This window comes from Pseudoduganella sp. GCM10020061 (genome assembly GCF_042683405.1).
Lineage (GTDB): Bacteria > Pseudomonadota > Gammaproteobacteria > Burkholderiales > Burkholderiaceae_D > Telluria.
The window spans coordinates 1-110,549 of the sequence record NZ_JBHUJS010000014.1 but is presented as its reverse complement, the minus strand read 5'-3'; the positions used below and the strand labels follow the sequence as shown (position 1 = coordinate 110,549).

114 protein-coding genes and 2 tRNA genes are annotated in these 110,549 nt (G+C 65.4%); 28 read left to right on the top strand and 88 right to left on the bottom strand.

The features are described from left to right. Positions 1-81: 81 nt before the first annotated feature. The 9 genes from ACFSQR_RS16990 to rpsO all read right to left on the bottom strand — a co-directional run bounded on the left by ACFSQR_RS16990 (position 82) and on the right by rpsO (position 8,225). Positions 82-1,311 (bottom strand): ATP-binding protein, encoded by a 1,230-nt coding sequence (locus ACFSQR_RS16990; protein ID WP_377731188.1) that lies wholly within the window; start codon positions 1,309-1,311, stop codon positions 82-84. Further along, on the bottom strand, positions 1,298-1,987 hold the full coding sequence (locus ACFSQR_RS16985) for a response regulator transcription factor (RefSeq protein WP_377731187.1): 690 nt from the start codon (positions 1,985-1,987) through the stop codon (positions 1,298-1,300). The genes ACFSQR_RS16990 and ACFSQR_RS16985 overlap by 14 nt, the downstream gene beginning before the upstream one ends. Before the next feature lie 45 nt (positions 1,988-2,032). Further along, complete coding sequence (locus ACFSQR_RS16980) at positions 2,033-3,013, bottom strand: NAD(P)H-quinone oxidoreductase (RefSeq protein WP_377731186.1); 981 nt, start codon at positions 3,011-3,013, stop codon at positions 2,033-2,035. Positions 3,014-3,411: 398 nt separating this feature from the next. After that, entirely contained in the window at positions 3,412-4,026 is a 615-nt protein-coding gene (locus ACFSQR_RS16975) for a tetratricopeptide repeat protein (protein ID WP_377731185.1), read from the bottom strand. A 28-nt stretch (positions 4,027-4,054) separates the two neighbouring features. Further along, a complete protein-coding gene (locus ACFSQR_RS16970; RefSeq protein ID WP_377731183.1) occupies positions 4,055-4,828 on the bottom strand; it encodes a GIN domain-containing protein in 774 nt (257 codons plus the stop codon). An 86-nt stretch (positions 4,829-4,914) separates the two neighbouring features. After that, positions 4,915-5,103, bottom strand: coding sequence for a hypothetical protein (locus ACFSQR_RS16965; RefSeq protein WP_377731181.1), 189 nt, complete (start codon positions 5,101-5,103; stop codon positions 4,915-4,917). 146 nt (positions 5,104-5,249) lie between these two features. Then, on the bottom strand, positions 5,250-5,549 hold the full coding sequence (locus ACFSQR_RS16960) for a hypothetical protein (protein WP_377731180.1): 300 nt from the start codon (positions 5,547-5,549) through the stop codon (positions 5,250-5,252). Between the two features lie 116 nt (positions 5,550-5,665). Continuing rightward, positions 5,666-7,786 (bottom strand): polyribonucleotide nucleotidyltransferase, encoded by a 2,121-nt coding sequence (gene pnp, locus ACFSQR_RS16955; RefSeq protein ID WP_377731179.1) that lies wholly within the window; start codon positions 7,784-7,786, stop codon positions 5,666-5,668. Between the two features lie 169 nt (positions 7,787-7,955). Beyond that, entirely contained in the window at positions 7,956-8,225 is a 270-nt protein-coding gene (gene rpsO, locus ACFSQR_RS16950; protein ID WP_377731178.1) for a 30S ribosomal protein S15, read from the bottom strand. A gap of 173 nt (positions 8,226-8,398) precedes the next feature. Here rpsO and bamE point away from each other — a divergent pair, with 173 nt between their 5' ends. After that, complete coding sequence (bamE, locus tag ACFSQR_RS16945; RefSeq protein WP_377731177.1) at positions 8,399-8,881, top strand: outer membrane protein assembly factor BamE; 483 nt, start codon at positions 8,399-8,401, stop codon at positions 8,879-8,881. On the opposite strand, the gene ACFSQR_RS16940 is transcribed toward bamE, so the two are convergent. From ACFSQR_RS16940 to ACFSQR_RS16930, 3 genes are all read right to left on the bottom strand, one after another. Next, entirely contained in the window at positions 8,878-9,240 is a 363-nt protein-coding gene (locus ACFSQR_RS16940) for a glyoxalase superfamily protein (protein ID WP_377731404.1), read from the bottom strand. The two genes, bamE and ACFSQR_RS16940, sit on opposite strands and share 4 nt — an antisense overlap. A 90-nt stretch (positions 9,241-9,330) precedes the next feature. Further along, positions 9,331-10,203 carry a CDP-diacylglycerol--serine O-phosphatidyltransferase gene (gene pssA / locus ACFSQR_RS16935; RefSeq protein ID WP_377731176.1) on the bottom strand — a complete coding sequence of 291 codons (873 nt, stop codon included), beginning with the start codon at positions 10,201-10,203 and terminating at the stop codon, positions 9,331-9,333. Positions 10,204-10,297: 94 nt separating this feature from the next. Next, on the bottom strand, positions 10,298-11,053 hold the full coding sequence (locus ACFSQR_RS16930; protein WP_377731175.1) for an SIMPL domain-containing protein: 756 nt from the start codon (positions 11,051-11,053) through the stop codon (positions 10,298-10,300). 165 nt (positions 11,054-11,218) lie between these two features. Here ACFSQR_RS16930 and ACFSQR_RS16925 point away from each other — a divergent pair, with 165 nt between their 5' ends. Next, the gene (locus tag ACFSQR_RS16925) at positions 11,219-11,665 is read left to right on the top strand and encodes an SRPBCC family protein (RefSeq protein WP_377731174.1); all 447 of its coding nucleotides are present in this window, start codon (positions 11,219-11,221) and stop codon (positions 11,663-11,665) included. Positions 11,666-11,704: 39 nt separating this feature from the next. Here the strand turns inward: ACFSQR_RS16925 and ilvC are convergent, their stop codons facing one another. The 3 genes from ilvC to ACFSQR_RS16910 are packed head-to-tail and all read right to left on the bottom strand — an operon-like array spanning position 11,705 to position 14,956. After that, positions 11,705-12,721, bottom strand: coding sequence for a ketol-acid reductoisomerase (ilvC, locus tag ACFSQR_RS16920; protein ID WP_377731173.1), 1,017 nt, complete (start codon positions 12,719-12,721; stop codon positions 11,705-11,707). 15 nt (positions 12,722-12,736) lie between these two features. Continuing rightward, positions 12,737-13,228, bottom strand: coding sequence for an acetolactate synthase small subunit (ilvN, locus tag ACFSQR_RS16915; RefSeq protein WP_377731171.1), 492 nt, complete (start codon positions 13,226-13,228; stop codon positions 12,737-12,739). After that, positions 13,229-14,956 carry an acetolactate synthase 3 catalytic subunit gene (locus tag ACFSQR_RS16910; protein WP_377731170.1) on the bottom strand — a complete coding sequence of 576 codons (1,728 nt, stop codon included), beginning with the start codon at positions 14,954-14,956 and terminating at the stop codon, positions 13,229-13,231. Between the two features lie 528 nt (positions 14,957-15,484). On the opposite strand from ACFSQR_RS16910, the gene ACFSQR_RS16905 reads away from it, so the two are divergent. Both ACFSQR_RS16905 and ACFSQR_RS16900 read left to right on the top strand, forming a co-directional pair. Further along, positions 15,485-16,048: an RNA polymerase sigma factor gene (locus ACFSQR_RS16905; protein WP_377731169.1), complete on the top strand. Its 564-nt coding sequence runs from the start codon at positions 15,485-15,487 to the stop codon at positions 16,046-16,048. A gap of 97 nt (positions 16,049-16,145) precedes the next feature. Continuing rightward, positions 16,146-16,670, top strand: coding sequence for an RDD family protein (locus ACFSQR_RS16900; protein ID WP_377731167.1), 525 nt, complete (start codon positions 16,146-16,148; stop codon positions 16,668-16,670). Positions 16,671-16,904: 234 nt separating this feature from the next. On the opposite strand, the gene ACFSQR_RS16895 is transcribed toward ACFSQR_RS16900, so the two are convergent. From ACFSQR_RS16895 to iscR, 11 genes are all read right to left on the bottom strand, one after another. Further along, positions 16,905-17,564: an RNA pseudouridine synthase gene (locus ACFSQR_RS16895; protein WP_377731165.1), complete on the bottom strand. Its 660-nt coding sequence runs from the start codon at positions 17,562-17,564 to the stop codon at positions 16,905-16,907. Continuing rightward, positions 17,561-18,592 (bottom strand): low-specificity L-threonine aldolase, encoded by a 1,032-nt coding sequence (gene ltaE / locus ACFSQR_RS16890; RefSeq protein ID WP_377731164.1) that lies wholly within the window; start codon positions 18,590-18,592, stop codon positions 17,561-17,563. Before ltaE ends, ACFSQR_RS16895 begins: the two co-directional genes overlap by 4 nt. Before the next feature lie 57 nt (positions 18,593-18,649). Beyond that, complete coding sequence (locus ACFSQR_RS16885; RefSeq protein ID WP_377731163.1) at positions 18,650-19,525, bottom strand: class I SAM-dependent methyltransferase; 876 nt, start codon at positions 19,523-19,525, stop codon at positions 18,650-18,652. After that, the gene (iscX, locus tag ACFSQR_RS16880) at positions 19,512-19,706 is read right to left on the bottom strand and encodes a Fe-S cluster assembly protein IscX (protein WP_377731162.1); all 195 of its coding nucleotides are present in this window, start codon (positions 19,704-19,706) and stop codon (positions 19,512-19,514) included. The genes ACFSQR_RS16885 and iscX overlap by 14 nt, the downstream gene beginning before the upstream one ends. Positions 19,707-19,716: 10 nt before the next feature. Continuing rightward, on the bottom strand, positions 19,717-20,055 hold the full coding sequence (gene fdx, locus ACFSQR_RS16875) for an ISC system 2Fe-2S type ferredoxin (RefSeq protein ID WP_377731161.1): 339 nt from the start codon (positions 20,053-20,055) through the stop codon (positions 19,717-19,719). A 19-nt stretch (positions 20,056-20,074) separates the two neighbouring features. After that, positions 20,075-21,952: a Fe-S protein assembly chaperone HscA gene (gene hscA, locus ACFSQR_RS16870; RefSeq protein WP_377731160.1), complete on the bottom strand. Its 1,878-nt coding sequence runs from the start codon at positions 21,950-21,952 to the stop codon at positions 20,075-20,077. An 87-nt stretch (positions 21,953-22,039) separates the two neighbouring features. Next, positions 22,040-22,555 (bottom strand): Fe-S protein assembly co-chaperone HscB, encoded by a 516-nt coding sequence (hscB, locus tag ACFSQR_RS16865; protein ID WP_377731159.1) that lies wholly within the window; start codon positions 22,553-22,555, stop codon positions 22,040-22,042. Then, positions 22,555-22,878, bottom strand: coding sequence for an iron-sulfur cluster assembly protein IscA (iscA, locus tag ACFSQR_RS16860; protein ID WP_377731158.1), 324 nt, complete (start codon positions 22,876-22,878; stop codon positions 22,555-22,557). The genes hscB and iscA overlap by 1 nt, the downstream gene beginning before the upstream one ends. A 19-nt stretch (positions 22,879-22,897) precedes the next feature. Next, positions 22,898-23,287: a Fe-S cluster assembly scaffold IscU gene (iscU, locus tag ACFSQR_RS16855; RefSeq protein ID WP_377731156.1), complete on the bottom strand. Its 390-nt coding sequence runs from the start codon at positions 23,285-23,287 to the stop codon at positions 22,898-22,900. A gap of 24 nt (positions 23,288-23,311) precedes the next feature. Then, entirely contained in the window at positions 23,312-24,565 is a 1,254-nt protein-coding gene (locus ACFSQR_RS16850; RefSeq protein WP_377731155.1) for an IscS subfamily cysteine desulfurase, read from the bottom strand. 15 nt (positions 24,566-24,580) lie between these two features. After that, entirely contained in the window at positions 24,581-25,054 is a 474-nt protein-coding gene (gene iscR / locus ACFSQR_RS16845; protein ID WP_377731153.1) for a Fe-S cluster assembly transcriptional regulator IscR, read from the bottom strand. Positions 25,055-25,352: 298 nt separating this feature from the next. On the opposite strand from iscR, the gene ACFSQR_RS16840 reads away from it, so the two are divergent. The 3 genes from ACFSQR_RS16840 to ACFSQR_RS16830 all read left to right on the top strand — a co-directional run bounded on the left by ACFSQR_RS16840 (position 25,353) and on the right by ACFSQR_RS16830 (position 27,789). Then, complete coding sequence (locus tag ACFSQR_RS16840; RefSeq protein ID WP_377731151.1) at positions 25,353-25,868, top strand: ester cyclase; 516 nt, start codon at positions 25,353-25,355, stop codon at positions 25,866-25,868. 80 nt (positions 25,869-25,948) lie between these two features. Continuing rightward, entirely contained in the window at positions 25,949-27,046 is a 1,098-nt protein-coding gene (locus ACFSQR_RS16835) for a sensor histidine kinase (RefSeq protein ID WP_377731150.1), read from the top strand. Continuing rightward, entirely contained in the window at positions 27,028-27,789 is a 762-nt protein-coding gene (locus ACFSQR_RS16830; protein ID WP_377731149.1) for a LytR/AlgR family response regulator transcription factor, read from the top strand. The genes ACFSQR_RS16835 and ACFSQR_RS16830 overlap by 19 nt, the downstream gene beginning before the upstream one ends. 7 nt (positions 27,790-27,796) lie before the next feature. Here ACFSQR_RS16830 and ACFSQR_RS16825 read toward each other — a convergent pair whose 3' ends face one another. Continuing rightward, the gene (locus tag ACFSQR_RS16825; protein WP_377731148.1) at positions 27,797-28,552 is read right to left on the bottom strand and encodes a uracil-DNA glycosylase; all 756 of its coding nucleotides are present in this window, start codon (positions 28,550-28,552) and stop codon (positions 27,797-27,799) included. A 313-nt stretch (positions 28,553-28,865) separates the two neighbouring features. Between ACFSQR_RS16825 and ACFSQR_RS16820 the strand changes: the two genes are divergently transcribed. Beyond that, on the top strand, positions 28,866-29,315 hold the full coding sequence (locus ACFSQR_RS16820; RefSeq protein ID WP_377731147.1) for a CBS domain-containing protein: 450 nt from the start codon (positions 28,866-28,868) through the stop codon (positions 29,313-29,315). Between the two features lie 235 nt (positions 29,316-29,550). Here the strand turns inward: ACFSQR_RS16820 and maiA are convergent, their stop codons facing one another. Genes maiA through ACFSQR_RS16805 form a run of 3 tightly spaced genes read right to left on the bottom strand, consistent with a single transcriptional unit; the run spans position 29,551 to position 31,757 of the window. Beyond that, entirely contained in the window at positions 29,551-30,195 is a 645-nt protein-coding gene (maiA, locus tag ACFSQR_RS16815; RefSeq protein ID WP_377731146.1) for a maleylacetoacetate isomerase, read from the bottom strand. Then, positions 30,192-31,217, bottom strand: a complete 1,026-nt coding sequence (locus tag ACFSQR_RS16810; RefSeq protein ID WP_377731145.1) for a fumarylacetoacetate hydrolase family protein — start codon at positions 31,215-31,217, stop codon at positions 30,192-30,194. Before ACFSQR_RS16810 ends, maiA begins: the two co-directional genes overlap by 4 nt. A gap of 9 nt (positions 31,218-31,226) precedes the next feature. Further along, a complete protein-coding gene (locus ACFSQR_RS16805; protein ID WP_377731144.1) occupies positions 31,227-31,757 on the bottom strand; it encodes a VOC family protein in 531 nt (176 codons plus the stop codon). Positions 31,758-31,887: 130 nt separating this feature from the next. On the opposite strand from ACFSQR_RS16805, the gene ACFSQR_RS16800 reads away from it, so the two are divergent. Further along, a complete protein-coding gene (locus tag ACFSQR_RS16800; protein WP_377731143.1) occupies positions 31,888-32,454 on the top strand; it encodes a gamma-glutamylcyclotransferase in 567 nt (188 codons plus the stop codon). A 37-nt stretch (positions 32,455-32,491) separates the two neighbouring features. Here ACFSQR_RS16800 and ACFSQR_RS16795 read toward each other — a convergent pair whose 3' ends face one another. From ACFSQR_RS16795 to ACFSQR_RS16785, 3 genes are all read right to left on the bottom strand, one after another. Beyond that, positions 32,492-33,622, bottom strand: coding sequence for a PA0069 family radical SAM protein (locus ACFSQR_RS16795; RefSeq protein ID WP_377731403.1), 1,131 nt, complete (start codon positions 33,620-33,622; stop codon positions 32,492-32,494). 127 nt (positions 33,623-33,749) lie between these two features. Then, positions 33,750-34,343, bottom strand: a complete 594-nt coding sequence (locus ACFSQR_RS16790; protein ID WP_377731142.1) for a tRNA-uridine aminocarboxypropyltransferase — start codon at positions 34,341-34,343, stop codon at positions 33,750-33,752. A 54-nt stretch (positions 34,344-34,397) separates the two neighbouring features. Continuing rightward, entirely contained in the window at positions 34,398-34,958 is a 561-nt protein-coding gene (locus tag ACFSQR_RS16785; RefSeq protein ID WP_377731140.1) for an NADPH-dependent FMN reductase, read from the bottom strand. Positions 34,959-35,160: 202 nt separating this feature from the next. Between ACFSQR_RS16785 and ACFSQR_RS16780 the strand changes: the two genes are divergently transcribed. Beyond that, the gene (locus ACFSQR_RS16780) at positions 35,161-36,396 is read left to right on the top strand and encodes a dienelactone hydrolase family protein (RefSeq protein ID WP_377731139.1); all 1,236 of its coding nucleotides are present in this window, start codon (positions 35,161-35,163) and stop codon (positions 36,394-36,396) included. Between the two features lie 47 nt (positions 36,397-36,443). Here the strand turns inward: ACFSQR_RS16780 and ACFSQR_RS16775 are convergent, their stop codons facing one another. From ACFSQR_RS16775 to ACFSQR_RS16700, 16 genes are all read right to left on the bottom strand, one after another. Continuing rightward, positions 36,444-37,373 carry a pyridoxal-phosphate dependent enzyme gene (locus ACFSQR_RS16775; protein WP_377731138.1) on the bottom strand — a complete coding sequence of 310 codons (930 nt, stop codon included), beginning with the start codon at positions 37,371-37,373 and terminating at the stop codon, positions 36,444-36,446. 42 nt (positions 37,374-37,415) lie between these two features. Next, positions 37,416-39,941: an excinuclease ABC subunit A gene (locus ACFSQR_RS16770; protein WP_377731137.1), complete on the bottom strand. Its 2,526-nt coding sequence runs from the start codon at positions 39,939-39,941 to the stop codon at positions 37,416-37,418. Positions 39,942-39,957: 16 nt separating this feature from the next. Beyond that, positions 39,958-40,134, bottom strand: a complete 177-nt coding sequence (locus tag ACFSQR_RS16765) for a DUF3606 domain-containing protein (protein WP_377731135.1) — start codon at positions 40,132-40,134, stop codon at positions 39,958-39,960. A 131-nt stretch (positions 40,135-40,265) separates the two neighbouring features. Next, a tRNA-Asn gene (locus tag ACFSQR_RS16760) sits at positions 40,266-40,341 on the bottom strand. 68 nt (positions 40,342-40,409) lie between these two features. Then, positions 40,410-41,363, bottom strand: a complete 954-nt coding sequence (locus ACFSQR_RS16755; RefSeq protein WP_377731134.1) for a DMT family transporter — start codon at positions 41,361-41,363, stop codon at positions 40,410-40,412. Positions 41,364-41,436: 73 nt separating this feature from the next. Beyond that, complete coding sequence (locus ACFSQR_RS16750; protein ID WP_377731133.1) at positions 41,437-43,020, bottom strand: 4Fe-4S binding protein; 1,584 nt, start codon at positions 43,018-43,020, stop codon at positions 41,437-41,439. Further along, the gene (locus ACFSQR_RS16745; RefSeq protein WP_377731131.1) at positions 43,010-43,543 is read right to left on the bottom strand and encodes a DUF3306 domain-containing protein; all 534 of its coding nucleotides are present in this window, start codon (positions 43,541-43,543) and stop codon (positions 43,010-43,012) included. Before ACFSQR_RS16745 ends, ACFSQR_RS16750 begins: the two co-directional genes overlap by 11 nt. Continuing rightward, a complete protein-coding gene (locus ACFSQR_RS16740; RefSeq protein ID WP_377731130.1) occupies positions 43,536-43,982 on the bottom strand; it encodes a DUF3305 domain-containing protein in 447 nt (148 codons plus the stop codon). The genes ACFSQR_RS16745 and ACFSQR_RS16740 overlap by 8 nt, the downstream gene beginning before the upstream one ends. Beyond that, positions 43,982-44,728, bottom strand: a complete 747-nt coding sequence (locus ACFSQR_RS16735) for a hypothetical protein (protein ID WP_377731129.1) — start codon at positions 44,726-44,728, stop codon at positions 43,982-43,984. The genes ACFSQR_RS16740 and ACFSQR_RS16735 overlap by 1 nt, the downstream gene beginning before the upstream one ends. Before the next feature lie 9 nt (positions 44,729-44,737). Further along, on the bottom strand, positions 44,738-45,076 hold the full coding sequence (locus ACFSQR_RS16730; protein ID WP_377731127.1) for a hypothetical protein: 339 nt from the start codon (positions 45,074-45,076) through the stop codon (positions 44,738-44,740). Continuing rightward, a complete protein-coding gene (locus ACFSQR_RS16725; RefSeq protein WP_377731126.1) occupies positions 45,073-46,116 on the bottom strand; it encodes a formate dehydrogenase subunit gamma in 1,044 nt (347 codons plus the stop codon). The genes ACFSQR_RS16730 and ACFSQR_RS16725 overlap by 4 nt, the downstream gene beginning before the upstream one ends. Before the next feature lie 11 nt (positions 46,117-46,127). Then, the gene (locus tag ACFSQR_RS16720) at positions 46,128-46,592 is read right to left on the bottom strand and encodes a hypothetical protein (protein WP_377731125.1); all 465 of its coding nucleotides are present in this window, start codon (positions 46,590-46,592) and stop codon (positions 46,128-46,130) included. Then, the gene (gene fdh3B, locus ACFSQR_RS16715) at positions 46,589-47,266 is read right to left on the bottom strand and encodes a formate dehydrogenase FDH3 subunit beta (protein WP_377731124.1); all 678 of its coding nucleotides are present in this window, start codon (positions 47,264-47,266) and stop codon (positions 46,589-46,591) included. Before fdh3B ends, ACFSQR_RS16720 begins: the two co-directional genes overlap by 4 nt. Positions 47,267-47,274: 8 nt before the next feature. After that, positions 47,275-50,142 carry a formate dehydrogenase subunit alpha gene (locus ACFSQR_RS16710; RefSeq protein ID WP_377731123.1) on the bottom strand — a complete coding sequence of 956 codons (2,868 nt, stop codon included), beginning with the start codon at positions 50,140-50,142 and terminating at the stop codon, positions 47,275-47,277. A 9-nt stretch (positions 50,143-50,151) separates the two neighbouring features. After that, positions 50,152-50,358: a formate dehydrogenase gene (locus ACFSQR_RS16705; protein ID WP_377731122.1), complete on the bottom strand. Its 207-nt coding sequence runs from the start codon at positions 50,356-50,358 to the stop codon at positions 50,152-50,154. A gap of 3 nt (positions 50,359-50,361) precedes the next feature. Then, entirely contained in the window at positions 50,362-50,997 is a 636-nt protein-coding gene (locus ACFSQR_RS16700; protein WP_377731121.1) for a molecular chaperone, read from the bottom strand. A 272-nt stretch (positions 50,998-51,269) separates the two neighbouring features. On the opposite strand from ACFSQR_RS16700, the gene ACFSQR_RS16695 reads away from it, so the two are divergent. Continuing rightward, a complete protein-coding gene (locus ACFSQR_RS16695) occupies positions 51,270-51,605 on the top strand; it encodes a hypothetical protein (protein WP_377731120.1) in 336 nt (111 codons plus the stop codon). A gap of 211 nt (positions 51,606-51,816) precedes the next feature. On the opposite strand, the gene ACFSQR_RS16690 is transcribed toward ACFSQR_RS16695, so the two are convergent. Beyond that, positions 51,817-51,892: transfer RNA gene (locus tag ACFSQR_RS16690), tRNA-Asn, on the bottom strand. A gap of 105 nt (positions 51,893-51,997) precedes the next feature. Then, positions 51,998-53,215 carry an aromatic amino acid transaminase gene (locus ACFSQR_RS16685; protein ID WP_377731119.1) on the bottom strand — a complete coding sequence of 406 codons (1,218 nt, stop codon included), beginning with the start codon at positions 53,213-53,215 and terminating at the stop codon, positions 51,998-52,000. Between the two features lie 72 nt (positions 53,216-53,287). On the opposite strand from ACFSQR_RS16685, the gene uvrB reads away from it, so the two are divergent. From uvrB to ACFSQR_RS16670, 3 genes are all read left to right on the top strand, one after another. After that, positions 53,288-55,375 (top strand): excinuclease ABC subunit UvrB, encoded by a 2,088-nt coding sequence (gene uvrB / locus ACFSQR_RS16680; protein ID WP_377731118.1) that lies wholly within the window; start codon positions 53,288-53,290, stop codon positions 55,373-55,375. 220 nt (positions 55,376-55,595) lie between these two features. Further along, the gene (locus tag ACFSQR_RS16675) at positions 55,596-56,999 is read left to right on the top strand and encodes a glycosyltransferase (RefSeq protein ID WP_377731117.1); all 1,404 of its coding nucleotides are present in this window, start codon (positions 55,596-55,598) and stop codon (positions 56,997-56,999) included. A gap of 180 nt (positions 57,000-57,179) precedes the next feature. After that, a complete protein-coding gene (locus ACFSQR_RS16670) occupies positions 57,180-57,956 on the top strand; it encodes an OBAP family protein (protein ID WP_377731116.1) in 777 nt (258 codons plus the stop codon). Positions 57,957-57,991: 35 nt separating this feature from the next. Here ACFSQR_RS16670 and ACFSQR_RS16665 read toward each other — a convergent pair whose 3' ends face one another. From ACFSQR_RS16665 to ndk, 17 genes are all read right to left on the bottom strand, one after another. Then, on the bottom strand, positions 57,992-58,591 hold the full coding sequence (locus tag ACFSQR_RS16665; protein WP_377731114.1) for a MarC family protein: 600 nt from the start codon (positions 58,589-58,591) through the stop codon (positions 57,992-57,994). A gap of 140 nt (positions 58,592-58,731) precedes the next feature. Continuing rightward, complete coding sequence (locus ACFSQR_RS16660; RefSeq protein ID WP_377731113.1) at positions 58,732-59,271, bottom strand: phosphoribosyltransferase; 540 nt, start codon at positions 59,269-59,271, stop codon at positions 58,732-58,734. 25 nt (positions 59,272-59,296) lie between these two features. Next, positions 59,297-60,610: an adenylosuccinate synthase gene (locus ACFSQR_RS16655; protein ID WP_377731112.1), complete on the bottom strand. Its 1,314-nt coding sequence runs from the start codon at positions 60,608-60,610 to the stop codon at positions 59,297-59,299. A gap of 5 nt (positions 60,611-60,615) precedes the next feature. After that, positions 60,616-61,770, bottom strand: a complete 1,155-nt coding sequence (locus tag ACFSQR_RS16650) for an ATP phosphoribosyltransferase regulatory subunit (protein ID WP_377731111.1) — start codon at positions 61,768-61,770, stop codon at positions 60,616-60,618. Positions 61,771-61,945: 175 nt separating this feature from the next. After that, entirely contained in the window at positions 61,946-62,815 is an 870-nt protein-coding gene (gene hflC, locus ACFSQR_RS16645; RefSeq protein WP_377731110.1) for a protease modulator HflC, read from the bottom strand. Then, complete coding sequence (gene hflK / locus ACFSQR_RS16640; protein WP_377731109.1) at positions 62,815-64,086, bottom strand: FtsH protease activity modulator HflK; 1,272 nt, start codon at positions 64,084-64,086, stop codon at positions 62,815-62,817. Before hflK ends, hflC begins: the two co-directional genes overlap by 1 nt. After that, entirely contained in the window at positions 64,087-65,256 is a 1,170-nt protein-coding gene (hflX, locus tag ACFSQR_RS16635) for a GTPase HflX (RefSeq protein ID WP_377731108.1), read from the bottom strand. Positions 65,257-65,277: 21 nt separating this feature from the next. Then, the gene (gene hfq, locus ACFSQR_RS16630; protein ID WP_026354376.1) at positions 65,278-65,514 is read right to left on the bottom strand and encodes an RNA chaperone Hfq; all 237 of its coding nucleotides are present in this window, start codon (positions 65,512-65,514) and stop codon (positions 65,278-65,280) included. Between the two features lie 151 nt (positions 65,515-65,665). Further along, on the bottom strand, positions 65,666-67,006 hold the full coding sequence (der, locus tag ACFSQR_RS16625) for a ribosome biogenesis GTPase Der (RefSeq protein WP_377731106.1): 1,341 nt from the start codon (positions 67,004-67,006) through the stop codon (positions 65,666-65,668). A 7-nt stretch (positions 67,007-67,013) separates the two neighbouring features. Beyond that, positions 67,014-68,165: an outer membrane protein assembly factor BamB gene (gene bamB / locus ACFSQR_RS16620; RefSeq protein ID WP_377731105.1), complete on the bottom strand. Its 1,152-nt coding sequence runs from the start codon at positions 68,163-68,165 to the stop codon at positions 67,014-67,016. Positions 68,166-68,251: 86 nt separating this feature from the next. Beyond that, positions 68,252-68,914 (bottom strand): YfgM family protein, encoded by a 663-nt coding sequence (locus ACFSQR_RS16615; protein WP_377731104.1) that lies wholly within the window; start codon positions 68,912-68,914, stop codon positions 68,252-68,254. Between the two features lie 101 nt (positions 68,915-69,015). Next, a complete protein-coding gene (gene hisS, locus ACFSQR_RS16610) occupies positions 69,016-70,365 on the bottom strand; it encodes a histidine--tRNA ligase (RefSeq protein WP_377731103.1) in 1,350 nt (449 codons plus the stop codon). Positions 70,366-70,370: 5 nt separating this feature from the next. Further along, the gene (gene ispG / locus ACFSQR_RS16605) at positions 70,371-71,654 is read right to left on the bottom strand and encodes a flavodoxin-dependent (E)-4-hydroxy-3-methylbut-2-enyl-diphosphate synthase (protein ID WP_377731102.1); all 1,284 of its coding nucleotides are present in this window, start codon (positions 71,652-71,654) and stop codon (positions 70,371-70,373) included. Positions 71,655-71,659: 5 nt separating this feature from the next. Continuing rightward, positions 71,660-72,712: a helix-turn-helix domain-containing protein gene (locus tag ACFSQR_RS16600; RefSeq protein ID WP_377731101.1), complete on the bottom strand. Its 1,053-nt coding sequence runs from the start codon at positions 72,710-72,712 to the stop codon at positions 71,660-71,662. A gap of 12 nt (positions 72,713-72,724) precedes the next feature. Beyond that, on the bottom strand, positions 72,725-73,513 hold the full coding sequence (gene pilW / locus ACFSQR_RS16595) for a type IV pilus biogenesis/stability protein PilW (RefSeq protein WP_377731100.1): 789 nt from the start codon (positions 73,511-73,513) through the stop codon (positions 72,725-72,727). A 14-nt stretch (positions 73,514-73,527) separates the two neighbouring features. Continuing rightward, positions 73,528-74,700, bottom strand: a complete 1,173-nt coding sequence (gene rlmN / locus ACFSQR_RS16590; protein WP_377731099.1) for a 23S rRNA (adenine(2503)-C(2))-methyltransferase RlmN — start codon at positions 74,698-74,700, stop codon at positions 73,528-73,530. Between the two features lie 60 nt (positions 74,701-74,760). Further along, entirely contained in the window at positions 74,761-75,186 is a 426-nt protein-coding gene (gene ndk, locus ACFSQR_RS16585; RefSeq protein ID WP_377731098.1) for a nucleoside-diphosphate kinase, read from the bottom strand. Between the two features lie 210 nt (positions 75,187-75,396). On the opposite strand from ndk, the gene ACFSQR_RS16580 reads away from it, so the two are divergent. Next, the gene (locus ACFSQR_RS16580; protein WP_377731097.1) at positions 75,397-76,080 is read left to right on the top strand and encodes a Bax inhibitor-1/YccA family protein; all 684 of its coding nucleotides are present in this window, start codon (positions 75,397-75,399) and stop codon (positions 76,078-76,080) included. Between the two features lie 67 nt (positions 76,081-76,147). On the opposite strand, the gene ACFSQR_RS16575 is transcribed toward ACFSQR_RS16580, so the two are convergent. The 10 genes from ACFSQR_RS16575 to ACFSQR_RS16530 all read right to left on the bottom strand — a co-directional run bounded on the left by ACFSQR_RS16575 (position 76,148) and on the right by ACFSQR_RS16530 (position 87,466). Next, positions 76,148-76,723, bottom strand: a complete 576-nt coding sequence (locus ACFSQR_RS16575) for a PEP-CTERM sorting domain-containing protein (RefSeq protein WP_377731096.1) — start codon at positions 76,721-76,723, stop codon at positions 76,148-76,150. A 62-nt stretch (positions 76,724-76,785) separates the two neighbouring features. Continuing rightward, on the bottom strand, positions 76,786-78,135 hold the full coding sequence (rlmD, locus tag ACFSQR_RS16570; RefSeq protein WP_377731095.1) for a 23S rRNA (uracil(1939)-C(5))-methyltransferase RlmD: 1,350 nt from the start codon (positions 78,133-78,135) through the stop codon (positions 76,786-76,788). A gap of 82 nt (positions 78,136-78,217) precedes the next feature. Then, a complete protein-coding gene (gene rpoS / locus ACFSQR_RS16565) occupies positions 78,218-79,264 on the bottom strand; it encodes an RNA polymerase sigma factor RpoS (RefSeq protein WP_377731094.1) in 1,047 nt (348 codons plus the stop codon). A gap of 6 nt (positions 79,265-79,270) precedes the next feature. Beyond that, positions 79,271-80,182, bottom strand: coding sequence for a peptidoglycan DD-metalloendopeptidase family protein (locus tag ACFSQR_RS16560; protein ID WP_377731093.1), 912 nt, complete (start codon positions 80,180-80,182; stop codon positions 79,271-79,273). A 34-nt stretch (positions 80,183-80,216) separates the two neighbouring features. Beyond that, complete coding sequence (locus ACFSQR_RS16555; RefSeq protein WP_377731092.1) at positions 80,217-81,083, bottom strand: protein-L-isoaspartate(D-aspartate) O-methyltransferase; 867 nt, start codon at positions 81,081-81,083, stop codon at positions 80,217-80,219. Then, positions 81,080-81,817, bottom strand: coding sequence for a 5'/3'-nucleotidase SurE (surE, locus tag ACFSQR_RS16550; protein WP_377731091.1), 738 nt, complete (start codon positions 81,815-81,817; stop codon positions 81,080-81,082). The genes ACFSQR_RS16555 and surE overlap by 4 nt, the downstream gene beginning before the upstream one ends. 118 nt (positions 81,818-81,935) lie before the next feature. Beyond that, the gene (locus ACFSQR_RS16545; RefSeq protein ID WP_377731089.1) at positions 81,936-84,077 is read right to left on the bottom strand and encodes a tetratricopeptide repeat protein; all 2,142 of its coding nucleotides are present in this window, start codon (positions 84,075-84,077) and stop codon (positions 81,936-81,938) included. A 63-nt stretch (positions 84,078-84,140) separates the two neighbouring features. After that, the gene (locus ACFSQR_RS16540; RefSeq protein WP_377731088.1) at positions 84,141-84,752 is read right to left on the bottom strand and encodes a toll/interleukin-1 receptor domain-containing protein; all 612 of its coding nucleotides are present in this window, start codon (positions 84,750-84,752) and stop codon (positions 84,141-84,143) included. 513 nt (positions 84,753-85,265) lie between these two features. After that, complete coding sequence (locus tag ACFSQR_RS16535; protein WP_377731087.1) at positions 85,266-87,254, bottom strand: ATP-dependent DNA helicase; 1,989 nt, start codon at positions 87,252-87,254, stop codon at positions 85,266-85,268. 11 nt (positions 87,255-87,265) lie between these two features. Next, complete coding sequence (locus tag ACFSQR_RS16530; RefSeq protein ID WP_377731086.1) at positions 87,266-87,466, bottom strand: YdcH family protein; 201 nt, start codon at positions 87,464-87,466, stop codon at positions 87,266-87,268. A gap of 130 nt (positions 87,467-87,596) precedes the next feature. Here ACFSQR_RS16530 and ACFSQR_RS16525 point away from each other — a divergent pair, with 130 nt between their 5' ends. Further along, the gene (locus tag ACFSQR_RS16525) at positions 87,597-88,406 is read left to right on the top strand and encodes a PP2C family protein-serine/threonine phosphatase (RefSeq protein WP_377731085.1); all 810 of its coding nucleotides are present in this window, start codon (positions 87,597-87,599) and stop codon (positions 88,404-88,406) included. A gap of 78 nt (positions 88,407-88,484) precedes the next feature. Here ACFSQR_RS16525 and ACFSQR_RS16520 read toward each other — a convergent pair whose 3' ends face one another. The 7 genes from ACFSQR_RS16520 to ACFSQR_RS16490 form a co-directional block, all read right to left on the bottom strand. Beyond that, entirely contained in the window at positions 88,485-89,111 is a 627-nt protein-coding gene (locus tag ACFSQR_RS16520) for a hypothetical protein (protein ID WP_377731084.1), read from the bottom strand. A 16-nt stretch (positions 89,112-89,127) separates the two neighbouring features. Continuing rightward, the gene (zapE, locus tag ACFSQR_RS16515) at positions 89,128-90,225 is read right to left on the bottom strand and encodes a cell division protein ZapE (RefSeq protein ID WP_377731083.1); all 1,098 of its coding nucleotides are present in this window, start codon (positions 90,223-90,225) and stop codon (positions 89,128-89,130) included. Positions 90,226-90,337: 112 nt separating this feature from the next. After that, the gene (gene lpdA / locus ACFSQR_RS16510; protein ID WP_377731082.1) at positions 90,338-91,771 is read right to left on the bottom strand and encodes a dihydrolipoyl dehydrogenase; all 1,434 of its coding nucleotides are present in this window, start codon (positions 91,769-91,771) and stop codon (positions 90,338-90,340) included. Positions 91,772-91,788: 17 nt separating this feature from the next. Further along, positions 91,789-92,100 carry a PspC domain-containing protein gene (locus tag ACFSQR_RS16505; protein ID WP_377731081.1) on the bottom strand — a complete coding sequence of 104 codons (312 nt, stop codon included), beginning with the start codon at positions 92,098-92,100 and terminating at the stop codon, positions 91,789-91,791. A gap of 85 nt (positions 92,101-92,185) precedes the next feature. Further along, a complete protein-coding gene (odhB, locus tag ACFSQR_RS16500; RefSeq protein ID WP_377731080.1) occupies positions 92,186-93,430 on the bottom strand; it encodes a 2-oxoglutarate dehydrogenase complex dihydrolipoyllysine-residue succinyltransferase in 1,245 nt (414 codons plus the stop codon). A 54-nt stretch (positions 93,431-93,484) separates the two neighbouring features. Continuing rightward, a complete protein-coding gene (locus tag ACFSQR_RS16495) occupies positions 93,485-96,340 on the bottom strand; it encodes a 2-oxoglutarate dehydrogenase E1 component (RefSeq protein ID WP_377731079.1) in 2,856 nt (951 codons plus the stop codon). 231 nt (positions 96,341-96,571) lie between these two features. Next, the gene (locus ACFSQR_RS16490; RefSeq protein ID WP_377731078.1) at positions 96,572-96,997 is read right to left on the bottom strand and encodes a hypothetical protein; all 426 of its coding nucleotides are present in this window, start codon (positions 96,995-96,997) and stop codon (positions 96,572-96,574) included. A gap of 224 nt (positions 96,998-97,221) precedes the next feature. Between ACFSQR_RS16490 and ACFSQR_RS16485 the strand changes: the two genes are divergently transcribed. The 10 genes from ACFSQR_RS16485 to ACFSQR_RS16440 all read left to right on the top strand — a co-directional run bounded on the left by ACFSQR_RS16485 (position 97,222) and on the right by ACFSQR_RS16440 (position 105,100). Beyond that, complete coding sequence (locus ACFSQR_RS16485) at positions 97,222-98,922, top strand: ATP-binding protein (protein WP_377731077.1); 1,701 nt, start codon at positions 97,222-97,224, stop codon at positions 98,920-98,922. Beyond that, complete coding sequence (locus ACFSQR_RS16480; protein ID WP_377731075.1) at positions 98,919-99,584, top strand: response regulator; 666 nt, start codon at positions 98,919-98,921, stop codon at positions 99,582-99,584. The genes ACFSQR_RS16485 and ACFSQR_RS16480 overlap by 4 nt, the downstream gene beginning before the upstream one ends. Before the next feature lie 73 nt (positions 99,585-99,657). Continuing rightward, the gene (locus tag ACFSQR_RS16475) at positions 99,658-100,725 is read left to right on the top strand and encodes a S41 family peptidase (RefSeq protein WP_377731073.1); all 1,068 of its coding nucleotides are present in this window, start codon (positions 99,658-99,660) and stop codon (positions 100,723-100,725) included. A gap of 137 nt (positions 100,726-100,862) precedes the next feature. Next, complete coding sequence (locus ACFSQR_RS16470) at positions 100,863-101,942, top strand: S41 family peptidase (RefSeq protein WP_377731072.1); 1,080 nt, start codon at positions 100,863-100,865, stop codon at positions 101,940-101,942. 101 nt (positions 101,943-102,043) lie between these two features. Continuing rightward, on the top strand, positions 102,044-102,463 hold the full coding sequence (locus ACFSQR_RS16465; RefSeq protein WP_377731071.1) for a hypothetical protein: 420 nt from the start codon (positions 102,044-102,046) through the stop codon (positions 102,461-102,463). A 99-nt stretch (positions 102,464-102,562) separates the two neighbouring features. Beyond that, positions 102,563-102,940, top strand: a complete 378-nt coding sequence (locus ACFSQR_RS16460) for a BlaI/MecI/CopY family transcriptional regulator (protein WP_377731069.1) — start codon at positions 102,563-102,565, stop codon at positions 102,938-102,940. A gap of 84 nt (positions 102,941-103,024) precedes the next feature. Then, entirely contained in the window at positions 103,025-103,579 is a 555-nt protein-coding gene (locus ACFSQR_RS16455; protein ID WP_377731068.1) for a DUF7010 family protein, read from the top strand. A 7-nt stretch (positions 103,580-103,586) separates the two neighbouring features. After that, the gene (locus tag ACFSQR_RS16450) at positions 103,587-103,802 is read left to right on the top strand and encodes an oxidoreductase-like domain-containing protein (protein WP_377731067.1); all 216 of its coding nucleotides are present in this window, start codon (positions 103,587-103,589) and stop codon (positions 103,800-103,802) included. 43 nt (positions 103,803-103,845) lie between these two features. After that, the gene (locus tag ACFSQR_RS16445) at positions 103,846-104,454 is read left to right on the top strand and encodes a CHRD domain-containing protein (RefSeq protein WP_377731066.1); all 609 of its coding nucleotides are present in this window, start codon (positions 103,846-103,848) and stop codon (positions 104,452-104,454) included. Positions 104,455-104,641: 187 nt separating this feature from the next. Continuing rightward, the gene (locus tag ACFSQR_RS16440; protein ID WP_377731065.1) at positions 104,642-105,100 is read left to right on the top strand and encodes a DUF421 domain-containing protein; all 459 of its coding nucleotides are present in this window, start codon (positions 104,642-104,644) and stop codon (positions 105,098-105,100) included. Here ACFSQR_RS16440 and gluQRS read toward each other — a convergent pair. After that, positions 105,090-105,980: a tRNA glutamyl-Q(34) synthetase GluQRS gene (gluQRS, locus tag ACFSQR_RS16435; protein WP_377731064.1), complete on the bottom strand. Its 891-nt coding sequence runs from the start codon at positions 105,978-105,980 to the stop codon at positions 105,090-105,092. The genes ACFSQR_RS16440 and gluQRS overlap by 11 nt on opposite strands. After that, the gene (locus ACFSQR_RS16430; RefSeq protein ID WP_377731063.1) at positions 105,980-106,465 is read right to left on the bottom strand and encodes a nuclear transport factor 2 family protein; all 486 of its coding nucleotides are present in this window, start codon (positions 106,463-106,465) and stop codon (positions 105,980-105,982) included. The genes gluQRS and ACFSQR_RS16430 overlap by 1 nt, the downstream gene beginning before the upstream one ends. A 127-nt stretch (positions 106,466-106,592) precedes the next feature. Here ACFSQR_RS16430 and ACFSQR_RS16425 point away from each other — a divergent pair, with 127 nt between their 5' ends. Together ACFSQR_RS16425 and ACFSQR_RS16420 are read left to right on the top strand one after the other, a co-directional pair. Next, entirely contained in the window at positions 106,593-107,225 is a 633-nt protein-coding gene (locus ACFSQR_RS16425; protein WP_377731062.1) for an FMN-binding negative transcriptional regulator, read from the top strand. Positions 107,226-107,415: 190 nt separating this feature from the next. Next, positions 107,416-109,371 carry a methyl-accepting chemotaxis protein gene (locus ACFSQR_RS16420; RefSeq protein WP_377731402.1) on the top strand — a complete coding sequence of 652 codons (1,956 nt, stop codon included), beginning with the start codon at positions 107,416-107,418 and terminating at the stop codon, positions 109,369-109,371. 348 nt (positions 109,372-109,719) lie between these two features. Here ACFSQR_RS16420 and ACFSQR_RS16415 read toward each other — a convergent pair whose 3' ends face one another. Further along, positions 109,720-110,199 (bottom strand): hypothetical protein, encoded by a 480-nt coding sequence (locus ACFSQR_RS16415; protein ID WP_377731061.1) that lies wholly within the window; start codon positions 110,197-110,199, stop codon positions 109,720-109,722. Positions 110,200-110,549 lie beyond the last annotated feature (350 nt).

Sequence of the window (110,549 nt, the reverse complement as noted above, 5' to 3'; positions counted from 1 at the left end):
ACATGCAACCCGGAACGGGTCGTTTCGCGAAGGATACAAACCAGTGGATTAGCCCGCAGTGAAACCGGCGTCAGGATTGCGTCAAGACAGGTGAAAGGTGATCGTAAAACGGCTGCCCCCGCCAGGCCGGTCCTGGTACGCGAGATCGGCGCCGAGGTACGCGCAAATGCGCCTGACCAGCGACAGGCCGAGGCCCGTGCCTGCCGAGCCGCTGGACGGGATGGACGTGGCGCCCTGGCCCAGCGTCTGCCGTACCGACGCGGGCAGGCCCGGGCCGGTGTCTTCCACGATCACCCGCCCTGGCTCGAGCAGGACGGTCACCGCGCCCTGCTCGGTGTACTGGCAGGCGTTGCGGATCAGGTTTCCCAGCGCTGCGCTGCACAGCTCCGCGGGCGCACGCACGCTGACCTGGGCATCGCCCACGCAGCGCAGGGTGACCGGCCGGCCGGCGACCAAGTCCTGGTAGCGCGCGGTTTCCCGGCGCGCCACCTCGCTCACCGGGACTGGCGCAAGCAGCCCGACCTCGGGTTTGCGGGCCAGCACCAGGAGCACGCTGACGCATTCGCTCGCCTCCTGCGCGGCGCGGCAGATGCGCAGGGCCGGCCCGCGGATAGCCGGATCCTGCGTGCTCTCGACCAGGATCTCGGCAGCGCCCATGATGACCGTGAGCGGGGTACGCAGCTCATGGCTGACATCGCCCGTGAAGAAGCGTTCGCGATCGAGGAACCCGCGCAGTTCAGAGGTATGCGCGTCGAGCGCGCGCGCGAGGACGCCCAGCTCGTCCCTGCGCCCGGTGAAGGGCAAGGAGGTGGCGCCCCGGCTGACTGCGTCGGACAGTTCGCGCATCGGGACCACGATCCTGCGCCCGATAAAGCCGCCCAGGAACGCGGCCAGCACGAGCAGGCCGACGAACAATGCGCCGAACAGCGAGTACACCAGCAGTTCAATTTTTTCGTAGTCGCTCTCGCGATCGACGACCAGGTAGGGACCCCATTCGTCCGAGCCGGCGAGCACGTGCAGCCCGGCGCCGTCCACGACCGTATGGGACACCCCCTGCGGCAGCTCGCGCAGCGTCGCCGGAATCTGCTCGCCGCGATAGAAGCGCAGCCCCGCTGGCAGGTCGGCGGCCAGTCCGGCGGCATGCCGCGGCCGGGCCCACTTCTCCACGGCGGCAAGCCGGTTGTCGACCAGGTAGCCCTCGATGCCCTCGATCGCCAGCGCGGTCAGCACCGCAAAGAACAGCGTCAGCACCGTCCCGAACAGGACGAACGCGAAGACGATGCGCCGGCTCAGCGAATCACTCGGGCGCATCGGGAATCGAGAGGCGGTACCCCACGCCGGGCACCGTGTGCACCATCGCGGAGGCGAACGGCTTGTCGATGGCCTGGCGCAGCGCATGGATGTGGGTGCGCAAGGCGTCGCTCTCCGGCCGGTCGTCGCCCCACACCGCCTGCTCCAGGGTCTCGCGCGACACGATGCGCGGCGCCGCGGCCATCAGGCAGCGCAGCAGGATGTAGCCGGTCTTGGTGAGCTGGATTTTCACCCCGGCCCGCGATGCATCGTGCATCTCGGGATCGAACACGAGGTCCCCGAAGCGGAGGGTCTGGTGCGTCGCGTGCTGGCCCTGGGAGCGCCTGACCAGTGCGCGCAGGCGCAGCTCCAGCTCGACCAGCGAGAATGGCTTGACGAGGTAGTCGTCGGCGCCGCTATCGAAACCGGCGACCTTGTCCGGCAGGCTGTCGCGCGCGGTCAGCATCAGGACCGGCGTGGTGATGTGCAGGTCGGTGCGCAGCTTCTGGCACAGCTCCAGCCCGTTCAGGCCGGGCAGCATGACATCCAGGATGATCACGTCATACGGATTCTCGGAGGCGAACGCCAGGCCGCCGTAGCCATTGCGGGCGGAATCCACCGTATATCCCTTCGGCTCCAGGAATCCGTAGAGATTGGCCAGGATGTCGGGATTGTCTTCGACGATGAGGATGCGCATTTGGCTATTCTAAGCTGCCAGGACGGTTCTTGAAATAAGGGGACCTCACAGCACTTCGAGCACGATTTTACCGATGTGAGTGCTCGACTCCATCAGCGCATGGGCCTGTGCGGCCTGCTCCAGCGGGAAGGTGCGGAACACCACCGGGCGGATCTGGCCGCCATCGATCAAGGGCCAGACGCGCTCGCGCAGCTGCTGCGCGATTGCCGCCTTGAAGGCGACCGGACGCGGACGCAGCGTCGAGCCGCTGACGGTGAGCCGGCGGCGCAGGACCTGGCCGAGGTCGAGCTGCGCCTTCGCGCCGCCCAGCAGCGCAATCAGCGCAAGGCGGCCGTCGTCGGCCAGGCAGTCGATCTCGCGCGGGACGTAGTCGCCGCCGACCATGTCCAGGATGACATCGACGCCGCGCCCATCGGTCAGCTCCTTCACGACCGCGACGAAGTCCTCGGTCTTGTAGTTGATGCCGCGCTCGGCGCCCAGCTCCTCGCAGGCGCGGCATTTGTCGTCGCTGCCGGCGGTCGCAAACACGCGGTGGCCCAGTGCGGCCGCCATCTGGATCGCGGTCACGCCGATGCCCGAGGTGCCGCCCTGCACCAGCAGCGACTCGCCGGGCGCCAGCTGCGCGCGGTCGAACACATTGCTCCAGACGGTAAAGAAGGTCTCCGGCAGCGACGCCGCTTCCACCATCGTCAGGCCGAACGGGACCGGCAGGCACTGCGCCAGCGGCGCGGTGCAGTACTCGGCGTAGCCGCCACCCTGCACCAGCGCGCAGACCTTGTCTCCCAGCTGGAAGCCGCTGCCCTCGACCTCTCCGCCGACGATCTCGCCGGCCACTTCCAGGCCGGGCAGGTCGGAAGCGCCAGGCGGCACCGGGTATTTGCCGAGCCGCTGCAGCACGTCCGGCCTGTTGATGCCGGCTGCGTGGACGCGAATCAGCACTTCGCCCTGCTTCGGCACGGGCGTTGCGCGCTCGGTGGGCTTGAGGACGTCCGGCGGTCCGGGCTGGGTGATTTCGATCGCTCGCATGGTCGCGCTTGCCAAGTTGGTAAAACGCGATTGTATGCCGGATGCGGCGGAGCGGTGCGCTGTGGGCACGCAGCAGGACGGTGAACAGCTCAACTTTTGGCGGAATCCGCCATGACATGACCGATTCCGCCATGACCGGGCAGGCCGGAGGGCGGGTGTTACTGCTGGGGAAACGCCTCGTTTAACCGTGCATTTGCTCGTTTAACCTCGCGTGTTTGGCGAGGCTAGCAGTGGGAAGTATGTGACACGCGAGTAAAAACGAGGATAAACGCGGACAGAGGAGGCATTTGCAGCCGAGCACCCTCCCACCTCCGGCATACGCGCCCGTCACAGCCGCACTTCGTGTTTCCGCTTACTGAAGTAGTCGACGAGATCGCAGACCTCGCTCATCGCCTTCCTTATTGCGTAACGAGGCCCGAGCGGGACTTCTGCGGGAGCGGGCGGCCCGGCTTCCAGCTGGCGGAGAGAGCCTGGCCTTCCTGGATCTGTTCCTGCGTCATGTGACGCGCGATCGCGGCGCGCTGGTCGATGGCGTTCTTGTTCCCGCTGGCGGCGGCAAGGTTGAACAGCATGTAGGCGATCACGCGGTCGTGCGGCATGCCGGCGACGTGATAGCGGTACATGAGGCCCAGCGCGTGCTGCGCTTCCGGGTGGCCGCGCTCGGACGCGAGCCGGAACCAGTAGACCGCCTGCTTGTATTCCTGCGGGACGGCGTTGCCGGTGTAGTACATCGCGCCGATCACGTACATCGCGTCGGCCTTGCCCTGCATCGCAGCCTTGCGGTGCCAGGCGAGCGCCTGCTTGTAGTCGCGCGCGACGCCGCGGCCCATGTAATGCATCAAGCCCAGCAAGTGCTGGGCGTCCGCGTGGCCGGCCTTGGCCAGGGGCGCGATCTCTTTCAGCGCCAACGCATAGTTCCTGGCGTTGTAGGCTTTGGCCCCTTCCGCGAAACCGGCCTGCGCGCCGGCTTGCAGGCCGAGTGTCAATGCAACGGCAACGAATATTCTTTTCATTCTCTCGCTCGTATTGCTGTGGTCCGTACTACTTCCAGTTGACGTTTCCGAGGCCATCGACGCTGACCTTGCGTGCCGCCGGCTTGCCGAACACCGTCACGGACCCCATGCCGGACAGGTTCAGGTTGGCGTTCTGGCGTGCGTGCACGACGGCGTTGCCGAGGCCGGACATGTCGAGGTCCACGCTCAGGGATTCGAAGCGGCGCGCGTCGAGTCCTCCGAGGCCGCCCAGCGACGCCTTGAGGGTCTTGCTAGAGCCGGCCAGGGTGACATAGCCTGCGCCGTGCAGGTCGACGTCGTAGCTGTCGCTGTCGCCGCCTTCGATGTTCAGGCTGCCCAGGCCGCCGAGCTTGGCGTTGACGTTGCGGTAGTTGCAGACCACCTTCATCGAGCCTGCGCCGTCCAGTGCGAGATGCAGGTCGGTGCCGCTGAAGCCGCGGATGTCGGTGGCGCCGAGGCTTTCGGAGACCACTTCACGCAGCTGCGGCAGGGTCAGTTCGGCGCTCACGCTCTTGTGCGAGACCACGTTCCCGCTCTGCATTTCGGTGTCGATGTTGATGGTGTCGCCCTTCTGCACGGCGACCGTTTTCGAGACCCAGCGCGGATCGCCGGTGATGACCAGGCGTGCCACGTCGCCCTGGCGGACTTTCAGGCTGACCAGCCCTTCCACTTTGACGCGCACGGTGCGCGCATCGACGGGACGGGTTTCGGTGACGTGCTTGTGTTCCTGTCCGGCGACGGCGGCGCCGGCTGCGGTCGCCAGCACCAGTGCGCTCATGCTCATCTTGAAAAACGTATTCATCACTTCTCCACTCTGTCTTGTTATTGTCCGGTTCGAGCCCGGTTTTGTCGGCGTTACCTTATCAGCAACGCGCGGGGCTTTCCAGCTTATTTTGCGGCGACCAGCAGGTCGGCCGGCGCCAGGCGCTTGGCCGTGACGACCACGGTGTGGACCTTGCCGTCGAGGACTGGCTGCGCATCCAGGCGGGCCTGGGCGGCGGCGGAAGCGCCGGTGGTGGTAACGGCCAGCAGCGTCGCTGCGAGGAAGACAGCTTCCATATTGCGTGCGATGTTCATTTGAGCCTCCTGCGTGTGATCGGTTATTCGATGTGATCACTGTAGCGAAGCACCTCGTGCGGCTCCATCGATATGCGATGAACTGCAAAATCGGCGACATGGGCGTGCGAAATCGCGCGCTGGCATGTTTCAGCCTCTACGGTAAATCAGGCGGCGATCACTTCTTCGCGTACGAACCTGAGCCGGATGAAACCAGGACGGTTGGCTTCGTCATAGTGGCAACGCAATGCATCACGAACCGCACGGTGGAGTGCGGGTATATCGGCGGCTTGAGTGAAAATCGATTCGCCGAGTGCTCGCGCGTTATAACCGCCCTCCTCGGCCGTCTCCACCACGAATGTCACTTCTTGCATATTTCTCTCCCGCGCATGCCCGGTGATGAATGATTCTATCTGCGCGAAGTTTGCGGCGTGCTGTACCCGCCAGGAATTGGCGGAATCGGCCATAAATTGACCATTTCCGCCATGGCAGACTCAGCATGGGTCCCGCCTTTGCGGGGACGACGGCGACAAAAAAGCCGCCGGGCTTGCGCGCGGCGGCTTTGCTCAGGCGTTAGCCCGGATTACTGCGGTGCTGCTTCGCCTTCGGCGGCTGCAGCCTTCATCGACAGCTTGAGGCGGCCGCGCTCGTCGGTCTCGATGACCTTCACGCGCACTTGCTGGCCTTCCTTCAGGTAGTCGGCCACGGCGTTGACACGCTCGTTGGCGATCTGCGAGATGTGCAGCAGGCCGTCCTTGCCCGGGATGACCTGGACGATCGCGCCGAAGTCCAGCAGCTTGAGCACGGTGCCGTCGTAGGTCTTGCCCACTTCGACCGATGCGGTCAGCTCTTCGATGCGGCGCTTGGCTTCCTGGCCGGCAGCAGCGTCGACGGAAGCGATGGTGACCACGCCTTCGTCGGTGATGTCGATCTGGGTGCCGGTCTCTTCGGTCAGCGCGCGGATGACGGCGCCGCCCTTGCCGATCACGTCACGGATCTTCTCAGGGTTGATCTTGATGGTGATCAGGCGCGGTGCGAAGTCGGACAGTTCGGTCTTCACCGACGGTACGGCCTTCTGCATTTCGCCCAGGATGTGCTGGCGGCCTTCTTTGGCCTGTGCCAGTGCAACCTGCATGATCTCCTTGGTGATGCCCTGGATCTTGATGTCCATCTGCAGCGCGGTGATGCCCTGCGCGGTGCCGGCCACCTTGAAGTCCATGTCGCCGAGGTGGTCTTCGTCACCCAGGATGTCGGACAGGACGGCGAAACGGCCGCCTTCCTTGATCAGGCCCATCGCGATGCCGGCGACGTGCGCCTTCATCGGCACGCCGGCATCCATCAGCGCCAGGCAGCCGCCGCAGACGGACGCCATCGACGAGGAACCGTTCGATTCGGTGATCTCGGACACCAGGCGCACGGAGTAGCTGAACTCTTCCGGCGTTGGCAGCGCGGCGACCAGCGCGCGCTTGGCCAGGCGGCCGTGGCCGATTTCGCGGCGCTTCGGCGAGCCGACGCGGCCGGTTTCACCGGTTGCGAACGGAGGCATGTTGTAGTGGAGCATGAAGTCGTCGGTGTACTCGCCCATCAGCGCGTCGATCTTCTGGCTGTCGCGGGCGGTGCCCAGCGTAGCCACGACCAGCGCCTGGGTTTCGCCGCGGGTGAACAGCGCGGAGCCGTGGGTACGCGGCAGCACGCTGGTGCGGATCGAGATCGGACGCACGGTGCGGGTGTCGCGGCCGTCGATACGTGGCTCGCCTTCCAGGATCTGGGAACGCACGATCTTGGCTTCCAGGTCGAACAGCACGTTGTTGACTTCGGCGGCGTCGAACGCCACCGACTGGCCCTGCAGGGCTTCGTCGGACAGGGCTGCCAGCACTTCGCTGTAGGCGTCGCGCACCTTGGTGGTACGGGCCTGCTTGTCCTTGGTCTGGTACGCTTCGCGGATTTTCGCTTCGCCCAGGCGTGCGACGGCGGAGATCAGCGCCTCGTTCTTCGGCGCCGGCTGCCAGTCCCACTCAGGCTTGCCGCCTTCGGCGACCAGCTCATGGATCGCGTCGATCACGGCGCGCATCTGGGTGTGGCCGTAGACGACCGCGCCCAGCATGATTTCTTCGGACAGCTGCTTGGCTTCGGATTCGACCATCAGCACGGCCGCTTCGGTACCGGCGACCACGAGGTCCATCTCGGACGACTTCAGTTCGGTGGTGGTCGGGTTCAGCAGGTATTGGCCGTTCGCGTAGCCGACGCGCGCTGCGCCGATCGGGCCGTTGAACGGAACGCCGGAAATGGCGATGGCGGCGGAAGCGCCGATCATCGAAGGGATGTCCGGATCGATCTCAGGGTTCACCGACAGCACGTGGATGATGACCTGGACTTCGTTCAGGAAGCCTTCCGGGAACAGCGGACGCAGCGGACGGTCGATCAGGCGCGAGGTCAGCGTTTCCTTCTCCGAAGGACGGCCTTCGCGCTTGAAGAAGCCGCCAGGGATCTTGCCGGCCGCGTAGGTCTTCTCGACGTAGTCGACGGTCAGCGGGAAGAAGTCCTGGCCCGGCTTGGCGTCCTTGCGTGCGACCACGGTCGCCAGCACCACGGTGTCGTCCATCGACACCATGACGGCGCCGGAGGCCTGGCGGGCGATCTCGCCCGTTTCCAGGGTCACCGTGTGGTTGCCGTACTGGAAGGTTTTCGTAACTTTATTAAACATGGGTAATCCCTTTCTATTTGCCGACAGATTTTCAGGGGCTGTCGTTCACCTCACCACAGGCGCCCCACTGGGCGCCTTTACAACCAGCATCCTTTCAGGACGCCTTAAAACGAAAAATGCCCGCGGCAGCGAACTGACGCAGGCATCTTCTTTAAACCGGTTCCGGCAATTACTTACGCAGGCCGAGTTTAGCGATCAGGTCGCGATAACGGTTCAGGTCCTTGTCCTTCAGGTACGACAGCAGGCTCTTACGACGGTTGACCATCTTGATCAGGCCGCGGCGCGAGTGGTGGTCCTTGGTGTGTGCCTTGAAGTGGCCGTTCAGTTCGTTGATGCGTGCGGTCAGCAGTGCGACCTGGACTTCCGGGGAGCCGGTGTCGTTCTGGCCACGTGCGTTGTCCGCGATGATCGCGGCTTTGTTGATGTTTTCTACGGTCATGATCTTACCTTTCACATGCGGTACACAGAGTCGGAACCTTGCGTACCGTGAACTACGTTGATAAAGCTGGCTTGGGCCAGACCGGGGATTATAGTGCAAAACGGCCGCCATCGCTAGTGCGGGTGATGCATCATGTGGCGGTGAAGCTCAAAGGAGTGGCGATTATGGCAAACATGACAAAACTGCCAGCGCTGGCGCTCGCGGCGCTGCTGTCGGCCTGCGCGGGGCTGGGCGGGCCGCCGCCCGCGCCGGGCGACTCGATGGAAACGGTGCAGTCGAAGATGGGCGTGCCCAGTGCGATCCACAACCTCCCGTCCGGCACGCAGTATGAATACAGCGGGCCGTATGCGCAGTATGCGCACATGGCGCGCTTCAATGCGGAAGGGAAGCTGGTCTCGTTCGAGCAGGTGCGCACGGGGCAGCGCTTCGCGACGCTCAAGCCTGGCGTGGCTACCAAGGCGGACGTGCTGGCCAGCGTCGGGCAGCCGTCGGAGACCTCGCGGGTCCACATGCACAATTACGAGGTCTGGTCGTACCGGTACAAGGAAAACGACGTGTGGAACTCGATGATGCATGTGCACTTCGACCAGAACGGCGTGGTGCAGCTGATGCAGAGCGGCCCCGACCCCATGTACGAAGAGAAAAAACGCTTCTAGGCGGACTGCTCGCAAAAGCGGAGGCGGTTGCCGAAGGGGTCGGCAATCTGCATCTGGCGGCCCCAGTCCATTTGGTCAATGTGCGGGCGGGAATATTTGTAGTGCCTGGCGAGCAGCTCGGCCTGGTAAGCGTCAATGCCGGTCATCGGGACGAAGACGGTGCTGCCCGGGGTGGCATCACCAAAATGTTCGCTGAGGTGGAGGACCATCCGGCCGCGGCTGATCTGCGCGTAGATCGGCATGCCCGGCTCGAAGCGGTGCTCCCAATCGATCTTGAAGCCGAGGAAATCGAGGTAGAACGAACGCGCCGCCTCTTCAGAAAAGATGCGCAGGATCGGGATGGGTGGGGACAGGTCGATCAATCTCGGCTCCTTTTGCGGCCGTCCCCGCAAAGGCGGGGACGCATACGCAGTTCGCTGCACTCGTTCAGCGTGGTGCGGGGATGACGGTTAGCGGCGTTCGCTTTCGTCGACGGGATCTTCGGTGGTCTGGATGATCGAGACCGGCTTGCCCTTGGCCAGGCGCCAGAAATAGATGGCGTAGCCGGACAGGCCGTACACGACGAAGATCGGCCACAGCACTTTCGGTGGGTCGATCGACACCAGCGCGAACGCCAGCGCAATCAGGAACACGAAGATGAACGGCACCGACTTCTTGAAGTTGACGTCCTTGAAGCTGTAGTACGGGACGTTCGTCACCATCGTGATGCCGGCGAACAGCGCCACCGCGAACGAAATCCACGGGTACTGCATGCCGTTGACCTGGAGGTCGTACATCATGAGGACGAAGCCGATCACCAGCGCGGCGGCGGCCGGACTTGGCAGCCCCTGGAAGAAGCGCTTGTCGACCACTTCGATATTGGTGTTGAAGCGGGCCAGTCGCACGGCGGCGCCGGCGCAGTAGATGAAGGCGGCGATCCAGCCGATCTTGCCAAGGCCGCGCAGCGACCATTCGTAGATCACCAGCGCGGGCGCTGCGCCGAACGAGACCATGTCGGACAGGCTGTCGTACTGCGCGCCGAATTCCGATTGCGTATTGGTGAGGCGCGCGACGCGGCCATCCAGCCCGTCCAGCACCATCGCGACGAACAGCGCATAGCAGGCTTCTTCGAAACGCAGGTTCATCGACATCACGATCGCGTAGAAGCCGCAGAACAGCGCTCCGGTGGTGAACATGTTGGGCAGCAGGTACACGCCGCGGCTGCGCTTGCGCGGGCCGCCTTCCACCGGCTGGCGGCGGAAGCGGGCGAAGCGCGACTTGCGCGGCGCCTTGGCGGCATGTCCGTTGCCGTGCTTGGGTTTACGTCGGGGGAATGCTGGCATAGCTCATCCGTTCTTGTTGATGTTTTGGACTCATTATAGTGGGGCCAACGCATCAACGCGAATCGGATGGGTTGGGGACCGTACCCTCCTTGCGTTACTTGAAGCGGACTTTGCCGACGAGGCGCATGTTGAGGGTGGTGTCGCCGGGCTCGAAGGTGGGCTCTTCGACCTGCGCGGACTTGGCCTGCGCGCGTTCCATCATCATCATTTGCGGCGCAGCGGCGGCAGCGTCGCCGGCATAGTTGCCCGATCCTTCGAAGTCGACGGTGTCCAGCACCGCGTCGTTGACGTTACGCCCCATGGCAGCGGCGATGGCAGCCACGCGCTCGTTCAGGTTCTTGTAGGTGGCGGCAATGCGTTCGGCGTCGAGCTTCTTCTGGGCCTGCGGCGACAGGTGGAAGTTCAGGCCGTTGAGGGCGACGACCCGCTGCGCGGCCGCTACCGTTTTCTCCAGCGTTGCGAGATTGGTGGTTTTGACCTGCAGGTACTGGCCGACACGCCAGGCGACTGGCGCCGGCTGCTTTGGCACTGCATTCATCGGCTGTGGCGGGCGGTCTTCCGGATAGACCGGGAAGGTGTAGTAGCCGTAGGTCTTGAGTTCCGCGCGCGGGTCGGCGGACTTGATGATCGCGGTGCCCTCGCGCATCTTGGCGTTGACGCGCGAGGCGGCGACGGACTTGTCCTTGTGCTGCTCTTCCACCATGAACGTGGCGGTGGCCATATCGTTGGGCGCCGTGACTTCGCCGTTGGCGGGTACGATTACCAGGGTGCCGGTGGTGGGGATCTGCTGGGCGCTGGCCTGGGTCGCCACGACAAGGGCAGCGAGGGCGAGCAGTTTGTGAGGCGACATGTCGTTTTCTCCGGTGGGTGGGTTTTTAGCAAAGATACAATCAAACGGGCAGGAAATGTCGCATGGTAATAATTGCTTGCATTTTTCGCAGCAGGCTGTCGATCTTTTACCGCGCCGATCGTCGTTGTGACTGAGGGCTGTCCTCTACTTTTCACGGAAAACACCATGTCTACGAATACTGTCCGACTACATCGCGTGCTCAAGGCCAAGCCGGAGCGCGTCTACCGTGCCTTCCTGGATGCCGATGCGCTGGCCAAGTGGCTGCCGCCGCATGGCTTTACCGGGAAGGTGCATCACCTCGATCCAAAGGTGGGCGGCAGCTACCGGATGTCGTTCACCAATTTTACGAATGGGCAGAGTCATTCGTTTGGGGGCGACTACCTGGAGCTGGTGCCGGGTGAGCGTTTGCGGTACAGCGCGCAGTTCAATGATCCGGGGCTGCCGGGGGTGATGCAGACGACCGTCACGCTGCGCGCCGTGTTCTGCGGGGTGGAGGTCAACATCGTGCAGGAAGGGATACCGGAGCAGATTCCGGCGGAGGCTTGCTATCTCGGGTGGCAGGAGTCGCTGGTGCTGCTGGGGCAACTGGTCGAGGCCGAGATTCGCGAATAGTCCGGGGACTGCCCCAGTGGGGACAGTCCCCTTCCCTCCTCAATTCTTCGTGGTGTCGACAAGCTTGTTCTTGGCGATCCACGGCATCATGGCGCGCAGCTTCTCGCCCACCTGCTCGATCTGGTGCTCGGAGGTGAGGCGGCGGCGCGAGATCAGGGTCGGCGCGCCGGCCTTGTTCTCGAGGATGAAGCTCTTGGCGTATTCGCCGGTCTGGATGTCCTTGAGGCACTGGCGCATCGCGTCCTTGGTCGCGCTGGTGACGATCTTGGGGCCGGTGACGTACTCGCCGTACTCCGCGTTGTTGGAGATCGAGTAATTCATGTTGGCGATGCCGCCTTCGTAGATCAGGTCGACGATCAGCTTGAGCTCGTGCAGGCACTCGAAGTACGCCATCTCCGGCGCGTAGCCCGCCTCCACCAGCGTTTCGAAGCCGGTCTTGATCAGCTCCACGGTGCCGCCGCACAGGACGGCCTGCTCGCCGAACAGGTCGGTCTCGGTCTCCTCGCGGAAGCTGGTTTCGATGATGCCGGCCTTGCCGCCGCCGTTCGCCGACGCGTACGACATGGCGATCTCGCGCGCCCTGCCCGACTTGTCCTGGTAGACGGCGACCAGGTGCGGCACGCCGCCGCCCTGCCTGTAGGTGTTGCGGACAGTGTGGCCCGGCGCTTTCGGCGCGATCATGATGACGTCCAGGTCCTTGCGCGGCACCACCTGCCCGTAGTGGACATTGAAGCCGTGCGCGAACGCCAGCACCGCGCCCTCTTTCGCATGCGGCGCCACGTTCTCCGTGTAGACCTGGGCGATGTTCTCGTCCGGGAGCAGGATCATGACCACGTCCGCGCCCTTCACCGCCTCGTCGACTTCCGATACTTTGAGGCCGGCCTGCTCGGCCTTGTGCCACGATGCGCCGCCGCGGCGCAGGCCCACGGTGACATCGACGCCCGATTCGGACAGGTTGAGCGCATGCGCGTGGCCTTGCGATCCGTAGCCGATGATGGCGACCTTCATGCCCTTGATGATGGAGAGGTCGGTGTCCTTGTCGTAGTAAACGTTCATTGTTGTTTTCCTTGATCAGATTTTGAGAATGCGTTCGCCGCGGCCGATGCCGGAGCCGCCGGTGCGCACGGTTTCGAGGATGGCGGTGCGGTCGATCGCGTCGATGAATGCATCGAGCTTGCTCTTCGCGCCGGTCAGTTCAATGGTGTAGGTCTTTTCGGTGACGTCGATGATGCGGCCGCGGAAGATATCGGCGGTGCGCTTCATCTCTTCGCGCTCCTTGCCGACCGCGCGCACCTTGATGAGCATGAGTTCACGCTCGATGTGCGCGCCTTCGGTCAGGTCCACCACCTTGACCACTTCGATCAGGCGGTTGAGGTGCTTGGTGATCTGCTCGATGATGTCGTCCGAGCCGCTGGTGACGATGGTCATGCGCGAGAGCGTCGCGTCCTCGGTCGGCGCCACGGTCAGCGTCTCGATGTTGTAGCCGCGCGCGGAGAACAGGCCGACCACGCGCGACAGCGCGCCCGCCTCGTTCTCGAGCAGGACGGAAATGATATGTCTCATTTACAGGTCCTCCGATCCGAGCAGCATTTCGGACAGGCCCATGCCGGATTTGACCATCGGCCAGACGTTCTCGGACGGGTCGGTCATGATGTTCACGAACACCAGCTTGTCCTTCATGGAGAACGCTTCGCGCAGCGAGGCGTCGAGGTCGAGCGGACGGACCACGTTCATGCCGACGTGGCCGTACGCTTCCGCCAGCTTGACGAAGTCCGGTAGCGAATCCATGTACGACTCCGAATAGCGCGAGCCGTAGTCGATCTGCTGCCACTGGCGCACCATGCCGAGGTAGCCGTTATTGAGCAGGATGATCTTCGGGGTCAGGCGGTACTGCTTGCAGGTGGCCAGCTCCTGGATGCACATCTGGATCGAGCCTTCGCCGGTGATGCAGGCCACGGTCGCATCGGGATTGGCCATCTGGACGCCCATCGCATACGGCAGGCCCACGCCCATCGTGCCCAGGCCGCCCGAATTGATCCAGCGGCGCGGCTTGTCGAAGCGGTAGTACTGGGCCGCCCACATCTGGTGCTGGCCCACGTCCGACGTGATGAAGGCATCCCCGCCGGTGATGTCCCACACCTTCTCGATCACGGATTGCGGCTTGATCACTTCGTCCGAACGGGCGTAGCCCAGGCAGTTCTTGCCGCGCCACTCGCCGATCTGCTTCCACCAGGCGGGCAGCGAGGCTGCGTTAGGACGGGCCTCGGCCGCGTCCAGCTGCGCCAGCAGCTCGACCAGCACATCCTTGACGTTGCCCACGATCGGGATGTCCACGCGCACGCGCTTGGAAATCGACGAGGGGTCGATATCGATGTGGACGATCTTGCGCGGGTTCGACGCGAAGTGCTTCGGATTCCCGATCACGCGGTCGTCGAAGCGCGCACCGATGGCGATCAGCACGTCGCAGTTCTGCATCGCCATGTTGGCTTCGTAGGTGCCGTGCATGCCGGGCATGCCGAGGTAGTTATCGCGCGAGGACTTGTACGCGCCCAGTCCCATCAGCGTGGTGGTGACGGGCAGGCCGAGGCGATCGACCAGCTGGTTCAGCTCGCGCGATGCATCGGCCAGGATCACGCCGCCGCCCGCGTACACCATCGGGCGTTCGGCGTTCAGCAGCAGCTGCATCGCCTTGCGGATCTGGCCCGCGTGGCCCTTGTCCACGGGGCGGTAGGAGCGCATTTCGATCTCGCGCGGGTAGGAGAACGGCGCCTTGTGCACCGTGATGTCCTTGGGGATATCGACCAGGACCGGGCCGGGGCGGCCGGTGCGCGCAATGAAGAAAGCCTTCTTGATCGTCTCGGCCAGGTCGCGCACATCCTTCACCAGGAAGTTGTGCTTGACCACCGGACGGGTGATGCCGACGGTATCGCATTCCTGGAACGCATCCTGGCCGATCGCGTGGCTGGGCACCTGGCCCGAGATCACGACCATCGGAATCGAATCCATGTAGGCGGTCGACAGGCCGGTGACCGCATTGGTCACGCCGGGCCCGGAGGTGACGATGGCGACGCCCACCTTGTTCGAACTGCGCGAATAGGCATCGGCGGCGTGCACCGCGCCCTGTTCGTGGCGGACCAGGATGTGCCGGAACTTGTCCTGGCTGAAGATGGCGTCGTAGATGTACAGGACCGCGCCGCCGGGATAGCCGAACACGTGTTCGACGCCCTCCTCGGCCAGGCAACGGACCAAGATCTCAGCCCCGGTGATGGGAACTGCTGCTTCGGGAGTCATAAGACATTTCCTTTCAAAACCCATTGGATGATGAAACGGATGCTCTCTCCTGCGAAGCGCGATGCAGCGCAACAATTCTCAGGCTTCCCTTCTTCATGCGGCACACACCGGCTCTTCGCGCACCCGTGGATGCGTTACGAGACGGCGACCACCCGCACACTCGTTTGGCGTGAGTTTTTGTAGCGCCGGTTCGCGCTCCTCGCACTTGTGGCGCGGGTTAGAGCAACTGGCTACATATGAAGCTGTCCCTCGCGGCCGGCGTTGTGGGCGGGCTGCAAGGGACCTGGGGCTCTGTTGTCGCAAAGCGTAGTCCACATTACTGCGTTGCAGCATAATGGTCAAGACGAAGTTGACAACCGGGCCTTGGCGGGGCGGAAATTGCGACACTTCCGTGAGCGTGCGCGATGCTTGATCCGGCGAAAACGCATGCTTCGGGCAGGTCAACACATGCGCATCGGCCGGCCTTTGCCGGAGCGCCGAGATCGGCGCTTTGCTAGGATCGCCGTTCCTCTCCTGCTCGAGCCACCCATGGCACTGGACAAAGAACTGTCGGACTTCCTTCAGGGCGCACAGCGGTGCGCTTTGAGGCAAGCCGCCTATGCGGTGCGGCGGGACGAGGCCGCGCCGGACATCGTCCAGGACGCGATGATCAAGCTGGCCGAGCGCTATGCCGAGCGGCCGGCGGCGGAACTGCCGATGCTATTCCAGCGCATCCTGCAGAACACCATCCTCGACTTCTTCCGGCGCGAGAAGGTGCGCAATGCGTGGCTGACCGTGTTCTCCGGATTGAACGGAGACCGTGGCTGGGACGACGGATTCGACATACTCGACAGCCTGGAAGTGCGCGGCGACGGTGCGCATGCGGGGCCGCCGGACCCGGTCGAGCGCACGCAACTGCTCCAGGCGATCGACGAAGAGCTTCAGAAACTGCCGGCGCGGCAGCGACAGGCGTTCCTGCTGAGGTATTGGGAGGACTTCGACGTGGCCGAAACCGCGCAGGCGATGGGCTGCTCGGAGGGCAGCGTCAAGCGGCACTGCTGGCGCGCGACGCAGGCGCTGGCGCAGGCGATGAGGGCGCGCGGATTCGAGTGATGGCCCCGGGCATCTTCTGAGGAAGCGCTCCAGCCAGTACAATAACGGGCACGCACCGTCACTTTACCAAGCCGGCCTCCGGCGTTCTCCGCACCACATGGAAAATAACAAGCTGGTCATCCGCACCCCATCCGTCAAGCGCCGCCTCGTCTCGATGCTCTACGACTCGCTGCTCCTGCTGGCAGTCGAAATGTTGGCAATTTTCATCTATCTAGTTGTCACGCTCAACAATCACTCGCCGATAGTCGACACTCTGCGTTACCTCTTTATTGTTTTCGTCGCCGGCGCCTACTTTGTGCACTTCTGGACGGACAGTGGACACACGCTTGCGATGAAGACTTGGCGCATTAAGCTTGTCAAGGTCGGCTATGCAAAAGTACCACGACGCGATGCGATTAAGCGCTTCATTTTTGCCTGGGGGTTCGTCGCTCCAGCCTTGCTCATCAGCTGGGTATTGCAATTGCGGGAAACACATGCTGGAAGCAAAACTGCCTTCCTTCTCCTGCTAGCAAACATAATTCTTTGGTCCCTGACCGCCTTCCTCGACAAGGACCGCCAGTTCCTGCACGACCGCCTGGCCGGCACCCGCCTCATCGAACTCCCCAAGCCCGCCAAAAAATAATACCGTCGGTTTTGCCCCGGCAAACCGCTCCCCTTCAAAGTCTCACATCCCAATACCGGGGTCAGGCACCGGTAGCGTAAGCCGCGACTTAACCGTAAAAAGTCGCAGATACCGCTACCGAGGCCTGACCCCGGTAGCAGTTTTGTCTATGGTGGCGGAACGAGGGGTGCGGGACGGTAGCGTGGAGCGCTACCGTCAAAAGTCGCGGAATGTGATACCGGGGTCTGACCCCGGTTAGAAGCGTTCGAAGTCGGTGAGGTAGCGCCACTGGCCAGCAGGCAGCGAGGACAGGGGGAGGCGCCCAAGGCGGATGCGCTTGATGGAGCGGACGGTCAGGCCGGCGTCGCGGCACAGGCGTTCGATCAGGCCGGGCTTGAAGATCTTGGTGGCGAAGCGCAGGCGCGTTTCGTTTTGCCAGCTGACTTTCATGCCCTGGTTGAGCTGCTCGAGGCCGCCCTCTTTGATCTTGCCGCTGACTTCGACAATCAGTTCGTGCTCGATCGGTTCGCTCAGTTTGCGCTCGACGCGGTAGTCCTGGGTGAAGACGACGAGGCCATTCGCGGAGGCGTCCAAAGGCGCGACCAGCTTCAGGTTGGTGACGTGGGCGCGCAGGAAGCGCACATTCCCAAGCTGCAGCTCGGGCGCCAGCAGGCGCGGGCTGGGCTCGTCGCCGGCATGCTTGTTGAGGATGATGGTGACGGGCGGGATCTCGGCGGCGATGGCGCCCGGCAGCAAGGCGATCGCTTGCGCTTCGGTGACACGGGCGCCCGGTTCTTCGATGACGCTGCCGTCAACGGTGACCCAGCCGCCGGCAATGTAGCGCTCGGCCTCGGTGCGCGAGCAGCCCAGGACGTCGGCGACGCGCTTGTTCAGGCGGATCGAGTCGTCGCTCATTGCGCGAACACGGTGCGGAAGACGTCCAGCGTGCGCGCGACACCGCCGGCATCGACATCGAGGTGGGTGACGAGGCGCATGCGCGCGCCGACGGTGGCGCGGATGTGCGCCGCTTCCAGTGCGTCGCGCAGGCGGGCCACGGAGTCGGCCGGGATGTCGAGCCAGAGGATGTTCGTTTGCGGCATGGCGTGCAGCTTCACGCCCGGCAGTTCGGCCAGGCCGCGCGCGAGCATGTCGGCATTGGCGTGGTCGTCGGCCAGGCGGTCGATGTTGTGCTGGAGGGCGTAGATGCCCGCCGCGGCGATGACGCCGGCCTGGCGCATGCCGCCGCCCAGCATCTTGCGCCAGCGCTTGGACGCTTCGATGAACGGTTTGCTGCCGCACAGGACGGAGCCGACCGGCGCGCCCAGGCCTTTCGACAGGCACACGGAGACGCTGTCGAAGCCTTCGGTCACAGCGCGCAGGCTGATGCCCTGCTTGACGGCGGCGTTGCAGACGCGGGCGCCGTCAAGGTGGGTGGCCAGGCCGCGCTGATGCGCGAGTGCGGTGGCTTCCGCGACGTAGTCGGCCGGCAGGACGCGGCCGCCAATGGTGTTCTCCAGCGCGAGCAGGCGGGTGCGCGCGAAGTGAATGTCGTCCTGCTTGATGTAGCCTTCGATGTCGGCCAGTGCGATGGAGCCGTCCAGCTGGTTGGCGATGGGCTGCGGCTGGATGGAGCCGAGCACCGCGGCGCCGCCGCCTTCGTATTTGTAGGTGTGCGCTTCCTGGCCGACCAGGTATTCGTCGCCGCGGCCGCAGTGGGTCATCAGGGCGATCAGGTTGGTTTGCGTGCCGGACGGCGCGAACAGCGCAGCCTCGTAGCCGAACATGTCGGCGGCCAGTTCCTGCAGGCGCAGGACGGTGGGGTCGTCGTTGTAGACGTCGTCGCCCACTTCGGCGGCATGCATGGCGTCGCGCATTTCGCGCGATGGATGGGTGACGGTGTCGCTGCGGAGGTCGATCCAGGGCTGATTCGGGGTCGTGGTCATGGAAGGCTCTTGCGGTGCGGTGGCTCAGTATGGGTCCCCGCGTGCGCGGGGACGACGTTATTCGGCGGTAGGCTGCGATCCGACGTTGGCGGTGTAGAAGCGGTTGCCCATTTCTTCGAGGCCCAGCGTGGACAGGACTTCCTGCAGGCGCTCGCTCGGGCGCCGGCGCGGCAGGTTCTTGTACGTCGCGATGATCAGTTCGTTTTTCATGGAGTGCTCCCATCCTACCAGTTCGGTCACGTTGACCTGGTAGCCGTGCGCCTCCAGCTGCAGGCAGCGCAGCACGTTCGTGACCTGGCTGCCGAATTCGCGCGTGTGGATCGGGTGGCGCCACATTTCGGTCAGGGCGCTCTTGCCGAGGTCCTTGCCCTTGTTCTTGCGCAGGACGGAGGCAACTTCGGCCTGGCAGCACGGCACCAGTACCATGTACCTGGCCTTCTTCTTCAGCGCGAAGTCGATGGCGTCGTCGGTGGCGGTGTTGCAGGCATGGAGCGCGGTAACCACGTCGATGGTCGGCGGCAGCTTGTCGGAGCGCGTGGATTCGGCCACCGACAGCGGCAGGAAGGACATGTTGGCAAAGCCGAGGCGCTGCGCAAGCTCGGTGGACTTCTGCACCAGTTCTTCGCGCGTCTCGATGCCGTAGATGTGCGAGCCGTCCTGCAGGTTCTTGAAGAACAGGTCGTACAGGATGAAGCCGAGGTAGGACTTCCCTGCCCCGTGGTCGACCAGCGTGACGCCCGGGTGGTCGGCCAGGACTTCCTTGAGCAGCGGTTCGATGAACTGGTACAGGTGGTAGACCTGCTTGAGCTTGCGGCGGCTGTCCTGGTTGAGCTTTCCGTCACGCGTGAGGATGTGCAGCTCCTGCAGCAGCGCGACGGACTGGCCGGGCCGCACTTCCGGCGGCAGGACGATCGGTGACTCAGCGCGCTTCATCGATCCACGCCGCCTGGACTGCTTCGAGTACTTTTTCGCCGCCGCGCTTGTGGTCGTCGTCGAAGCCATCGAGGCCGACGATCCAGTTGTGCAGGTCGACGAAGCGTACGGCCGCCGGGTCGACGTCCGGGTATTTGTCGTACAGCGCTTCCGCAATCTGGTTGATGTCACTCCACTTCATGGCGTTCCCCTCAGTGGTTTTCGCTGGCGTGGTTGATCGTGTACTTGGGGATCTCGACGACCAGGTCTTCGCTGTCGATGATCGACTGGCAGGACAGGCGCGATACCGCTTCCAGGCCCCATGCCTTGTCGAGCATGTCTTCTTCGGTCTCGGTCGCTTCGTTCAGCGATTCGATCCCCTCGCGCACCAGCACGTGGCAAGTGGTGCAGGCGCACGATTTCTCGCATGCGTGCTCGATGTGGATGTCGTTGGCCAGCAGCGCATCGCAGATGGACTGGCCGGCTGGCGCTTCGAATACGGCGCCTTCCGGGCACAGTTTTTCATGCGGGAGGATGACGATTTGTGGCACTTGTTGGTCCTATGTCTTGTTAGATCTCGTCCAGCGATTTGCCGGCGAGTGCGCTGCGCACGCTCTGGTCCATGCGGCGCGATGCGAATTCTTCGGTGGCGGCGGCCAGCGTTTCGATGGCGGCCTTCAGTTCTTCGCGCAGTTCGGGCTTGTCGCGCGCGGCGTCGATGGCGGCGCGCACGTTGGCCATGGTGCCTTCGATGACGGCGCGCTCGGCGCCATCGAGCAGTGCGCCGTCGGTGTCGAGCGCCGATTGGGTGGCGAGCAGGATGCGGTCCGCTTCCACCAGTTCTTCGCGCAAGGCGCGCTGCAGCGCGTCGCCCTGGGCGCTGGCGTAGGAGTCCTGCAGCATGCGCGCGACTTCGTCGTCGCCCAGGCCGTAGGACGGCTTGACGCTGACCGATGCCTCGACGCCGGAGCGCGTTTCGCGCGCGGTGACGGACAGCAGGCCGTCGGCGTCCACCTGGTAGGTGATGCGGATGCGCGCGGCGCCCGCTGCCATCGGCGGGATGCCGCGCAGTTCGAAGCGGGCCAGCGAGCGGCAGTCGGACACCAGTTCGCGTTCGCCCTGCAGCACATGCACGGCAAGCGCGGTCTGGCCATCCTTGAAGGTGGTGAACTCCTGCGCGCGGGCGCAGGGAATCGTGGAATTGCGCGGGATGATCTTCTCGACCAGGCCGCCCATCGTTTCGACGCCCAGCGACAGCGGGGTCACGTCCAGCAGCAGCCAGTCGTCACCGGCCGCACGGTTGCCGGCCAGGAGGTTGGCCTGGATGGCGGCGCCCAGCGCGACCACCTTGTCCGGGTCGATATTGGCGTGCGGCGTGGTCTTGAAGAAGTCCGCGACGGCGCGGCGGATGACCGGCATGCGCGTGGCACCGCCCACCAGCACCACGCCATCGACGTCGTCGACGGACAAGTTGGCGTCGCGCAGCGCTTTCTTCACGGCGGTCATGGTCTTGGCCACCAGGTGCGTGGTGATCCCGGCAAAGTCTTCGGCGGTGACACGCACGTGCACGATTTCGCCGGAATTGAGGATCGCATCCACCGTGGTCTCGCCGTTGGTGGACAGCAGTTCCTTGGCCTGGCGTGCCTTGACCATCAGGGTGGCGGTGTCCTGCTCGGACAGCGGCGCCAGGCGCGCCTGCTCGCTGATCCAGCAGAACAGGCGGTGGTCGAAGTCGTCGCCGCCCAGCGCGGAGTCGCCGCCGGTCGCCATCACTTCGAATACGCCTTTGGACAGCTTGAGGATGGAGATATCGAAGGTGCCGCCGCCCAGGTCATAGACGGCGTACACGCCTTCCGAGCCGTGGTCGAGGCCATACGCGATCGCCGCGGCGGTCGGTTCGCTCAGCAGGCGCAGGACGTTGATGCCGGCCAGCTGCGCGGCATCCTTGGTGGCCTGGCGCTGGGCGTCGTCGAAATACGCGGGAACGGTAATGACCGCGCCCACCAGTTCGTCGCCAAGCGCGTCTTCGGCGCGCTGGCGCAGCGTGGCGAGGATCTGCGCGGAGATCTCGACCGGGCTCTTGACGCCGGCGACGGTGCGCACCTGGACCATGCCGGGCGCATCGACGAAGTCATACGGCAGGTTTTCCGCGTAGGCGATGTCGCGCAGGCCGCGGCCCATGAAGCGCTTGACCGATACCACGGTGTTCTTGGGGTCGGTGGTCTGGTGCGCCTGCGCCTTGTGGCCGATGTTGGCGTGGCCGTTGGCGAGGTAGCGCACCACGGACGGCAGCAGCGCGCGGCCATCCTCGTCCGTCAGGACTTCGGGAATGCTGTGGCGGACGGTGGCAACCAGCGAGTTGGTGGTGCCGAGGTCGATGCCCACTGCCAGGCGGTGCTGGTGGGGGGCGGTGGACATGCCGGGTTCGGAGATTTGGAGGAGTGCCATTTCTTCTTCTAATTGAGTGGGCGGCGGTGCGTGCGGTGAGGCATCGGGGGCTCAGCATGGGTCCCGGCTTTCGCCGGGACGACGCGCCTATGAATCGAGGGCGTCCAGTGCGGAGCGGACTTCTTCGGCGAATTTGTCGATGAAGCTCAGCGCGCGCACGCCCTGCGCCGCCAGCGTGTACTCTTCCGCGTCCAGGTGCTGGCCGACAGCCATCATGCGCGCCTTGCGGTCCATCGTGACCTTGTGGTCGAGCGCTTCGAGCGCGCCTGCGTCGCGGTCGGCGCGCGCTTCGTCCAGCGCTTCGCGCCATTCCATCTGCTGCATCAGGAATTCGACCGGCATCGCGGTGTTCGATTCCATGTCCAGCGGGACGCCGTTCAGTTCGCACAGGTAGGCGGCGCGCTTCTGCGGGTTCTTCAGCGTCTGGTAGGCTTCGTTGGCGCGCGTAGCCCACTGCATCGCGACGCGCTTCTCGGCGTCGGTCGCATTGACGAAGCGGTCCGGGTGCACGCGCCCCTGCACGTCGCGGTAGGCGGCGTCCAGCGCATCCGCGTCGACCGCGAAGCGCTGTGGCAGGTTGAAGAGTTCGAAGTGGTTCTGCATCAGATCCGGAAGCTCTCGCCGCAACCGCACGCGTCTTTCACGTTCGGGTTGTTGAACTGGAAGCCTTCGTTCAGGCCTTCACGCGCGAAGTCGAGTTCCGTGCCGTCGATGTACGACAGGCTTTTCGGATCCACGAACACCTGCACGCCGTGGGACTCGAACACGTGGTCCTCGGGCGCTGCCTCGTCCACGTATTCGAGCTTGTACGCCAGGCCGGAGCAGCCCGTGGTCCGCACGCCGAAACGCAGGCCGATGCCCTTGCCGCGGCGTTCGATGTAGCGCTTGATGTGCTTCGCAGCTTTTTCGGTCAGTGTGATTGCCATTGCTACTCCAACGTGAAACTTACTCGGCGGTCGCGTGCTTGGTCTTGTAGTCCGCGACGGCGGCCTTGATCGCGTCTTCGGCCAGGATCGAGCAGTGGATCTTCACTGGCGGCAGTGCCAGCTCTTCGGCGATCTGGGTGTTCTTGATGGCCAGCGCCTGGTCCAGCGTCTTGCCCTTGACCCATTCGGTCACCAGCGACGACGAGGCGATCGCCGAGCCGCAGCCGTAGGTCTTGAACTTGGCGTCCTCGATGGTGCCGTCGGCGCCCACCTTAATCTGCAGCTTCATCACGTCGCCGCAGGCAGGCGCGCCCACCATGCCGGTGCCGACCGACTCGTCACCCTTGTCGAATGCGCCGACATTGCGTGGATTTTCGTAGTGGTCCAACACTTTTTCGGAATATGCCATGGTAATGCTCCTTGAAATCTGTATTTAGTGGGCTGCCCATTGGATCGAGTTCAGGTCGATCCCTTCCTTGAACATGTCCCACAGCGGCGACAGTTCGCGCAGTTTGCCGACCTTCGACTTGAGCAGGTTGACTGCGAAGTCAATGTCTTCTTCGGTCGAGAAACGGCCGATGGTGAAACGGATCGAGCTGTGCGCCAGTTCGTCGCTGCGGCCCAGGGCGCGCAGCACGTAAGACGGCTCCAGGCTGGCCGAGGTGCAGGCCGAGCCGGACGATACCGCCAGGTCCTTGATCGCCATGATCAGCGATTCGCCCTCGACGTAGTTGAAACTGACGTTGAGGTTGTGCGGCACGCGGTGTTCCATGTCGCCGTTGATGTAGACCTCTTCGATCTCCTGCAGGCCCTTGGCCAGGCGGTCGCGCAGCGCTTTCACGCGCGCGATTTCTTCGTTCATCTCCAGCTTGGCCAGGCGGAATGCCTCGCCCATGCCGACGATCTGGTGGGTCGGCAGCGTGCCCGAACGCAGGCCGCGCTCGTGGCCGCCGCCGTGCATCTGCGCTTCCAGGCGCACGCGCGGCTTGCGGCGCACGTACAGGGCGCCGACGCCTTTCGGGCCGTAGGTCTTGTGCGCGGTGAAGGTCATCAGGTCGACCTTCCATTGTTCGAGGTTGATCTCGACCTTGCCGGTCGCCTGGGCGGCGTCGCAGTGGAAGATCACGCCCTTGCGGCGGCACATCTCGCCGATTTCCGGGATCGGCTGGATCACGCCGATCTCGTTATTGACCAGCATGACGGAGACCAGGATGGTGTCCGGACGGATCGCCGCTTCCACCTGCTCGACCGTTACCAGGCCATTGTCCTGCGGCTCCAGGTAGGTCGCTTCGAAGCCGATGCGTTCCAGCTCGCGCACCGTGTCCAGCACCGACTTGTGCTCGGTCTTGACGGTGACGATGTGCTTGCCCTTGGTCTTGTAGAAGTGCGCCGCGCCCTTGAGCGCGAGGTTGTTCGATTCGGTCGCGCCGGAGGTCCAGATGATCTCTCGCGAGTCGGCGTTGACGAGCGCCGCGACGTGCATGCGCGCCTCTTCCACCGCCGCTTCCGCGGACCAGCCGTACATGTGGCTGCGCGATGCCGGATTGCCGAACTGTTCGCGCAGGTACGGGATCATCTTGTCGGCCACGCGCGGGTCGACCGGCGTGGTCGCCGAGTAGTCCATGTAGATCGGGAAATGCGGCGCTTCGGCGAAGCTTTTCTCGGCTTGTTTGTCAGGGGCGTTCATCCGTAGTCCTTTGCGTTATCCGATGACGGCGTGGCTGCGGTTGTGCAGCACCACGACGTTTTGTTCTTTCTGCTTCTGCTGGTCGACCAGGTCCTGCAGCGAGACCGAGTCCAGGTAGTCCACCATCTTTTCGTTCAGCGTGGCCCACAGGTCGTGGGTCATGCAGCGGCCGCCGTTCTCGGCGCTCGATCCCTGGCAATGGTCCTTGCTGCCGCACAGGGTGGCGTCGAGCGGCTCGTCCACGGCGATGATGATGTCGGCCACCGTTACCTTGTCGGCGCGGCGCGCCAGGCTGTAGCCGCCGCCGGGCCCGCGGATCGATTCGACGATCTCGTGGCGGCGGAGCTTGCCGAACAGCTGTTCGAGGTAGGACAGCGAAATCGACTGGCGCTCGCTGATCCCGGCCAGCGTAACCGGGCCTTTGCCCTGGCGCATGGCGAGGTCAATCATGGCGGTCACTGCAAATCGGCCCTTGGTAGTCAGGCGCATCTCATCCCCGGATGGTAAAATTGCACGCTTCGTTTCAACTGTTCAATCTGTCATTCATCTTCCGAATGACACTTGTCAATTTCCTGAATAGTTGATTGATTTAGTCAAGTATAGCAGATCCCTGCTTTTCCTGCACGGCCCCAGGCCTTCCGCCGGCATGCCGGCCAGCCATCCCGGATAGTCCGCCGGTCGTCACCATTCCCTCTCCGCTCGTCACAAATCCGCAGGCATGGCCGCTTCACGGCCGCAAGATGCCGTCACCGGTGCACGCCGCACCCTGACAACGGAGACCACCACCATGTATCAACACATCCTGCCCGCATTTCGCATCGCCGCGCTTGCCCTCGGCTTCCTCGCTACCGGCGCTGCAGTCGCCGGTCCGCAACAGGACCTGAACAAGTCGCTCGCCCGCCGCGTCTATGACGAAGGGCTGAACCAGGGCATCTTTAACGTGCCCTACACCAGTGACTTCATCGGCCACGCCGGCAACGGCACCTTCACGCGCGAAGCCAGCCTGGCCGAGGCCAAGGGCTGGCGCAAGGCCTTCCCCGACCTCAAGATGAACATCGATGTGATCCTTGCCGAGGATGACCTGGTCGCCATACGCTGGACCGCGACGGGCACCAACACGGGCACCGGCAACGGGCTGCCGGCCACCGGCAAGTTCGTCAAGGCGAGCGGCCAGGCCACCTTCCGCTTCGTGGACGGCAAGATCGCCGAGGAATGGGCGACCGGCGACACGCTCAGCATCATGAAGCAGCTGGGCTTGTTGCCGAAGGCGGCCGGACCGGCCAGGGAAACGGCCAGCCGCTAAGCCGGATGCCGAAAAACGGGACGCACGGCCGAGCCCGGTGTAACATGCGCTGGCCTATCGCCTTCGCCTAACGCGCCGCAATGTCCAACATCCAGCCCGCCATCAGCCGCCGCTCCGTACTCTGGACATTGGCAGGCTGGACCCTGTGTGCCGCCGTGTTCGCGACCCAGTCCCATGTCGCCGCCACGGTGCGCGGGCAGCCCATTCCATGGGGCGGCGCCTTTGCCGCCTGGTCGGTCTGGGCCGGCGCGTGGGCGGTGCTGACACTCCCCATCCTGCGGCTGGCGGCGCGCGTGCCTTTCGAGCGGCACACGTTCTGGCGCGCACTGGCCGTGCACGCGGCCGGCAGTGTGGCCGCCACCCTGTTCCATATGGCGGTGTACGCGTTCGCCGCGCCACTGGTTGGCGCGCCGGGCTTCAGCACCGACTGGAGCGCGACCTTTTCGCGCCTGCTGGCGACGGCCTTCCTGCCCAGCCTCTCCGTGTACTGGGTGCTGACCTGCGCCATGCAGTTCCTGCGCCTGCAGCAAGCCGTCCATGAACGGGAGCGGCGCCATTTGTCGCTGGAGGCGCAGCTGGCCGAAGCGCGGCTGCTGGCCCTGAAGTCGCAGCTGCAACCGCACTTTTTATTCAATACGCTCAATTCGATCGCCGTGCTGATCGCCGACGACCCGGCCGCGGCGCGGCACATGCTACAGCTCCTGTGCGGGCTGCTGCGCAAGGTACTGGACAGCGACGGCAGCCGCGAAGTCACGCTGCGCGAGGAGCTGGACTTTATCGCCAGCTACCTGGAGATCGAGCAGATCCGTTTCGCCGACCGCCTGAGCTACCACGTCGACGCCGCACCGGATGTCATGCAGGCGCGCGTGCCCAGCCTGGTGCTGCAGCCGCTGGTGGAGAACGCCATCCGCCACGGCGTGGCGCGGCGCGCGCGGCCCGGCCGCATCGTCATCAGCGCGCGCGCCGACAATGGCATGCTGCGCCTGGCCGTGACGGACGATGGCGCCGGCCTGGGCGAGGACATGAAGTGGGGCATCGGGCTGACCAACACGCGCACCCGCCTGCAGCAGATGTTCGGCGCGGACCATGCCTTCCACATCGCCGACAATCCCGGCGGCGGCACCGCGGTGTCGCTGGCGATCCCCTTGCAGGAGGACCCATGCGCATCCGCACGCTGATCGTCGACGACGAGGCACTGGCGCGGCGCGGTATCCGCCAGTACCTCGATGCCGAAACCGATATCGAGGTGGTCGGCGAATGCGGCGATGGCCTGGCGGCGATCGACGCCATCGCGGCGCTGCAGCCGGACCTGGTATTCCTCGACATATCGATGCCGGAAGCCGATGGCTTCGACGTCGTCGCGGCGGTCGGCGCCGACAACATGCCGGCCACCGTTTTCGTCACCGCCTACGACCAGTATGCGGTACGCGCCTTCGAGGTCCACGCGCTCGACTACCTGCTCAAGCCGGTCGAGCCGGAGCGCATGCGCACGGCGCTGGCGCGGGCAAGGGCCCAATTGCCTGCCCGGCCGGACGACCTGGCGGCGCGGGTCGCGGCGGTGCTCGGGGAACTCGGTAGCGGTCCGGCGCGGCGCCACGTGCGGCGCCTGCCGATCAAGAAGGCGGGCCGGGTGATCCTGGTCGATGTCGACGATGTGATGCGATTCGAGGCCACCGGGAACTACATCGAGGTACACACGCGCGAGCGCATGCATTTGCTGCGCGAGACGCTGACCGGCCTGGAAGCGCGGCTGGACCCGAACGGCTTTGTGCGCATATCGCGTTCATGCATCGTCAACGCGCGCCACATCCGCGAGTTGCAGCCGCACTTCAGCGGCGATTTCGTCGTCGTGCTGGCCGACGACAGCGAAGTCCAGGGCAGCCGGCGCTATCGGGACGGCATCGACGCGCTGTTCGGCTGAGCGGCGACTAGCGGCCGGCGGCCAGCAGTTGCATCGGGCCGAACAAGGCCTGCATCTCGGGATTGCTGATGAACGAGAGGTTGTAGGGATGCTCGGCACAGATATGCCCGAAGCGTTCCGATTCCGGCAGCTTTTTCAGCTGCTCCGCAATCTTCCCCCACAGGACCAGTTTCGGCGGCGCGGCCAGGCCGGCCAGCGCCTCCAGGACCGTTTGCAGGAACGGCAGCCAGGCGCGCGCGTCGACCGCCGGCGCGACGTGCGGGCGGAACACCAGCGAGGCATTCAGCAGCAGGAAGCCCTGCGCGGTCAGCTTGCCCTGGAGCTGCGCGAGCGTGGCGATGTAGCGTCCGGCCAGCGCGTCCTGCGCCACGGACGCCATCGCCTCGCCGGCGCACGCGTCCGCACTCAGCGCCCCCTCCGCCACCAGCAGCATCTTCATGAAGTTGCGCAGCGACGTGGCGCGGTTGACCGGCTTTGACAGTCCGGTATCGCACCACAGCGCGTCCACGGCACCGTCCATGAAGCACACGCCCGTCGCACTCTGTTCGCGCGGGTATGGCCCTTCGCCTACCAAGACGTAGCGGACCGCATCCAGCGGCAGCGCGAACGCGGCGAACAGCCGGCCATCGGTCGGCAGGTACTGGTCGGTAGCAAGCGTGCGCAGGTAGTCCGCGTCCATGCGCTCCAGGCCGGCGGCAAGGACCGGGCGCCAGCTGGGGTGGGCGAGCGAGAGTGCGGCGGTGATCTGGTCGGGAATCGGCATAATCGGCGAGGCGGAAAACCAGTCATTCTAGGCGATCCGCGGGACGGAAGGGGACTGTCCCTGCGGGACTGTCCGCGGCCTTTTCGAAACCTGAGGGGGAGTATGTGCCTTCCCCGCAAATGCTCGCGAAAATCAGGGGGGTATATGGCTTCGGGCCCGATTTTGGCGCATACCCCCCCTCCTCACGGCTCTGCCGCGACACGAAAGGCCGGGGACAGTCCCGCAGGGACAGTCCCCCCACGCGTGCGCTGCATTCAGCCGTATGGCGTCATCATTCATAGTCCGGACAACATCAGCAAATGAGGAGGACAAGATGCAAAAAGTATCCGAAGTCATGACGCGTGACGTGAGGACGATTACGCCGCAGGACACGGTGCGCCACGCCGCGCAGATGATGGATGAGCTGAATGTCGGTGCGATCCCCGTGTGCGACGGCGACCGCCTTGTCGGCATGATTACCGACCGCGATATCACCGTGCGCTCGGTGGCAGCGGGCCAGGCGCCCGACCAGACCCGCGTGTCGGATGTGATGAGCACCGACGTGCGCACCGTCTTTGCGGACCAGTCGATCGACGAGGCGCTGGGCAAGATGGGCGATGTGCAGATCCGCCGCGTGCCGGTCATCGACGAGCAGTCGAAGCGCATGGTGGGCATCGTGTCGCTGGGCGACCTGGCGACGCGCGGGCCGGACCGGGGCGTGGAGCAGACGCTGGAGAATATCTCGGCGCCGTCGGAGCCGGATCGCAGCTCGACCCGCCACTAAGCGCCAGCGCGGTTGGGGACTGTCCCCGGAGGGGGACTGTCCGCTGATTTTTTGCGTGCTCAAAGATTTCGCGAGTGCGAAGACTCTCATGCACCGCACTTTTTCCAGGTCAGCCACTGCTCGCATTAAAGATCAGGGGACAGTCCCGTAGGGACAGTCCCCAAAGTCGGGGGACGGTCCCGTAGGGACAGTCCCCAAAGTCGGGGGACGGTCCCGTAGGGACAGTCCCCTTTCTTTATTCAGCGTCGGGTTGTTTGCTGGGGTGGGCGTCCTGGAAGGCGTTCAGCTCCATGCAGGCGCCATGGATGCGCGCGATGGTCGGGTACGGCGACATGTCCACATCGAGGCGCTGGGCGTTGAAGACCTGCGGCACCAGCACGCAATCGGCCATGGTCGGCGTCTCGCCGTGGCAGTAGCGCCCCGTCTCCTTGTCGCGCGCCAGGTGCGCCTCCAGTCCGGCGAAGCCTTCGCGGACCCAGTGGCGGTACCACTCGTTCTTGTCGTCTTCCGACACGCCCAGCTTCTGCACCAGGTAGCGCAGCACGCGCAGGTTGTCGATCGGGTGGATGTCGCACGCGATCATCTGCGAGATGGCGCGCACGCGCGCCCGTCCCGCCGCATCCGCCGGCAGCAGCGGCACGTCCGGGTGCGTCTCGTCCAGGTATTCGATGATGGCAAGCGACTGCGTCAGTGTCAGGTCGCCGTCCTGCAGCGACGGCACCAGCGCGCTCGGGTTGACGGCCCGGTAAGCCTGCTGCCGCTGCTCGCCGCCGTTCTTCACCAGGTGCACCGGCACCGACTCGTAGCCGATGCCCTTGAGGTTCAGCGCGATGCGCACGCGGTAGGCGGCAGAGCTGCGGAAGTAGGTGTAGAGCTTCATCGCGCGCGCTCGACGTACGGTTCCACTTTCTGGTCGATCGCGCCGAAGATGCTGGCGCCGTCCTTGTCGAACATTTCGATGCGCACGGTATCGCCGAATTTCATGAACGGCGTCTTCGGCGAGCCGGTCTCGATGGTCTCGTAGGTGCGCACTTCGGCGATGCAGCAGTAGCCCACGCCGCCGTTGGCGATCGACGAGCCGTTCAGGCTGCCCTGCTTGTTGGAGACGGTGCCCGAGCCGATGATCGAGCCGGCGATGAGCTCACGCGTCTTTGCGGCGTGCGCGACCAGCTGCGCGAAGCTGAACGTCATGTCCTCGCCGGCGTTCGGGCGGCCGAACGGCTGGCCGTTGAGTGTGACGCTGAGCGGCAAACGCAGCTTGCTGTCCTGCCACGCGTCGCCAAGTTCGTCCGGCGACACGGCGACCGGCGAGAACGCGCTCGCAGGCTTGGACTGGAAGAAGCCGAAGCCCTTGGCCAGCTCATTCGGGATCAGGTTGCGCAGCGATACGTCGTTCACCAGCATGACCAGGCGGATCTCCTGCGCAGCGCGTTCGGGCGATGCGCCCATCGGCACGTCGCCGGTGATCACGGCCACTTCCGCTTCCAGGTCCACGCCCCACTCTTCCGACTGCACCGCGATCGGGTCGCGCGGGCCGACGAAGGAATCCGAGCCGCCCTGGTACATCAGCGGGTCGGTATAGAACGATTCCGGCACTTCGGCATTGCGCGCCTTGCGCACCAGCTCCACGTGGTTGATGTAGGCGGAGCCGTCGGCCCACTGGTAGGCGCGCGGCAGTGGCGAGTGGAAGTCCGCTGCGTCGAACGGCTGCGCGGCCAGCGCGGTGCCGTCGTTGAGCATGGCGTAGACCTCGCGCAGGCGCGGCGCGGTGATGTCCCAGTTGTCCAGCGCATGCTGGAGCGACGCGGCGATCTTCGGCACGCGCTGGTAGGTCTTCAGGTCGCGGCTGACCACCACCAGCGAGCCGTCGCGGCCACCGGTTTTCAGTGTTGCGAGTTTCATTCGGGTCCCTTATTCGTGTTGTTCGTGCATCCACGCGGCGTGCTTCGGCGCCTTGCGCGTGACGGCCCATTCATTGAGCATGTCCCATTTGACTTCGTCGAGCTTCTGCATCATCTCGGGCGTGCCGGTATTGGCGGCCAACTCGAGGCGGTGGCCGTTCGGGTCGAAGAAGTAGATGGACTTGAAGATGGTGTGGTTGGTCGGTCCGATGACTTCGATGCCGTCCGCCAGCAGGCGCTCTTTCGCCGCGAGCAGCTCGTCCATCGAGCCGACTTCGAGCGCGAGGTGCTGCACCCACTTGGGCGTGTTCTCGTCGCGGCCCATCGGGGCCTGGGTCGGCAGCTCGAAGAACGCCAGCACGTTGCCCTGGCCTGCGTCGAGGAACACGTGCATGTACGGATCCGGCGCGCCGGTCGACGGAACCTGGTCCTCCGCGATCGCGAGGATGAAGTCCATGTTGAGGTATTTCTGATACCACTCGACGGTCTGTTTAGCGTCGATGCAACGGTAGGCTACGTGATGGATTTTGCTGATCTTCATTGCCTGGCCTCCAAGCTGCCAATAGATGCGAAAGCGCCAATGATACCAACATTTCATCCTTTCAATTAGCCGGGGATGGTCGCATCGGTGACTGTCCACGGCGTGGACAGTCCAACCTATAATTTGCCTCATGTCGCATAACACCATTGAAACCAACCGCCGCATGAACAAGTTCGACAGCCATGACAGCGTGTGGCTGTTCGGTTACGGCTCGCTGATCTACAAGGCGGACTTCCCCTACATCGAGCGGCGCCCGGCGAGCATCGCCAACTGGGCGCGCAGGTTCTGGCAAGGATCGCACGACCACCGCGGCACGCCGGAAGCGCCGGGGCGCGTGGTGACGCTGGTGCCGGAGCCCGGCGCGGTCTGCCACGGCATGGCGTACCTGATCACGCCGGCCGTATTCGCGCACCTGGACTACCGTGAAAAGAACGGCTACCTGCGCTTTGCGTCGGAGATCGTGTTCGACGATGGCGGTAGCGCGGAAGGACTGGTGTATATCGCCACCTCGGACAACGAGGCGTTCCTGGGCGAAGACAGCGAGCAGGCGATTGCGCAGCACATCGCACGTTCGAGCGGGCCAAGCGGGCCTAACCGCGATTACCTGCTGTCGCTGGCGATGGCGCTGCGCGAGATGGGCAAGCACGACCCGCATGTGTTTGAAATCGAGCGGCACCTGGGCGATCTGAAGGACTGAGCGCGCACCACGCCAGTCGATAGGCTCAGTCCCATGCCTAGCCGAAGAGGTCGAGTTGCCCGGTGGCGTTGCCACACTGCTTGGCGGGCGGGGTCGGTACGACCAGCGGACGGCGAAACTGGGAGAAGTCCATCTGCGCGAAACGGTCGTTAGCCTTGTTCATGCCCAGCCGGTCGATGGTCTTCTGGAAGCGTTGACGGATCAGGTCGGCCCAGATGCCTTCGCCGTGCATGCGCTTGCTGAAGTCGCTGTCGTAGTCCTTGCCGCCGCGCATGTCGCGCACGCGGTTCATCACGCGCGCCGCCCGCTCAGGGAAGTGCGCCTCCAGCCATTCCTGGAACAGCGGGTTCACCTCCCACGGCAGGCGCAGCACGACGTAGTGCGCGCTGCGGGCGCCGGCATCGTGTGCCGCTTCCAGGATTTTTTCAATTTCAGGCTCGGTGACGAACGGAATGATCGGGGCGACGCTGACGCTGACCGGAATCCCCGCCGCGGCCATCGTGCGGATCGTACGCAGGCGGCGCGCTGGTGCAGCGGCACGCGGCTCGAGCGTGCGCGAGATGTTGTGGTCGAGCGTGGTCAGCGTAATCGCCACGGCGGCCTGGCTGCGGCTGGCCATGTCGCCCAGCAGGTCGATGTCGCGCTCCATCAGCGAGGATTTGCTGATGAGGCCGACCGGATGCTGGCATTCGTGCAGGACCTCCAGCACGCGGCGCGTGAGGCGCAGCTCGCGCTCGCAGGGCTGGTAGGCATCTGTGTTGACGCCCAGCGCGATCGGCTCGGGCACGTAGGACGGTTTGGCCAACTCACGGCGCAGCAATTCGGGCGCGTTCACTTTGGCGAACAGGCGGCTTTCGAAGTCCAGGCCCGGCGACAAGCCGAGGTAGCTGTGCGTCGGGCGCGCGAAACAGTAAATGCAGCCGTGCTCGCAGCCTCGGTAGGGGTTGAGCGAGACGCCGAACGGCACGTCGGGCGACGCGTTGCGGCTCAGGATGGTCTTGGCGTACTCGTCCGTTACCTGCGTGCGGAACGGCGCCGGCTCGTCATCCTCGTCCTCGTGGTTCCAGCCGTCGTCGAACGACTCCCGGCCGTTGACCTCGTACCTGCCCTGGATGTTGGAGACAGCGCCGCGGCCTTTCCGCGCAGCGAGCGGCTTGGGAGGCAGCATGACCTGCCCCTCGATTCCGTCGTCGTGCGGTGCGGACGCCTCGCGATTTGATACTGTACGCATATACAGTATTCTAGTCCCGTCTCCCGCCCAACACAAGCGCGCGCACAGTCCGTGCGCGGCTCCCCTACCGCCCTGCGAATGCAGCTTGCTGATCGATAAACGCGTCGAATCCGTCCAACAGCGGCCGGACGCTGGCGTCCGGGTCGAGCGCAGCGATGGCGAGCGCGGCCGCCTCCAGCGTCGAGAGCTGATGTTCGGCATGCGCCTTGCGGATCCGGTAGGCCGACGGCGGCACATCGTCCAGCGAGAGCCGAGGCAATGACAGCAGCAAGGGATTCAGGTGCAGCATCTTGCGGCTCTTGCGCCAGGTTCCGTCAAGGACCACCAACCTGACACGGGATGGCTGCGAATGCGGCGCGTAGCGCCCGGCAGCGCTGTCCGTCGGCGGATAGAGCAGCACCGGCGTCCGGCCGCCGGCATACAGCATCGCGCGCAGCGCATCGGGATCGAAGGTCTCGCCGACCGCGATCGCGCTCTGCTCCAGGCACAGGTGAAGCAGCCGTGCGGTTCCCTTGGCGGCGCGCACTTCCATCGGATGTTGCAGGATCAGCACTTCGACCGCGGAATCGACGGGGCGTGCGAAGCCACAGATGCAGGCGCTCAGGGGGCGCAGGCATCGTGGGCATTCGGGACGTCGGGCAGTGGCGGTGTCGGACACGGGAAAAGCGCAGATTGAACCTGCGCATTCTACCCGCCGGCAGCGCGGCCCGGGCTACGGCTTGCGCACGGACTGAAGCGCGCGGCTCCAGGAGACAACCTGGTCGAGCATCGCTTCGACCGATTGAGTGTGGCGCTCGGCCGGCTTGAACGCGGTGTAGTTCTCGAAGTCGCTGAACAGCGACAGCATCACCTGCGCGCGCACGTCCGCCACCTGCAGCTCGCCCATGATCAGGCGCAGTACCTCCACCGCACGCACGCCGCCGGCGCTGCCGTAGCTGACGAAACCGGCCGCCTTGTTGTTCCACTCCGCATACAGGAAGTCGATCGCGTTCTTCAGCGCGGCCGAGGTGCCATGGTTGTATTCCGGGGTCACGAACACAAAGCCGTCGAACCCGGCGATCTTTGCAGCCCAGCGCTTGGTGTGTTCCTTCGAATACTTGCCCTGCGACGGCGGGACCGGCTCGTCGAGCAGCGGCAGGTTGAAGTCGGCGATATCGACCAGCTCGAATCCCGCATCGCCCCGCAGCTTTGCAATTTCCATCACCCAGTTGGCGACATCCAGCGCCTTGCGGCCGGGGCGTGTGCTTCCGACGATCACACCAATTTTTATCATGGCAACTCTCCAAATTGTTGGGGGTGTTGGCCAATTCTATGCAAAAGCGTCATCGCAAAGCGCGCCTTTGCCTGCGGGCCTTCCCGCCCTATCACATACACTCTTTCGCCACAGAAAAATATTTTTCGCCGGAATTGCCAATCGTGTATTGCCCCACGGATTTCTGCTGCATAGAATCAATTTATTCCTTACGGCAACTGACGTGCTGGAGCGCATCATCGACACCTCGGCAATCCGCAGCCTCCTCTCGGCTCGCACCCTGGCTTCCGCAATCGCACTGTGCGCGGCACTGACGCCTTCGTTGTCGGTTCAACAAGAGCTTCCGCTCGATTACCGGCTGAACGAACATGTGGTCCAGATTCCGGCCGGCCCCGGGCATATGTCGATGCTCGAGACCACCGTGTTCAAGCCGAACGGTCCCGGCCCCTTCCCCCTCCTGATCATCAATCATGGCAAGGACCTCGGCCGTCCGTCGGACCAGCCGCGCGACCGCTTCATCCACATGGCGACGGCGTTCGTCAAACGCGGGTACGCCGTGATCGTGCCGATGCGCGAAGGCTTCGCCGCCTCGACCGGCCGCTATCGCGACCACGGTTGCGACATGACCAACAACGGGTACGCGCAGGCGGAGAACATCCGCGATGCGGTCCACTACGCGCGCGCCCAGCCCTGGGTGGACGAGGACCGCATCATCATCGCTGGCCAGTCCTACGGCGGGCTCGCCACGATCGCCCTCGGCACGCACGCGCTGCCCGGTGTGCGCGGCCTGATCAATTTTGCCGGCGGCCTGGCGGACACGGACAAGCGCTGCGACTGGCGCTCCTCGCTGGTCGAGGCGTTCGGAAACTACGGACGCAAGAACATCCTGCCCACGCTGTGGATGTACGGCGTGAACGATTCGCTGTTCGATCCTGAACTGGTGGGGCGCATGCACAATGCCTTCGTCGGAGCCGGCGGGCGCGCGCGCCTGGTGCAGTACGGCGCCTTCAAGCGCGACGCGCACGGCATGGTGTCGAGCCGCGATGGCGAGAAGGTCTGGCTGCCGGAGACCGAACGCTTCCTGAAGCAGATCGGGATGCCGACCGAAGAGGTGTACGCGGTAACGCCGCGCCCCGCCCTGCCGGCGACCAACTATGCATCGGTCGATGATGTGACCGCGGTTCCCTACCTGTCTCGCCAGGGCCGCGTCGCCTACGAGAATTACCTCTCGAAGCAGCAGCCGCGCGCGTTTGCGATCTCCCCGACCGGCGCCTGGAGCTGGGCCGAAGAAGGGGAAGATCCGGAGACCCGCGCGCTGGCCACCTGCCGCCAGAGCAGCAATGCGCCGTGCCGCCTGTACTCGGTCGATAACGCGGTGGTGTGGCAGGACGATGCAGCCAACGCCGGGGCCACGGCGGCGACGGGCAGTTCCGGCGCCGATACCGTCAGCAGCCTTTAACCCGACACGGCCGCCACCCGAGCGAAAGCTCGGGCGGGAACGATGGCTCAGCTACGCGCAGAGAGGGTGGCGGACCAGGCCTTCAGCTGGTCGACGGTGGCGGTGACGCCGCCGCATACCACCACCATCACCTTGTCGAACTGCTCCAGCCGCGGATGGCCGCCGTACGGCAGCGCCAGCGATGCCCCGCACGCCGGCTCCACGACCATGCGGTGGTCCTCGATGAAGCGCATGCAGGCATCCACCGCCGCCTGGTCGGACACGACCACGCTGCGTACATCATGCTCGCGCGTGACCTGCCAGGCCTGGTCCGCGATACGGCGCGCGCCAAGCGAGGTCGCGATACTTGAAATCGAAGGCAGTTCGATGGGCGCTCCCGCAACCATCGCCTGCGCCAGCGAATCCGCGCCCTGCGTCTCGACCGCGATCACCGGCACGTGGCCCATGCCATTGCGGCGCAATCCCTCGACCACGCCGCACATCAATCCGCCGCCGCCCACCGACAGCACCACCGCATCCGGCGTGAATCCGGCGTGCGCGACCTCGTCGATCATGGTGGCGTGTCCTTCCCACAGCAGCGGATCGTCGAACGGGTGGATGAAGGCATCGCGCTCCCCGACCAGCGAGCGGGCCAGCGCGTTCGCTTCCTGGAACGATGCGCCGTGCACGGTCACCTCCGCGCCTTCGCGCCGGATCATCGCGATCGCGCGCGCGCTGCTGGTCTCGGGAACCACGACCAGCACGGGCACGCCGAGCCTGCGGCCGGCGTAGGCCGCGGCAATGCCCGCATTACCGCCGGACGAAGAGATGAAACGGTGCGCGCCCCGCGCCGCATAGCGTTCGCAGGCGTGCCCGATGCCGCGCAGCTTGAAGGAGCCGGATGGCTGCAAGGCCTCCATCTTGAGCCAGACGGATTGGCCGTCACGCGCGGGCAGCGCATGCGATTCGATCAGCGGGGTATGGATGTGCAGTGTCATGCCGACAAGCATAGCGGATTCGCCGGCGCCAGTCAGGATCGCTCAGGCCAGTCCCATGAAGCGGGCGAGGTAAGGCGCGGTCTTGCTCTTGCGGGATGCGGCGACGTCGCGCGGCGAGCCCTGTGCGACGATACGGCCGCCCTCTTCGCCGGCGCCCGGACCGATGTCGATGACCCAGTCGCTAGCCGCGGCCACGCGCATGTCATGCTCGACCACGATCACGGTATTGCCCGCCTCGACCAGCCGGTCGAGCTGCACGATCAGCTTTTCCGAGTCGCTCGGGTGCAGGCCGGTGGTCGGCTCGTCCAGCACGTACAGCATGTTGCCGCGCCCGGCGCGCTGCAGCTCCGTCGCGAGCTTGATGCGCTGGGCTTCGCCGCCGGACAGTTCGGTCGCGGGCTGCCCCAGGCGGAGATAGCCCAGGCCGACCTCGCGCAGCACCTGCAGCGAACGGCTGACCGATTCCTCGCCCTCGAAGAATTCGTAGGCGGCATCGACCGTCATGCCCAGCACTTCGGCAATGTTCCTGTCCTTGTAGCGGACCTCGAGCGTCTTCTCGTTGTAGCGCGCCCCGTGGCAGGTCGGGCACGGCGCGTACACGCTGGGCAGGAACAGCAGCTCCACCATGACGAAGCCCTCTCCCTCGCAATGATCGCAACGGCCCTTGGCGACGTTGAACGAGAACCGGCCCGCATCGTAGCGGCGCGATTTCGCCTCCTTTGTCGCCGCGAACAGCTTGCGCACATGGTCGAACAGGCCCGTATAGGTCGCGAGGTTGGAGCGCGGCGTGCGGCCGATCGGGCGCTGGTCCACACGCACCAGGCGGCGAATCGACTCCAGGCCCGATACGATGTGGCCCTCCAGCGCCAGCTCCGGTTCGTGTTCGAGGTCGCCCGCCTCCTGCGGCTCCGGTTCGCTTTCGTGGCCGAGCGCGCGCGTGACCAGTTCCACCAGCACCTGGCTGACCAGGCTGGACTTGCCGGAGCCCGACACGCCGGTGACGCAGGTGAGCATATTGAGCGGGAAGCGCGCGTTCAGCTGATGCAGGTTGTTGCGGGTGACGCCTTCCAGCGTGAGCCAGGCTTGCGGCCGGCGCGGTTCGCGCGGCGCCGGCGGCGCGTCGACGAACAGGAAGCGCCGCGTCGCCGACGCCTTCACCTTGCGCAGGCCATCCGGCGCGCCGCTGTACAGGACCTGGCCGCCGCCCTCGCCCGCCGCCGGCCCGACATCGACAATCCAGTCGGCGCGCCGGATCACGTCCAACGAGTGTTCAACCACGAACAGCGAATTGCCGGCCGCCTTGAGCTGTGCGAGCGCATCGAGCAGCGCTTCGGTATCGACCGGATGCAGGCCGGCTGACGGCTCGTCCAGCACGTACACCACGCCGAACAGGCTGGACCGCACCTGGGTCGCCAGCCGCAGGCGCTGCAGCTCGCCCGGCGACAGCGTGGGCGTGCTGCGGTCGAGCGACAGGTAGCCGAGTCCCAGCTTGAGCATCACCTCCAGCCGCGCGACCAGGTCGGCGGCGATGCGCTGCGTGACGATGGCTTTTTCGGGATGCTCCGCGTCGGCCTTCGGCTTCTTCACGAACGGTTCCATGATGCGCGCCAGCCGCTTGAGGGGCAGCGAAGACAGCTCGCCGATGTCCATGCCCGCGAACTTGACCGACAACGACTCCGGGCGCAGCCGCTTGCCGTGGCACAGCGGGCACGGCGTGCTGACCATGTAGCGCGCCACGCGCTTTTTCATCGCCGCGCTTTCGGTATTGGCGAAGGTCTGCAGCACATAGCGGCGCGCGCCGCTGAAGGTGCCCTGGTAGCTCGGCGTTTCCTTGCGCCTGAGCGCTGCCTTCACCTCGGGGAGCGAGAAGCCCGCGTACACGGGCACGGTCGGCGTCTCTTCGGTGTACAGGATCCAGTCGCGCGTTTTGCGCGGAAGCTCGCGCCATGGCACATCGACGTCGTGGCCGAGGGTGGTGAGGATGTCGCGCAAATTCTGGCCGTGCCATGCGGGCGGCCACGCTGCCACGGCACGCTCGCGGATGGTCAGCGAATCGTCGGGCACCATCGATGCCTCGGTCGCGTCGTACACGCGGCCAAGGCCATGGCATTCGGGACAGGCGCCGTCGGGCGTGTTCGGTGAAAATGCTTCGGCGTACAGCAGCTCCTGGCCGGGCGGATAGTCGCCGGCGCGCGAATACAGCATGCGCAGGGAATTGGACAGCGTGCTGACGCTGCCGACCGAGGAACGGGTGGTCGGCGAACCGCGCTGCTGCTGCAGCGCGACCGCGGGCGGCAGCCCTTCCACCTCGTCCACCTCGGGCACCGGCATCTGGTGGAACAGGCGGCGCGCATACGGCGACACCGATTCGAGGTAGCGGCGCTGCGCTTCCGCGTACAGGGTGCCGAAAGCGAGCGACGATTTGCCGGAGCCGGACACGCCGGTGAACACGACCAGCGCGTTGCGCGGGATGTCGACGTCGGCGTTCTTCAGGTTATGTTCGCGCGCGCCCCGCACGCGCACCAGGCCGTCGCCATGGCCGCGCTGGTCCTTGGGATCGTTGGCCATGGCGGGGCGCGACGCCTTACTTGCGGAGATACTCGCGCACTGCCTTCACCGATGGGCCGACTGCCTTCACGGCCCGCTCCAGTTCCTCGTCGTTGACGCCCAGTTCGCGCGTCCAGTAGTCGCGCTCCCAGCGCTCGTTGACATTGATGCGCGAACGGTCTTCGGGACCGGCTTTCTGCAGGTTGTCTGCCATGTTGGCCTCCAGTGGAACAGTGATGGCCAAACGTAGCATTTCAACATGGTCGCGTCGGTACGCTCGCTAACCAAGAGCCGCCAACACAAAACGAAAAAGGCCCGGTCTTTCGACTGGGCCTTTCTGTGTTCTGGCTCCCCGACCTGGACTCGAACCAGGGACCTGCGGATTAACAGTCCGTCGCTCTACCGACTGAGCTATCAGGGAATGGAGGCCGAACTATACACGGGCAACTGTGGTTCGTCCAGTGCATTTCGTTAAAAAGCCAGGCTTGCTCAGGGTGCGGGGACCGGCGTCGGTTCCGGCCCGTGGGCGCGGACGGCCCAGAAGGTGCCGGCAATCATCAGGACAATGGCGAGCAGCTCGAACGGGCGCGGCATGCGCTGCTGGTACAGGAAGCCGTACAGGAAGGCGAACAGCGTCTCGGACAGGATCAGGGTGCCGCACAGCGTCACCGGGACGCGGCGGCTGGCGATGTTCCAGAGATGGTTGCCGATCACGGAGGCGCCCAGCGCCAGCAGTGCGTTAGCGATAAAGAAAGTCGTCCAGTTGCGCCCTTCCGCGGCGACCGCCTGCGGTTCGGCCAGGACCGCCTGCAGTCCGAACCACACGACGCCGATCACGAGCGCGATGGCGCCGCTAGAAATGCCGTACAGGAGCGACCATTCGGCGCCGCTGACATGGTCGTTGCGCTTGAGGTAGCGCGCGTTGTCGAGCGCATAATAGGTCCAGCAGGCGAGCGCGCCGATGGCGCAGGCGATGCCGAGCGCTTTCTCCGCCGGGCTGCGGCCGATGGCGGCGGCGCCGAAGACGTCGACGTTCATTGACAGGACCGCGGCGGCAATCATCAGAAGCGGGACGGCCAGGTCCCTGAGGGGCGCGGCGCCCTGGTCGTTACGGCCCATGAGGATCACCGACAGCGGCAACATGCCGACGATCAGCGATGTCGCGGGCACGCCGGCGTGGGTCACTCCGGCAGCCAGGAAGATGTAGTAGACGATGTTGCCGCTCAGGGCCTGGCGGACCATCGCCGCATAATCGTTGGCGTCGAGCTTGGAGAACAGGCGCTTGATCTGGGGCAGCGTAATGCCCAGGGCGATCGCGCCGTAGGCAACGTAGCGGCCGACTGCCAGTTCAAGCGGGGAGAACCCGGGCAGGAGCTCCGGAACCAGGAACACCATGCCCCAGAGGGCGCCCGCCGCCAAACCACTCAGTATTCCTGTCCACATCCCGATGCCTTTCCAATGAAGGCATGATGTTAACACCGAAGGTGGATGGGCGTGGCGGGACCGGCCGGTGCACTCAACTCTTATCGATTCGCCCGCCTACCCTGGGCGCGCTGTCGCGCATCATGGCGATCACCCGGCAGTCGCCGCACATCTCCAGGCGTTCCGGATGGCCCGCAAAGGCGGAGTGCCCCGACAGGCGCGCGAGCATGTTGCGCACCATGAGCAGCGTGCCGAACTCCTTGCCGCAGCTGATGCAGGCGAAAGGCTCGGTTTCATTGAGCGTGACGATGCTCGCGCGCGAGTCCGCGAAGGACAGGCGCGGCACCAGGGTCACCGCGTCCTCGGGGCAGGTGCTGGCGCACAGGCCGCACTGGACGCAGTTCTTTTCGATGAACGACAGGCGCGGCACCGTGGTGCTGTCCTGCAGCGCCGACGCCGGGCAGGCGCCCACGCAGGACATGCACAGCGTGCATTTGGCCGTGTCCACCTTGACTGCCCCGAACGGAGCCCCGGCCGCCAGCGGCACGTACTCGGGGCGGACCGGGGCGTGAGCATGCAGGTGGCTGAGCGCGAAGTCGAGCGTGTTGCGCTTGTCGGGCATGATGTGGAAGGTGGCCGGCACGGCCGGCCCCTCCCCGCGCGGGTAGATGTCCGGGACGCCGTGCGCCACGCGCAGGTGCGGGCCGGCGTAGCCCAGCGCGTCCAGCACCGCCTGGGCGTGCGACGCCTGTTCGCGCAGCGCGGCGCGGTATTGGGGCGCATCCACCGCGGTTGTCAGCACCATGACGCCGGCCGCCCCGTAGGCGATGGCAGACAGCCACACATCGATGCCGCAGGAAGCGGCGTGGTGCAGTTCGACTGGCAGCACGTAATCGGGTAGCGGCATCTCTTCCAGCAGCGCGCGCGCTGACTCCGCGTGGAACAGGATCACCGCTCCCGTGCCGCCCGCGCTGGCATAGGCCGACAGCAGCGTGCGCAGGCGCTCGCCGGTGTACGCGGGGCTCGGGTAGGCGTACGAGATCGCCCCCGTCGGGCAGACGGTGGTGCAGGCGCCGCAGCCTGCGCACAGGTGCGGGTCGACTCGGATGCGGTCGCCGGCGCTGGCGATCGCGCGCGCCGAGCAGATGTCGATGCAGGCGGTGCAGCCGGGCTGCTGGTTGCGGCTGTGGGCGCAGCGGCGCTCGCTGTAGACGAAGTATTTCGGCTTCTCGAAGGTGCCGGTCATGCCGGACAAGGCTTCCAGGGCGGCCTCGCGTGCCTCGGGGTCGGCGCCGGGCGCGTAGTAGCCGTGCGGGAGGGTGTGGCGCACCAGCAGCGGCGGGTCGCACAGGTCGAGCACCAGGTCGAAGTGCCCTTCCATCAGTGCGCTGCCGTTGCGCCAGCGGACCAGGAAGGCGCCCAGGTGGCCGGTGATCTCCACTTCATCGCGCATGCGCACGGGCAGGACACTGGGGACCAGCGGCGGCGCCAGGCGGTCCTGCCACTGCGCCACCTCGGCCGGACTGCCAGCCACCAGCACTCTGCCCTGCGAGCGGTAGGCAACGGTCGGTACGGGATCGGGATCCGGGAGCGCCGTGGCGGCAGCCAATGCGGCGGCTCGCGCCAGCGCATCGGCGCCCGGCAGGGCGCGCATATCCATGTTCAGTTCAGTGCTCATCGTGCTCCCCGGCCGGTGCGCGCTGCGGCGCCGTGGCCTTGTTATCGGCTTGTGGATGGGCCGCGCCTGGTGGCGGCGCGGCTTTGTCGTCGACTTCCTCCAACTGCGCGTTCAACCATGCGTTGGCGTGCCGCAGCGAGGCCAGCATGGCAGGCGGAATCGGATCGGATCGGGTGTAGTCGCCCATGTACACGTCGAGCCCGTCGACGGTGTTGAAGTGCGGATCGGAAAACAGCTTGCGCAGGGCCTGCCGGCGCACCTGGGCGTCGACGCCGCGCGCCACGAAGGCGGCGTAGTCGGAATCGGGGCCGAGGCGCATGGCGTCTTCCGTGCTGGGCAGCGCGCGGGGCGCCTGCTCCTGCGCGGGCTGGCTGCCGTCGTCGCCGTGCGGCGGTGCCGGGACGGGGGCCTTGCCGGCGTCGGCCGCTGCGGTCCCGCGGACCGCCGCGCCCTGCCCTGCTTGCGGCGCCTCGCCCGCTTCGGTTTTCAGGCGCGACCAGCGCGACAGGAAGCCTTCACCCATGCCGCGCCCTTCCCTTGCGCACCGGCGGCTCGTAGTTATCCACCAGGTAGTCGGACAGCCAGGCGTGGATTTCGGGCGGCATGCGTACGCCATCGGCCGGCTCGCCGGAATCGAACATGCGCGTTCCCTCGACATAGCTGGCCGACACGTGTACCGGCATGGCCCGGCCCTCGATCATGCGCCACATCACGAACACCTTGGATTCGGGGGCGATGCAGTTTTCGAAATAGCCTTCATGTTCGTCGCGGTACAACTCCAGCGTGAGGCCGGGCACGAGATAGGTCTCGCGCGCGGGACTGCTGGCCAGCGTCACCACCTGCCGGCCCGCGCCGCCAAACGGGACCACGCCGACGGCAGACCATGCGTCCCCTGCCCAGGGATGGGTGGGCGCGCGCCGCTCCATGATGACGGCAATGGGCAAGGTCGCGGTGGCGCCCATCAGCGGCGGCCCTCCTGCTGGGTCTTGTTGGCCGCCGCAGCGCCGGCGGCCGTGGCGGCTGGCCGCGTTGTGGTCGGCGTCGCGCCCGGGGCGGCAGCGGCCGGACGCGTCGTGGTCGTGGCAGCACCGGAAGGCCGCGCGGCGGCGCTGCCCGTCGCCTGCGCGCCTGCGGTACCGCTGCGGCCCGCGGCTGTGGCCGGACCGGCCTGGCCGGTGGCCTGATTCGCTACCGGCGGACGCTGTGCGCTGCCGGTGGCGGCCCGGGGCGTTGCGGCTGGGGCCGCACCCTGCGCGGCGCCCGGTTTGCCCGTGGCGCCCGGCTGGGGCTGCGCCTGCTGTTGCTTCTGGCGGTTGACGCCGCCCTCTGCAGCCGTCGCCGGAGCCGGCATGGCGCCGGTGGCGATGGTTTCCGGGCGGGCCGGAACGGTGCCCGCCGCGCTGCCGCCCACCATGACCGGCACAGGCGACTGCACCACCAGCGGCGCGGCCGGCGCCGGGGGCGGCGGCAAGGCGGTCGGCGGATGCATGCGCCAGCCCTGCGCGGCCGCCTGGCGGCGCCAGCGCGCCGCCACCGAATCCATCGACAGTCCCAGCAGGCGCTTGGCTTCGGCGGCCTCCGCGTCGGCCTGCGCCTTTTTGGCCGCCTGCGCGGCTACCTGCTCCGGCGTCGGAGGCGGCAGCCCGGCCAGCACGCAGCCCGCGGCGCCCAGCAGCGCCAGCGTTGCGATGATGCGTAGCTTTAGCATGGCATGCTCCTATTGGCCCGATTTGGTCTGTGCGGCGGCCGGCGGCTTGGTATTGGTGCCCGAAGGCGCATGGCCGGACTCGGCAACGGTGCCGCCCATTTTGGCCCCGCCCGTGTTGCCTCCCATGCCACCCGCCGTGCCCGGCGTGCCGCCCGCATAGCTGGCATCGGTGGCGACCAGCGCGGCCGCGGCCACATCGCCGCTGGTGCCGCCGCCCGCGGTCACCTGTCCCGGGAATTTGGTCTGGCGCACTTCGCTGGCCGCCGGCGCCGTGCTGCCCGCCCGGTCGCGGTCACAGCCTGCGGCAAGCGCCGCCAGTGCGCACACCCCCAGTATCAACGTCCTCATGTCCTTCCCCCCCGCACCGGGCCGGACGGCCGCGTGCCGCCGTCCCGCTTGATTTCCTCGTACCACAGCGCGTGGTGCGAGCGGGCCCACTCCTCGTCCACCGTTCCATGCCGCATGGCCTGGTAGGCGCCCGGCGTGCCGATCGTGCCCATGTAGATGTGGCCGATGGCGGCGGCCATGTAGAACGCGCCACCCAGGACGTGCAGCACATTGGCCACCTGCAGCACGTAACGGGTCTGTCCGAAGGTGACGAAGTCCATCACCAGGCCGGTGACCGACATCAGCAGGCCCAGCAGCGTGACGCCCAGCCAGAACCAGATCTTTTCGCCCGCGTTGAAGTACCCGGCGGGCACGTGCTTGTGGCTGACCATGCCGCCCAGGCTCCTGACCCACTGCCAGTCCACGCGCGTAAAGAAGTTCCGGCGCACGAAGGTGAAGAACATGATGACCGAGCAGAAGATGAACAGCGGCCCCACGAAGTTGTGGATGTACTTGGAGACCCAGGCGATGGCGGCGAAGATGTCGTGGCCCATCCAGGGCCGCAGCACCAGCTTGCCGAACATGATGATCAGGCCCGTCACCGCCAGCAGGACAAAGCTGATCGCGGTGGCCCAGTGCACCAGCCGGTCCCAGGCGTCGAAGCGCACGAGCTTGCGGCCGGTGTCGGGCTGCTCGGTGCGGACCGGCCCGAACGCGATGTAGAAGCCGAACAGCAGCAGCGGCACCACCAGCACCAGCGTGCCGGTCAGGGTGGCGAGCGGGCCATTGCGCAGGTGGCGCCAGGTATTGCCGCCGCGCTGGACCAGCACCGTGCCCTCGGTCGAGCCGTACTGGCCGAGGTAGTGGCGGTCGACGTGCACGCGGCCGGAGGCCGAGTCGAACCATCCCGGCTCGGGCACGCCCTGCTCGGTCTGCAGGATGGTCTGTTCTTCCGCATACGCGGGGCGCGCCTTCTTGTCGGGCACGCCGGCTGCCGCCGTTGCCGACGCCAGCAGCAGTGCCGACAACAGGAGCGTGATCCAGGTTCTGAACCTTTCCATATTCCCTCCTGCTAACGCGTTGCGGGCGGCCGTGCCGCGCCGCTGGCGGCCGGGCTGGCGCCGCCGGGTTCAGGTTGCGGGACGCTGCCCGCGGACGGGCGCGCGCCCGGCGCGGGCGCGGCAGGTGAAGCGGCGGACGGCGGCGCCGCGGTACCGCCGGCAGCGGCTGCCGGGCCACCCTGCGCGGCCGGCAAGGGTCCGGTGTTCTCGGCCGGCGTGGCGCCGATGTCCTGCAGCCGCTTGGCGCCGGCCATGCCGGGCGGCTTGGCGCGCACGAATTCGTTCTGGTAGAGGGCGCGATTGGTGAGCGCGGCGGACCAGGCCAGGCGGTCGTTGTAGAAGTGCTGCGCATACGGCAGCTGGTCGATCTTGCCGGCGTACCCGCCTTCGCGCCAGCCCGGATGCTGGGCCACCTCGAGGCAGCCGCACAGCGCCAGCGGCAGCGCGGCGATGCCCGCACGTTTGAGCAGCTTCATGTCGTCTGCCTCCTCGGGTTGTTCTGCGTGTCTCCCTGGAGCTGGTTGTCGCGCGGGCCTGCGCCGCTGGCTTCGATCGGCTGCTTCTTGCGGTTGTAGGCAATGTCCCAGCCCCACAGCTCGGGACCGTAGCCGCGCTGGTCGACACGCTGGCGGTAGATGTCGGCAATGACGCTGGCTTCGCCGCCCAGCAGCGCCTTGGTGCCGCACTGCTCGGCGCAGGCAGGCAGCTTGCCCTCGGCGATGCGGTTGCGGCCGTACTTCTCGAATTCGGCCTGCGAGGTGTCTTCCTCGGGTCCGCCGGCGCAGAAGGTGCATTTGTCCATCTTGCCGCGGTGGTTGAACAGGCCGGTGGACGGGAACTGCGGCGCGCCGAACGGGCATGCGAGCGAGCAGTAGCCGCAGCCGATACAGCCGTCCTTGTCGTGCAGGACGATGCCGTCGGCGGTGTGGTAGATCACGTTGGTCGGGCACACGGCGATGCACGGCGCGTCGGTGCAGTGCATGCAGGCGACCGAGATCGCGTGCTCGCCCGGCACGCCGTCGTTCACGGTGACGACGCGGCGCCGGTTCACGCCCCAGGGCGTCTCGTGCTCGTTCTTGCAGGCGGTAACGCAGCCGTTGCAGTCGATGCAACGCTCGGTATCGCAGATGAATTTCATCCTTGCTGGCATACGTCCTCCTAGGCCCCGACCAGGCGGCACAGCGACACCTTGGTCTCCTGCATCATGGTGACGGCGTCATACCCGTAGGTCATGATGGTGTTGACCGCTTCGCCGCGCACGATCGGCGCGGCCCCTTCCGGATAGGCGTGTTCCAGGTCCTCGCCCATCCACCAGCCGCCGAAGTGGAACGGCATCCACACCACGCCGGGCGGCACGCGCTCGGTGACGTAGGCGCTGACCTTGATGCGCGCGCCGGACGGCGATTCCACCCAGATGTCCTCGCCGGTGCGCGCGCCTGCGATGCGGGCGTCCTGCGGGTTGATCTCGCAGAACATCTTCTGCTGCAGTTCAGCCAGCCACGGGTTGGAGCGGGTCTCGTCGCCGCCGCCTTCGTACTCGACCAGGCGGCCGGAGGTGACGATCAGCGGGTACTCTTTCGAGTAGTCGACGTCCTGCACCGACTTGAACAGGGTCGGCAGGCGCCAGAAGGCGGCCTTGTTTTCGTAAGTCGGGTAGCGGGCGGCAAGGTCGCGGCGCGGCGTCATCAGCGGCTCGCGGTGCACCGGCACGGGGTCGGGGAAATTCCACACGTGGCAGCGCGCGCGCGCATTGCCGAACGGCGCGCAGCCGTGCGCCATCACCACCCGGATGATCCCGCCGGACGGGTCGGTCTTCCAGTTCTTGCCCTCGGCCGCGGCCTGCTCCTCGGGTGTGAGGTCGGACCACCAGCCCAGCTTTTTCAGGAACACGTGGTCGAACTCCGGGTAGCCCACATCCAGCTCGCTGCCGGCATTGGTGGAACCGTCCCCCGCCAGCAGCGTGACGCCCTTGTGCTCCACGCCCCAGTTGGCGCGGAACGGCAGGCCGCCTTCCATCGGGTGCTTGGACAGGTCGTACAGGATCGGCGTGCCGGGGTGCTTCATCTCCGGCGTGCCCCAGCACGGCCATGGCAGGCCGTAGTAATCGCCCTTGCAGGGTCCCGATTCGGCGCGCAGCGTGGTCGGGTCGAAGGTGTGCTTGTTCAGCATGTGCAGCTTGAGCCGCTCCGGCGAGCAGCCGGTGTAGCCGATGGTCCAGCAGGAACGGTTGATCTCGCGCAGGATGTCCTCGATGTCCGGCACGTTGTTGACCACCTTGATGTTCTTGCAGAGCTCGTTCGCGAAGCCGAGCTTCTGGGCCAGCAGGTACATGATCTCGTGGTCGCTCTTGGACTCGTACACCGGGTCGATCACCTTTTCGCGCCACTGGATGCTGCGGTTCGATGCGGTCACCGAGCCTTCGCACTCGAACTGCGTGCAGGCCGGCAGCAGGTAGACGCCGTCGCTCCTGCCGTGCATGGCCGCGGTCATGCTCGGATAGGGGTCGATCACCACCATCAGGTCGAGCTTCTGCATGGCCGCCTTCATGTCCGGCAGGCGGGTCTGGCTGTTCGGCGCGTGGCCCCAGTACAGCACTGCGCGCAGGTTGCTGGGCTGGTCGATGTACTGGTTCTTTTCCAGCACGCCGTCGAACCAGCGCGACACCGTGATGCCGGGCTTTTCCATCAGCTCCTTGGACGCATAGCGCGACTTGATCCACTCGTAGTCCACGCCCCAGACGGCGGCAAAGTGCTTCCAGGCCGGTTCGGCGATGCCGTAGTAGCCGGGCAGCGAGTCGGGATTGGGGCCGACGTCGGTGGCGCCCTGCACGTTGTCGTGGCCGCGGTAGATGTTGGCGCCGCCGCCCGCCACGCCGATATTGCCGAGCGCAAGCTGCAGGATGCTGAGCGCGCGCACGTTGGCGGTGCCGACCGTGTGCTGGGTGATACCCATGCACCAGACCACCGAGGACGGCCGGTTCAGCGCCAGCGTCTCGGCAATCAGGCGCACGCTGCCTTCGGGCACGCCCGTCACGTCCGAGACCTTGTCCGGGGTCCACTTGGCGACTTCGCGCCGCACTTCATCCATGCCGTAGGTGCGCTGCTCGATGTAGGCCTTGTCTTCCCAGCCGTTCTCGAAGATATGCCACAGGATGCCCCACACCAGCGGGATGTCGGTGCCCGGGCGCACGCGCACGTAGTGGTCGGCAAAGCGCGCGGTGCGGGTGAAACGCGGATCGACCACGATCATCTTGGCGCCCAGCTCTTTCGCGTGCAGGAAGTGCAGCATCGAGATCGGGTGCGCCTCGGCCGGGTTGGAGCCGATGAACATCACCGCCTTGCTGTGGTGGAGGTCGTTGAACGAGTTGGTCATCGCGCCATACCCGAAGGTCTGCGCGACGCCGGCCACCGTGGTCGAGTGGCAGATACGGGCCTGGTGGTCGCAGTTGTTGGTGCCCCAGAACGAGATCCACTTGCGCAGCAAATAGGCCTGCTCGTTATTGTGCTTGCTGCTGCCGATCAGCATCAGCGCATCGGGCCCCGCGTTTTGTCGCAGGTTCAGCAGCTGCGCGCTGACCTCGTTGATGGCCTGGTCCCAGCTGATGCGCTGGTACTTGCCGCCCACCAGCTTCATGGGGTAGCGCAGCCGGTGTTCGCCATGCCCGTGCTCGCGCAGCGACGCGCCCTTGGCGCAGTGCGCGCCCATGTTGAGCGGGGAATCGAAGGCCGCCTCCTGGCGCACCCACACGCCGTTCTGCACCACCGCGTTGACCGAGCAGCCCACCGAACAGTGCGAACAGATGGTGTGCTTGATGACCGGCGCGGCTGCGGCGGCCTTGGCCTCCTGCGCCGACGCCGGCTCGATAACGTTGAACGGCAGCTTGCGCGCCACCGCGGCCATGCCTGCGGTGACACCGGCGCCGACCAGGAAGGAGCGCCGCCGCAACGTGGCCGTGCCTGCGCGCCGCAGCACCTGCGTGAAGCCCGCGGGCGCGGACGGATCGGAAGATGTCTTGACGAGTGACATGGGCTGCTCCTACCAGTAGCGCGCGGTGGCGTAGTACTTGCGGATATGGTCGGTCTCGTGATACCCGGACTGCTTTGGTTCGGGCTGCTGCGGCTGCGGCAACGGGGCCGCCTGCGCCGGCGCGACGCCCGCCGCGGCCAGGGTTCCCAGCACGCCGGCGCCCGATGCGGCGCGCAGGAAGCCGCGCCGCTTGCCATCCACCTTTTTGAGTTCCATCGTCTATGCCTCCTCGTCGGCCACTTCGAACGACTGCGCCTCGATCTCGAGGAACACGTCGGCCAGGTCGGCCACTTGCCTGTAGAAGTCCGCACCCGGCGCGTTGCGCAGGTCATGCAAGAAGCGTTCGTACCAGGGTGCGATGTGGGTGCAGAAGAAATCGTGCTGCACGCCGAGCGGCTGCGGTGCGCAGCGGCCGGCGCCTTCGATCAGGATGCGCATGGTCTCGCACAGCGCACCCAGGTGGTCTTCCAGCTCGTAGCTGCCGCTGCGCCGCGCCAGGCCCAGGCGCGCGAGGTCCGCGCGCAGGCGCACCAGCGGCTTTTCGTTGATGTAGCCGGCGATGTAGAGCGAGGCGAACGGGTTGAGGAGCGGATTGCCGATGCTGGTGAACAGCGCCGCGTATTCGTCGCGCACCTGGCCTGGCGAGATGCGCTGCGCGGCCTGCGCCAGCGTGGCCCACGCGCAGTCGAGCGGGCGCGATGGGAACGGGGGGATGTCGAGGCGGGCCAGTGCGCCCAACAGATCGTCGTCGGGCGCGGCCAGCAGCAGGCGGGCCAGCAAAGCGTACAAGTCGGCCCGGCCCTGGTCCTCATGACCGGGCGCGACGTCGCCTGTTTCCTCTTGGGCTGCCAGCATCTTGCCATCCTCAAAAAGTTGATGACCAGTCTACGGTAACGCTCGAGAGAGGCGCGCACGCTAGCACGTCATTTCGCTGGGATGAAACGGGCTGTGCGGTGTTGCCGACCCGGTGCTATTGCCGAGCTGCACCGCGCAGCCAACGCGCATTGCGCGCGGGCCAAAGCAGCGCGCACACGCGTTGAAGCTGCTTAATGATGCGCGCATCCGCCGGTAGCATCATGACAATAGATCGCCGCGTAACGGCGACCGCGAGGAAGATGGAGGAGACCATGTACACGCGCACAAAGTCCGACGCTCCGGGCGCATTCCTGCTGCTGGGTTCAGCGATGGCCGCCCTGCTCAGCTGTTTCTGGCCCGGCGCCGGGTGGCTGGCGGCGGTGGCGGCATTGGTGATGGCGAGCCTGCTCATCCTGCGCATCGGCATCCTGCCCTTCCTGACCGTGTGCAGCGTCACGCTGGCGCACTTCCTGGTGCTGGGTCCGCCGCTGCCCTACGGACGCGGCAGCCTGCCCTTCGACTACCTGCTGATGTTCGTGCTTGCCCCGCTGACAGTGGCCGCCGGCGCCATCGCCGTCTGGTACTGGCGCTCCCCCTCCCGCAGCTAACCGAAATGGGGACAGACCCCGAAATGGGGACAGACCCCATTTTCAAAATGGGGTCTGTCCCCATTTTGGTGCCGGCGCTCGCTCTCGCTCAGCCGAGGGAAACGGGGATGGAAATGGGGTCTGTCCCCATTTTGGAAATGGGGTCTGTCCCCATTTTGGAGGGGTAAACGGCGAAGGGGGCGCACATTGCTGTGCGCCCCCTTCTGGATTCTGGCTCCCCGACCTGGACTCGAACCAGGGACCTGCGGATTAACAGTCCGTCGCTCTACCGACTGAGCTATCAGGGAAAAGAGGCAACATTATATGCAGCGTTCACTGTGCTGTCAAGAAACTGACTGTACCGTGCGCCCTGCTTTCGTTACCGTTTCGGATCAATTCCGAAGAACAAAATCTTAAAGCACTTTCGCCACTGCGTCAATCACACGGTCGATGTTTTTCGAGTTCAGCGCGGCCACGCAGATACGGCCCGTGTCCACCGCGTAGATCGCGAATTCGTCGCGCAGGCGCTGCACCTGCTCTTTGGTCAGGCCCGAATACGAGAACATGCCCACCTGGTGGCGCACGAAGTCGAAGTCGTGGCCCGGCGCCTTGATTGCCAGCCTGGCCACGAATTCCTCGCGCATCATCTTGATGCGCACGCGCATCTGCGCGAGCTCGGCTTCCCACAGCTGGCGCAGTTCCGGCGTGGTCAACACCGCCGCGACCACTTTGGCGCCGTGCGTGTGCGGATTGGAATAATTGGTGCGCACCACGCGCTTGAGCTGCGACAGCACGCGCGCCGCTTCCTCGGCCGAAGCGGCGACGACGGACAGCGCGCCCACCCGCTCGCCGTACAGCGAGAACGATTTGGAGAACGAGTTCGACACCAGCAGCGGACCGCCCGCCTGCGCGAAGCGGCCCACCACCGCGCCATCTTCCGCGATGCCCGTGCCGAAGCCCTGGTAGGCCATGTCGAGGAACGGCACCAGGCCGCCCGCGGTGACGATCGCCACCACCTCGTCCCACTGGGCCGGGCTCAGGTCGGCGCCGGTCGGATTGTGGCAGCAGGCGTGCAGCACCACGATCGAGCCGCGCGGCATGGCCTTGAGCGCGGCCGTCATGCCGCCGAAATCGACGCCGTGCGTGGCCGGGTCGTAGTAGCGGTAATTGTTGACGGTAAAGCCAGCCGCCTCGAACAGCGCGCGGTGGTTTTCCCAGCTCGGATCGCTGATATAGACCTGCGCGCCGGGCGGCGCGAAGCGCTTGAGGAAGTCGGCGCCGATGCGCAGTGCGCCGGTGCCGCCGATGCCCTGCACGGTGACCGCACGGCGCTCTTGAATTACTGCGCTGTCGGCCCCAAATACCAGCTCCTGCACCGCCCTGTCGTACGTCGCCAGCCCCTCGATCGGAAGGTAGGTGCGCGGCGCGTGCTGTTCGATCAATACCTCTTCGGCCCGTTTTACGCATGCCAGCAGCGGGACTTTGCCTTCGTCGTCATAATAGACGCCGACGCCAAGATTGATTTTCCCTGCGTGGGTGTCCGCGTTAAACGCTTCGGTGATGCCCAGGATGGGATCGCGCGGGGCCATCTCGACGGCCGCAAACAGGCTGGCGGGTACTGGTGAACTCATCTGATAAACTGAAGTGGGGTTGTGGACAGGCGCTTGCGCCAATGGCAACCATTCTAACAAAGGTCTGATCGCATGGCAGAACTATCCGTCGTAAACACCCCGGAACCGACCGTCCTCACGTTCCCCGGTTCGCCCTTCAAGCTGCACCAACCCTTCCCTCCGGCAGGCGACCAGCCGACCGCGATCGAGGGCCTGGTCGAGGGCATCAATGATGGCCTGTCGTTCCAGACCCTGCTGGGCGTGACCGGCTCCGGCAAGACCTACACCATGGCCAACGTGATTGCCCGCGCGGGCCGTCCGGCGATCATCTTCGCGCCGAACAAGACGCTGGCCGCGCAGCTGTACTCCGAATTCCGCGAGTTCTTCCCAGAGAACGCGGTCGAGTACTTCGTCAGCTACTACGACTACTACCAGCCGGAAGCCTACGTCCCGCAGCGCGACCTGTTCATCGAGAAGGACTCGTCGATCAACGAGCACATCGAGCAGATGCGCCTGTCCTGCACCAAGTCGCTGATGGAGCGGCGCGACGTGATCATCGTGGCTACCGTCTCGGCCATCTACGGTATCGGTAACCCGAACGAGTACCACCAGATGATCCTGACGCTGCGCGCCAAGGACAAGGTGGCGCAGCGCGACGTGATCGCGCGCCTGATCCAGATGCAGTACACCCGCAACGAGATGGACTTCGGGCGCGGCACCTTCCGCGTGCGCGGCGACACCATCGACATCTTCCCGGCGGAGCACGCGGAACTGGCGATCCGGGTCGAGATGTTCGACGACGAGATCGAATCGCTGCAGCTGTTCGACCCGCTGACCGGGCGCGTGCGCCAGAAGATCCCGCGCTTTACCGTGTATCCGGGCTCGCACTACGTCACGCCGCGTTCGACCGTGCTGCGCGCGGTCGAGTCGATCAAGGCCGAACTGCGCGACCGTCTCGAGTGGTTCCGCAGCCAGAACAAGCTGATCGAGGAACAGCGCCTGGAGCAGCGCACCCGCTTCGACCTCGAAATGCTGGCGGAGATCGGCTTCACCAAGGGCATCGAGAACTATTCGCGCCACCTGTCAGGCTCGATGCCGGGCGAGCCGCCGCCGACGCTGGTCGACTACCTGCCCAAGGACGCGATCATGTTCATGGACGAGTCGCACGTGCTGATCGGCCAGCTGAACGCGATGTACAACGGCGACCGTTCGCGCAAGACGAACCTGGTCGACTATGGCTTCCGCCTGCCGTCGGCGCTGGACAACCGGCCGCTCAAGTTCTCCGAGTTCGAATCGAAGATGCGCCAGACGATCTTCGTTTCCGCGACCCCGGCCGAGTACGAGCAGCAGCATGCCGACAACGTGGTCGAGCAGGTGGTGCGCCCGACCGGCCTGGTCGATCCGCAGATCATCGTCAAGCCGGCGCGTTCGCAGGTCGAGGACCTGATGTCCGAGATCGTCGACCGCGTGGCCAAGGACGAACGCGTGCTGGTCACCACGCTGACCAAGCGCATGGCCGAGCAGCTCACGGAATTCCTGAGCGACCATGGCATCAAGGTGCGCTACCTGCACAGCGATATCGAGACCGTGGAGCGCGTGGAGATTCTGCGCGACCTGCGCCTCGGCACCTTCGACGTGCTGGTCGGGATCAACCTGCTGCGCGAGGGCCTGGACCTGCCGGAAGTGTCGCTGGTGGCGATCCTGGACGCGGACAAGGAAGGCTTCCTGCGTTCGGAGCGTTCGCTGATCCAGACCATCGGGCGTGCGGCGCGTAACCTGAACGGCGTGGCCATCATGTACGCGGATAACATGACCGACTCGATGCAGCGTGCAATTGGCGAGACCGAGCGCCGGCGCGCCAAGCAGATCGCCTTCAACGAGGCGAACGGCATCACGCCGATCGGCGTGAAGAAGAAGATCCGCGAGATGATCGACGGCGTCTACAGCCAGCAGGCGGCGCGCGACAACCTGGAAGCGGCCAAGGAAGTGGCGAAGGTCGAGGCGATGAGCGAGAAGCAGATCAGCAAGGAGATCAAGCGGCTCGAGAAGCTCATGGTGGACCACGCCAAGAACCTCGAGTTCGAGAAGGCCGCGCAGGTGCGCGACCAGCTGCATGTGCTCAAACAGCAGGCGTTTGGCGCGCCAGGCGCCGATAACGTCGTTTCCATGCTCGGCAAGTAAGGCAGGAAGGCCCCCTCACCTTCCGCGTTGGCGGAATCGGCCATGAATGGGGCGATTCCGCCACGCGCACTCTGCCGCCTTGGCGCCTGCAGGGACAGTCCCCAACAGCCTCCTCTGTAATATTCCCTTACAAAAAAGCATTTCTCTACTACAACTTTTAGGCGTACGTATGTACGAGCCGTGATACCGTTGCGAGTTGCTGAACAATGAAGCGATCCTCATGGCTGCACAATTCAAAGAAATCACCGATTTATCCGAGCGTCTTAGCCAATACCCGGCACTCCCGCCTTCCGTCGTCCGCGAACTGCCACCGGAACCTGAACAGGCCACCGGCGTCCCGGTTCGCGTCAAGTTCGCCATCGCCGTCGCGTGCGCGTTCGGCTGGACCGGCGTCTCGCTGTGGCTCGCCACGAAATGGATGGCGGACCTGAGTGCGCTGATCGGCCAGCCGCTGACCTATGCGCTCATGTTTGCGATCCTGGTGGTGCCCGGCATGGCCAATGCATTCATCGTGGCCAGCCTGGCGATGGACCGGCGCCCGCCGCGCCGGCGCTACGCCACCCTGCCCGGCGTGACCATCCTGGTCGCGGCGTACAACGAGGAAGCCTCGATCCTGTCCACGCTCGCGAGCATCAACGAGCAGGACTATCCGGGACCGGTCGACGTCATCGTGATAAACGATGGCTCGCGCGACCGCACGATGGCGCTGCTGGAAAGCGTGTCGTATCCGTGGCTGCGCGTACTCGACCTGAAGAAGAATGGCGGCAAGGCGCGCGCGCTGAACGAAGGCCTGAAACTCGCCCGGCACCAGCTGACCATCACTATCGACGGCGACTCCTGCCTCTACAAGGATGCGCTGCGCAACCTGGTCAGCCGCTACGTGCAGTCCAGTTCCGACACCGCGGCCGTGGCCGGCTCGGTCATGGTGCGCAACTCGCGCCAGAATGCCGTGGCCAAGGTCCAGGACTGGGACTATTTCCATGGCATGGCGGCCGTCAAGCGAATCCAGAGCATGTACGAGGGCACGCTGGTGGCGCAGGGCGCGTTCTCGCTGTACCGCACCTCGGTGCTGCGCGAAGTGGGCGGCTGGCCCGAATCGGTAGGCGAGGACATCGTGGTCAGCTGGGCCATCCTGCAGCGCGGCTACAAGGTGGGCTACTGCGAGCATGCCGTCCTGTTCACCAATGCCCCGGATACGATGGGACAGTTCATCCGCCAGCGCGAGCGCTGGTCGCGCGGCCTGATCGAGGCGTTCAAGTCGCATTGGCGCCTGCTGTTCAAGAAGCGCCTGTCCACGGTGTTTATCTGGTACAACCTGTTCGTCCCGTACGTGGACCTGGTGTACACGCTGACCTTCGTGCCGGGGATCGCACTCGCGCTGGCGGGCTATTTCTGGCTGGCCGGTCCGATGACGCTGCTGCTGCTGCCGCTGGCCATGCTGTTCAACCTGCAGATATTCATGATCCAGTCGAGGATGTTCGATACGCAGGGCCTGAAGGTACGCAGGAACCTCGCCGGCTTCCTCGGCTATGCCCTGCTGTATGGCGCCGTGATGCAGCCCGCCTGCCTGGTGGGATATTTCAAGGAAATCTTCAGGACGAAGAAGACCTGGGGTACCAAGTAAGCGTCGTTTTTGGCGGAATCGGTCATATATGGGCCGATTCCGCCAAATTTCCATCCAGCGCTTGAACTCATCCGACCCGCTCAGCATCGCCCGCGCCGCCGCACGACAGTTGCACCCGGCCATCCCTGCGCTGCCCGCCACCGGGACGCGTTAGGATGGGCTTTCATTCAAGGAGCACGCATGAGATCGATGCTGACAACGCTGGTGGCGGCGCTGCTGGCCGCATGCGGCGGCAAGACGACCGAATCGAACGTGACGCCGCCGGGGGATGCGCAGGCGCCCCAGACCAAGGTGCTCGACGTGGGCGCCGACGTCCTGCAGAACAAGCCGCCGATCGAGGCGATCAACGCCTACCTGGACGGCTTCCACTTCTACAACGGCAACATGAAAGCGCAGATGGAGGCGCACCACTACTGCACCATCCTCAACGAGGATGTGATCCAGTGCGTGATCTACGACGCCAACACTGCGGGCGCCAAGCTGATGGGCGTGGAGTACATCATCAGCGGCAAGCTGTTCCAGACCCTGCCGGGGCGCGAGAAGTCGTTCTGGCACAGCCACGCGCACGAGGTGAAGTCCGGCCAGCTGATCGCTCCGGGGATCCCGGAAGTGGCCGAGCATGCGCTGATGAAGAAGCTGGCCGGGACCTATGGCAAGACCTGGCATACCTGGCACACGGACCGCAAGCACGGGCTGCCGTTCGGCGCGCCGCAGCTGATGATGGGCTTCACTGCCGACGGCCAGGCCAATCCGGCGATGGTAGCGGACCGCGACAAGCGCTTCAACGTGTCCTCAGCCGGCAAGCGCAAGGAGCGCGCGGACATCCCGGCGCCGCAAATCGATCCCGGCGCCGACGCCTGGCAAAAAGGGATGATCTACCAGATCGAGGATCCATCCACCAAGCCGCCTGAAGGCGGAGGCCCGGCCGTCATGGCGAGTGGCCCTCGCGGTCGCTGACAGTCATCCCGGCTTTCGCCGGGATGACGGCATCGTTACAGGGACTTGAGGAACTCGCGGATGCCGGCCATGAACATCTCGACGGCCATCGCGGTGAGGATCAGGCCCATCAGGCGTTCGAAGGCGGTCATCACGCGCGGGCCGAGGGCTTTCTGGAGCCGCTCGGCGCCGAGGAAGACGACCAGCCACACCACCGCCACGGCGGTCAGCGCGGCAACGTTGAGCATCACTTCCGTGTTCGAACGCGACGAGAACAGCAGCACGGTCGCCAGCGCGGACGGGCCGGCAATCGCGGGGATCGCGAGCGGAACGATGAACGGCTCGCCGTCGCCTTCGGTGTCGCCGAACAGGCCGCCCGGCTGCGGGAACACCATGCGCATCGCGATCAGGAACAGGATCACGCTGCCGCCAATGCGCAGCGAAATCTCCGACAGCTGCATGGCCGACAGCAGGTGGCGGCCGAAGAACATGAACAGCAGCAGGATGCCGTAGGCGATCGTGCATTCGCGAACCACCACCTTCCAGCGGCGCGCCTTGGGCACGTTCTGCATCGCGCTGACGAAAATCGGGACGTTGCCGAAGGGGTCGGTGACCAGGATGAGCAGGATGAAGGCTTGGATGAAGGTTTCGGTCATGCTGCTATCGTAATGGAATTGATGAGGCTCCGGCGCAAAAAAGGGGACCATCCCTATGGGACTGTCCCCTGTCTTTGCCGGCGTTCAGGCGTCGGCCGCTTAGGTCCGGGGACGGTTCGAGACAGTCCCCTTCCCTGCGATTACTTCTCGAACTTCTTGAGCCATGCGGCCAGCTGGTGCGGACGCAGGCCGTCGTAGTCTTCGAACGGCTGGTGGATCCACGGGTTGTGCGGCAGCTCTTCCAGGAAGTACTCCGGACGGATCTCGGAGCAGCCCTTGACCCACAGGACCGCCGACTTCACTTCGGTCACGCCGGTGAAGTTGTCCTTCAGGTGCTGGGTGACCTTGCGCAGCGTGACGCCCGAATCGGCCAGGTCGTCCACCAGCAGCACGTTGCCGGCCAGCGGGCCCTTGGTCATCGTCATGTACTTGGCGATGTCCAGGTCGCCCTGCTTGGTGCCCGCCTCTTCGCGGTACGAGCTGGTCGACAGGATCGCCAGCGGCACGTCGAAGATGCGCGAGAATACGTCGCCGGGACGCACGCCGCCGCGCGCGAGGCACAGCACCATGTCGAACTTCCAGCCGCTTTCATAGACCTTGAGCGCGAGGCGCTCGATCATGCGGTTGTACTCGTCCCAGGAAACCCAGAGGTCTTTGTCGGTCGATGGTGGGGTCGTCATTTTTCAGGATCCTCTTGGTCTTGTTTTATTCGAACGGATGGCGCAGGACGATCGTCTCTTCGCGGTCAGGTCCGGTGGAGACCATATCGACCGGCACGCCGACCAGTTCTTCGATGCGCTTGATGTAGGCACGTGCGTTGGCAGGCAGGTCGGCCAGCGACTTGGCGCCGACGGTGGACTCGGTCCAGCCAGGCATCTCTTCGTACACAGGCACGCAGGCTGCCGCTTCTTCGGCGCCGACCGGGAACACGTCCACGTCGCGGCCGTCGATCTTGTAGCCGGTGCACAGCTTGAGCGACTCGAGGCCGTCCAGCACGTCCAGCTTGGTCAGGCACATGCCCGACACGCCGTTGATCTGGACCGAGCGGCGCAGCAGCGCGGCGTCGAACCAGCCGCAGCGGCGCGCACGGCCGGTGACGGTGCCGAATTCATGGCCGATGCGCGACAGGTGCTCGCCCACGCCCGCGTCGGTTGGCAGCTCCGACGGGAACGGGCCGGAGCCGACGCGCGTCGTGTAGGCCTTGGTGATGCCCAGGATGTAGTGCAGCATGTTCGGGCCGACGCCGGAACCCGCTGCGGCCTGGCCGGCCACGCAGTTCGACGAAGTCACGAACGGATAGGTGCCGTGATCGATGTCGAGCAGCGAACCCTGCGCGCCTTCGAACAGCAGGTTGCCGCCGGCCTTGTGCGCTGCGTACAGCGCGGACGAGACGTCGGCCACCATCGGACGCAGGCGCGGCACCAGTGCCAGCGCGTCGTCGTAGGTCTTCTGGAAGTCGATCGCGTCGCTCTTCAGATAATTGGTCAGGACGAAGTTGTGGTAGTCCAGGTTCTCGCGCAGCTTCTCGCCAAAGCGCTGCTCGTTGAGCAGGTCGGCGATGCGGATGGCGCGGCGCGCCACCTTGTCTTCGTACGCAGGGCCGATGCCCTTGCCGGTGGTGCCGATCTTGGCGGCGCCGCGCGCTTCTTCGCGCGCCTTGTCGAGGGCGCTGTGGTACGGCAGGATCACCGGGCAGGCTTCCGAGATCTTCAGGCGCGACACGACTTCGACGCCGTTCGCCGCCAGCTTGTCGATCTCGCGCATCACGTCCGGCACCGAAACCACCACGCCGTTACCGATGTAGCAGGCCACGCCCGGGCGCATGATGCCCGACGGGATCAGCTGCAGCGCGGTCTTCTGGCCGCCGATCACCAGCGTATGGCCAGCGTTATGGCCGCCCTGGAAGCGCACCACGCCGGCGGCATGGTCGGTCAGCCAGTCGACGATTTTCCCTTTGCCTTCATCGCCCCATTGGGTACCGATGACAACGACGTTCTTTGCCACGTTTTTCTTTGACATCACACTCAGCCTAAGTTTTTAAGAATCCAGTTTCCATCTTCGAGCACCAGCACGCGGTCGTACTCGAACTCGTCCAGTTCGTCGTCGTGGCCAGGCAGGGACTGGATCACGACTTCGCCGGCCTTGCGCAGGCCAGCGATTTTCTCGCGCAGTTCGGGAGCGTTGCCCCACGGTGCGCGGATTGAATGCTTGCGTTCGGCGACCGGCAGCAGGCGTGCCAGTTCGCGCAGGTCCAGCGAGAAGCCGGTGGCGGGACGCGCGCGGCCGAAGGCTTCGCCCACGTGGTCGTAGCGCCCTCCCCGCGCCACCGCATTCGGCAGGCCGGGGACGTACAGCGCGAACATCGCGCCGCTTTCATATTGGTAGCCCCGCAGGTCGGCCAGGTCGATCGCGACGTTGGCGCGGCCGATGGCGCTGCCGGCCAGCGCGGCCAGTTCGGCCAGCGCCTTGCCGATGCCAGGCAGGTCCGGCAGCTGTTCGCGCGCGCGGCCCAGCACCTCGACGTCGCCGTACAGGTTCGGCAGCGCCAGCAGGGCGTCGCGGGTGGCGGCGTCGAACGGCGCGGCCAGTTCGGCCAAGCCGGTGCAATCCTTGGCGCGCAGCAGCGCGACGATCGCGGTTTCGCATTCGGCGGCGGCGCTGTCGCCCGCCAGGATCGCGCGCAGCACGCCCACGTGGGTCAGGTCGAGGCGCACTTCATCGAAGCCTGCCAGGGCCAGCGAAGCCAGCGCCAGTTCCTGGATCTCGGCGTCCGCTTCCAGGCCGGCGTGGCCGTAGACTTCGGCGCCGATCTGGAGCGGCTCGCGGGTGGCGTGCAGGCCCGACGGGCGGGTGTGCAGCACCGAGCCGGCGTAGCACAGGCGCGTGACGGAGGCGCGGTTCAGCAGGTGCGCGTCGATGCGGGCGACCTGGGTGGTCATGTCGGCGCGCAGGCCCAGCATGCGGCCGGTCAGCTGGTCGACCAGCTTGAAGGTGCGCAGGTCCATGTCCTTGCCGGCGCCGGTCATGAGCGACTCGACATACTCGAGCATGGGCGGCATCACCAGCTCGTAGCCGTACAGGCGGAAGTTGTCCAGCATGAGGCGACGCAGTTCTTCAATCTTGCGCGCTTCGGACGGCAAGACGTCAGCGATATTCTCGGGCAGCAGCCAGTTCTGCATGGACAGTGGGGTAAGTGCGGGGGTTGTTAAATAACGGGAACCTGCGGGCGCAGCAGTGCGATGCGAAATGTGCGCCGAATCGGTAATTTTACCTGAAATTGCCGCGGATTGGGGTGCGGATTGGCAGAGTTGCTACAAGCCGGCCGTCCCCGCGAACGCGGGGACGACGGCGGATTTATTTGCCGGGGTTCTTGAAGTACTTGAAGAAGTCGGAGTTGGCGTCCATGACCATCACGTCGTTCTTGTTGCGGAACGTCGCGCGGTACGCTTCCAGCGAGCGGTAGAACTTGTAGAACTCCGGGTTCTTGCCGAAGGCGCTGGCGTAGATCTGCGATGCCTTGGCGTCGCCTTCACCGCGGATGCGCTCGGCGTCGCGGAAGGCTTCGGCCAGGATCACGGTGCTCTGGCGGTCGGCGTCGGCGCGGATGCGCTCGGATTCGGCGCGGCCGGTCGAACGCAGCTCGTTGGCCACGCGCGCGCGCTCGGCCTTCATGCGCTCGTACACGGAATTGCTGATCTGCTCGGCGTACTCCACGCGCTTGAGGCGCACGTCCAGGATCTCGACGCCGATCTGCTTGCCGTCCTGGTTGGTGCGCAGGCGGATCGCTTCCATCACCTTGCCGCGTTCGCCGGAAATCACTTCGCGCACGGTGCGCTTGGTGATTTCGTCGTTCAGCGCGGCCTTGATGATCTGGGACATGCGGTTCGAGGCACTATCCTCGTCGCCGCCGAAGGAGACGAAGTACTGGCGCGGATCGACGATGCGCCATTTGACGAAGGCGTCGACCAGGATGTTCATCTTTTCGGCCGTGATGAAGCGGTCCGCTTCCGGCGATTCGATGGTCAGGATGCGCTTGTCCAGGTACAGCACGTTCTGGAACGGCGGCGGCAGCTTGAAGTGCAGGCCGGGCTCGTTGATGGTCTCCTGGTATTTACCGAACGAGAACACGATCGCGTAGCGGCGCTGGTCGACCACGAACATGGTCGACGAGATCAGCACCAGGGCGACGAAGCCGGCGATGGCAAGGGTGACAAGGCGGTTCATTAGCGGCTCTCCCGATCGCGCGAAGAGTCACGGCTGCGGTTACTCCGCTGCTGGACCGTTTCGATGGTTTGCATGATTTCCTGTTGTGCGGTGGTTGGCGGCACCGGTGCGGCGGTCGTACGCGCGGCCGCGTCGGTGGCGGCGGCCTGCGCCATGAGCTTGTCCAGCGGGAGGTACAGGAGGTTGCTGCCCGACTTGGCGTCGACCATGACCTTGCTGGTGCTGGTGAAGACCTGCTGCATCGTCTCGAGGTACATGCGGTCGCGCGTCACGACCGGCGCCTTGGCGTACTCGGCCACCACCTGGTTGAAGCGCGAGGCGTTACCGGTCGCGTTCTCGGTGACCATCGAGCGGTAGGCTTCGGCTTCCTGCATCAGGCGGATCGCCTTGCCGCGCGCCTCGGGGATCACGGTATTGGCGTATGCCTGGCCTTCGTTGGTCGCGCGCTGGCGGTCCTGGCCGGCCTTGAGCGCGTCGTCGAAGGCGCCCTGCACCTGCTCGGGCGGCTGCACCGCCTGCATCGAGACGTTGTTGATGTGCGCGCCGGAGGCGTACTTGTCGAGGATCTGCTGCATCAGCACGTGCACGTCGCGCGCCACGCGCTCGCGGCCTTCGTACAGGACGAAGTCCATCTTGCTGCGGCCAACGATCTCGCGCATCGCGGTCTCGGCGACCTGGCGGATGTTGTCCTCGGGGACGCGGTTGTTGTACAGCCAGCTCACCGGATCCTTGAGCGTGTACTGGACCGCGAACTGGATGTCGATGATGTTCTGGTCGTCGGTCAGCATCAGCGCCTCGCGCGGCTGCTTGCTGCGCACCGAGCCGCGGTAGCCCACCTCGACGTTGCGCACCTGCGAGACGTTGACGATCTCGTGGCCCTGGATCGGGTACGGCCAGCGCCAGTTGAAGCCGGAACCTGCCGTGTGCGACAGGCGGCCGAAGGTGGTCACGACCGCCTTCTGGCCTTCCTGCACGATGAACGAGCCGCTCGCGAGCCAGATCAGCAGCGCGATCACGACCACGATGCCGGCCATGGCGCCTGCGCCCTTCATGTCGCCGCCGGTGCCGCCGCTGGTCGGGCCGCCCGGGCCCTTCTGGCCGAACATGCGCGCCAGGCGGGCATTAAAGTCGCGCCACAGCTGGTCGAGGTCGGGCGGACCGTCGCCTTGCTGCGGGCGGCGGCCATCCTTGTCGCCATCCGGTTTCTGGCCCCAACGCGGATCGTTGAGGTTAAGTTTGACGCCGAGGCGTTTGATCATGTTTGCTAACATTTATTCTGATCCCGCACGGGATAAAGGTGTTGGCACAGGAAAGCCGTCTTCTTCCGGGAACGGAGTAAAACGCTGGTCCTGCTGTTCCGGGTTTTCTTTGGGCGCGCTCAGGGCGGCCTCGCTGATCGCGTCGCGCAGCAGGTCGAGTCCCGCGCCGGTACGGGCGCTGAGGAACACGCGGCCGATGCGCCCGTCCTGGTCGCGTTCGACGGCCGGCTCGTGGGCGGCGGCATCGATCTTGTTCCAGACCAGGATCTGCGGAATGTGGTCGGCGCCGATTTCGTGCAGCACGGCGTTGACCTGCTCGATCTGCTCGTTGCGCACCGGGGACGAGGCGTCCACCACGTGCAGCAGCAGGTCGGCGCGGATGGTCTCTTCCAGCGTGGCGCGGAATGCGGCCACCAGCTGGTGTGGCAGTTCGCGCACGAAGCCGACCGTGTCGGACATCACCACCGAGCCGGCTTCCTCGTTCAGGTAGACCCGGCGCGAGGTGGTGTCGAGCGTGGCGAACAGCTGGTTCGCGACATAAACGCCGGCCTTGGTGAGGGCGTTGAACAGGGTCGATTTGCCGGCGTTGGTGTAGCCCACCAGCGATACCGAGAAGGTGCCGGTGCGCCCGCGCGAACGGCGCTGCGTTTCGTGCTGCTTGCGCAGCTTGGCCAGGCGGGTGCGCAGCATCTTGACGCGCTCGCCGATCAGGCGGCGGTCGGTCTCGAGCTGGGTTTCGCCCGGACCGCGCAGGCCGATACCGCCCTTCTGGCGCTCCAGGTGGGTCCAGCCGCGGATCAGGCGCGTGGACAGGTGCTGCAACTGCGCCAGCTCGACCTGCAGCTTGCCTTCGTGGCTCTGGGCACGCTGGGCGAAGATGTCGAGGATCAGGCTGGTGCGGTCGAGCACCCGCACTTGCAGGCGCTTTTCCAGGTTGCGCTGCTGGGCGGGCGACAGGGCATGGTTGAAGATGACGATGTCGAGCTTGTCGTCGGCGCAGGCATGGCCGATCTCGTCCGCCTTGCCGCTGCCCACGAACAGGGCCGCGTCAGGAGCGGAACGTTTGCCGGTGATGGTGGTGATCGGTTCGGCGCCCGCGGAGCGGGCAAGCAGCGACAGTTCTTCGATGCTGGCTTCAAAGTCGCCAGCGCCGAAATCGATGCCTACCAAGGCTGCGCGCATAAGGTTCCCGGTCAGTGCGGTTTACTCCGCTTCCGAATCGAGATTCAGGTTCACGGCACGCGCCGGAACCACGGTGGAGATCGCGTGCTTGTACACCATCTGGGTGACGGTATTACGCAGCAGTACCACATACTGGTCGAAGGACTCGATGTGGCCTTGCAGTTTGATCCCGTTGACCAGGTAGATCGAAACAGGGACATGCTCTTTGCGCAAGGCATTGAGGAATGGGTCTTGTAACAATTGCCCTTTATTGCTCATAACAGCTCCGTAATATGTTGTTTTTAAGAATTGGAGGCGACTCGCTGCTTTTCAAGTGCCGGGATACAGCTTCATTCTAAAAAAGGTCGAATGGAATTCCCGTGACTACTGTACCTTGTTTTCCACTTCTGTGTTGCATGCACCTTAAGTTTTATCCGCCCTTATTGAACGGATTCTTGCCCGTGCGCAACTCGATGCGCAGCGGCGTACCGACGAGCTTGAACGTCTCACGGAAGTGTTTCTCCAGGTAACGCTTATAGGGCTCGCTGACCGCGTCCAGGGCGTTGCCGTGGATCACGATCACAGGCGGATTCTGGCCACCCTGGTGCGCGTAGCGCATCTTCGGACGGATCGAACCCTTGCGCTTTGGCTCCTGCTTTTCGATCGCTTCCTGCAGCGCACGCGTGAGCAGCGGCGTAGACAGGTTGGCGGTCGCGGCGGCATAGGCCGAGTCCACCGATTTCATCAGCGGACCAATCCCGGTGCCCTTGAGCGCCGAGATGAAGTGCATGTTCGCGAAGGACAGGAAGTCGAGCTTGCGGTCGATGTCGATCTTGATCGAATCGCGCTCGTCCGACTGCAGGCCGTCCCACTTGTTGACGGCCACCACCAGCGCGCGGCCCGACTCCAGGATGAAGCCGGCGATGTGCGCGTCCTGTTCCGAGATGTCCTGCTGGGCGTCGAGCATCAGCACGACCACGTTCGCCTCAGAGATCGACTGCAGCGTCTTGACGACCGAGAACTTCTCGATCGCTTCGAACACCTTGCCGCGGCGGCGGATGCCGGCGGTGTCGATCAGCGTGTACTGCTTGCCGTCGCGCTCGAACGGGATCTCGATCGAATCGCGGGTGGTGCCCGGCATGTCGAACGCGATCACGCGCTGCTCGCCGACCAGGGTGTTGATCAGGGTGGACTTGCCCACGTTCGGGCGCCCCACCAGCGCGATCTTGACGCCGCGGTCCTGCGATTCCAGTTCCTCATCGTCGGCCGGACGCAGCTCGAACGCGGCGTCCAGGGCCTCGTTGACCAGGTCATGCACGCCGTCGCCGTGGGCGGCGGAGATCACGTACGGGTCGCCCATTCCGAGCTCGTAGAAGTCCGCGGTGACCGCGGTGTACTTCATGCCTTCGGACTTGTTCACCACCAGCAGGACCTTGCGGCCCGACTTGCGCAGGAAGTCCGTGATGGTCTTGTCGTGCGGGGTCAGGCCCTGGCGGCCGTCCACAATGAACACGACCACGTCGGCCTCGGCGACGGCCTGCTTGGTCTGCTGGGCCATCTCCTTCATGATGCCCTCTTTCGCCACCGGCTCGAAGCCGCCGGTGTCGATCACGAGGAAGGGACGTTCGCCGATACGGCCTTCGCCATAGTGACGGTCGCGCGTCAGGCCTGGCAGGTCTGCCACCAGCGCGTCGCGCGAACGGGTCAGGCGATTGAACAACGTCGATTTTCCGACGTTGGGTCGGCCTACTAATGCTATTACCGGCTTCATATCTTAATTACTCGACCGCGATCGCGGCCACGGTTCCTGCTTGGGTTTGAAAAATCAGCTTGTCGCCGGCAACCACGGGCGTACCCGTGATGGCGCTGCCGTCGGTCGCTGCACGCGCCAGGAAGTTGCCATCCTCGCGCGACATGAAATGCACATAGCCCTGGTAGTCGCCCACCGCCACCGCGCGTCCATAGGACACCGGGGTGGACGGATGGCGGAAGGCCAGCTTGTCGTTCTTCCAGGCGCTGGCGCCGTTCTCGCGGTTGAACGTGTGCACCGCGCCCTTGTCGTCGACCGCGAACACGAAGCGCTCGTCCACCGCCACGCCGACGTCCGAGGAGAATTCCTTGGTCCAGCGGATGGTTGCGGCATCGACTTCGAAACAGCCTATACGGCCCTGGTAGGCCACGGCGCACACGTCGCCGCCGGCCAGCACAGGCGCGCCGCCCATGTCGATCATGCGTTCCAGTTCGGTGGCGCCGCGCGACTCGCCGACCGAGATCTCCCAGCGCGGCGCGCCGGTGGCCAGCACCATGCGCAGCATCTTGCCGCCGGGCTGGGCCACAACCACGTCGTCGCCCACGACCAGCATGCCGGGCGCCAGGCGCAGCGACAGCGGCGGCGACGGACGTTGCACGGTCCACTTCTGCTGGCCGGTCAGCGCGTCCAGGCCGACGATGCGGTTGTCGACGCTGCGCACCACCACGACGCCCTTGCCCACGGCCGGGGTGGACAGCACTTCGGACGATGCCTGCGCCTTCCACAGTTCCTTGCCGTTCATGTCGAAGGCCAGCACCGCGCCCTTGGCGCCGCCGACGACGAGCACGTTGCCGTCTGTGCCGACACCGGCGGTGAGCGGCACGCCGGCGTCGACGCGCCACAACTCGTTGCCGGTGGCCGTGTCGACGCGCACGATTGTGCCCTGCCCGCCCGCCAGTACCAGGGTATTGCCGACCACGGCCGGCGCGAACTGGCCCTCGCTGGCGCGGCCGACGTTGACCTTCCATGCGGTGCGCACGGCCATGCTGCCCTGCAGCTCGACCAGCTTGGCCGGCTGGTCCTTCGGTTCTTTCGCGAACGGATTGAGCGACGAGAGCGTCGAGCAGCCGGCCAGCATGGCCAGTACGGAGGCGCTAACGAGTTGTTTGCTGATACGCATATTGTTCTTGACTTTCGTTCTGTCTGGAAGACACAAGGCCCGCCGGCGGCCCTGGAGGCGCGCAGGCGGGCCGCTAGTAGCCTGCTTTACGCTGCGGCCTTCGGTGCGGCTGCCTTGGCCGGCGCGCCGCCGATCGCATCGAGCTTGAGCTGGACCAGCTGGCGGCCCGGATTGGTCTGGCCCATCGCGTCGAGCGCGGCCTGGTAGGCTGCGCGCGCTTCCGCGATCTTGTTCTGCGCGACCAGCACGTCACCCTTGCGGTCCGAAACCTCGCCCTTAAACTGAGGGAGGATGTCGCCGTCCAGCAGCTTGAGCGCGGCGTCGAACTGCTTCTCGTCGAGCAGCACGCCCGACATGCGCAGCGTCGCGACCGACTTGTATTCGTCGTTGCCGTGATCGATCACCCACTGCAGGTGCGCCTTGGCGGCCTTCAGGTCGTTGGCGTCGAACGCGGACTTGGCGGCGGCCAGCGCGGCCATCGGCGCGTACACGGTGCCGTCGTACTTCGACTGGATATCGCTGGTGGTGCGCGCCACCTTGGCCTTGTCGCCCGACTCGATCGCCGCGCGCTGCTGCTCGTACAGGTTGGACGCCTCGGCGGCCTGCTTGCGCTGGTGGTAGTTCCAGAAGTTGTAGGCGGCGTAGGCGCCCAGCGCGATGATCAGCACCCAGGTAATCAGGTTGCCGTACTTCTTCCAGAAGTCCTTCAGTGTCGCTAACTGTTCCTGCTCTTCGAGATCGTATGCCATTGTCTTCGTGTTGTAGTTAAAGTTATAAAGCCGGGGCGAAAATGGGGACAGACCCCATTATTTTCCGCCCCTGTGATTCTCAATAATGGGGTCTGTCCCCATTATGGGTGGTAGTGCACGTGGTCGTGGTCGTGATCGTGCGCGCCGACGATCTCGTCCACGAGGTAGTCCACCACCTGGTCGAACGGTACGCTGGCCTGCTGCACGGTCTCGCCTTCCTTGCCGCGCAGGTCCTTGACGGCCGCCGTCTTGTTGGCGATTTCGTCTTCGCCCAGGATCACGGCATAGGCCGCGCCGGAAGCATCGGCCTTCTTCATCTGGCTCTTGAAGCTGCCCGCGCCGCTCGCTGCCGCGCAATGTAACACAACGTCAAGGCCGGCATCGCGAATCCGCTCGGCCAGCACGAAGGCCTGCATCTGCGCTTCTTCGCCCTGGTGCACCATGTAGACGTCGCACTGGTTCGGTTCCTGCGGTTCGCCGGACAGCTTCATCAGCTCGATCAGGCGCTCGATGCCCATCGCGAAACCGACCGCCGGGGTCGGCTTGCCGCCGATGTGCTCGACCAGCGGGTCGTAGCGGCCGCCCGCGCACACCGTGCCCTGGGCGCCCAGTTCGTCCGTCACCCATTCGAACACGGTGCGGTTGTAGTAGTCCAGGCCGCGCACCAGGCGCGGGTTGATCGTGTACTGCACGTTGTTGTGGTCGAGGATCTTGCGCACGCCGTTGAAGTGGGCGAGCGACTCTTCCTTCAGGTAGTCGAGCAGCTTCGGCGCGTTGTTCACCAGGTCCTGCATGGCAGGGTTCTTGGTGTCCAGGATGCGCAGCGGGTTGGCGTGCAGGCGGCGTCTGGCTTCGGCGTCCAGCAGCGACTCGTTGGCCTCGAAGTAGGCGATCAGGTCGGCGCGGTGCGCGTTGCGCTCTTCCGCATTGCCGATCGAGTTGATCTCCAGGCGGATCTTGTCCAGGCCCAGGTCGTCCCACAGGCGGCGGCACAGCATGATCATTTCCGCGTCCACGTCCGGACCGGTGAAGCCGATCGCCTCGGCGCCGATCTGGAAGAACTGGCGGTAGCGGCCTCGCTGCGGGCGCTCGTGGCGGAACATCGGGCCCTTGTACCACAGGCGCTTCGGACCTTCGTACACGAGGTTGTGCTCGATCACCGCGCGCACCACGCCCGCCGTGCCCTCGGGGCGAAGGGTCAGCTGGTCGCCGTTCATCGAGTCGGTGAACGAGTACATTTCCTTTTCCACGATGTCGGTCACGGCGCCGATCGCGCGCGCGAACAGCGAGGTGTCCTCGACGATCGGGGTGACGATCTTCTGGAAGCCGTAGCTTTTCAGGACCGACTGCACGGTGTTCTCGAACAGCTCCCACAGCGGCGCATCGGCCGGCAGGATGTCGTTCATGCCTTTGACGGCACTCAGTTTTTCTGGCTTCTTGTTTTCGGACATATCGTTTATACGGTTTCGGTTTGGGCCGGCACGGCAGCGCCATAGGTGCGCTTGACGTAGTCGTCGACGATGGCCTGGAACTCTTCCACGATGCGCTCGCCGCGCAGCGTGACGACCTTCTGGCCGTCGACGAACACCGGCGCGGCAGGCGATTCGCCCGTGCCCGGCAGGCTGATGCCAATGTTGGCGTGCTTCGATTCGCCGGGGCCGTTGACGATGCAGCCCATCACGGCCACGTTCATCGCCTCCACGCCCGGGTATTGCTTCTTCCATTCCGGCATGCGCTCGCGCAGGTAGGTCTGGATGTTATCGGCCAGTTCCTGGAACACGGTCGAGGTGGTGCGGCCGCAGCCCGGACAGGCGATCACCATCGGCGCGAACTTGCGCAGGCCCATGGTCTGCAGGATCTCCTGGCCGACGATCACTTCTTTCGTGCGGTCGCCGCCCGGTTCGGGGGTCAGCGAAATGCGAATGGTGTCGCCGATGCCTTCCTGCAGCAGCACCGACAGCGCGGCGGTCGAGGCCACGATACCCTTGCTGCCCATGCCCGCTTCGGTCAGGCCCAGGTGCAGCGGGTAGTCGCAGCGGCGCGCCAGCTCGCGGTACACGGCGATCAGGTCCTGCACGCCGGAGACCTTGCAGGACAGGATGATCTTGTCGCGCGCCAGGCCGATTTCCTCGGCGCGCACGGCATTCTCGATCGCGGAGGTGATCAGCGCCTCGTACATCACGGCCTGGGCCGGCCACGGCTCGGCGCGCGCGGCATTCCGGTCCATGATGCGGGCCAGCAGCGACTGGTCCAGGCTGCCCCAGTTGACGCCGATGCGCACCGGCTTGTCGTGCTCGATCGCGGCTTCGATCATCTGGGCGAACTGGGTGTCGCGCTTGGCGCCCTGCCCCACGTTGCCCGGATTGATGCGGTACTTCGACAGCGTCCGCGCGCATTCCGGGAAGTCGCGCAGCAGCGTGTGGCCGTTGTAGTGGAAGTCGCCCACCAGCGGCACGTCGATCTCCATGCGGTCGAGCTGCTCGCGGATCAGCGGCACCGCGGCCGCCGCTTCCGGATTGTTGACCGTGATGCGAACCATCTCGGAGCCGGCGCGCGCCAGTTCCTTGACCTGGATCGCGGTGCCGATCACGTCGGCCGTGTCGGTGTTGGTCATCGACTGCACCACCACGGGTGCGTCGCCGCCGATCCATACCTTGCGTTCGCCATGCTGCACCAGCACGCGGCGCGCGCCGCGGCGCGGCAGCGGGCCGGATGGGATTGGAAGTTCGATACAGGACATGTTTCTTATTTCAGGGTCTGGCGCGATACGGTGCGGCCCTGCACTTGCGGCAGCGGCAGCGCGGCGCCGCGCAGCGTGGCATCCACGCCTGCCGGGTTGCCGACGACCAGCGTGACCGGTTCGCTGATGTTGAAGGTTTCGGTGCTGCCGGCCTTGACCAGGCGCGAAATCAGCGGCTTGCCCGATCCGCGCACTTCGATCCAGGAATCCTGCTTCACGTTCAGCACCAGCGCGCCGCCGCCGGCAGCGGCCGGGGCCGGCGTGCTCAGCGTGGCCATGGTGCCGCGCGTCGTGACCGGCGGATTGGCTGCCGGCGGGGCGGCAGGCTGCGTGGCTGCAGGCGTCGTGCCGGCGCCGGGGTTAGCGGCCGGATTCGCCGGCGTCGCCGCAGGCGCAGTGCCGGCAGGGGCCGATGGATTGGCGGCCGGCGGCGGCACCGAGATCAGCGGCACGGATGGCTGCTGCAGGGCCGGATCGGCCGGCGTGGCGCCGTTCAGCGGCGCGCCGACGTTAGGCGGGATGGCCGGCGCTGCGACCGATTCGGTCACCGTGCCAGCGGCGCCGTTGAGCGACGGCGCGGCCACGCTGCCTGCCGGCTGGGCCGGCGCAGGATTGGTGTCGAACACGTCCAGGTACCAGGCGGCTGCGGCGGCTGCCGCGATGAGTGCCACCACGACTGCGGCCATCAGCGGGAAGCGCGAACGCTTGCCGTGGCTCGGATAGCGCACTTTCGGCAGCGGGGCGGCCACGCGTTCGCGGCGCATGCCGGCCGAGGCGTCCGCCGCCGCGGCGGCTGCGTCGACAGGGATCGCGGCCACCAGCGGCGCCGCATCCACCTTCACCACCTTGGCGTAGCCGCGCACGAAACCGCGCACCACGGCCGCCGGCGGCAGCGAATCATAGTCGCCCGCTTCCAGCGCCACCACCTGGCGCGGCGCCAGCTTGAGCTGGTCGGCGATCTGCTCGACCGACCAGCCCATCGCCTCGCGGCGGGCTTTCAGCACCTGGCCGGGAGCTTCGTTGGGAGGGACCGGCGTCACTTGTTCGTCTGTACTCATTGTCATCCAATCCTATTCGTCGAACGCGCCGCGCTGGTAGGCGGCGTATTCGGGTGATCCGGGGTACTGCTTGCGCAATTGCGTCGCCAGGCTGGCTTCCATCGCCTTGTCGCCGAAGTGGCGCTCGACCCGCAGCGCCAGCCACAGGGTGTCGGCCGACAGGCTGTCCAGGCGCTGGGTGGAAGTCACGCGGTTCAGGAAGAACCGTGACCGCGCCATGTCGCGCTTGTGGAAGTACACCTTGGCCAGCGCTTCGCTGACGGCCGGCAGGTCCGGCGCGATGCGCAGCGCATCGAGCAGGTAGCGTTCGGCGGCATCGTAGTTCTTCAAGCCGATGCTGCAGTTGCCGGCATTGACCATGGCGCTCACCGGCGAGCGGTAGGCGCGGTTGGCCAGCGCGGCGTCGAAGTAGCGCAGTGCCTGCGCCTGCTTGCCGACCTGGCACAGGAAGGAGCCGTAGTTGTTGGCCAGGTCCGGGTTGGACGGCGCCAGCTCCAGCGCGCGCTGGTAGTTGCTTTCGGCGAGCGGCAGCTGGCCCATCGCCGTGTAGATCAGGGCGCGCATCCCGTACGCTTCGGCGTAGCCGGGATAGGCGTTGATGGCCTGCTTGACCTCGTCCAGGGCGACTTCGTACTTGCCGTCCTGGTAGTAGCCGCTGGCCAGCTGCAGCCGGATGCCGGCCAGCTTTTCATTGGTGGTGGTGTCGGACGCGGTGCGCAGCTCCTGCGGGGCGCCCGCGGGGCCGCTGGCGCATGCGGCCAGCATTGCCGCCAGCGCCAGCGCCACAGCAGTCCTGGCCAACGGTCCCGCCGCCATCAGGAACGGATCTCCACGATGCGGCCGAAGTTCGGGCCGAACTTTTCCTTGTATTCCGCCATCTTCTCCATCCTTTCCTGCACACGGGTGCGGTCCTGCACTTCGCCGGCCAGCTGGCCGCAGGCGGCGTCGATGTCGTCGCCGCGGGTCTTGCGAATGGTGGTCACGATGCCGGCGTCCATCAGCACCTGCGCGAACGCCTTGATGCGCGGGTTCTTCGAGCGCAGCAGGCCGGACTCGGGGAACGGGTTGAACGGAATCAGGTTGAACTTGCAGTTCACGCCGACCACCGGGTCGTTCACCAGCGCCACCAGCTCGCGCGCATGCTCGTCGCTGTCGTTAACGCCGTCCAGCATGCAGTATTCGAAGGTGATGAAGTCGCGCGGCGCGAACTCGAGGTAGCGCTTGCACGCGGCCATCAGCTCGCGCAGCGGGTATTTTTTATTCAGCGGCACCAGGCCGTCGCGCAGCGGATCGTTGGATGCGTGCAGCGAAACGGCCAGCGCTACCGGCACTTCGCGCGCCAGCTTGTCCATCATCGGCACCACGCCGGAGGTCGAGAGCGTGACGCGGCGGCGCGACAGGCCGTAGGCGTTATCGTCGAGCATCATCTTGAGCGCGGTGGCGGTCGGCTCGAAATTGAGCAGCGGCTCGCCCATGCCCATCATGACCACGTTGGTGATCTGGCGCTCGCCCTTCGGGCCAGGCTCGATGCCCTTGGTGCGGCGCAGCTCGAACTCGGCCATCCACAGCTGGCCGATGATCTCGCCCACCGTCAGGTTGCGTGAGAAGCCCTGCTTGCCGGTCGAGCAGAAGCGGCAGTTGACCGCGCAGCCGGCCTGGGTCGAGATGCACAGCGTGCCGCGGTTTTCTTCGGGGATGAATACGGTTTCAACGGCATTGCCGTTGCCGACGTCGACCAGCCACTTGCGCGTGCCGTCAGCGGACGTGTGGTCGCTGATGATGCCGGGCGCGCGGATTTCGGCGCGGGTGGCGAGCTTTTCGCGCAGCGACTTGGCCAGGTCGGTCATCTGGTCAAAATTGCCGGCCCCGAACTGGTGGATCCAGCGCTGCAATTGCTTGGCGCGGAAAGGCTTCTCGCCCAGCGAGCCGCAGTAGGCGACAAGTTGGTCGGGATCGAAGTCCAGCAGGTTGGTCAGGGCGGCAGTCATTTCGGTATTTCCTCAAAACGTCCGCCCGGCCTGTGGCAGGGCGGGCGGTTTGTCAAACGATTAGCGGCTGTAGACGTTCAGCGCTGGGAAGAAGTACGCGATTTCCACAGCAGCGGTTTCAGCAGCGTCCGAACCGTGCACGGCGTTCGCGTCGATCGAGTCAGCGAAATCGGCGCGGATGGTGCCGGCTTCCGCCTTCTTTGGATCGGTTGCGCCCATCAGGTCGCGGTTCTTGGCGATCGCGCCTTCGCCTTCCAGCACTTGCACCATCACCGGGCCGGAGATCATGAAATCGACCAGGTCCTTGAAGAATGGGCGTGCAGCGTGGACGGCGTAGAAGCCTTCCGCTTCAGCACGGGACAGCTGGACCATGCGCGCAGCGACGACCTTCAGGCCAGCGCCTTCGAAACGGCTATAGATTTGGCCGATGACGTTTTTTGCGACTGCGTCTGGTTTGATGATCGACAGGGTGCGTTCGATTGCCATGTAAAACTCCAATAAAAAGAAAGGTTTAAAACGTTAATCTGGGAACTGAATCAACCTTCGATTTTACCATACATAGACAGGGGCGACGGATATTGCTGGGAAGTGTTCCCGGTGATAGAGTGTCGCGGTCAATAGCGGCTGCCGGCCCTCCCGGCCGAACTCGTGCAGCCATGCTATTCTTAAGCTGTGAACCATCCAAACGGAGGCAATATGTTCCCTACCACTAACCGCCCGTACGACGTATCCCCCACCGGGGAAGTCGTCCGCAACCGCGTCCTGCGCAATACGTACTGGCTGCTCGCGCTGTCGATGATCCCGACCGTGCTGGGCGCGTTCGTCGGCGTCACGACCGGCTTCTCGCTGGGTGGCGGCTTCCTGGGCTTCGCCATCTTCCTGGCAGTGATGTTCGGCTTCATCTACGTCATCCAGAAGAACAAGGATTCCGGCCTGGGCGTCGTTGCCCTGCTCGGCTTCACGTTCTTCATGGGCCTGATGCTGACGCCGCTGCTTAGCCGCACGCTCGGTTACTCGAACGGTGGCAGCCTGATCATGACGGCGTTCGGCGGCACCGGCCTGGTGTTTGTCGCACTGGCAAGCTATGCCACGGTGACCAAGCGCGACTTCTCGATGATGGGCAAGTGGCTGTTCGCCGGCACGATCGTGGTGCTCCTGGCGCTGGTCGCCAACATCTTCCTCCAGATGCCTGTCCTTCACATCGTGCTGTCGATTGTGATCATTGCGCTGTTCTCGGCGTGGATCCTGTACGACGTGCAACAGATCGTGAATGGCGGCGAGACCAACTACATCAGCGCCACGCTGTCGCTGTACATCAACGTGTACAACATCTTCACCAGCATGCTGTCGCTGCTGGGCCTGGGCGGCGACCGCGATTAAGCGGCGGCCAGCCAACGAAAAAGCCGACCCTCGGGTCGGCTTTTTTATTTCCGGAACAGGCCCCAGGCTAGCGCCGGCGGGCCGCGAAACGGGTGAGCAGCAGGCCGGCAAGCAGCATGGCCCAGGTTTGCGGCTCGGGGATGGGCGCCGGGTAGGTGAAGGCGACGTCGTCCAGCGCGGCGTAGTTGGGGCGCGCGGTCAGCATCACCGAGTGGCCGATGCCGGCGAAACCGATGCTGCCCGGCTGGAAGGCCATGGCATTGCCGTTGAAGACACCGCTGCCGAGCAGCGTGCCGGTGCCGTTCAGGCCCGAATAGACGCTGATGGTGGCCGGCGACAGCGTGCCGTAGGTGAAGTTGAACGCGCTGAAACCGCCGCTCACGTTGATGAAGCTGCTGGGACTGTTCGAGTAGGCGTAGTTCGGGGTCGAGGTGGCACCCACTCCGGGCGCGGTGATAAAGCCGATGAACGACACGCCCCTGTCGATCGTGCCCCAGTTGCCGCGGCCGTCGGTGCCGCCCGAATAGTAGTTGTTGACGAAAACGTTGTTGGCCATGGTGTCGAAGTTGATCACGACGACTTCGGCCATGGCGGGCGCGGCGGACAGTGCCGCCAGCGAGGCCAGTCCGGCTTTGAGCTTCATGGAGTTCTCCTGAATGGCGTGACGATCAGGACTCCAGTGTGCTCCAGTTATCGAACTGCTAATTATGGAAGATCAAATACCGCCACCGATTCCACGTGGGAGGTGTGCGGGAACATGTTCGCCACCCCTGCCTTGGACAGGGTGTAGCCGGCCACGTGCACCAGGATGCCGGCGTCGCGCGCCAGCGTGGACGGGCTGCACGACACGTACACGATGCGCTTGGGCATCAGGTCCGGGCGCTGCTCCCTGAGGCCGGCGATCGCGTTGCAGATTGCCACTGCACCGTCGCGCGGCGGGTCGACCAGCATGCGGTCGAACTTGCCCAGCGCGATCAGGTCTTCGGTGGTGGCCTCGAACAGGTTGCGGGTGTAGAAGGTGGTCTTGGCGTCCAGGCCGTTGGCGCGGGCGTTTTCCAGCGCGCGCTCGGTCAGCGTGGTGCTGCCTTCGATGCCCACCACCTCGCGCGCCTGGGTCGCCAGCGGCAACGTGAAGTTGCCCAGACCGCAGAACAGGTCGGCCACGCGATCGCCGGGCTGCACGTCCAGCAGGCGCAGCGCCTTGGACACCAGCACGCGGTTGATGTGGTGGTTGACCTGGGTGAAGTCGACCGGCTTGAACGGCATGCGGATGCCGAACTCCGGCAACAGGTAGTGCAGCTGCTTGTCCAGCGGGTAGAAGGGATAGACGGTGTCCGGCCCCTTCGGCTGCAGCCACCATTGCACGTTCCACTGGTCGGCGAAGGCCTTGACCAGGTCTTCATCGGCCCTGGACAGCGGCGCCATGATGCGCAGCACCAGCGCGGTGACGTCCTCGCCCACCGCCACCTCGATCTGCGGCATCTGGTTGTAGATCGACAGCGAACGCACCAGCACGCGCAGCGGCACCAGCATGTCGGCCACATGGCGCGGCAGGATGTAGCAGTTCTTCATGTCGGCAATGAACGAGGACTTCTTCTCGTGGAAGCCGACCAGCATTCCGCCCTTTTTCTCGACGTAGCGCACCGACAGGCGCGCGCGGTAGCGGTATTCCCAGGTGGGGCCCTGCAAGGGGCGCATCACCATGCCTGGCTTGACCTTGCTGAGGTGCCAGAGGTTGTCTTCCAGCACGCGCTGCTTGACCGCGACCTGTGCGCTCGGCTCCAGGTGCTGCATGGAGCAGCCGCCGCAGATGTCGAAGTGCTCGCAGCGGGGGGTGACGCGCATGGCCGACTCGCGGTGCAGCGCCGTCATCGTGGCCGCTTCCCAGTTCTTTTTCTTGCGGAAGGTGGAGAAGCTGACCTTTTCGCCCGGCAGCGCCCCTTCGACGAAGATCACCTTGCCAGGCGTGCCATCCTCGTTCGCTTCGAGGTGGCCGACGCCGCGGGCGTCCATGTCGAGGGATTTGATGTCGATGATGATGTCGTCGTGTTGCATGGCGATCCAGGGATGCGGGCGCAGCCGGACAGCGGCTGCAGGCGGCCGGCGAGGTCAAATTTCGCCGGCGGGAAACCCGCGATCATAGCAAGGAATCGCGCACGACGCCACGGGCGGCCATGGCCCGCTTCAGCTTGACCAGCGCTTCCTGCTGGATCTGGCGCACCCGTTCGCGGGTCACGCCCATCTCCTCGGCCAGCGTCTCGAGCGTGGCCGGGTCATTGTTGTCCAGGCCGAAGCGGCGCATGATCACCAGGCGCTGCTTGTCCGGCAACTTGGCCAGCCAGTCGCGCACCAGCACCGTCATTTCCTGGTGTTCGGCGCGCGAATCGGGGCTGTCCTCGCTGTCGCCGGGCAGCATGTCCATCAGGCTGGACTGCGGATCGCTGTCGAGCGGGGCGTCGAGCGAGGCGGCATGCTCGGACAGCGCCAGGATGTCCTGCACTTCCTCGACCGGGCGGCCGACCAGGCTGGCGATATCCTCGGCGCTGGCATCCTTGCCGGTGTGCTGCTGCGCTTCCAGGTGGTACTTGGCGCGCAGCACCTGGTTCAGTTCGCGCACCATGTGCACCGGCAGGCGCACCGTGCGGGCCTGGTTCATGATGGCGCGCTCGATGCTCTGGCGGATCCACCAGGTGGCGTAGGTGGAAAAGCGGAAGCCGCGCTCTGGCTCGAACTTGTCGATCGCGCGCATCAGGCCGATGTTGCCCTCCTCGATCATGTCGAGCAGGACCACGCCGCGGTTGATGTAGTGCTTGGCGATCGACACCACCAGGCGCAGGTTGTGCTCGATCATGGTCTGGCGCGCGGCGAAGTCGCCGGCCTTGGCCAGGGTGGCGTAGTGCACTTCCTGCTGCGCGGTCAGCAGCGGGCGGGCGCCGATCTGGTTGAGGTAGTGCTGGGTGGTGTCGGTGGACAGCTCGGCCTGCAGGACCTTCTTGAGCTCGTCGACCGATTCGACCACGGCCGGAACTTCCTGGACAGGGTCGCCCGGCGCGGGATCGCCCGCCGCGGGATCGTCGCCCACTTCGTCGTCGACGCCGGGCTCGCGTTCGAGCGGGTCTTCGCCTTCGCCCGCAAAATCGTCCGAGAGCGGGTCATCGTCAATTCTGCGGGGCGGCTTGGTCATAGGCGTTTAGCGGCTGGGCAAAAATTTCGACGGGTCGACGGGCTTGCCCTGCTGGCGGATCTCAAAGTGCAGCTTGACCGTATCGGTGTCGGACGACCCCATCTCGGCAATGACCTGCCCCTTGGCCACGTTCTGCCCTTCCTTCACCACGATGGCGCGGTTGTGGGCGTAGGCAGACAGCAGGCTGTTCGTGTGCTTGACGATGACCAGATTACCATAACCGCGGATTCCACTGCCCGCGTACATTACCTTGCCGGCGCCTGCCGCCAGCACTTTCTGTCCTTCGGTGCCGGCAATGTCGATGCCCTTGTTGCGGCCTTCGTCGAAAGTGGCGACGATGCGCCCGTCCGACGGCCACATCCAGCTCAGCTTTTCGTCGTCGGTCGCGGTCACGGTGCTGCCGGCGGCGATGCCGCCCGACGGCGGCGCGGCCGGGGCGGCGACTGCCGGGCGCGCCGGCTCGCCGCGCGCGTCGGCCATGTTCTGCTCGGTGTACGGCTTCTTCTCGACTTTCGGTTCGCTCTTGCGCGGCGTGTCCGCGACCACGGAACGGGTCTCGGACGGCGGCATCGCGATCGGGCTGGTGGTGGCCACGCGCGACGAACGCGGCGGCTCGGTCAGGCGCAGCACCTGGTCGACCTTGATGTCGTCCGGGTCGCCCAGGTTATTCCATTCGGCCAGGTCGCGATAGTGCAGGCCATGCTCGAGCGCGATCTGGATCAGGGTGTCGCCCTTGCGCACCGTGTAGGTGCCCTTGGCATCCTGGCGCTGCGGTTCGGCCTGGCGCGACGCGCCGGCGGCAGACTTGGCAGCCTGCACCGGCCGCTCCACCACCGGCGCCTTGCGCAGGCTGGAGGTACAACCGCCCAGCAGCAGGCCGGTCATGGTGATCAGGGCAAGATGGCTTTTATAGTTCATTCTCTTCAATTCATGTAATGCAATGGGGCGCCGGTCAGATGGTGCCGGCGCGCAGCGGGACGAAGTGGCAGCTTTCCAGTGTCTCGCGGGTCCACTCGGCCTTGCCGGTACGCACGATCAGCTGCAGGCTCTGGTTGCGCTCGCCCACCGGGGCGACCAGGCGGCCGCCGATGGCAAGCTGCTCGAGCAGCGCATGCGGCACCTCGAGACCGGCCGCCGCCAGGATGATTCCGTCGAACGGGGCTGCCTGCGGCAACCCAAGCATACCATCTCCGTAGTGCAAGCGCAGGTTTGCTATGCGCAACTGCCGCAGGTTGGACTTGGCCAGCTCATGCAGCGGCTTGATGCGCTCGATCGAATAGACCTCGCGCGCGACCCGCGCCAGCACGGCGGCCTGGTAGCCGCAGCCGGTGCCGATCTCGAGCACCTTGCCCAGCTGGGCGCCGTTGCGCATGACCTCGATCATGCGCGCCACGATGTACGGCTGGGAAATCGTCTGCTGGTGGCCGATCGGCAGCGAGGCATCGATATAGGCCTGGGCGGACAGGGCCTGGTCGATGAACTGGTGGCGCGGCACGGTGTCCAGCGCGCCCAGCACGACCGGGTCGGCGACGCCCTGTTTGGCAACACGCTGCACCATGGCGCGGCGGATCGCGTCGGACACCATCATGTCCGGGCGCGGCGCCGCCAGCGTGGCCGGACGCGGATTGAAGCTGGGCGCGGCAGGCGGCGGCAACGGCGACTGCGGAGGACGCGGGGCGAATACCGCGCTGACAGCGGCGTTGCGGGTGGCGGTCTGCGGGGTCGCGACCACCGTCTTGTGCGCGCCCTGCGTGCGCGGCGCACCGGATGCCGTCACCGACGACAGCGGCAGCGGGAAATTGCTGCGCTTTTCGCTCATTTGAAGCTCTCCTGCAGGCGGCGCAGCTGGGCCACGTGGGTCAGGTCGACCTGCAGCGGCGTGATCGACGTGTGGCCGCTGGCGGTGGCGTGGAAATCGGTGCCCTCGCCCGCATCGCGGCAGGCGCCCGGGGCGCCGATCCAGAACAGTTCTCGCCCGCGCGGATCCTGGGTGCGAATGACCGGCTCGGCCTGGTGGCGGCGGCCCAGGCGCGTGGCTTTGATCGAGCCGAGCTGATCGTAGGGCAGGTTTGGAATGTTGACGTTGAGCAGGAATGGCGAATCGAGCTCATCGAACTGGCGCAGCACAATATCGCGCGCGTGGCGGGCCGCGTCTTCCACGTGCAGCCAGCCGTGCATCACCTGCGAGAACGCAATGGCGGGGATGCCGAACAGGTAGGCCTCGGTGGCGGCGGCGACGGTGCCCGAATACAGCGTGTCGTCGCCCATGTTCTGGCCGTTGTTTACACCCGAGACCACCAGGTCCGGCCGTTCGCCCATGATGCCGGTCAGCGCCACGTGGACGCAATCGGTGGGGGTGCCGTTGACAAAATAGAAGCCGTTGGCCGCCTGCTGGACCGCCAGCGGGCGGTCGAGCGAAAGCGAATTGGACGAGCCGGAGCGGTTGCTGTCCGGCGCTACCACGACGATGTCGGCCACGCTGGAGAGCGCGTCGGCCAGCGCATTGATCCCTGGCGCGAGATACCCGTCGTCATTGCTGATCAGAATTCTCATGCGGGGATTTTACCTGAAGCAACGTCTCTTGCCGTCGCCCCAGGCAACAACTTTTCTTTTGCGCCGGCCAGGCCGCGGCGCCCCGCTCTGCCGATGGTCAGCCGCCAGCTACAACCGCTCAGTGCGGCCCCGCCCCGCCCTGGGCATCGCACAGCGCATCGTCCAGGGCCGCCACCTGCTCCTCCTGGAACGCCAGCAGCGCATCCTTGTCTTCCTGCATCTGGTACACGGTCTTGACAAGATCGCCTGCCGTGCGGCGGAACGCGCGGGTGACATCCGGGTGGCGCAAGGCCTCGCGCAGGCGGTCGGCCAGCACGCGCGCGCCAAGGAGGTCGCGCGCCGCGATCAGCTGGCTCAGGCGGACAGCGGCTTCGTGCAGGTCGCCTGCCCACGAAACGGGCGGGCTGGCCTGCGCGCGCAAGGGCTGGGGCGGCCCCCGCTCCGCGCGCGGCGCCAATCCCTCCGGCTCCAGCCCGGCGGGCGGGCGGTAGCGTCCCGACAGCCGGTCGCCGGCTGCCGGACTGTAGGGCTGGGTGCGCAGGCTGCCATCGAGCGCGCGGCTGGCTTCCAGCGTGCACTGCCCGGTGGCGATCTCGTTGAGCAGCGCCAGCTCGCCGGCGGTGACGGGATGGTCGCGACCGTAGCGGCGCTCGCGCTCGGCCAGCACTTCGCGCTGGAGCTTGGCCGCATGCCCGAGCTCGCCCAGCTGGTACAGCAGCGAGGCCAGGCGCCGCATGGTGGCCAACGTGTCTTCGTGCGCCCGTCCGAACAGGCGCTGGCGGCCTTCCAGCACGTTCTCGTACATCATCCGCGCCCGCGCCAGCTCGTTGTTGCGCGCCAGCGTGTCCGCCTCGGCCGCCTGCGCGGCCAGGGTGAGTTCGTGGCGCGCCCCGTAGTAGCGGTTGCAGATTTCGTTGACGTAGCGGTGGCACTGGAACGCCGCGCCGAAATCCTCCTGCGAGGCCAGGGTGGCAGCCAGGCCGAGCCAGGCATGCACGGTGTCGCGGCTGTCCTCGCCGAACTCCTCGGTGCACAGGTCGCGCAGCAACTCGTACTGGCGGCGCGCGCCTTCCAGGTCGCCGGACTGGTGCAGCAGTGCGGCCAGGCTGGCGCGCCCGGCCAGCGCGTCCGCATGCACGGCGCTGGCATGGTTCTCGAGCGTCTGCAGGCTCTCGATGAAGCATTCCTGCGCCTCGCGCAGCGCGCCGCGCGCCGCGTGCAGCTGCCCAAGCAGCATGAGGTCGGTGCCGATGTGGCCGATGCGCTCCAGCGCGCGCGCCTGCTTGAGCGAACGCAGCAGCGCGATCTCGGACGCCGACTGCCAGGGGCCGAAGCCGTGTTCCGCCCACCCCAGCAGCGCCTCGTAGCTGCGGCTGAGCGACAGCCGGTCACCCGTGTGGCCGGCCCCGGACGCGACCAGCGGCGCCGGCGACGGGCTCGTGTGCTGTAACTGGACCTCGTCGAAATAGCTGGCCAGCGACATCTCGCGCATGCTGTAGCAATGGCGCAGCAGTTGCTCCAGCGCGGCCTGGTAGCCGGACACGCCCCGGGCGGCGTCGCCGAAACGCCAGGCCAGGCGGCGCTGGCTGTCGAGCGGATCGACGTCGCAAGGCAAGGGATACACGGTCCAGCGGCCGTGGGCGCTTTCGTCGCCGCGGCGGTGGTCGCAGGCCCGTTCGACCACGCCGGTCAGCCCATCCAGGCTGCGCGGGTCGGACGAGAACAGGCCGACCAGCTTGCCCGGCAGGAGCGCCGTGCACACGCTGACCTCGGCCGCGCGGCCGCTGCGCGCGTCCACCAGCACATGGCTGAAGTAGCGGCACAGCTCGGCCGCGAACTCACGGTACAGCCAGGGGCAGCCGACGAACAGCGCTTCCCAGTCCAGGCCGGCGGCGCGTTCGCCGAAGTTGGCATCCATGCAACCTGCGCTCATCAGGTAAAGCTGGCGGGCGTCATCCACGCGGGTCACGTAGTCTTGCCAGCGGACCACGCCAAGTACCTTGCGCGCCAGCTCGCGTTCCTCGGCATCGGAGCGGGCCCGGCCCAGCCTGGCGAGCGCGTCGGTGCAGGCCGAAAAGAATTCGAGCAGGCCGGGCCGATCCGGACTGCTGCCGAAATAGCGGTGCAGGCCGGGCGCGCCGGTATCCCAGTCCACCATCAGCACCGGGGCGGTGGCGTTGTCGCGCCCGCCCAGGAGGACGGCGATATTGGACAATGCGGCGGTGCGCATCGGCCCGCCCTCATACGCATAAAACGTCATCACTTCGCCTGGCTCGGATAGGGGCTGAAGCGAAATCCGGTCAAGTTCCATAGAGCTCCTCTTTTAAATTCTTGGAAAATTCGAATCGGGTGTGTCGCGCCATGGTGGTGTGACCGCCGGAAGGGCAAATTGGTTGCATCCAAATTCGGGCGGCACGACGATTTCCTTTTGCTCGTGGTAGAGCCTGCCGATCCGTTGCGCCAGCGTCTCGATCTGCGGCACGTAGTCCGGATGCGACTTCAGCTTGTCGTTGGCCATGTTGTAGGCGGAAAAGTCCAGGTAGAACGCCTGCATGACCTGCGGCGGCAGCTCCAGCACCGGGTGGCGGCGCAGCACCACCGGGATCACCAGCCGGCCGGGCAGCGCCCCCCAGCTGCGGCGCAGCTTTTCAAGTTCGAGCATAGCGGCGAACTCGCGCCGCGTATTGAGGTGGGCCTCATATTTGGGCGTATAGATCATCACCATGCAGGGGCTATGCCACATGGCGTCGGCGATACGGCGGTCGATATCGTCGCCACCCCCAAGCTGCTGGGTGTCGACGAAGAGCGAGGTCTCGTGATCGAAATACGGTTCCAGGCAGGCGCCGAGCATCTCGGCGAACTCGTGGTTGAACTTGTTCATCAGCTCAAGCGAACCGTGCGCATAGCTGAGGAAACAGCCGTATCGGAAGTTCATCGTGCCCTCCTTCAGGCAGAGAAGCTAGGGCCGACTGTATGCGCGTCCCACCTGCTGAGTTTGAGCGGCCTTAAACGTGCGCAGCCGGCCGCGCCCTTCTGTGTAACAGGATGTTGCCCGCGTCCCCGCGAGGTTGGCGTTGGCGCCTGCCCGCTTGATACAGCGCAGAAAGCCGGCGTGTAAAAGTCTAGCGACGCGAGACCGTCTCAATCGTGCGCGCCCGAAATAGCGCGAAACGCTCCTGCCCACCCGCAACCTGTTAACTGCGGGGTCAGGCCTCGCGCCCGGACGCCGGGGTCAGGCACTCCCTCTGCGGGCAGGCCTGACCCCGGGCTTGATGTAGCGCAGGAAGGCGGCGGAAACCCCGAGCGAAAAGTCTAACGACGCGCGACCGCGTCAATCGTGCGCGGCCGAAGTAGCGCGTGACGCCCCCCGGGGTCAGGCACTTTGTGGCAAGCGGCGGGGTCAGGCACCTACTATGCGAGGCAGGCCTGACCCCGGGTTTGATGTAGATCAGACGGATTTGTCGCGGAAGAAGGCGATGACGTCGGCCTGCTCGCGCGTGCGCTTGAAGGGCGGCAGGCTCTGCCAGATGCGGCGGCCGTAGGGCTTGGTGATGATGCGGCCGTCGCAGATCATGAGGACGCCACGGTCCTTTTCGTCGCGGATCAGGCGGCCAGCGCCCTGCTTGAGGTTGATGATGGCTTCGGGCAGCTGGTGGTGCATGAAGCCGTTCATGCCCTTCTTTTCCATGACGTCGATGCGGGCGGCCAGAACCGGGTCGTCCGGCGGGGCGAACGGCAGTTTGTCGATGATCACCAGCGACAGCGCGTCGCCGCGCACGTCGACGCCTTCCCAGAAGCTCTGGCTGCCGATCAGGACGCCATTGCCGGCATTTCGGAAGGAGTCGAGCAGTTCGGTGCGCCCGCGCTCGCCCTGGACGAACAGGGGGAAGTTGAGGCCGCGCTGTTCGAATTCGGTGCGCAGCCGTTCGGCGGCGTGCTTGACGGCGCGGATGGTGGTGCACAGCAGGAAGGTGCGCCCGCCCGCCGCTTCGATGACCGGCAGCGCGCAGTCGAGCACGGCGTCGGTGTAGCCGAAGGAGTTGGCGTCCGGCAGGCCGGTCGGCACATACAGCAGGCCCTGCTCTTCGTAGTTGAACGGGCTCGGCCAGGTACGCGCGCGCTCGTTCTCCAGCCCCATCTGGCTGGTGAAGTGCTTGAAGTCGTTTTTTACGGCCAGCGTGGCGGAGGCAAAGATCCAGCTGCGCGGCGTCCCTTCGCGCTGGTTGCTGAAGATCGGGGCGATCGACAGCGGCGTCTTGTGCAGCTGCAGCGAGGAGGCGAAGGCCTCGACCCACAGCACGGCTTCGTCGCCTTCGACCATCTTGCCCTTGCCGTCCGGCTTCCACCCGGCCAAGCCGGCCGCCAGTTCGACCGCACGCGTGCGGCATTGTTCGATGGTTTCGGCGCGCTCGGCGTTCGCTTCCAGCGTGGCGATCATGCCATCCAGTTCTTCCTTGAGCTTTTCCAGCGCGGGGAAGAAGTCGGACGACTGCGGGATCTGCGCCAGCGACATGCGCACCGAGTCTTGCGGGAAGGTCAGGCGCAGGTCGCGCGCGGCTTTCTCCACCACGGTGACGACCTTGGCCCAGTCAGGCCCGCCGCGCGCATGCGCCAGGCCTTCGGCCAGCACGTCGCGGCACAGTTCCAGCACCTGCGAGGTGCTGACGGTCTGGCCGAAGAACAGGGTGGCGGTGTCGGGCAGCTGGTGCGCTTCGTCGAAGATGATGGTGTTCGCGGACGGCAGCAGTTCGGCCACGCCGGTGTCCTTGAGCGCGACGTCGGCGAAGAACAGGTGGTGGTTGACCACCACCACGTCGGCCTGCTGCGCTTCGCGGCGCGCCTTCATCACGAAGCAGTCCTGGTAGTACTGGCACTCCTGGCCCATGCAGCTGTCGCGCGTGCTGGTGACCAGGTTCCAGATGGTCGCGTTCTCGGGCACCTTGGCCAGTTCGGCCTTGTCGCCCGAGTTGGTCATCTTGATGAAGCGCTGGATTTCGCGCAGGTGGCCGACGTCGTCGCGCGAGGTCATGCGGCCGTTGTTCAGCGTGCGCTCGAGATGGTAGTGGCAGACGTAGTTGGAGCGGCCCTTGAGCAGCGCGACCGAGACCGGCGCCTTGAGCGCGGCGCGCACGGTCGGGATATCGCGCAGGAACAGCTGGTCCTGCAGGTTCTTGGTGCCGGTCGAGACGATGGTCTTGCCGCCCCACAGCAGCGCCGGGACAAGGTAGGCGAAGGTCTTGCCGGTGCCGGTGCCTGCCTCGGCGATCAGGGTCTGCTGCTCCGAAATCGCATGGGCGATGGCCTTGGCCATCTGGGTTTGCGAGGTGCGCGGCGAATAATCCCCGACGCTGGGCGCGAGCGGACCGCCGGCGGAGAACAGGCGGTCGATCTCGTCGTCGTATTTTCCCGGGGGATCTTGAGGCAGGGTGTCGGTCAAAGTCTTACTTCTCAGGCCGGAACGTCCGGCACCAGTTGCATTTTGAGCAGGGCAATGTGGTCCTTGAGCTGGAGTTTACGCTTTTTCAGGCGACGCAGCTGAAGCTGGTCGATGTGGCCTTCCTGCGTCAGACGGTCGATGACTTCGTCCAGGTCGCGATGCTCCACATCGAGTTCGATCAGGCGGCGCTGGATGTCTTCGACATTTGTCATGTTTTTGCTCTCGTGCGACAGGTCGTGCGATCAAAATGGTAACTGCTTGCAACAATATGTATATCCGGTGCATAGTTTAATCTACGATGACGTTGCCGCCAATCAAATTGGCCGACAATCCCCAAGGTTTATGAATTCATACACGATCGAAGCAGGCACGGCGCAGCACATCGGCAACCGGCCGCAGCAAAACGACCGTACGGCGGTGTTTTCCAGCGCCAGCGCGCCTGGCTACATGCTGGCGGTGCTGGCCGACGCGGTAGCAGGCGGCTCGGCCGCCTCCGAACAGATGCTGCACACGGCCAAGCTGGTGTTCGACACCTTCCGGCCCGGCGATCATCCTACCGTCGACCAGCTGGCCGATGTCTTGCGCGAGATCGTGCACGAGACGCATTTGGTCATCAAGATGAACGCGGTGGCCAGCGAGACCGAGCAGCTGTGCACTTTCGTCGGACTGATCCTGTCGCCGCATGGCGAGGCGGTCTGGGCGCACGTGGGCGACTCCCGCCTCTACCGCTTCGAGAAGAGCACGTGCATGGCGCGCACCAACGACGCGTCCTACGTGGAATACCTGGTGGCGACCGAGAAGCTGCCGCTGGAAGCGGCGCGCAACCACCGCCATTCGAAGCTGCTGCTCAACCTGCTGGGTAATAGCCGCAAGGAGCCGTACGTCACCATCGGCAGCGCCGACAAGGTGGGCCCGAACGAATCGTTCCTGCTGTGCAGCGATGGCTTGTGGTGCTTCTTCACCGATGCGGAGCTGGGAGCGGCGGTGCACAAGCATGCGCAACGCCAGGCGTCCGAAATGCTGATCGGGAAGGCGCAGGAACGCGCACAAGGCAAGGGCGACAACTGCTCCATGGCGATCATCAAGCTGGTGAAGCCGCCCAAGGAAGCGCCGCCGACCTATACCGTCCAGAAGATGCGGCGCGCGGTGTAGGGTCTCGTTTTCTGCGGCCGGTCCACTTGGCCGGCTAAAAATCGGGGGGACGGTCCCTTGCAGGGGCAGTCCCCTTTCTTATTTGGCTTGCTTGGCTTTTTCGGCCTTTTTGGCGGCGATCTCGGCCTGGCGGCGCGCCGATTCCTGCTGCTTGCGCTCGAATTCGGCCGCCTTGGCGGCGCGCTTCGGGGCTTCGGCGCGTTCGCGCTCGGCGATGGCTTTGAGCTTGGCGTCCTGGCGGGCTTTGCGCTCGGCCAGGGAGATGCCGGGCGCGCGCTCCGGCAGCGGTTCGGGCGCGGCGCGCGGCGGCGGGGGCGGCTCGGCGGCGCGCGCGGCTTCTTCGGCGGCGTAGTCGGCTTCAGCCTGCGCGACCTTGCGGTCACGCTCGTCGACCGCAGCCTGGCGCTTGTAGCGCTCCATCTCGACTTCGATCGCGCGCACCACCACCAGGCCCTGGCGCCGCGTTTCCTTTGCCTGGTCCAGGCAACGGTTGACGAAGAAGCGTTCGTAGCACTCCGCTTCGCTCCTCGCGTATGCCGCTTCCAGTGCCAACCGGTCGCGCGCCGCTTGCGCGAGCGCCGCGTCGGCAGCCGCCACGCTGGCTGGCGCCGCGATTACCGGCGTATCCGCCGGCGCGCGAAGGTGGCTGGAGCATCCCGCAAGGAATGCCAGCGCAAGCAGTATCTGTGCTGTCTTTGCCATCATTGTTCTTGTTCCTTGTTCAGGCGATCGCGCCGGCCGCGTCGCGGCGGTCCGATTCCATGTATTCGCGCGACTGCATCTCTATGATACGCGAGACGGTGCGGTGGAATTCGTTCGACAGGACGCCCTGGGTGTAGAGCTGGTCCGGCGCCACTTCCGCCGACATGATCAGCTTGACCTTGTGGTCATAGAACACGTCGATCAGCCAGGTGAATCGGCGCGCTTCCGACGACATCGCCGCCGACATCATGGGGATGCCGGACAGGATCACGGTATGGAAGCGGCTGGCGATCTCGAGATAGTCGTTCTGTGATCGCGGCCCGCCGCACAGGGTCGCAAAGTCGAACCACACCAATCCGCCAGCGCGCCGCAATGCGCGAATCTCGCGCTGTTCGATGTGGATGTGCGGGTCTTCGTCCGCGGTCTCGGCGATGCTGGCATAGGCATGGCGCAGGATCTTGTCCGCCTCGGCGCCCAGCGGATAGTGGTAGACCTCCACCTGCTCCAGCGCGCGCTTGCGGTAGTCGATGCCGGCATCCACGTTCAGCACGTCCAGCTTCTCCTTCAGCAGCGCGATGGTCGGCAGCATGCGGTCGCGGTGCAAGCCGTCCGGGTAGAGCTTGTCCGGGTCGTAGTTCGAGGTCATCACGAACGAGACGCCGTTGTCGAACAGGGCCTTGAGCAGGTTATACAGGATCATCGCGTCGGCGATGTCCGAGACGTGGAATTCGTCGAAGCAGATCAGCCGGTTCTTGCGCGCGATCCGCCTGGCCACTTCGTCGAGCGGATTGGCGATGCCTTTGAGCTCGTCGAGCTGGCGGTGCACGCCGCGCATGAATTCGTGGAAGTGCACGCGCGTCTTGCGCACCACCGGCACCACGGAATAGAAGCTGTCCATCAAGAACGACTTGCCGCGCCCTACCCCGCCCCACAGGTATACGCCGCGCGGCACGTCGGGACGGTTGATCAGGCGCTTGAAGCTCGATGAACGCTGCGCCTTGTAATGGGTCCAGTCCTCGTAGGCCTGCTGCAGGCGGTCGACCGCCCGCTGCTGCGCCGGGTCGGAGCTGTAGCCGCGCTGGGCCAGCGAGTGTGCGTAGAATTCCTGGACGTTCATGGGGTGGGATGTGCGGCGCGGCCGTCATCCCGGCGAAGGCTGGGATCCATGCTGAGCTACCGGAGTTGGAAACTCAGCATGGGTCCCAGCGTCCGCTGGGACGACGGGATGCTTAGAAGTTGAGCGTGCGCTTGTCGACCGCGAGCGCTGCTTCCTTGGTCGCTTCGGACAGCGACGGGTGCGCGTGGCAGATGCGTGCGATGTCTTCGGCCGAGGCCTTGAACTCCATCGCGACCACGGCTTCCGAGATCAGCTCGGAGGCCATCGGGCCGACGATGTGCACGCCCAGGATTTCGTCGGTCGTGGCGTCGGCCAGGAACTTGACCATGCCCGAGGTGTCGCCCAGCGCGCGCGCGCGGCCGTTGGCCATGAACGGGAAGGTGCCTGCCTTGTACTGCACGCCGTCAGCCTTGAGCTGCTGCTCGGTGCGGCCCACCCACGCGATTTCCGGCGAGGTGTAGATCACCCACGGGATGGTGTTGAAGTTGACGTGGCCATGCTGGCCGGCGATGCGCTCTGCCACCGCGACGCCCTCTTCTTCCGCCTTGTGCGCCAGCATCGGGCCGCGCACGACGTCGCCCACCGCCCATACGTTCGGCAGGTTGGTCTTGCAGTCGTCGTCCACCGCGACGAAGCCGCGCTCGTCCAGCGCCAGGCCGACCGATTCCACGCCCAGGCCGTTGGTGTTCGGCACGCGGCCGATCGAGATGATCAGCTTGTCGAAGGTCGCCGTCTGCGCTTCGCCCTTGGCGTCCGCGAATTCGACGGTCACGCTGTTCTCGCCCTTGGTGATCGCGCCGATCTTGCAACCGAGGTTGATCGACAGGCCCTGCTTGGTGAACAGCTTGTGCGCTTCCTTGGCGATCTGCTCGTCGACCGCGCCGAGGAAGGTCGGAAGGCCTTCCAGCACGGTGACCTGTGAGCCCAGGCGGCGCCACACGCTGCCCATCTCCAGGCCGATGACGCCTGCGCCGATAACGCCCAGGTTCGCAGGCACGCCGCCCATGGCGAGCGCGCCTTCGTTCGACAGGATCAGCTGTTCGTCGAATTCGGCGCCCGGCAGCTGGCGTGCGTTGGAACCGGTGGCGATGATCACGTGCTTGGCGGTCAGCGTTTCATTCGCCGCGCCGGTGACGTTGATCGTGTACTGGCCGTCCGCCGCGCCCGCGAACGCGCCGCGGCCGTGGAAGAAGGCGACCTTGTTCTTCTTGAACAGGTACAGGATGCCGTCGTTGTTCTGCTTGACGACGGTGTCCTTCCGCTTGAGCATCTGCGGCAGGTTCAGCGACAGGCCGGCGACGTCGATGCCGTGCTCCTTGAACGCGTGGCCGGCATGCTCGAAGTGCTCGGACGATTGCAGCAGCGCCTTCGACGGGATGCAGCCGACGTTGGTGCAGGTGCCGCCCGGCGCAGGGCCGCCCTTGGCGTTGGCCCATGCGTCGATGCAGGCCACGTTAAAGCCCAGCTGCGCTGCGCGGATGGCGGCGATGTAGCCGCCAGGACCGCCGCCGATCACGACGACGTCGAACTGTTTTGCATTGCTCATTCTTTAGATTCCTAGTTTTATTCTTCGGGGATGAAAATCCACAGGAGGATGTAGATCAGGATGCCCGCGCCAAACGAGACCGTGAACAGCGCGAAGATCAGGCGCCAGATCCACGAGTCGAGGCCGGTGCTCACCGCGAGGCCGCCGCAAACGCCGCCCAGCCAGCGGTCGTTGCGCGAGCGCCGGATGTTGGTGAAGTCGGTGCGGTCGCCAGGCGATGGCGACGGGGAAGCGAACAGGCGCGCCTTGGCTTGCTCGAATTCGGCGTCGGACAGGGCGCCGGCCTGGTGCAGCTCGTGCAGGCGTTTGACTTCGTCGGAGATGCTCATGTGGATCCTCCCGGGGACTGTCCCCTGACTTTGACGTTTAAAGTCCGGGAACAGTCCCTGAGGGACTGTCCCCACCCTTTCCGGCTTACAGGTCCAGCAGCAGGCGCGCCGGATCTTCCAGCGTTTCCTTCATGGTGACCAGGCCCAGCACGGCTTCGCGGCCGTCGATGATGCGGTGGTCGTACGACATCGCCAGGTAGTTCATCGGACGCACCACGATCTGGCCGTTTTCGACCACTGCGCGGTCCTTGGTCGCGTGCACGCCCAGGATCGCCGACTGCGGCGGGTTGATGATCGGGGTCGACAGCATCGAGCCGAACACGCCGCCGTTGGAGATCGAGAAGGTGCCGCCGGTCAGGTCTTCCAGCGTCAGCTTGCCGTCTTTTGCCTTCTGGCCGAATTCACCGATCTTCTTTTCGATCTCGGCGATCGACAGCTGGTCGGCGTTGCGCAGGATCGGCACCACCAGGCCGCGCGGCGAACCGACCGCGATGCCGATGTCGAAGTAGCCGTGGTAGACGATGTCGTTGCCGTCCACCGACGCGTTCAGGATCGGGTACTTCTTCAGCGCTGCAACCGCCGCCTTGACGAAGAAGGACATGAAGCCCAGCTTGACGCCATGCTCTTTCTCGAACTTGTCCTTGTACTTGTTGCGCAGGTCGATGACCGGCTGCATGTTGACTTCGTTGAAGGTGGTCAGGATGGCGTTGGTCGACTGCGATTCCAGCAGGCGCTCGGCGATACGCGCACGCAGGCGGCTCATCGGCACGCGCTCTTCCGGACGGTCGCCCAGCGCAATGCTCGGTGCAGGCACGGCTGCCAGCGCAGGCTTGGCGGCCTTTGGCGCTCCCGGCGCCGGTGCGGCCGGCTTGTTCGCTACCGCTGCCAGGGCGTCGCCCTTGGTGACGCGGCCGTCGCGGCCGGAACCTTCGACCTGGGACGCGCTCACGCCGCCTTCGGACAGGATCTTGGATGCCGCTGGCATCGCGACGCCGGCCTTGGAACCGCCTTCGGCTGCCGCAGGCGCTGCTGCCGGTGCGGCTGCTGCCGGCGCTGCCGACACTTCCAGCGGCGAGACCTTGGCAGTGCCTTCGGTATCGATGATCGCGATGACTTCGCCCGACACCACGGTGCCGCCGTCGCCCTTGATGATCTGGGTGATCACGCCAGCGGCCGGCGCCGGCAGTTCGAGGACGACCTTGTCGGTCTCGATGTCGATCAGGTTCTCGTCGCGTGCGACGGATTCGCCCACCTTCTTGTGCCACGACAGCATGGTCGCTTCCGCGACGGACTCGGACAGCTGTGGGACCTTGACTTCGATTTGTGCCATGTAAAACTCCGTTATCTGTGTGCGATTACGCCCCGCCAGGCGGGGCGCTTCTTGTTATTTGGTGAGGACGAAACCCTTGAGCTTGGAGAACGCCGTCTCCAGCAGTTCCTTCTGCTGCGCGTAGTGCTTGTCGTAGTAGCCGACAGCCGGCGCGGCCGATGCCGGACGGCCTGCGTACGCGAGGCGCTGTCCCGATTCCATCGACTCGAACAGGTTGTGCTGGATCTGGTACCAGTAGCCCTGGTTCTGCGGCTCGTCCTGGCACCACACCACTTCGGTCGCGTTGGAGAACTTCTTCAGTTCGGCCGCGAACGACTTGTGCGGGAACGGATACAGCTGCTCGATGCGGATGATCGCGGTGTCGGTCTGGCCGCGCGTCTTGCGGGCGCCGACCAGGTCGTAGTAGACCTTGCCGGAGCAGGCGATCACGCGCTTGACCTTCTTGGCATCGATCGCTTCGTCCACTTCGCCGATCACGGTCTGGAACGCGCCCTTGGCCAGGTCGGTCAGCGGCGAGCCGGCGTCCTTGTTACGCAGCAGCGACTTTGGGGTCATGATGACCAGCGGCTTGCGGAACTGGCGCACCATCTGGCGGCGCAGCAGGTGGAAGATCTGCGACGCGGTGGTCGGCTGCACCACTTGCATGTTGTTGTCCGCGCACAGCTGCAGGAAGCGCTCCGGACGCGCGGAGGAGTGCTCCGGGCCCTGGCCTTCGTAACCGTGCGGCAGCATCATGACGAGGCCCGAAGCGCGGCCCCACTTCACTTCGCCGGACGAGATGAACTGGTCGATCACGACCTGCGCGCCGTTGGCGAAGTCGCCGAACTGCGCTTCCCAGATCGTCAGCGTGTTCGGTTCTGCGGTCGAGTAGCCGTATTCGAACGCCAGCACCGCTTCTTCCGACAGCACCGAGTCGATCACGGTGAACGGCGCCTGCGAATCGGAGACGTTCTGCAGCGGCACGTAGGTGCCCTGGTCCCAGCGCTCGCGGTTCTGGTCGTGCAGCACGGCGTGGCGGTGCACGAAGGTGCCGCGGCCGGCGTCCTGGCCGGTCAGGCGCACGGCGTAGCCGGACGACACCAGCGAGGCGAACGCGAGGTGCTCGCCCATGCCCCAGTCGAGGTTCATCTCGCCCCGGCCCATGGCGGCGCGGTCGGCGAGGACCTTCTCGACCAGCGAGTGGGCCTTGAAGTTTTCTGGCGCGACGGTGATGCGCGCGGCGAGGCGCTTCAGCTCCGTCATCGGCACTGCGGTGTCGGCGGCGTCGGTCCACTTCTTGTTCAGGAACGGCAGCCAGTCGACCGCGTACTTGTTCTTGAAGTTGGAGATGACCGGATCGACCGTGTGCTTGCCCGCGTCCATCGCGTCGCGGTAGGCGGCAACCATCTTGTCGCCTTCGTCCGCGGCGATCGTGCCTTGCGTTGCCAGCTTGTCCGCGTACAGCTTGCGGGTGCCCGGGTGCTTGGCGATCTTCTTGTACATCAGCGGCTGGGTCAGCGCAGGGGTGTCCTGCTCGTTGTGGCCCAGCTTGCGGTAGCAGATCACGTCCAGCACGACGTCCTTGCGGAACTCCATGCGGTAGTCGAGCGCGATCTGGGTGGCCAGGACGACCGCTTCAGGATCGTCGCCGTTGATGTGCAGGACCGGCGCCTCGATCATCTTGACGACGTCGGAGCAGTAGATGGTCGAGCGCGCGTCGCGCGGATCGGAAGTGGTAAAGCCGATCTGGTTGTTGATGACGATGTGGACGGTGCCGCCGGTGCCGTAGCCGCGCGTCTGCGCGAGGTTCAGCGTTTCCATGACCACGCCCTGGCCGGCGAATGCCGCGTCGCCGTGCACCAGGATCGGCAGCACCTGCGCGCCGACCGTGTCGCCGCGGCGGTCCATGCGGGCCTTGACCGAGCCTTCGACGACCGGGTTGACGATCTCGAGGTGGGACGGGTTGAACGCCAGCGACAGGTGGACCGGGCCGCCTGCGGTGGAGATGTCGGACGAGAAGCCCTGGTGGTATTTCACGTCGCCCGACGGCAGGTCGTCGCCGTGCTTGCCTTCGAATTCTTCGAACAGGTCCTGCGGCGATTTGCCCAGGGTGTTCACCAGCACGTTCAGGCGGCCGCGGTGGGCCATGCCGATGACGATCTCCTGCACGCCCTTTTCGCCGGCGCGCTGGATGGTTTCGTCGATCGATGCCATGAAGGACTCGGAGCCTTCCAGCGAGAAGCGCTTCTGGCCGACGTACTTGGTGTGCAGGTAGCGCTCCAGGCCTTCGGCCGCGGTCAGGCGCTCAAGGATGTGCTTTTTCTTTTCAGGCGTGAAGGACGGGGTCGAGCGGATCGACTCCAGGCGTTCCTGCAGCCAGCGCTTTTCGGCCGGGTCGCTGATGTACATGAACTCCGCGCCGATCGACCGGGTGTAGGTGTCGCGCAGGTAGTTCAGCAGGTCGCGCAGGCTCGCGGTCTCGGGGCCGAAGTAGGTGTTGCTGATGTTGAACACGGTGTCCATGTCGGCATCGGTGAAGCCGTAGAACGCCGGATCGAGTTCAGGAAGGGGTGGACGCTCCTGGCGCTGCAGCGGGTCCAGGTTGGCCCAGCGGCTGCCGAGGTAGCGGTAGGCGGCGATCAGCTGGGTCACGGCGACGCGCTTGCGGCCCATCTCGACATCGGCCGAGGCGGTCACGGTGCGGATCGGGCCCTGCTTGGCGCGTTCTGCGAACGACGCGATGACCGAGGCGTGCGCTACGTCCGGCTTGCTGGAGCCGTCGACCGCGGGCACGTTCTGCATCGAGTCGAAATACGCGCGCCAGTTGTCCGGCACCGAGCCTGGATTGGCCAGGTAGGCCTCGTACAGCTCCTCCACGTACGGCGCATTACCGCCGAACAAATAGGAGTTCGAGCTTTGTTCATACATCATCGTTTGCTCACCTTTCTTCGCGCTTCGCGAGATTAGCGGGTTATCACACCTTCCGCGACACGGCCTGACCGGTTAGCGGATTGCACATCAAGTTGTGGGGAAGGACTAAATGCTGTTGCAGAAATTTCTGGCAAGTTCATCAGAATAGCACGCAATATTGTAACGCAACCACCTCCCCCTGATGAATATCAAGGAAAAAGGCCACGGTTGCGCTATTGGTACGCGCGCTGCCTAATTTTTAGGCTGAGGCAGGGCGCGGTCCTGCGTGCGGCGCTCAATGGCTTGCGAAAGCTGCCTCACATCCTGTCGCATCGCTTCGTGCTCGGCCGCAATCCTGGAGCCGGCCTCAAGCCCACCCTGGAAATGGGTCAACAAGGCGGAATTCACCGCACTGATACCGAAAAAAATCGCAAGGACCGCCGAGATGCCTGTCACAACGATGGTGCGACGCAAGCTCTTGATGTCCGTACGCATTTCCACCCGAAACTCGGTCATCTCGGCGCGCAATCGCAACATCTCCTCCCGATAGCTGCGGTCCCGTTCCTGCATGAGCTCTTTGAAGGCTTCCAATCCCGCCTCCATGCGGGCCACGGAGGCGCCGATCCGCATTTCGGCGGTTTCCACGAGCTGTTTGACTTCCTCGCGTTCGATGCTCATGGCTGCAATTCCGGTTCATCACCATATAGGTTAGACCATACGAAGCCGAAGAGTTCAGCAAAAGATGGCCGCAGATCGTGCGAATACGGCCGAGTTAGCGGAAGTTGAGCCCGGATCGCACCAGACCCGCGCTCCTGCCGCCAGATCGGCCACGATCGCTTGAATTAGGCTCAAATAGCCGACATTCGCGCTAAATGGATCAGTTGCAGTACACTCGCGGCCTTATGAGGATATCAATCGGACATCGGCTGTTTGCCGCCGTGCTGCTCGCCATCCTGGCGGTGACGGCCACCGGCATCGCCCTGATGCGGCACAAGGTGCTGGCCTCGTTTGCCGACTACGCGGTCGAGATCGAGCTGGAGCGCCTGGAGGAGCTGTCGGCCCTGCTCGGACGCCAGTACCTGGCGCGCGGCGACTGGAGCTTTATCGCCAAGGGCGCCGATGCGCGGCGCGACTGGATCGCCAGCGAACTGCAACTCCTGCAAGAGCGCCGCGTCCAACTGGCGCCCCCGGCGCCACCGGCCGCGCCGCCGGCGCCGGCCGGACCGTCCCCGGTGGCTCCAGCCGCGCCTGCACCCGATGCCGCCGACGCCGCCGATCCCACCGACGCCGCCGGTGCCGCCGGTGCCGCCGATGCGCCGGCGGCAGCACCACTCGCACCTCCACGCGCAGGCACCCGCCCGCAAGCCACACCGGCGGTTCCGCCCATCCCTCCGCTGCCCTCGCCGATTCAGGCAGCCCCCGCGCCGCCGATGCCGGCGCTGCCGCCCTTGCCGCCGCCCCCGCCCGCGCCGCGCATCGTGTCCGATGGCCCCCTCCCCGCCATCGACCTGCCGCTGCAGGACCGCATCACGCTGTACGACGCCGCCGGAGGCTACCTGGCCGGCCACGATCCGGGCGTGGCGCCCACCGTACGCCGCCCGGTCATCGCTGGAGGCAAGACCGTCGGCCACCTCGCCGTCGCGCGCCCGCTGCGCCCGAGCGACGAACTGGCGCTGCTCTTCCTCGGCGACCTGACCCATACATTGGTGGCGATCGTCGCAGTGAGCGTGGCACTGAGCGCGCTCGCTGCGGCACTGCTGGCGGGCCATTTCCGCAAACCGGTGCTACGCCTGGCCGACGGCACCCGCGAACTGGCCGCCGGCCGCTTCGACACCCGCCTGGACATCGACCGCAGCGACGAGCTGGGCGAGCTGGCGTCGCACTTCAACCAGCTGGCCGAGCGCCTTGAATCGGCCGAACGCATGCGCCGCGACTGGGTCGCCGACACTTCGCATGAACTGCGCACGCCGGTATCGGTCCTGCGCGCGCAGATCGAAGCGATGCTCGACGGCGTTCGTCCCGCCACACGCGACAGCCTGGAAGTGCTGGAGCGCCAGGTCCTGTCGCTGAATAAGCTGATCGACGAACTGGACGTGCTGGCGCGCACCGATGTCGGCCAGCTCGAATACAGCACGGCGCCGGTCGATGCCTGGGAACTGTTCACCGGCGAAGCGCAGGCCTTCCGCGCCAAGCTGGATGCGGCCGGCCTGGCGCTGGAAACCGGCGCAGCCCCGGCCCGTGCCACCGTGCTCGCCGATCCCGACCGCCTGCGCCAGGTCTTCCGCAACCTGCTGGAGAACTCGGTACGCTACACGTCTGCAGGCGGCACGGTGCGCCTGTCCGCCGTGGACGAGGGAGACCGCATCCTGCTGCTGCTCGACGACTCCGCGCCGGCGGTGCCGGACGACGCGCTGGCACGCCTCACCGAACGCTTCTACCGCGTAGACGCATCGCGCAGCCGCCAGGGCGGCGGCGCCGGCCTTGGCCTGTCCCTGTGCGAGCGCATCGTGCAGGCGCATGGCGGCACGCTGGCATTTGCACATTCGCCGTTGGGCGGGCTGCGCGCGTGCGTCTCGCTCCCATTCTCAAAGGATCCTGCATGAGCGCGCACATCGTCATCGTCGAGGACGAACCGGAACTGGCGGCGCTGGTCGCAGACTACGTGCGCGCGGCCGGCTACAGCGCTGCCGTCTTCCATGACGGTGGCGCTGCGCTGGACGCCATCCCGCACGAGAACGCGGACCTGCTGGTGCTGGACCTGATGCTGCCGGGCGTGGACGGCCTCACAATCTGCAAGACCGTGCGCGCAACGTCGAACGTCCCGATCGTCATGGTCACCGCCAGGGTGGAAGAAGTGGACCGCCTGCTCGGGCTCGACGCCGGCGCCGACGACTACCTCTGCAAGCCGTTCTCGCCGCGCGAGCTGGTCGCGCGCATCCGTGCCATCCTGCGCCGTGCGCAGGCCAGCAGCGCCAGCGCCCCGCCGATACAGGTGGACACAGCGGCGCGCCGCATCCGCGTGCACGGCCAGCAGCTCGACCTGACGCCGACCGAGTTCACCATCCTTGCCGCGATGGCGGCGCATCCCGGCCAGGTGTTCTCGCGTGCCCGGCTGCTCGACCTGGCCAACGGGGACAGCCTGGATGTAACCGACCGAGCGATCGACAGCCACATCAAGAACCTGCGCCGCAAGCTCTCGGCCGCGGCGCCCGGCGTGGAAGCGATCCATTCGATCTACGGACTCGGCTACCGCTTCGACCTGTAGCGTCCACGTTTCCTCCACATTTTGCGGCGACACTGCGCGCATCACCACCGCAACCACTAAGGAGACACCCGCCATGACGCTGCCGTTTTCCCGCAAGTTGATCGCCCTCGCATTTGCCGCCGCCCTGCCCTTCGCCGCATCCGCCGCACCGGAACCCGCCGACATGACGCTCGACGCGGCCACCCGTAGCGCCGTGATCGATGCGCTAATCGGGAGCATGCACGAACGCTACGTCTCCCCCGAGACGGCAAAGCAGATGGAAACGCTGCTGCGCACCGAACTCAAGGCGGGCAAGTACGACCAGCTCACCAGCGCGCGCCAGTTCGCGCAGACGCTGACCGGCACGCTGTCCGAAGCCGCCAACGACCGTCACCTGGGCGTGCGCTTCTCCCCCGAACCGCTGCCTGAAGAAGGACCGGCACGGCGCGAGCCGCCCGCCAGCGAGGTCGCCGGCTGGGTCAAGTTCAACAGCGGCGTGGCGCAGGTCGAGCGCATGCAGGGCAACATCGGCTACCTGAAGATTGCGTTCTTCCCGCCGGCGGAACACATGGGCGACATCTACGGCGCCGCCATGACGCTGCTGAACGGCACCCGCGCGCTGATCATCGACCTGCGCGGCAACAGCGGCGGCTCGCCGGCCGCCGTCGCCCTGCTTGAAAGCTACTTCTTCGACCAGCGCACGCTCATGAACACCATCTATGAGCGCGAGGGCAACCGGACCCGCGAATTCTGGACCACCCGGGACCTGAAAGGCCCGCGCTACGGCAGCACCAGGCCGGTCTACATCCTGACCGACAACAAGACATTCTCCGGCGGCGAGGACATGAGCTACTCGATGCAGGTCCGGAAGCGCGCGACGCTGATCGGCGCAACCACGGGCGGCGGCGCCAACCCGGGCGGCGTGCGCCGCCTTCACGCGCACTTCAACGCATTCATCCCGCACGGCCGCGCGATCAACCCGGTCACGAAGACGAACTGGGAACGCGTCGGCGTCAAGCCGGACATCGAAGTCGCGCCCACGGAGGCACTGCGCCACGCACGCATGCTGGCACTTCGGCATGGCCTCGACAACGCGACCGACCCGCGCGAGCGCGCCGATCTCGCCGGCCTCCTGGAAGAACTCACCTCCGCCACCCGGTAGCTGTCACCCCCGCGCATGCGGGACCCTGCCGACGCTCCGCCACCGCCACAACCGCGCATGGCGGAGCGCTCTCCAAACTTCCTCCACATTTGATCGTCACACTGCGTCCAGTCCATTCACCGCAGGAGACATCACCCATGCATTCCGCATTCGCCCGCATCCTTCTCGCAGCCGCCTTCCTGTGCATCGTCCCCGCCACCGCGGCGCCGATGCCGGCTCCGAAAGACATGGCCATCGATGCCGCAACCCGCAAGTCCGTGATCGAAGGCGTGATCGGCCGCCTGCACCAGCATTACGTGTTTCCGGAAACCGCCGCCAGGGTGGAAGCCGTGCTGCGCACCCGGCTCAACGACGGCGCCTACGACCAGATCACCAGCGCGCGCCAGTTTGCGCAGACACTCAGCAAGACCCTGATCGAAACGGCAGGCGACCGCCACATGCGCGTGCGCTACTGGCCAACGCCAATTGTCCACGGCTTCGAGCCCGAAGACGACCCAAAGGCCTACCAGGAGGCGCTTGCGCAGGAGGCGCACGCGGATCACGGCGTCACCCGCGTCGAACGCATGAGCGGCAATATCGGCTACCTGAAGATCGACGTCTTCCCGCCTGCAGCCTTCGTCAGCGACGTGTACGCCTCCGCGATGCGCCTGCTGAACGGCACCGATGCGCTGATCATCGACCTGCGTGACAACCGGGGCGGCGAACCGGATGCGGTGGCCCTGATGGAGAGCTACTTCTTCGACCAGCCAACGCTCATGAACACCGTGTTCGAACGCCGCACCGGCAAGGCTCGCGAATACTGGACCACACGCGACATCAAGGGCCCGGCATACGGACAGTCGAAGCCCATCTACATCCTGACAAGCAAATACACCTTTTCCGGTGGCGAGGACCTGAGCTACTCGATGCGTGCGCGCGTACGGGCCACCCTGGTCGGCGAGACCACCGGCGGCGGCGCGAATCCCGGGGACATGCGGCGCGTGCAAGCGCACTTCAGCGTCTTCATCCCGGATGGCCGCGCAATCAATCCGGTGACGGGCACGAACTGGGAAGGTGTCGGCGTGTCGCCCGATATCGCCGTTGCACCCGCCGAAGCCCTGTCGACGGCCCGCATCCTGGCCTTGAAGGCGGTGATGGCGACGGCCCAGGACGCACGGCAACGCACCGAACTGGCCACGCTGCTGGAGCGGGAAACCGCAGGCTCCGCGCAAAAGTAGTGCCCGCCGCACGGGGGGGCGGGCATCGCCATAGTTCCTCCACATTTCGCGTGCAACCTACGCCCTGTGATCAACACAAACAGCCCAACAGGAGAATCGCCATGAAGCTGCAACTCGCCATTTCCGCCGCCGTGCTTACCCTCGCCTCGTCCCTGGCCGCAGCACATCCGCACGACACCCCACCGGCACCGCCCGCGCCACCTGCGCCGCCGGCATCACCGATGGCTGCCCCAGCCGCACCGCCTGCGCCGCCGGCACTGCCAATGGGCGCTTCTGCGGCCATCGCCCCCTTACCGCCTCTTCCCGCCATGCCGGCAATGCCGCCAATGCCGCCCGCGCCACCCGCCCCGCCAGTGCTCGACATTCCTGACGAGGTGCTGCAAGCCTGCGAAGGCAAGGCCGACGGCGCCCGCATTTCCATGATCGCGTCCACCGGCGCAAAGGTCACCGGCACCTGCCGCAAGCGCGGCAACGTCTATGCGTTCATCCTGAATTCGTATCACCTGAACCGCAGCCGCTAGGCAAGCACCGGGAGGCGTCCGGCAGCCGGGACGCCTCCTGTACTAGACAATTCGTTCTAGATATCCTATCCTATGCTCGACCGCCCACGGATCCGAGCAATGACCACATCCCAACCGCCAAAACCGACTGCCGCCGAACTGGAGATGCTGCGCATCCTGTGGCAGCTGGGACCGTCCACGGCCAAGCAGGTGCACCAGACCGCCGTCGAGACGCGGCCCGAGATGGCCTATGCGACCGTGCTGCGCCTGCTCCAGGTCATGCACACCAAGGGCATCCTGACGCGCGACGAAAGCCAGCGCGCGCACGTCTACGCACCGGCGCAGGAGCAGGACTCCACCCAGACCGGCTTGATCCGCGACCTGATCCAGAAAGCCTTCGCCGGCTCCGGCAAGGCGCTGGTGCTGGCGGCGCTGCGCGGCCACGTCACCGACAAGGAACGCGAAGAGATCCAGTCGATCCTCGACCGCGAGAAGTAAAAAAATGATGTTGCCGGATGAGCACATCCGGCCGCCACTCGTGTAAATTCCGGTATTACGACAACTCTACCGGGATGCCCTCGCATGCAAACGCTCGCCGACCTTCGTATCGATTTCGACCGCCGGTCCAACCGCTCGATGTCCATGCCGCTCGCAGGCATGCTGGTCTGGACCGTGGCCGGCATCCTTGGCCTGCTGCTGCCGGCAAAGACCGCAACTTTGGCGCTGGTGTTTTCCACCGGCGCCGTGTTCCCGCTCGCCATGGCTATCGCAAAAATGCGCGGCGAGCAGCTGATCGAGAACGACAACCCGCTCGCCAGGCTGATGGGCGCCTGCGTGGTGATGGTCAACCTGCTGTGGGCCGTGCACATCCCGCTGCTGGTTTACGCGCCGCAGTTCGTCCCGCTCAGCCTTGGCGTTGCGCTCGGCCTGCACTGGATGGTGTACTCGTGGATCATCCAGCATCCGCTCGGCTACCGCCACGCCATCGTCCGCACCGTCGGCCTGCTGGCCGTGTGGTTCCTGTTCCCCTCCCATCCCGTCACCGCATCGGCAGCCGTGGTCGTTCTCGCCTACCTGATGACGCTGGCGGAAATGCGCAGCCGCACGGTGCCCGCCGCGAGCCCGCTGCCGGCCTGATGGTGGAATGACCTCAGCGGCGCCTGACCCCAAGCCGCTGCCGCCCGCGCCGCCGGCGCCGGAAGACTGCTGCCGCAGCGGCTGCAACCCGTGCGTGTTCGACCTGTACGAAGCCGAGCTGCGGCAGTACGAGCGCGAACTTGCAGCGTGGGAAGCTCGTCAGGGCGATGCGACAAATGGTAGAAAAACAGGTCGCAAAAGCCGCCGCGAGCGCCTAAGCTGAAACGGCCGTCATTGTCGGCGGTCTTTCATGAGGAGAAAATAAAATGAAGCGAATCCTGACCATGCTTGTCCTGGCGGCAGCGGCATTATTTGCCCCTGCCGCGATGGCCGACATTTCGACCTTCCGCTCGACGATGAGTGGGCCGTCCGAAGTCCCACCGAACCCATCACCTGGTTATGGTGTGGCTGAAATTGTCATCGATGATGTGGCGCACACGATGACGATGATGATCCCATTTAACGATCTTCTTGGCGGAACGACCGCTGCCCATATCCACTGCTGCGTTGGCACTCCCCTCGATCCACTCGGCGTCGCCGCTCCGGCGACGGAGACCCCAACGCTGTCGGGCTTCCCCCTCGGTGTCACCTCGGGCGTCTACAACGTCACGATGAACCTGCTGGACCCGACTACCTACAGCACGGCATTTCTGACCGCCAACGGCGGTTCCGCAGCGTCGGCTGAAGCGGCATTTATCGCCGGCATCCTGGGCAACACGGCCTACCTGAATATTCACACCAACCTGTATCCGGGAGGCGAAATCCGGGGCTACCTGGTCAACGTGGCCGTCATACCGGAACCATCGCAATGGATGATGCTGTCGCTCGGCTTGTTCGCGACCGGTCTTGCAGTCCGACGCGCCCGGCGCAAGTAACACCGCGCACCCAGCCGGCTCCGGCCCTGTACACCATGCATGGCTGAGCTTTCTTCCCGCAGTGGCCCTCCCCGCAGGCCACTCGCGGATTTGCATGAGGTATCCCGGCAGCACGTGCGCAAGCGTACAGACAACATTTCCGCGCCTTGCGACACTCGGCACGAATCAATCACAGCGCGAGGTCGCCATGCTCGATCTGGGTTATCCCTGGTGGGAATTCATCGTCCGTGCCGCCATCGTCTATGCCGTCCTGCTGGTCATGGTGCGCATCTCCGGCCACCGGACCATCGGCCAATTCACCCCGTTCGACCTGCTGGTCGTGCTGCTGCTGTCGGAAGCAGCGTCCACCTCGCTGAACGGCGGCGACGAATCGCTGCTGGGTGGTCTGATCGGCGCGGCTACGCTGCTGGCGCTCAACGCCGGCGTCGCCGTCCTCACCTCGCGCAGCACCCGCATGGCGCTGCTGTTCGACGGCCATCCGGTGCTGATCGGGCGGGACGGCCAGTTCTTCGACGACGTGCTCAAGTCCTGCCGCCTGGCGCAGGCGGACGTGGAAGAAGCGCTGCGCGAGCAGGACAAGAAGCGCGACGACATGAAGTTCGCCTTCCTGGAGATCGACGGTCGCATCTCGATCGTCACGAAATAGGCAGCGGGTAGCGCTGGCCCCACAGCGCGGCCGCGCGCTCCCAGAATGCGGGCAAGGTATCGGCCTGCACGGCAGGGAATCCGAGGAAGGCCATCGACTGGCCGAGCAGCGCGAGCGCAGCCGCTTCGCTGTCGGCGGCCAGCGCTGCGGCGCCGGTCTGCTTGGACAGCTTCTCGCCGCCTTCGTTGCGCACCACCGGCACATGCATGTAGCGCGGCGTCGGCACGCCGAGCAGGCGCTGGAGGAAAATCTGGCGCGGCGTGGAGTCGATCAGGTCGGCGCCGCGCACCACGTCGGTCACGCCCTGCTCCGCATCGTCCACCACCACGGCCAGCTGATAGGCCCAGAAGCCGTCCGCGCGCTTGAGCACGAAGTCGCCCGACTCCGACGCCAGCCGCTGCACCATGTGGCCGGCGATGCGGTCCTCGAAGTCGATCACATCGTAGGGCGCCTCCGGCACGCGCACGCGCAGGCTGCGCATCACTTTGCCGTCGTGCAGGCCGTAGCGGCAGGTGCCGGGATAGATGGCCGAACCGTCCGGCGCGATGCCGAGGCGCGAATCGGCGATCTCGCGGCGGTTGCAGCCGCACGGGTACAGCTGCATTGCCAGCTGGTCGGCGGCGCGCTGGTACAGGTCCTTGCGCCGGCTCTGCCACACGATCTCGCCGTCCCAGCGCATGCCGAGGCGCGCGAGCAGCGCGATGATGGCCTCGTCCGCGCCTTTGACGGTGCGGGCCTCGTCCACGTCCTCGATGCGCAGCAGCCACCGGCCGGCGTTGGCGCGCGCGTCGAGGTAGCTGGCCACCGCCGCCACCAGCGAGCCCGCGTGCAGCGGCCCGGTGGGCGACGGCGCGAAGCGCCCGACATACTGCTGCGCCATCACTTCTTCGCTTCGTGCGCCTTGATCAGGGCGGTGACCTTGCCGCCGACTTCGTTCGGCACGGCCATCGATAGCTGGTAGTGCACGATCTCGAAGCCTTTTGCGGTCTTGCGGATCACGCCGCTGGCCATGCACGGGCCCATGTTGGGGGTATCGAGGATCTCGTCGAACCAGATGAAGGTGCCGTCCGGCGACGCGTACACATTGCGGGAGACGGCCTTGAACGACCAGGCCTGCTTGCGGTCGAAGTACTTCTTCGCCCAGGCACGGAACTCCTCGCGCTTCCAGTTCTCGGTCTTGTCGGTGCCGATGTATACGCCGTCCTCGGCCATCTTGTCGAAGTAGGCCAGGCGCGCATGCGCCGCATCGTCATGCCACTCGTCGATGAAGGCGGCGACCTGCTTCTTCAGCTCCGGGCTGGTGGGGTTGGCGTGGGCTGCCAGGCACGCAAAGGAAAGGCAGCAGGCGAGGATCAGTTTTTTCATGCGGATATTGTAACAAGGGGACTGTCCCCAAAGGGGACCGTCCCCAGCTTTTTAGCCCGCCAACCGCCAGCGATAAAGCATGTGGTCCCGCTCAAGTACAATGAGTTGCCACACCAAGGACCGACCGATGTACACCCCCAAACACTTTGAAGAGACCCGCCCGGAGGTCATGCACGCGCTGATCGGCGCGCATCCGCTGGCCACGCTCGTCACGCTCACTGCGGACGGGCTTGCTGCGAACCACATCCCACTACAGCACAGGGCGGGACCGACGGCAAACGGCACGCTGATCGGCCACGTCGCCCGCTCGAATCCGATGTTGGAGAATCTCGCCCTGGACGTGGATGTCCTCGCCATCTTCCATGGACCGCAAGCTTATGTCAGCCCGTCGTGGTACCCCACCAAGGCCGAACACGGCAAGGTGGTCCCAACCTGGAACTACGCCGTCGTGCATGCGCACGGCAGGCTGATCGTGCACGACGACCCGGCATGGGTGCGCGCGCACCTCACGTCGCTCACGGAGCAGATGGAAAGCGGATTCGCGCAGCCGTGGGGCCTGCAGGATGCGCCTGCGGACTTCATCGACAAGCTGGTCGGCGCCGTGGTCGGCATCGAAATCGAGGTCACCCGGCTGGAGGGAAAGTGGAAAGCCAGCCAGAACCAGCCCGCGCCCAACCGCCAGGGCGTCATCGACGGGCTGCTGGGCCGCGACACGCCATCCGGCTGCCCGATGGCGGCGCTGATGAAGGCGACCGCTTGACGCGCGATGCCATTCGCGCAATAGAAATGTAAGTACGCAACAGTTCCGATGCCGGGAATGCAATAATTGGTGAGTTTTTCTTGACGGCAACTCGGCCGGCGGCCGATCATTCTGGGTTTCGCCGTCCAGCCTTCAAGAGAAACCCGTGCTCAGCCGACTCTTCCGCCCCTCCTCCATCAAGGCCAAGCTCATGCTCAGCATGGCTGCCTGCCTCCTGCTCATCATCGTCATTTCCGCCGCGCTGAGCGTCACGCTCACCGGCCGCAGCCTGCGCGAGCGCGCCGTCGGGCAGGAACTGCCTGCCGTGGTGGGACAGATCCGCAACGACATCCTGCACCGGATCGCCGTCCCCGCTGCAGCCTCGCGCGGCATCGCCAACAACACCCTGCTGCATCCGTGGGCGCGGGCCGGCTCGCCGGACGAAGGCATCGACACCTGGACCGAATACGCGCGCCAGGTCAAGAAGGAAACCAAGGCCTCGATGGTGTTCTGGGCCTCGCTGGAAAACGGCCGCTACCTCACCGACGCCGGCTATGACCGCACGCTCACCCGCGACGCTCCCCGCGACAGCTGGCTGTACAGCTTCCTCGAAAGTGGCCGCCCTTACGAGCTGAACGTGCAGCGCGACGTCACGTCCAAGGTCACCATGCTGTTCATCAACGCCCGCGTGGACGCTGGCGAAGGCAAGCTGGGCGCAACCGGCCTGGGCCTTGCGGTGGACGACCTGGCCGAAGCCGTCAACACCTACCAGGTCGGCAAGACCGGCATGGTGTACCTGGTGCGCGGCGACGGCACCATCCTCGTGCACCGCGACACGCGCCTGCTCGACACCCCGCACCTTATTAAACAGCTGCCGGGCTTCAATGAGGCCATCGCGCAGAAGCTGATGGACCGCAAGCTGTTCACCGTCATGACCATCGACACCGACGGCGGCGAGCGCATCGTGGCGTCGTCCTATGTGCCCGAACTGAACGCCTATGTTGTGGCCGAAGTGCCGGAATCCGAAGTACTGGGCGACCTGGCCCGCACCGCCTTGATTACCGCGCTGATCGCCGGCCTGGTCGGCGGCGGCATCGGCCTGCTCGTCGTCTTCCTGGTCAGCCGCGCGATCTCCGCGCCGGTGGCGCGCGCCGCCGGCATGCTGGGCGAAATCGCCGATGGCCGCGGCGACCTGACGCGCCGCATGCCGGTCGAGACGCGCGACGAAGTCGGCGCGCTGGCGGACGCCTTCAACCGCTTCGTCGGCTCGCTCAACCACACCATGACGGACGTGCGCGGCAGCACTTTCGCGATCGCCACCGCCGCCGAGGAAATCGCGGCGGGCAACATGAACCTGTCCTCGCGCACCGAAGCGCAGGCCTCCAGCCTGGAAGAAACCGCAGCCGCGATGGAAGAACTGACCTCCACCGTCAAGCAGAACGCGGAAAGCGCGCGCATGGCGAACCAGCTGGTGATGTCGGCGCGCACCCAGGCCGGCAAAGGCGGCGAAGTGGTCGGCGCCGTGGTCGAGACCATGGGCTCGATCTCGGACAGCTCGCGCAAGATCGTGGACATCATCAGCGTCATCGACGGCATCGCGTTCCAGACCAACATCCTCGCGCTGAACGCGGCCGTGGAAGCGGCCCGCGCCGGCGAGCAGGGCCGCGGCTTTGCCGTGGTCGCGAGCGAAGTGCGCAGCCTGGCGCAGCGCTCCGCCGCGGCCGCCAAGGAAATCAAGGCACTGATCGACGACTCGGTCGAGAAAGTGGAAACCGGCAGCAGGCTGGTCGACACCGCCGGCCAGACCATGTCCGGCGTGGTTGAATCGGTGCAGCGCGTGGCGGACCTGATGAGCGAGATCGCCGCGGCGAGCAACGAGCAGAGCCAGGGCATCGGCCAGGTCAACCAGTCGATCGCCGAGATGGACGACGCCACCCAGCAGAACGCGGCGCTGGTCGAGGAAGCGGCCGCAGCGGCCGACTCGCTGCGCGAGCAATCGGCGCGCCTGGCGCAGGTGGTCTCGGTGTTCAAGCTGGAAGACGATGTGGTGGCGCCGCGTGCCGCCCAGCGCGCGAGCGCCGTCGTGCCGGCCGTCGCAAAACCGGTAACGCGCAAGGCGCTCGCCCCGGCACGCAGCAGCGAAACGGAGGAGTGGGAAACCCTCTGAACTCCCCGCTACGTGCAAAAAAACCGCCATCCCTGGCGGTTTTTTTTTGGCGGAATCGACCCATTTATGGCCGATTCCGCCACCCACCGCCGTCCCAGCGCAGGCTGGGATGACGCAAAAAAGGTTGTTCCCCGGTTGAACGTGAAGGAATCAAGAGAGAGCAATTCGACGCCTCCGATCCAGGACCGGAGCATGGGGGTGCCATTTTCGAGACTGAGGCTAAAACGGTCTAATTCGACATCATCCGGTCCAATTCGGTCTAAGAACTGCGTACAACCGGAAATACTTAGACCGGAATCGCGCTCTCCGGGCAACCCTTAGTCTGGACTAGATTCCAGGCGTTATTTCTTAGACCGGTTTCGACTCGGCGACATTTTTCTTAGACCGGTTTCGCACCCACGCGTCAGAGCGTGCCCGGCAATTGTCGGCCCGGATCCACTGCTCATCGCCCGGAAAGCGCACCCAAACAAAGCGCCATGCATTGCGCCCTTTCGTGAGGCGGTTCGCGAACTGCGATGGGGTCACCGCCTCACCGTCGTCTGTGACGATGCGGTTTGCGATCACCTTGGCAAACTCCACGGTGTCCAGATAGCTGGTGCGCAGCGAGGTCCCCTCGGGTAGGAACGTCGTCTTCCATTGGAATCCTCGCTTTGAATAGCCATGCTCACGCAAGGCAAGACGTTCCAACTCGATGGTCAACCACCGCTTCACAAGTTCTCCAACGACAGCGTCAGGCATAACGCCTGGACGGGTATCCATCAAGTGGAGCTCAAGCTCGAGGTAATCAGTGGCGGAGAGGTAAATCGGGCGTTTCGCTTCGTATGTCATGACCAAGCATCCTCTAAAAGAGTCTAAGGATTGGACAACGGAAAGGAAACTTAGTTCGGTTTAGACTTTGACCCAGAAATATTGGACCGTTTTAGACAAGAGCAGCCATTTCTTAGACTGTCTTAGACTCGCCGTGCCCTGGTTTAGACCCGTTTAGCCAGAGTTGGCTCGAATTAGACTGATTTAGACCAGAAAAAAAAGGTTCCACCCCAGACCCCGGGAGCGAAAAAAAAAGGCTATGTCCACGTTAAGTGTGGAACCTGAAAGCAAGCATCCGGTCAAACCAAGTAGCTCTTCTGGAGGACTTGGCCATGCGGAAGCAAGAATTCGAGGTTTGGTTGTGCGGGTTG

Bases quoted from the DNA above. Each gene is read 5' to 3' on its own strand.
- ACFSQR_RS16670 (WP_377731116.1), top strand. From the start codon at position 57,180: ATGAGATCGATGCTGACAACGCTGGTGGCGGCGCTGCTGGCCGCATGC.
- ACFSQR_RS16545 (WP_377731089.1), bottom strand. From the start codon at position 84,077: ATGACGTTTTATGCGTATGAGGGCGGGCCGATGCGCACCGCCGCATTG.
- ACFSQR_RS16555 (WP_377731092.1), bottom strand. From the start codon at position 81,083: ATGAGCGAAAAGCGCAGCAATTTCCCGCTGCCGCTGTCGTCGGTGACG.
- ACFSQR_RS16685 (WP_377731119.1), bottom strand. From the start codon at position 53,215: ATGAGTTCACCAGTACCCGCCAGCCTGTTTGCGGCCGTCGAGATGGCC.
- ACFSQR_RS16520 (WP_377731084.1), bottom strand. From the start codon at position 89,111: ATGATGGCAAAGACAGCACAGATACTGCTTGCGCTGGCATTCCTTGCG.
- zapE (WP_377731083.1), bottom strand. From the start codon at position 90,225: ATGAACGTCCAGGAATTCTACGCACACTCGCTGGCCCAGCGCGGCTAC.
- ACFSQR_RS16965 (WP_377731181.1), bottom strand. From the start codon at position 5,103: ATGAACATCGCACGCAATATGGAAGCTGTCTTCCTCGCAGCGACGCTG.
- ACFSQR_RS16795 (WP_377731403.1), bottom strand. From the start codon at position 33,622: ATGCTGCCTCCCAAGCCGCTCGCTGCGCGGAAAGGCCGCGGCGCTGTC.
- fdh3B (WP_377731124.1), bottom strand. From the start codon at position 47,266: ATGCCAGCAAGGATGAAATTCATCTGCGATACCGAGCGTTGCATCGAC.
- pssA (WP_377731176.1), bottom strand. From the start codon at position 10,203: ATGCCAGCATTCCCCCGACGTAAACCCAAGCACGGCAACGGACATGCC.
- ACFSQR_RS16910 (WP_377731170.1), bottom strand. From the start codon at position 14,956: ATGACTCCCGAAGCAGCAGTTCCCATCACCGGGGCTGAGATCTTGGTC.
- iscA (WP_377731158.1), bottom strand. From the start codon at position 22,878: ATGGCAATCACACTGACCGAAAAAGCTGCGAAGCACATCAAGCGCTAC.
- ACFSQR_RS16785 (WP_377731140.1), bottom strand. From the start codon at position 34,958: ATGATAAAAATTGGTGTGATCGTCGGAAGCACACGCCCCGGCCGCAAG.
- uvrB (WP_377731118.1), top strand. From the start codon at position 53,288: ATGGCAGAACTATCCGTCGTAAACACCCCGGAACCGACCGTCCTCACG.
- hflK (WP_377731109.1), bottom strand. From the start codon at position 64,086: ATGTTAGCAAACATGATCAAACGCCTCGGCGTCAAACTTAACCTCAAC.
- ACFSQR_RS16820 (WP_377731147.1), top strand. From the start codon at position 28,866: ATGCAAAAAGTATCCGAAGTCATGACGCGTGACGTGAGGACGATTACG.
- ACFSQR_RS16475 (WP_377731073.1), top strand. From the start codon at position 99,658: ATGACGCTGCCGTTTTCCCGCAAGTTGATCGCCCTCGCATTTGCCGCC.
- ACFSQR_RS16835 (WP_377731150.1), top strand. From the start codon at position 25,949: ATGTCCAACATCCAGCCCGCCATCAGCCGCCGCTCCGTACTCTGGACA.
- ispG (WP_377731102.1), bottom strand. From the start codon at position 71,654: ATGTCCTGTATCGAACTTCCAATCCCATCCGGCCCGCTGCCGCGCCGC.
- ACFSQR_RS16765 (WP_377731135.1), bottom strand. From the start codon at position 40,134: ATGGCAGACAACCTGCAGAAAGCCGGTCCCGAAGACCGTTCGCGCATC.
- der (WP_377731106.1), bottom strand. From the start codon at position 67,006: ATGAAGCCGGTAATAGCATTAGTAGGCCGACCCAACGTCGGAAAATCG.
- iscU (WP_377731156.1), bottom strand. From the start codon at position 23,287: ATGGCATATTCCGAAAAAGTGTTGGACCACTACGAAAATCCACGCAAT.
- ACFSQR_RS16900 (WP_377731167.1), top strand. From the start codon at position 16,146: ATGGAAAATAACAAGCTGGTCATCCGCACCCCATCCGTCAAGCGCCGC.
- ACFSQR_RS16660 (WP_377731113.1), bottom strand. From the start codon at position 59,271: ATGACGACCCCACCATCGACCGACAAAGACCTCTGGGTTTCCTGGGAC.
- ACFSQR_RS16600 (WP_377731101.1), bottom strand. From the start codon at position 72,712: ATGAGTACAGACGAACAAGTGACGCCGGTCCCTCCCAACGAAGCTCCC.
- rlmN (WP_377731099.1), bottom strand. From the start codon at position 74,700: ATGACTGCCGCCCTGACCAACCTGCTGGACTTCGATCCCGACCAACTT.
- ACFSQR_RS16695 (WP_377731120.1), top strand. From the start codon at position 51,270: ATGTACACGCGCACAAAGTCCGACGCTCCGGGCGCATTCCTGCTGCTG.
- hscA (WP_377731160.1), bottom strand. From the start codon at position 21,952: ATGGCACTCCTCCAAATCTCCGAACCCGGCATGTCCACCGCCCCCCAC.
- ACFSQR_RS16930 (WP_377731175.1), bottom strand. From the start codon at position 11,053: ATGTCGCCTCACAAACTGCTCGCCCTCGCTGCCCTTGTCGTGGCGACC.
- ACFSQR_RS16465 (WP_377731071.1), top strand. From the start codon at position 102,044: ATGAAGCTGCAACTCGCCATTTCCGCCGCCGTGCTTACCCTCGCCTCG.
- ACFSQR_RS16740 (WP_377731130.1), bottom strand. From the start codon at position 43,982: ATGGGCGCCACCGCGACCTTGCCCATTGCCGTCATCATGGAGCGGCGC.
- ACFSQR_RS16415 (WP_377731061.1), bottom strand. From the start codon at position 110,199: ATGACATACGAAGCGAAACGCCCGATTTACCTCTCCGCCACTGATTAC.
- ACFSQR_RS16710 (WP_377731123.1), bottom strand. From the start codon at position 50,142: ATGTCACTCGTCAAGACATCTTCCGATCCGTCCGCGCCCGCGGGCTTC.
- ACFSQR_RS16450 (WP_377731067.1), top strand. From the start codon at position 103,587: ATGACCTCAGCGGCGCCTGACCCCAAGCCGCTGCCGCCCGCGCCGCCG.
- hflX (WP_377731108.1), bottom strand. From the start codon at position 65,256: ATGCGCGCAGCCTTGGTAGGCATCGATTTCGGCGCTGGCGACTTTGAA.
- bamE (WP_377731177.1), top strand. From the start codon at position 8,399: ATGACAAAACTGCCAGCGCTGGCGCTCGCGGCGCTGCTGTCGGCCTGC.
- ACFSQR_RS16530 (WP_377731086.1), bottom strand. From the start codon at position 87,466: ATGACAAATGTCGAAGACATCCAGCGCCGCCTGATCGAACTCGATGTG.
- ACFSQR_RS16580 (WP_377731097.1), top strand. From the start codon at position 75,397: ATGTTCCCTACCACTAACCGCCCGTACGACGTATCCCCCACCGGGGAA.
- ilvN (WP_377731171.1), bottom strand. From the start codon at position 13,228: ATGAGACATATCATTTCCGTCCTGCTCGAGAACGAGGCGGGCGCGCTG.
- ACFSQR_RS16525 (WP_377731085.1), top strand. From the start codon at position 87,597: ATGAATTCATACACGATCGAAGCAGGCACGGCGCAGCACATCGGCAAC.
- ACFSQR_RS16420 (WP_377731402.1), top strand. From the start codon at position 107,416: ATGCTCAGCATGGCTGCCTGCCTCCTGCTCATCATCGTCATTTCCGCC.
- rpsO (WP_377731178.1), bottom strand. From the start codon at position 8,225: ATGACCGTAGAAAACATCAACAAAGCCGCGATCATCGCGGACAACGCA.
- ACFSQR_RS16470 (WP_377731072.1), top strand. From the start codon at position 100,863: ATGCATTCCGCATTCGCCCGCATCCTTCTCGCAGCCGCCTTCCTGTGC.
- ACFSQR_RS16985 (WP_377731187.1), bottom strand. From the start codon at position 1,987: ATGCGCATCCTCATCGTCGAAGACAATCCCGACATCCTGGCCAATCTC.
- bamB (WP_377731105.1), bottom strand. From the start codon at position 68,165: ATGCGTATCAGCAAACAACTCGTTAGCGCCTCCGTACTGGCCATGCTG.
- ACFSQR_RS16805 (WP_377731144.1), bottom strand. From the start codon at position 31,757: ATGAAGATCAGCAAAATCCATCACGTAGCCTACCGTTGCATCGACGCT.
- hscB (WP_377731159.1), bottom strand. From the start codon at position 22,555: ATGCAGAACCACTTCGAACTCTTCAACCTGCCACAGCGCTTCGCGGTC.
- ACFSQR_RS16675 (WP_377731117.1), top strand. From the start codon at position 55,596: ATGGCTGCACAATTCAAAGAAATCACCGATTTATCCGAGCGTCTTAGC.
- ndk (WP_377731098.1), bottom strand. From the start codon at position 75,186: ATGGCAATCGAACGCACCCTGTCGATCATCAAACCAGACGCAGTCGCA.
- ACFSQR_RS16810 (WP_377731145.1), bottom strand. From the start codon at position 31,217: ATGAAACTCGCAACACTGAAAACCGGTGGCCGCGACGGCTCGCTGGTG.
- ACFSQR_RS16735 (WP_377731129.1), bottom strand. From the start codon at position 44,728: ATGCTAAAGCTACGCATCATCGCAACGCTGGCGCTGCTGGGCGCCGCG.
- ACFSQR_RS16775 (WP_377731138.1), bottom strand. From the start codon at position 37,373: ATGACACTGCACATCCATACCCCGCTGATCGAATCGCATGCGCTGCCC.
- ACFSQR_RS16455 (WP_377731068.1), top strand. From the start codon at position 103,025: ATGCAAACGCTCGCCGACCTTCGTATCGATTTCGACCGCCGGTCCAAC.
- ACFSQR_RS16745 (WP_377731131.1), bottom strand. From the start codon at position 43,543: ATGGGTGAAGGCTTCCTGTCGCGCTGGTCGCGCCTGAAAACCGAAGCG.
- lpdA (WP_377731082.1), bottom strand. From the start codon at position 91,771: ATGAGCAATGCAAAACAGTTCGACGTCGTCGTGATCGGCGGCGGTCCT.
- ACFSQR_RS16725 (WP_377731126.1), bottom strand. From the start codon at position 46,116: ATGGAAAGGTTCAGAACCTGGATCACGCTCCTGTTGTCGGCACTGCTG.
- ACFSQR_RS16505 (WP_377731081.1), bottom strand. From the start codon at position 92,100: ATGAGCATCTCCGACGAAGTCAAACGCCTGCACGAGCTGCACCAGGCC.
- ACFSQR_RS16480 (WP_377731075.1), top strand. From the start codon at position 98,919: ATGAGCGCGCACATCGTCATCGTCGAGGACGAACCGGAACTGGCGGCG.
- ACFSQR_RS16895 (WP_377731165.1), bottom strand. From the start codon at position 17,564: ATGAGCGACGACTCGATCCGCCTGAACAAGCGCGTCGCCGACGTCCTG.
- ACFSQR_RS16960 (WP_377731180.1), bottom strand. From the start codon at position 5,549: ATGGCCGATTCCGCCAATTCCTGGCGGGTACAGCACGCCGCAAACTTC.
- odhB (WP_377731080.1), bottom strand. From the start codon at position 93,430: ATGGCACAAATCGAAGTCAAGGTCCCACAGCTGTCCGAGTCCGTCGCG.
- ACFSQR_RS16430 (WP_377731063.1), bottom strand. From the start codon at position 106,465: ATGAAAAAACTGATCCTCGCCTGCTGCCTTTCCTTTGCGTGCCTGGCA.
- ACFSQR_RS16700 (WP_377731121.1), bottom strand. From the start codon at position 50,997: ATGCTGGCAGCCCAAGAGGAAACAGGCGACGTCGCGCCCGGTCATGAG.
- ACFSQR_RS16460 (WP_377731069.1), top strand. From the start codon at position 102,563: ATGACCACATCCCAACCGCCAAAACCGACTGCCGCCGAACTGGAGATG.
- ilvC (WP_377731173.1), bottom strand. From the start codon at position 12,721: ATGAACGTTTACTACGACAAGGACACCGACCTCTCCATCATCAAGGGC.
- ACFSQR_RS16540 (WP_377731088.1), bottom strand. From the start codon at position 84,752: ATGAACTTCCGATACGGCTGTTTCCTCAGCTATGCGCACGGTTCGCTT.
- iscX (WP_377731162.1), bottom strand. From the start codon at position 19,706: ATGAAGTGGAGTGACATCAACCAGATTGCGGAAGCGCTGTACGACAAA.
- surE (WP_377731091.1), bottom strand. From the start codon at position 81,817: ATGAGAATTCTGATCAGCAATGACGACGGGTATCTCGCGCCAGGGATC.
- ACFSQR_RS16850 (WP_377731155.1), bottom strand. From the start codon at position 24,565: ATGAACGCCCCTGACAAACAAGCCGAGAAAAGCTTCGCCGAAGCGCCG.
- ACFSQR_RS16485 (WP_377731077.1), top strand. From the start codon at position 97,222: ATGAGGATATCAATCGGACATCGGCTGTTTGCCGCCGTGCTGCTCGCC.
- ACFSQR_RS16490 (WP_377731078.1), bottom strand. From the start codon at position 96,997: ATGAGCATCGAACGCGAGGAAGTCAAACAGCTCGTGGAAACCGCCGAA.
- ACFSQR_RS16655 (WP_377731112.1), bottom strand. From the start codon at position 60,610: ATGTCAAAGAAAAACGTGGCAAAGAACGTCGTTGTCATCGGTACCCAA.
- maiA (WP_377731146.1), bottom strand. From the start codon at position 30,195: ATGAAGCTCTACACCTACTTCCGCAGCTCTGCCGCCTACCGCGTGCGC.
- ACFSQR_RS16495 (WP_377731079.1), bottom strand. From the start codon at position 96,340: ATGATGTATGAACAAAGCTCGAACTCCTATTTGTTCGGCGGTAATGCG.
- ACFSQR_RS16990 (WP_377731188.1), bottom strand. From the start codon at position 1,311: ATGCGCCCGAGTGATTCGCTGAGCCGGCGCATCGTCTTCGCGTTCGTC.
- ACFSQR_RS16575 (WP_377731096.1), bottom strand. From the start codon at position 76,723: ATGAAGCTCAAAGCCGGACTGGCCTCGCTGGCGGCACTGTCCGCCGCG.
- ACFSQR_RS16770 (WP_377731137.1), bottom strand. From the start codon at position 39,941: ATGGCCAACGATCCCAAGGACCAGCGCGGCCATGGCGACGGCCTGGTG.
- ACFSQR_RS16730 (WP_377731127.1), bottom strand. From the start codon at position 45,076: ATGAGGACGTTGATACTGGGGGTGTGCGCACTGGCGGCGCTTGCCGCA.
- ACFSQR_RS16720 (WP_377731125.1), bottom strand. From the start codon at position 46,592: ATGAAGCTGCTCAAACGTGCGGGCATCGCCGCGCTGCCGCTGGCGCTG.
- ACFSQR_RS16665 (WP_377731114.1), bottom strand. From the start codon at position 58,591: ATGACCGAAACCTTCATCCAAGCCTTCATCCTGCTCATCCTGGTCACC.
- ACFSQR_RS16705 (WP_377731122.1), bottom strand. From the start codon at position 50,358: ATGGAACTCAAAAAGGTGGATGGCAAGCGGCGCGGCTTCCTGCGCGCC.
- hfq (WP_026354376.1), bottom strand. From the start codon at position 65,514: ATGAGCAATAAAGGGCAATTGTTACAAGACCCATTCCTCAATGCCTTG.
- ACFSQR_RS16840 (WP_377731151.1), top strand. From the start codon at position 25,353: ATGTATCAACACATCCTGCCCGCATTTCGCATCGCCGCGCTTGCCCTC.
- ACFSQR_RS16755 (WP_377731134.1), bottom strand. From the start codon at position 41,363: ATGTGGACAGGAATACTGAGTGGTTTGGCGGCGGGCGCCCTCTGGGGC.
- ACFSQR_RS16800 (WP_377731143.1), top strand. From the start codon at position 31,888: ATGTCGCATAACACCATTGAAACCAACCGCCGCATGAACAAGTTCGAC.
- hisS (WP_377731103.1), bottom strand. From the start codon at position 70,365: ATGTCCGAAAACAAGAAGCCAGAAAAACTGAGTGCCGTCAAAGGCATG.
- ACFSQR_RS16885 (WP_377731163.1), bottom strand. From the start codon at position 19,525: ATGAAGCGCGCTGAGTCACCGATCGTCCTGCCGCCGGAAGTGCGGCCC.
- ltaE (WP_377731164.1), bottom strand. From the start codon at position 18,592: ATGACCACGACCCCGAATCAGCCCTGGATCGACCTCCGCAGCGACACC.
- ACFSQR_RS16970 (WP_377731183.1), bottom strand. From the start codon at position 4,828: ATGAATACGTTTTTCAAGATGAGCATGAGCGCACTGGTGCTGGCGACC.
- ACFSQR_RS16445 (WP_377731066.1), top strand. From the start codon at position 103,846: ATGAAGCGAATCCTGACCATGCTTGTCCTGGCGGCAGCGGCATTATTT.
- iscR (WP_377731153.1), bottom strand. From the start codon at position 25,054: ATGCGCCTGACTACCAAGGGCCGATTTGCAGTGACCGCCATGATTGAC.
- rpoS (WP_377731094.1), bottom strand. From the start codon at position 79,264: ATGACCAAGCCGCCCCGCAGAATTGACGATGACCCGCTCTCGGACGAT.
- ACFSQR_RS16650 (WP_377731111.1), bottom strand. From the start codon at position 61,770: ATGCAGAACTGGCTGCTGCCCGAGAATATCGCTGACGTCTTGCCGTCC.
- hflC (WP_377731110.1), bottom strand. From the start codon at position 62,815: ATGAACCGCCTTGTCACCCTTGCCATCGCCGGCTTCGTCGCCCTGGTG.
- ACFSQR_RS16560 (WP_377731093.1), bottom strand. From the start codon at position 80,182: ATGAACTATAAAAGCCATCTTGCCCTGATCACCATGACCGGCCTGCTG.
- ACFSQR_RS16750 (WP_377731133.1), bottom strand. From the start codon at position 43,020: ATGAGCACTGAACTGAACATGGATATGCGCGCCCTGCCGGGCGCCGAT.
- ACFSQR_RS16615 (WP_377731104.1), bottom strand. From the start codon at position 68,914: ATGGCATACGATCTCGAAGAGCAGGAACAGTTAGCGACACTGAAGGAC.
- ACFSQR_RS16905 (WP_377731169.1), top strand. From the start codon at position 15,485: ATGGCACTGGACAAAGAACTGTCGGACTTCCTTCAGGGCGCACAGCGG.
- pnp (WP_377731179.1), bottom strand. From the start codon at position 7,786: ATGTTTAATAAAGTTACGAAAACCTTCCAGTACGGCAACCACACGGTG.
- ACFSQR_RS16830 (WP_377731149.1), top strand. From the start codon at position 27,028: ATGCGCATCCGCACGCTGATCGTCGACGACGAGGCACTGGCGCGGCGC.
- ACFSQR_RS16975 (WP_377731185.1), bottom strand. From the start codon at position 4,026: ATGAAAAGAATATTCGTTGCCGTTGCATTGACACTCGGCCTGCAAGCC.
- rlmD (WP_377731095.1), bottom strand. From the start codon at position 78,135: ATGCAACACGACGACATCATCATCGACATCAAATCCCTCGACATGGAC.
- ACFSQR_RS16925 (WP_377731174.1), top strand. From the start codon at position 11,219: ATGTCTACGAATACTGTCCGACTACATCGCGTGCTCAAGGCCAAGCCG.
- gluQRS (WP_377731064.1), bottom strand. From the start codon at position 105,980: ATGGCGCAGCAGTATGTCGGGCGCTTCGCGCCGTCGCCCACCGGGCCG.
- ACFSQR_RS16980 (WP_377731186.1), bottom strand. From the start codon at position 3,013: ATGCGAGCGATCGAAATCACCCAGCCCGGACCGCCGGACGTCCTCAAG.
- ACFSQR_RS16425 (WP_377731062.1), top strand. From the start codon at position 106,593: ATGTACACCCCCAAACACTTTGAAGAGACCCGCCCGGAGGTCATGCAC.
- ACFSQR_RS16825 (WP_377731148.1), bottom strand. From the start codon at position 28,552: ATGCCGATTCCCGACCAGATCACCGCCGCACTCTCGCTCGCCCACCCC.
- ACFSQR_RS16440 (WP_377731065.1), top strand. From the start codon at position 104,642: ATGCTCGATCTGGGTTATCCCTGGTGGGAATTCATCGTCCGTGCCGCC.